Consider the following 114,658-nt stretch of genomic DNA (forward strand, 5'->3'; position numbering starts at 1 on the left):
TCCACTGAACGCCCCTCCGTGATCATGGTCGTGCGCCCGGACCCGCCACCGCCGTTCGGCCTCGGCCCGACGAGGAGAAGTGATGACCGGTAACGGACACGAGTACACGGACCCCGACGACCCCGTCGGCTCCGAGCCCGCGGACCCCGTCACCGACGACTTCGCCGACGCCGATCGCGGCCTCGTCGCCCGTCTGGAGCCGGGGGTCGTCAAGGACGACCGGGGGCGGGTGGTGTGGGACACCGGCGCCTACGCCTTCCTGGAGGAGGAGTGCCCGGATACCGCCAACCCCAGTCTGTGGCGCCAGTCCCGACTGTGCGCCAAGCAAGGTCTGTACAAGGTCACCGAGGGCATCTACCAGGTGCGCGGCCTCGACCTGTCCAATATGACCCTGGTCGAGGGGGACCAGGGAGTCCTGGTCATCGATCCGCTCATCTCGGCGGAGACGGCCCGGGCCGGCCTGGATCTCTACCGGTCCCGACGCGGTGACCGTCCGGTCAGCGGGGTGATCTACTCGCACTCCCACGTCGACCACTTCGGCGGGGTCGGCGGGGTCACCGAGGGCAACGTGCCCATCCTGGCCCCCAAGGACTTCATGGAGAACGCGGTCTCCGAGAACGTCTACGTGGGACCGGCCATGGCCCGCCGGGGCCTGTTCCACACCGGCGCGCGCATCCCGCCCGGGCCGCGCGGCCAGATCGGCGTGGGGCTGGGGCAGGCCGGTTCCACCGGCACGGTCACCCTCATCGCGCCCAACCGGGCCATCACCCGTACCGGCCAGGAGGAGGTCGTCGACGGGGTGCGCATCGTCTTCCAGATGACGCCCGGCACCGAGGCCCCGGCCGAGATGAACTTCTACTTCCCCGAACACCGGGCCCTGTGCATGGCCGAGAACGCCACCCACAACCTGCACAACCTGTTGACCCTGCGCGGGGCCCTGGTGCGCGACGCCCGCGCCTGGTCCGGTTATCTCGACGAGTCCATCGAACTCTTCGCGTACGACTCCGACGTCCTGTTCGCCTCGCACCACTGGCCCACCTGGGGGACCGAACGCCTGGTCTCCTTCCTGAGCCTGCAACGCGACCTCTACGCCTATCTGCACGACCAGACCGTGCGGATGATGAACCAGGGACTGGTGGGGTCGGAGATCGCCGAAACCCTCCGCATGCCGCCCGGTCTGGAACGGTCCTGGCACACACGGGGCTACTACGGTTCGGTCAACCACAACGTCAAGGCGATCTATCAGCGCTACATGGGCTGGTTCGACGGCAACCCCGCCCACCTGTGGCCGCACCCTCCCGAGGCCGCGGCCGTTCGCTACGTGGAGTGCATGGGAGGCGTGGCCGAGGTGGTCCGCAAGGCCGGCGAGTACCGTGACCGGGGCGACCTGCGCTTCGCCGCGACCCTGTTGGACCACGCGGTCTTCTCCCGCCCCGACGACGAGGAGGCCCGTCTCGCCCTGGCCGACGTGTACGAGCGGCTGGGGTTCGGGGCGGAGAACGGCACCTGGCGCAACTTCTACCTCCAAGGCGCCGCCGAGCTGAGAGAGGGAGGCCAGGGGGCGTCGATACCGCAGGTCACCGGGTTGACCTCGGCCCTGTCGGTGGATCAGCTCTTCGCCTCGCTCGCGATCCGCGTCAACGGCCCCCGTGCCTGGAACGAGTACTTCGTGATCGACTGGGTGTTCACCGACCTGGACACCATCCACCGAACCACGCTCTCCAACGGGGCTCTCACCAGCAGGGAGAAGCCGCGCCGGGGCGAGCCGGACCTGACCGTGACCCTGAACAAGTTCCGGCTGCTGCGCCTGCTCGCGGGAAAGGGGACCGAGGGCATGGTGTTCTCGGGGGACGAGGGGTTGGTGGACCGTCTGATGGGGCTGCTGGACGAGCCCGACCCCACCTTCAACATCGTCATCCCCTGACCCCGCTCGGCACGGTGCTCAGGTCAGGGGCTTCTTGAAACCGAGGTGGCTCCCCACGTAGCCCAGGCGCTCGTAGAAGCGGTGGGCGTCCTCTCGGGAGGCGTCGGTGGTCAGCTGGAGCAGCGCGCAACCGCGCTCCCGCGCCTCCCGTTCGGCCCACTCCAGCAACTCCCGCCCCAGGCCGTGCCCGCGCTCATCACGTCCTACCCGGACCGCCTCGACCTGGGCGCGGGTGGTGGCCGTACGCGAGAGGCCCGGGAGCACGGTCAGCTGGAGGGTTCCCACCACGCGACCGTCCCGGCGGGCCACCACCAGATGTTGGTGGGGGTCGGCGTCGATGACGGCGAACGCCCTCAGGTAGGGATCGAGGTCGTCGGGTGTCTCACGTCCGGCCCCCAACGGGTCGTCGGCCAACAGGGCGACGATCGAGGGGACGTCTTCGACACGAGCACGTTCGATGGTGGGCATGGTCCCGAATCTACGCGGGGGTCGGGGAGCCCCCTCAGGCCCCCTCGGCTCGGCGCAGGGCTCCGGTGAAACGCTCCATACGCTCTCCGAACCCCTCGGCGTCGCCGAACCACACCGCGACCGCGTCCGCTCCCACCTCCACGAGAGAGCGGAAACGCGCCACGGCCTCCTCCAGGCCCTCCTCCTCACCGCTCCAGGCCATCCGCGCCCCGGTCTCCATCGGACGTCCCGCGGCGGCGAGCAGCCGTTTCCGCGCCTTCCCGAACGCCTCCGGATCCGGGTCGAGCCCCTGCCACTCGTCGGCCCACGCGGCGGCCCGGCGCAGGGCGGCGTCCGAGCCACCGCCCACCATCACCCGGATCCGCCCGCTCGGGCGGGGTTCGAACACCCCTCGCCCATAGGAGTGGAATCGACCATCGAAGGCCCCTTCACCTTCGAACAGGTGCCGCAGCAGGGCCAACGCCTCATCGGTCCGGGCGCCCCGGGTCGAGAAGTCCGACCCCACCGCCGCGAACTCCTCGCGCGACCAGCCCACGCCCACCCCGAGCGTGAACCGGCCTCCGGACAGCCGGTCCAGGGTGGCGACCTGTTTGGCGACGGTGAAGGGGTCCCGCATCGGCAGCACCAGCACCGACGTGCCCAGCCGCACCCTCCGTGTACGGGCGGCCAGGTACCCGAGGGTCACCAGGGGCTCGTACACCCCGCCGAAGGTCCGGCCGTAGGGGCGGGGCGGAAGCAGGTGATCGGGCAGCCAGAGGGCCCGTGCTCCGAGTTCCTCGGCCCGTACACCCAGGTCGACCAGGGTCGATACGGGCATGTCCGGGGACTCGTCGGGCAGGACCACCTGGAGACGGGTTCCGCTCGTGGACGGGGTCGGCTCGCTCATGCGGCGACGGTAACCCCTGCCATCGGTGTGAGGGTCAAGGCCGGGCGGGGCTACTCTCCGGGAAGGGTCAGGTCGGCGACGAGGGCCCGGTGGGTGGTGCCCTCCACGTCCAGGAAGTCCAGACCGTCCACGGCCGCCCGGTGGTCCACCAGCACGTGGTCGAGGGCCACCTTGGGGACCGGCTTGCCCACCGGCCAGGTCCCGGTCAGCCCCTGCCCGGTCACGTCGGCCGCGTCGACGTACCCCTCGAACACGACGTGGCGCATCGCCGCGTGGTCGAGGGTGGCGTTGAAGTCGCCGGCGAGGATCCGCGTCGTGTCCTCCGCCGCGGGAGGGAGCATGAGCAGGCCCCACTCCCAGGCCTCCATGCTGGAGGGTCGGCGCGGCGACATCGGATGGACCGACACCACCTCCACCGGGCGTGCGGTGCCGGGGACCTCCAGGGACGCGTGGGGCATGGAGAGGGAATCGATCTCGCGCCCCGGGTCGCCCACGGGGGTGAGCGGATACACCGAGTGCACGGTCCCGCCGGCCGCCGCCGGCGCGGAGTGGTCCATCGAGTACGGCAGCACCTCGGCCAGGCCGGCCTCCTCCAGCCCCGCGTACAGCTCGGGGGTGACCTCCTGAAGGGTGAGGACGTCCATCTCGTGCTCGCGCGCCAGGTCGACGATGGTCTCGGGGGCGACCGAGCCGAAGTGCGTGTTCAGGGTGAGCACCCTCAGCTCGGGACCCGGAACCTCGGGAGGGATCGGCCCCTCGTCGATGAGTCGGGGCAGGATGGGGACCGCCAACAGCGCGAACGCGACCATGGCCGCACCGGCCGCCGCGAACCGCCTCATCAGGAGGAAGGCCACCACGAGGACGGGGATCGTGAAGAGGACCAGCGGCGCGTAGGCCATCAACGGCACCAACGGGAAACCGCGCTCCAACCCGACCAGCCGGAGGCCGGAGAACAGGAGAAGACCCACGGCGACCGCGACCACCAGGCCGCTCACCCACTTGTTCCGGGGCCGGACCCCGTGGGGCGGGGCGTCGGAACGTCTCGGACGGAACGGCGGCATGCGCTTCTCCCAGGGGATCGGGGGATCGATACCGGAGTGGGACGCGGGCACGGGGCACGTGGTTCCGATGTGAACATCGGAACATCGGGTGAGCGGACGGCCTATGACGGGTATCGGGGGAGGACACGCCCCCGGACGGTTCGGGAAACGGGCCGAGACGCCCGTTGGTCAACGTTCGCGGTCCGGGGCTACGCTCGAGGGCGCGGCCGAGCCCGCACGCCCCACCACCTCGCACTCAGGGGGAACACCATGCCCGTCTCCAAGGAAGTCCACCTCGTCGCCCGTCCCGTCGGAGAACCGACCCCCGCAGACTTCGCCCTGGTGGAGACGACCGTCGCCGACCCCGGTCCGGGCCAGGTCCTGGTCCGCAACGACTGGATGTCGGTCGACCCCTACATGCGCGGTCGCATGAACGACGTGAAGTCCTACGTCCCGCCGTTCCGTCTCGATCAGGCCATGGAGGGCGGCGCGGTCGGCACCGTCGTCGCCTCCGAGAGCCCCGAGGTGCCGGTGGGCGCCACGGTGCTGCACTTCCACGGTTGGCGCGAGTACGCGCTCGTGGACGGCGCCCACGCCACCGTCGTCGATACCGAGGTCGCGCCCGCCCAGGCCTATCTCGGCGTGCTCGGCATGGTGGGCCTGACCGCCTACGCCGGGCTCACCGCCGTCGCCGGCCTCCGGGAGGGCGACGTCGTGTTCGTCTCCGGCGCCGCCGGGGCGGTCGGCAGCCTCGCGGGACAGATCGCGAAGCGGCTGGGCGCGTCCAAGGTGATCGGCTCCGCGGGCGGCCCCGAGAAGGGGCGTCGCCTGTTGGAGGACTTCGGCTACGACGCGGCCATCGACTACCGGAACGGAGACCTGGAGGGGCAGCTCGCCGAGGCCGCCCCCGATGGGATCGACGTCTACTTCGACAATGTCGGAGGCGACCATCTGCGCGCCGCCGTCCAGGCGATGCGCGTCCACGGTCGGGCGGCCCTGTGCGGGGCCATCTCCGTCTACAACGCCACCGAGCCCGTCCCCGGGCCGGACAACCTCGCCCTGCTCGTCGGCAAGAGGATCCGGCTCCAGGGCTTCCTGGTCGGCGACCACGGGGACCTCGCGGGCGAGTACCGCGAGCGGGCCGCCCGCTGGCTCGCCGAGGGCGGTCTGTACGCGGAGGAGACCGTGGTCGACGGGATCGATCACGCGGTCGACGCGTTCCTCGGCATGATGCGCGGAGCCAACACCGGGAAGATGCTCGTGCGTCTGTCCTGAACCACCACACCACCATCCCCATCGCGCCACGGCGGTCCTCGCCGTGGCGCACGCCCCATCCCCATCGAAAGGCACGACACCCTTGCAGTACGTCACGCTGAACAACGGCCTCACCATGCCCCAGTTGGGTTTCGGCGTCTGGCAGGTTCCCGACGATGAGGCCTACGCCTCGGTCAAGACCGCCATCGAGGTCGGCTACCGCAGCATCGACACCGCGCGGATCTACAACAACGAGGAGGGCACCGGCCGCGCCATCGCCGACTCCGGCGTGGCCCGTGAGGACATCTTCCTCACCACGAAGCTGTGGAACGACGACCAGGGCTACGACAAGGCCCTGGCGGCGTTCGACGCGAGCCTGAAGCGTCTGGGCACCGACTACGTCGACCTGTACCTGATCCACTGGCCGACGCCCGCCCACGACACCTACGTCGACACCTGGAAGGCGCTGGAGCGGATCCTCGCCGAGGGTCGCGCCAAGGCCATCGGCGTGTCCAACTTCACCCCCACCACGCTCGAGCGTCTGCTCGGCGAGGCCGAGGTGACCCCGGCGATCAACCAGATCGAGCTGCACCCCTACTTCTCGCAGGGTCGGATGCGCGCCCTCAACGCGGAGAAGGGTCTGCTCACCGAGGCCTGGAGTCCGCTGGGTCAGGGCAAGGGGCTGCTGGAGGACCCGGTCCTCGTCGAGATCGGCGCCGCCCACGGCAAGTCGGCCGCCCAGGTGGTGCTGCGCTGGCACCTCCAGCTGGGCAACGTGGTGATCCCCAAGTCCGTGACCCCCGCGCGGATCCGGGAGAACTTCGAGGTGTTCGACTTCGAGCTCTCCGCCGAGGAGATGGAGCGGGTCGCCTCCCTGGACGGCGACGGCCGGATCGGCCCGGACCCCGACGAGTTCAACTAGTCGGGCGGGGCGTGTTCCGCCTCACTTCTTCGCGGGGTCCCGCGTGCCCTCCGGCGCGCGGGACCCCGCCCCGTTCGACCCTTCGGAGGGGGCGGAGCGGCGCCCCTCTCATCCGATGACCGGGCCTATCGATCGTCCGGATCCGCCCGCCGTGGAGCGGTCGTATCCTGACTGGACGTCGGTGCGACCGCATGGCCGCTTTCGGTCGGGACAATCCCACCCGTACCAGGGCGAACGCTCCCAACACGGGACACTTCGCTAGGGGTGGGCGGCTCTCGGAGGCGGCCGTTCGACACCGCCACGACGGGGTTCGCGCCCCTGAGTGGCGAGGGGCCGAACAGAGGCGTACAGTCCTCTCTTGGTGCGCCGAGAAGTCAGGGCGGCGAACACCTTTCTCTCTCTACGCGAAACCAGATCCATGACCGTCGTCCCTCTTCGCGCCGCGCGTGTCTACCGCTCGGAGAACTCCGAGCGCTCCGTGCACGCCTGGTGTCACAAAGCCCTGAGTCAGTGGCCCGAACTCGGCCCCCTACCGCTCGTGGAGACCCGTATGGGCCCCACACAGGCCTTCCGGGCCTCGGGCGGGAGCGGTACCCCGGTTCTGGTCCTGTCGGGGACCAACCTCAACGCCGCCACCACGGTTCCCGCCGCCCGCGCGCTCGCCGCGGATCGGCCGGTACTCCTGGTCGACCTTCCGGGGCAGCCGGGGCTGAGCTGTAGTCAGCGCACCGCCGGCGCCCGGACCGAGGCCTACGGTGCGTGGCTCGACGAACTCCTGCCGATGATCACCGACCGTCCGGTCATCGTCCTGGGGCATTCCCGGGGCGCGGCCATCGCACTGGCCTCGACCCCGAACCCGCTGGTCGCCGGGTTGCTGCTGCTCAACCCCGCCGGGTTGACCGCGGCCGGTGTCAGCTCGGAGTCGATGCGCGCCACCCTGCCGTGGATGATCCACCCCAACGAGCAGACCAGCAATCGTCTGATCGAATTCCTCAGTGGGCCGTCCGAGACCGCCTGTGAGGAGTACAGCTCCGAGAGGGAGTGGCTGACCCTGGTGGCCCGCCACTGCCGGACCAACACCACCCCGACCCCGCTCAACGCGGAGGCCTTCCGGGCCTGGTCCACGACCCCGATCACGGTGGCCACCGGCTCCCACGACCGGTTCTTCTCACCGGCGCGGCTGCACGGCCCGGCGCGGAGGTTCCTCGACGCCGAGGTCCGCACCATCGAGGGCGCCGGACACCTGGCCCTGCACGAGCAGCCGGAGAAGGTCGCCGAGCTCCTCCGCGAGTTCGACGCCTGAGTCGGCGGATCGACCCGCGCGTCCGGTGGAGACCGGACGCGACGGGATCGCCGTCCTCACTCCGCGGTGAGACCGCCCTCCTTCAGGACCCGACGCAGTTCGGGCACGGACGTGAACACGTGTCCGTGGAGACCGAGTTCGCGCGCGGCCGCGACGTTGGCGGTGTTGTCGTCCACGAACAGGACCTCCTCCGGGGAGGTTCCGAGTCGTTCCAGGCACCAGTGGAAGGCGTCGGCCTCGGGTTTGGCGTGGCCGATCCGGCACGACAGCCCCAGCACCGGGAACAGGTCCAGCACGCGCCGGTGCCGTTCCTCGAAGCGGGCTGCGAGTTCGGTGGGGATGTTCGACAGCAACCCCAGCGGGACGCCGGTGTCGGACAGGCTTCGCACCAGCGCGACGGAGTCCTCGTCGACCCGGGACCAGCTCTCCAGGTCGAGGGCGATCAGTCGCTCGACCTGTTCGGGGGTGAAGGGGGAGCCGAGACGCTCGCCCACGGCCCGCCAGTAGGCGGGGCCGTCCAGGTCGCCCCGGTCGTAGTCCTGACGGGGCGCCCAGTAGGCGGACCAGAAGTCGGACGAGGCGTGGCCGGAGTGGTCCACCATCGTCTCGCGGACGATCGGCGACTGGTCCATGGCGACCACCCCGAACATGTCGAACAGTACGGTCCTCACGGTTCTCCCCTGGGTCGTGCGGTCGGTGCGGAGGGGTTGCCCGCTCCACGTTAGGACACCATCGGTCGGAGAGTGTCCGAGAGGAGATCCGGGGAGTGGACGTCGGTCCGCCTCCCGCCCGGGTCCCGGAGATCGGGCCCGGCCCGCGCCGCCCCCGCATCCCGACACTCCGACGACATCCGAGCGCCGCCCGGCACGCCGAGAGATCGGATACGGTGCCGACGCCCCGGAGAAGGCCCTGGAACCCGCCTCTCCCGCAGGACAGAACGGGCGCTATGCCCGAATAAAGTTATTTCTGACAATTCTGGGACGTTTTTTAAAATGCGGTTCTATGTGTCGAGAGCGGGGATTTCGCTCTTCATGTAAGGGTAAGGGGTAAGGGGTAAGTCCCTCTAAGGTGCGTGTTCTCACCCGATGGCGAAGGGGCGGTGACGAGGATCCCCCACCCCTGACGAAAACCCCGGAAACCAGAAAGCAGTCGGCATGTTCGCAAAGCTGGCAGGCAAGCTGGGTATGGACACCAACCCGGCGATCTTCTTCATATCGGCCGCGCTGACCATCCTGTTCGTGGTGTGCGCCATCGCCTTCACCGACACGGTGGACGCGATCTTCGGCGCCACCTCGGGGTGGATCCTGTCCCATCTGGGGTGGGTCTACATCCTCGGGGTGACGACCTTCCTGATCTTCCTGATCTGGATCGCGTCCAGCAGATTCGGGAACATCCGCCTGGGTCCGCCGGACAGCAGGCCCGAGTACGGCAACCTGGCCTGGTTCTGCATGTTGTTCGCGGCGGGCATCGGGAGCATCCTGATGTTCTGGGGCGTCGCCGAACCCATCAGCCACTACGCGAATCCCCCACAGCAGAACGTGGCTCCGGAGTCGGTCGAGGCGGCCCAGCAGGCCATGGGCTTCACGCTCTACCACTTCGGTCTGCACACCTGGACGATCTTCTGTCTGCCCGCGTTGGCCTTCGCCTACTTCGTCTATCGCAAAGGGCTGCCCTTCCGGGTCAGCTCGATCCTCCACCCGTTCCTCGGGGACGGCATCAACGGGCCGGTGGGGCGCTTCGTCGACATCTTCGCGGTCCTGGGCACCCTCTTCGGGGTGGCCGTGACCATCGGCCTGGGCACCATGCAGATCAACAGCGGGCTGAACGTGCTGTTCGGCCTGGAGGAGAGCCGTCCCACCCAGATCATCCTGATCGGCATCGTCACCCTCATCGCGGTGATCTCCGTGGCCACGGGACTGGACACCGGGATCAAGTGGCTCTCCTTCATCAACATCGTCATGGCGGTCGGCCTGCTGATCTTCGTGTTCGCGGCCGGCTCCACGCTGTACCTGGCCAAGGGGATCATCGAGACCACGGGCGTGTACCTGGACCAGCTCATACCGCTCTCGTTCTGGAACGACACCTTCGGCAACACGGGGTGGCAGGGCAGCTGGACGGTCTTCTACTGGGCCTGGACGATCACCTGGTCGCCGTTCGTGGGCATCTTCATCGCCCGCATCTCCAAGGGCCGCACCATCCGTGAGTTCGTGCTGGGCGTGCTCGCCCTGCCCACGGCGTTCAGCATCGTGTGGTTCAGCGTGTTCGGGATGTCGGCCTTCGACATCGAGATGCACCAGGGCGGCGGACTGGTCGAGGAGGTCGTCGTCCAGGAGGACATCCCGGGGGCGCTGTTCTCCTTCCTGGGGCACTATCCCCTGGCCACGTTCGTGTCGGTCATGGCCATCGTCATCGTGGTCATCTTCTTCACCACCTCGTCCGACTCCGCGTCCCTGGTGGTGGACATGCTCTGCTCGGGGACTGCCGAATCGCCCACCCGGCAGCGCGTCTTCTGGGGCGTCACCCAGGGGGTGGTCGCCGCGACCGTGCTCACGGCCAGCGGGGTGGGAGGCCTGGACGCGCTCCAACAGACGATCATCGTGTTCGGGCTGCCCTTCTTCGTGATCGGCTTCTTCATGATGATCGCCCTGGTGAAGTCGTTGAAGGAGGAGACGGCGAAAGGGTCGGGGGCGCATCGGCAACGCACCATACCCCTCCAGGCCAGGTCCAGGAGGATGCGCCGTGACCAACTGCGCGAGCAGCAACGGGAACAACAGCGAGAACAGCAGCGCGACAACGGTTCCGGGGGCGACCACCTCGGCCCCGAGGCCAAGGACGACGTCTGAGGGGCCTCGGTCCGCACACGAAAGCCGAAGGGCGGTCCGTCTCCGGGCCGCCCTTCGGCGTGCGGGGTCAGGGGCGGGGAGCGTCCGACGTGATCCCCAGGACGGGCAGCAGGATCTCGTCGACGATCCGGGCCTCGTAGTTCTCGGGAGGGAGCTCCCCCGGATGGTCCACGGGGTACTTGAGCATCAGGGCCTCGCCGACGTCGAGGCTCAGGTCGGTGACCCTCGTCGGGTCGATCCGGCCCAGGTCGGCGTAGTGCCGTAGCACGATCCCGGTGAAGCGCCCCCCACGAGGCTCGTAGACCTCCTCGGACACGCGCCGGGAGAGCTCGGGGCGGCGCGTGGTCTCGGCGGCCACCGCCAGGAGCACGCGACCCAGGAGCGGGTCCTCCATGAGGCCGCGCAGGAGGCCCAGTGCGCGGACGAGGTCCCCTCTGAGGTCATCGGCCCCGGGGGTGGGGGTCTCCTGCGGATAGTGCCGATGGAGGGCTTCGATCAGGATGTCCTCCGGAGACGACCAGCGACGGTAGAGCGAGGTCTTGGCGGTCTCCGCGCGGCGGGCGATCCCCTCCATGGTCAGGCCGGGCAGGCCGGTCTCGGCGGCCTCGGCGAGGACGGCCGTGTGGATGGCGTCGAGGAGTTCTCGTCCGCGTTTGCGCGTGGCCTTGGTGGCCGGTTCCGGCCGCTTCCGGTCGGTCATGGATATCGAGTTCCTAGGAAACGCTTGCGTATCTTATTCTCTCAAGGAGATACGCCACCGTATCCAATGAACGGAGATCCCCATGCCTCGAACACCCCTGCCACCCACCACCGAGGTGACGGCGACCCCGGTCGAACGCCGTTCCCTCGCCCCCGACCTGGCGCGCGGCCTCATGCTGCTGGTCATCGCCACCGTCCACGCCCACATGTTCCGGCAGCTCGCGACCGGCGGTGAGACCTTCACCCTGGCCGGCACTCTGGACACCGCCGTCACCGCCTTCATGACGCTCTTCGCCGAGGCCCGCGGCTACCCGATGTTCGCCGCCCTGTTCGGCTACGGGCTCGCCCTGATATACCTGCGACGCACGGCCGAGGGCAGACCCCGGCCCTGGGTCCGTTCCCTGGTGCGCCGGCGCGGTGGGTGGATGATCCTCATCGGGTTCCTGCACACCGCTCTCCTGTTCTACGGCGACGTCATCGCCACGTACGGGCTCATCGCCCTGCTGCTCGCGGGGCTACTGCACCGGAGCGACCACCGTCTGCTCGCCCACGGGTTCGCCTGGGCGTCCGTGGGCACCCTGCTGTACGCCATCGCCGAGGGGCTGCTCGCAGCGTCCGGGGCCCAGACGAGCGCGGTCGAGGTCGACCCGTTGACGGACCTGTTCCTCAGGCTCTCCGCATGGCCTGTACTGACCCTGCTCATGGTCGGCATCTCCGTTCTCCCCTTCACCGTCGGGGTCTGGGCGGCCCGCCGTCGCCTCCTGGAGGAACCCGAACTCCACCTCCGGTTCCTGCGCCGGGTCGCCGGAGGAGGCATCGCCCTCGCGGTGATCGGAGCGATCCCGCACATGTTCGTCATGATCCGGGTGTGGAACCCCGAACTCCCCTTCCTGATCGGTGCCAAGTGGCTGCACGTGGTGTCCGGGTACGCCGGAGGGTTCGGGTACGCGGCGCTCATCGCCCTGGTGGCGGTGGCGATCGGAGACCGGCGAGGCCCGATCGTGGGGGCCCTGGTCGCCACCGGGCGGCGGTCGATGACCTGCTACCTGCTCCAGTCCGTGGCGTGGGTGGCGCTCTTCCTCCCCTACACGATGAACCTGGCCGAGCGGCTGAACGACGCCCAGGCGGTCCTGGTCGGTGCGGGGGTCTGGGCGGCCACCGTGGTGATCGCCGCCGTGATGGAACGGTTCGGCCTTCGAGGACCTGCGGAGACCTTCCTGCGCCGGATGACCTACGGCGGGGCACGGCGGAAAGCCCCGGTCCCGGTCGCCTCGGGCACCGACGGGACCGGAGACGGGGCACGATAGCCACCGGCGGAAAAGGGGGAGCGGGCGCGCCGGCCGACCGGCCATCATGGAGGGATGACCCTCTCCGACACCGACGAACGCTTCCTCGCCGCCACCACCGACCGTCTCGCCTCGCTCCCCGGGGTGGAGGCGGTCGCGCTCGGTGGCTCTCGAGCCCAGGGCACCCACCGCCCCGACAGCGACTGGGATCTCGCCGTGTACTACCGGGGCGGCGCCGGGCTCTTCGACCCACGTCACCTGCGAGAGGTCGGCTGGGAGGGCGAGGTCTCCGAGATCGGCGGCTGGAGCGAAGGGGTCTTCAACGGCGGGGCCTGGCTGCGGATCGATGGACGCCCCGTGGACGTCCACTACCGCGACCTCGACGTGGTCGAACACGAGATCGTCGAGGCCGAGGAGGGCCGCTTCCGAGTCGAACCCCTCATGTTCCACCTGGTCGGGATTCCCACCTACCTGGTGGTCGCCGAACTCGCCCTCGGTCGGGTCCTGGCGGGCGACCTCCCCGCCCCCGACTATCCGGAGGCCCTACGCCGGAACGCGCCGCCGGTCTGGCGCGGCTTCGCCTCGGCCACCCTCGCCTACGCCGAACGGAACCACGCGCCCCAAGGGCGGGTGGCCCAGTGCGCGGGACTGGTGGCCCAGGCCGCCGCGCAGGCCGCGCACGCGGTCCTGGCCGGGCGCGGGGTGTGGGCCACCAACGACAAGACGCTGCTCTCCCTGGCCGACCTGGCGGAGATGGACCTGGTGGTCGCCGGTATGACCGCCGACCCCCAGGACCTGCTCTCCGCCGTAGCCGAGGCCGGCCGGATTATCTCCATGACCCGCTGACCAGGGCGCGCCGCGCTAGGGCCGCTCGCCGGTCATGGTGAGCAGCTCGCTGAGGACCTCGTAACCCGCCCGACGGAAGGCCGCCGCCATCGGCCCGTTGCCCAGGTCCGTCGCGGCGCGCACGTACTCGGCCTCGCCCTCCTCGCGCAGGACACGGCCGCCCTCGGCGAGAAGATCGTCGATGTGTCCGTGGCCGCGATGCTCGGGGAGCACGGCGATGTAGGCGATGATCGGGTGGTAGGCGTTGCGCGCCGGGATGACGAAACCGACCGGTTCCCCGTCGGGGAGCGTCGCCACCCGCCACCAGGAACGCGGAGTGGTGTACTCGGCGAACTCGTCGGCGAAGTTGGCCGCGGCGACCTCCTCGGCGCTCTTGTCCCGAAGATCGGCGCGGTCGTGGGCGTCCAGGGTCCCTTCGAGGGCCCGGGTCATCAGCCCGAGGATCTCGTCGGTGTCCTCGATCTCGCGGAACCGGAGACGGCCCCCGGGGCGAGGGGCGGGGGTGCCCGCGGGCAGCTCGAAGCGCAGGCGTTCGGCGAGCAGGGAGTACCCCTCGCCCTCCAGGACCTTCATCAGGTCTCGGACCATGGAGGCCTCGGCGGGGTCCTCGCGCCATCCGGCCGGAAGGAAGCGCAGGAACTCGGGGAGACCGGCGTCCGGGGCGAGCGTCGCCGCGGAGGCGGTCCGCAGCAGGTGCCGGGCCACGTCGGTCCGGTCGATGTCGGGGGAGTCGACGACGTCGAACACGTCGAGCAGGAAGGGAGCGTCGTCCTGAGGGCGGCACCACCAGGACAGACGGCCGATCAGGCGGTCCCCGTGCAGGGCCACCCACATCCAGGAGGGACGGCGACGGCCGTCGGCGATGTCCCGGGGGAACTCCTCGTTGAGGAGGTAGGGGAAACGGTTGAAGAGCGAGAGCTCCTCGGAACCGGTGAGAGGACGGATGGTCAGGTCGTTCGAAAGAACGGTCAAGGCGACACCTTCGGTGTGGTGCGCCCGTGTCGAGGTCAGCGTCGGGCCGAGGCCTCGGAGGGCGCGGTGATCACGGTGAACATCGGATGCGCCTCCTCTCGGGTCAGGGGCCGGCACCGTCGTTCGGTGCGGCGGGTCTCTTTATAGGGGCGCTTCGAGTGCTCGCGCAAGGCCCTTTTCCGTGCTCCGACGATCGTGTCACCTATCCGCTAGGGCCACCACCAGGCCCTTTCCTCGGATCCGGAGAGTGGAAAACCCGTTGTCCGGATGTGGCCATCTCGTCAAGATGGGCGTATGAGACGGGATTTCGACGCACTCGTGGCCGAGGCCGAGGCGGAGCCCACCGCGGGCTGGGACTTCTCCTGGTTCGAGGGCCGGGCCACCGAAGAACGACCCTCCTGGGGGTACCAGCGTTTGATGGGGGAGCGGATGACGCGCGCCACCGCCGCCCTGGACGTCCAGACCGGAGGGGGAGAGGTACTGGCCGGGATCCCTCGGTACGCGCCGTCGACGGTCGCCACCGAGGGGTGGCCGCCCAACGTCGAGGCGGCCACGCGGCTGTTGCACCCCCGGGGCGTGGTCGTCGTGGCCTGCCCGGACGAGCCCGCGCTGCCCTTCGCCGACGGGGCCTTCGACCTGGTGGTGTGCCGTCACCCGGTGACCGTCCACTGGAAGGAGATCGCCCGGGTCCTGGCCCCCGGAGGCACCTACCTGGCCCAACACGTGGGGCCCGCCAGCGTCTTCGAACTGGTCGAGTACTTCCTCGGCCCCCAGCCGCGCGAGGTCCGCGAGTCCCGCCACGAGGACCACGACCGGGCCGGGGCCGAGGCCGCCGGACTCGACGTGGTGGACCTGCGCACCGAACGCCTCCGGATGGAGTTCCTCGACATCGGGGCGGTCGTGTACTTCCTGCGCAAGGTGGTGTGGATGGTCCCCGGGTTCACGGTGGACGCCCACCGCGATCGGCTGCGGGAACTGCACGAATCGATCGAGGAGGAAGGGCCCTTCGTCGCGTACTCCTCCCGGATCCTGGTGGAGGCACGCAGGCCGGAGTGAACGGTCGGAGGTCACGAGGAGCGTCCCCCGGGCGAAGAGCCGGACGCCCGGGGGTACGGGTGCGCGGCTCAGTCCCGCGCGGTCACGTGCTGGACGACCTCGAAGCCCCAGATCTCACTGCCGGTCGCCGCCGGGCCGCCGTGCCCGCCGTGGGCCCGGCCCTCCTTCTCCGCGTCGGCGGCCGCCTGGGCGTGCCCCTTCGCGAAGGCCCGGCCCTCGACCCACTTCCGGAAGTCCTCCTCGGACCGCCAGCGGGTGTAGACGAGGTACTTGTCGGTGCCCTCGACCGGGCGCAGGAGCTGGAACTCCTCGAAGCCCTCCTGGTCCTCCACCAGCCCCGCCCGCTTGGCGAAGCGCTCCTCCAGGGTGGCGCCCCCGCCCTCGGGGACGGTCAGCACGTTGAACTTGACGACACTGGTCACGGGTTCCTCCGGTCGGTTCGACACCTGTCGTGGCCAACCTAAGGGACCGCTCCGAGAGGGCCGCGCCGACCCGGCCGACGAGGGTCAGCGGAGACCGTGCTTGCGGGCCACGATACGCAGCATCACCGAACGCGGGAGCAGTCGTCGCAGGGCGAACACCAAGGGCGCGTTGCTGCCCACCGCGTACAGGGGGCGTGGCGAGCGGGCCTCGATCGCGCGGAGCACGGTGGCGGCCACCGCCTCCGCGGAGATCCCCCGGGCCTCGTTCGCGTTGAGCGCGTTCACCATGGTCCGGTACTCCTCCTCGAACGGGGAGCCCTCGCCCACGTACTGGGTGCGCCGCTCGCTGATGCCGGTGTTGATCGACCCCGGCTCCACCGTCGTCACCCCCACACCGAACGGCGACACCTCGCGCCGGGCCGCGTCCGCGAACCCCTTGATCGCCGCCTTGGTCGCCACGTAGGAGGACCGGTAGGCCAGGGGGAAGCTCGCCAGCATCGACCCCACCATCACCACCCGGCCGTACCCGCGCGCACGCATCCCCGGCAGCACCAGTTGGGTCAGGCGGACCGCGCCGAACACGTTGAGCCGGAACACGCGCTCGATCGCGTCCATCGGCAGTTCCTCGATGGGGCCGTTCTGGCTCTCGCCCGCGTTGTTGACCAGGATGTCCACCTCGCCCGCGGCCGTGGCGCAGGCCTCCACCGACGCCGCGTCGGTCAGATCCAGGGCCAGGTACTCGACCCCGGGGATCGGATCGGAGATCCCCTCCGGAGAACGGCTGGTCCCGTACACGCGATGGCCCCGCTCCACGAGGGCGGCGGCGACGGCGGCCCCGATGCCGGAGGAGGCCCCGGTGACCAGGGCTGTACGACGGGTGGTGGGGGAGGACATGGCGGGCCCTTCGGGTCGGAGGGGGTGAAAGTCCGACCCACGGTAACCGACCCTCTCCCCGGAGACCGGTCCAGGGAGGCCCGGACCCGTCGACGGGTGGGCCCCGGAGCCAGGGGACGCTCGCTCCGGGACCCGGTCACGCGGGGGTCAGTCGCCCTTGTGACAGTGGTCCTCGCACTCCTCCAGGATCAGCGCCAACCCCGCCCCCAACAGCCACAGGTCCTTGGACAGGCCGATCCCCTCCTGGGTCGGTGCCAGACTGCGGGGCTTGTGCATGCCCGGGGTGCGCAGGTACAGCCCCAGCAGGCCCGCCGCGAACGCGCTCAGCCCCGCCCCCGCCAGCCGGTTCGGCACCAGCGGGACCAGCAGCGCCGATCCCAGGGCGATCTCCCCGGCCGACAACAGCCGGGTGAAGGTGGCCGGGTCGATCTTGTCGAGGAAGGGATAGGTGCCGACCGCCATGCCGTGCAGGGACACGGCGGTGTCCTCGTCGGCACCGCGCTTGTTCAGGCCGGAGTTGAGGATGGAGGCGCCGGTGGCGAGGCGCAGGATCAGTTGGTGCGGTCTGACGGGCGACTTCATCAGGGTTCTCCCTGCCTGTTCGACAACCATCTGTCACTGTGTGCGATCGAAATGCTACGCACGATGATGGTCGTGGTCGCCTGTGCGCGCCGAGCGTCGACGCTTCTCCCCGAGGAGGAACGCCGGTGGCCCCGGTCCCTCGAGGGACCGGGGCCACCGGGGCGTCGTGCGCGGCGTCAGCCCTCGCCGGTGAGGCGGCCGCGGATCTCGTCCGCGGCGGCGCCCATCGGGTCCTCGGCGACACCGCTCCAGGTCTCGGCCTGTTCCTGGAATCCCTGGGCGGTCTCGGTGACCTCGCCCAGGGCGCCCTCCTGAAGATCCTGGGCCGCCGCGTCCAGCCCGCTGTCCTGGAGGAACTGCTCCCCGACCACTCCCTCGCCGAAGGACTGACCCGCCTCCTGGGCGGTGCCCATCAGGTCCTCCGCCCCCGCTCCGGCCTGGTCCAGGGCCCCGCTCGCCCCGTCGACCAGCTCATCGGCGCCTCCGCCGAACATCCCTTTGAACCACTCGATCACATCACCGAACATCGCTCTTCGTTCCGCCTCCGGCGGGAGCCCGGGCCCCCATGTGTTGTGTTGTCCCACCAGCCTTGCCCACAGCGGGTAAGCCGTCGGTAAACGGCCAGGAGAAGGCGTTTCCGTCCTTTTTCGGGGTTTTCTGCCGGCCGATTCGACGACCTCGATCAGTGGTGGCGGAACCAGGTGTGGTGCACCCCGCCGTACCGCTGATCGCTCGGGGGGTGCGGGCCGAACTCCAGGGCGCAGTCGGCGGCCAGCCGGATCACCTCGTCGCGCACCTCCAGGGCCGACTGCCAGTGTCCGGGGAAGGCGTGCGACCCGTAGCGGGCCCCGATGAGGCCGCCGCAGATCGCCCCGATGGTGTCGCTGTCCCCCGAGTGGTTGACCGCCAGCGGCAGGCAGTGCGCGCCCACGTCGGCCACACCGCGGGAGAAGTGCCGGGAGGGCTCCCGGGCCAGGACGGCCTCGGCGCTCAGGGCCACGCACATCGCCACCGCGAGCGCCTCCTCGGAGGTCCAGCCGTCCCCCAGTTCGGCCAGGTCGCGGGCCTCGGGGATCCCGCGCTCGGCGACCGCGACCGCCTTGTCGAGGGCACTGGAGACCTCCTCGTGTCCCGTCCGCCCCTCCAACTCCTCACGGGCCGTCTCCAGCGCGGAATCCAGGGGTTCGTCGCGGACCAGGCCCCATACGGTGGCCGCCAGGGTCCCGGCCGCCAGGTGGCCGGTCCTGTGCCCGTGGGTCAGGGCGGCGACCTCGCCGCCGAGGTCGAACGCCTTCGCGGGGGACACCGTGAGAAACCCGCACGGGGCGACACGGACCACCGCGGCGCAGCCCTTGGAGTTGTTGATCGGGGCCTTCGGTGTGCCCAGCGGCACCCATCGCCTCTCCACGCGGGCGGAGGCGGCCCGAAGCGCGTCCACGGTGGCGGCCCCGTATCCTCGCCGGGCCCGCAGCGCGGCACCCCCGAACCCCGGGCCGACCTCCTCCTTCTCCAGTGAGGCGCTCGGCATCTGGTGGTTCAGCCATTCCAGGTAGGAGGCCTGCACCATCCCCAGGGCGGCCCCCTCGATCCCCTTGTCCCGGGCCCGCATGTGGGCCCGGAGGAGCGCGTCGGCGGTGCGCAGGGTCAGCTGGGTCTCGTCGGTGATGGCACCGACCCCGTAGGACCCCTCGACGTAGTCGCTCAGGCCGGTCGTCCCGTAGCGTTCGCGGATCTGGTCGAGCCCCAGACCTTCGACGGGGGCTCCGAGGGCATCTCCGACGGCTCCACCCATAAGGCAGCCGGTCAGTCGGTCGGGAAGTGGTGAGGAGGTGCGCATTTCAGGATGCTAGGGGCCCGGCCGGACGACCACAAGCCTTACGTGGTCGGGCTTTCCGGCGCTGCTCGGAGGGGTGTGCCGGGATTCGGTGGGGGTGTCCGGTTCGGCGGGGTGGGTCGATGGATGTGGGCCCGGTCACTCTTGGAGGCGGTTCGTTGGCGAAGGGTGTCGTGTGGGATCCTGATGTCGTTCGACCTCCTTTGTCAGGGCTGGTCAGGGCGTGTGCACTTGGTCACGGACGCTGGACTTCCGAGGTAATCCCGAATTTAATATCGGGAAAATAGGAAATGCGGGGAGAAAGTTCCCGCGTCCTCTCCGGTCCCGTCTCCCAGCAGCACTCGAAGGACACTCATGCGCCGCTCCGTCATCGTCGCCCCCGTAGCCCTGGCCCTCCTGGCGGCGACCGCCTGCGGCGCCCCCTCGGAGCGGGGTTCCGAGACCACCGAGGGAGAGGGCCCGCTCGCGGTGGGCGCCACGGCCGTCCCGGCCGGCGACATCCTCCGGTTCGTCGAGTCCGAACTCGCCCCCGGGGCCGGACTGGACCTGGAGATCACCGAGTACTCCGACTACATCGCGCCCAACGCCGCCCTCGCCGAGGGACAGCTCGACGTCAACCTCTACCAGCACGAGCCGTTCCTGCTGGAGTACAACGAGGGCAACGGCACCGACCTCGTCGCGGTCGAGCGGATCTACCTGCCGCCGCTGGGCCTGTACTCCAAGAGCGTGGACGAGCTCTCCGAGCTGGAGGCCGGCTCCGAGATCGCGCTGCCCAACGACCCCACCAACGAGTTCCGCGCCCTCCTCCTGCTGGAGGAAGGCGGCCTCATCACCCTCGCCGAAGGTGCGGACGAGGCCTCCTTCAGCCTCTCCGACATCGAGGAGAACCCCTTCGACCTCGACTTCCGCGAGGTCGAAGCGGCCCAGCTGCCCCGCTCCCTCGACGACGTCGACGCCGCGATCGTCAACAACAACTACGCCCAGGAGGCCGGGCTGGACTTCGAGAAGGACTCGATCCTGCTCGAGGTGGTCGAGGACAACCCGTACGTGAACATCCTCGCGGCCCGTCCCGACAACGTCGACGACCCGCGGGTGGCGACCCTCGCCGAGCTGCTGACCTCCCCGGAGACGGTCCGCTTCATCGAGGAGACCTACCAGGGCAGCGTCATCCCCGTCGCCTCCGAGTGACGCGCCCCGTCGGGGCCGGATCGCACCGGTCCCGACGGGTCTCGGGCATCGAGAGGGCGACCGGTCACCAGGCGTCGAAGCCGGCGCCCTCGTCGGTGGACCGGGCCACGTGCAGGTCGGAGACCACGATCACCTGCTCGTCGTCGGCGTAGAGGGCCTCCGGGGTGCCCGGCAGCGCGCCGGTCCGCTCCCAGGTGAGCCCGGCGTCCTCGCTCAGGTGCACGGTGCCGTCCAGCGTGATCGCGAAGACCCGGTCGCCGCCGCGGACCCAGGAGACCAGGGCCGGCATGGGCGCGTCCGGGACGGCCTCGAAATCGGCACCGCCGTCGGTGGAGCGGAGCAGGCCCCGCTCGGTGGTGGCCAGGACCGTCTCGCCGTCGTCGGAGACGGCCAGGGAGAAGGCCTGTACCGAGGGGTCGAGGTCGTCCCAGTCGACGCCGTCCCCGGTGGCGCGCAACGCGCCGTCGAAGCCGAACACGCGGTCGTCGTTCGAGGTAAGAGCGTGGAAGTCGGATTCCCCCGCCAAGGACAGGGCCTCCCAGCTCCGCCCACCGTCACGGGTCTCGATCAGGCCGACCGGGTCGGGCATGTCGGTGTCGCCCTCCGGATGGCCACTGGCCAGATAGTGCCCCGGCCCCTGGACCGCGAACCCCATGAGGTCGATCTCGGGGCCCACGTGCGTCGGCTCGACGTCTCCGTCGCCCGCCTCGTCCGGCGCGGGCAGTGTGTACAGGCCGGCGTGGGAGGCCACCAGAACCTCGCCGGTCTCGGGGTCGACCCCCGCGCCGTGCACGTGCCGTGCCTCATCGGGCAGGGCGACCCCGACCGTGTTGCGGGGCCGGTCGCCCTCGGCGTCCCCGAGGGCTCCGGGCACCGTTCCCGGGGCCGAGCAGGCGGTGGCCAGGGCGATCAACCCGACCGAGGCGAGTACGGCGCGGTAGCGGCCCCCGGGTGTTCTCCCGGTGCGGGTTTCGTGTGTTCCGGGCATGCGTTTCGCGTCCTTCTTTCGAGGAGGTACGTCCATGACCGGGGCGGGGCGCGCCCCTTCGCGCGCCCCGCCCCGTGGGAGAGGGGTCAGCGGTCGTCGCCGCCGTCCTCCTCCTGGACGTCACCGTCCGTGCCCAGCAGGTCGTTCATCAGCTCGATCTCCCGCTCCTGAGCGTCGATGATCTCCTGGGCCAGCGCACGGGCCTCCTCGTTCACCCCTTCGTCGAGCTCGGTCTCGGCCATCATGACCGCGCCCTCGTGGTGCAGGACCATGTACTCCATGAAGAGGGTGTCGAAGGCGTCCCCCTCGGAGCCCTCCAGCTCGGACATCTGATCCTCGGAGAGCATGCCGTCCATGTCGGAGGGGTCCATGCCGTGTTCGGCCTCGGCCCCCCAATCGTCGAGGAAGCCCTCCATCAGCTCGATCTCGGGACCCTGCGCGGCACGGACCTCCTCGGCCAGCTCCCGGACCTCGTCACCGGCCCGGTCATCGGCGAGGTCGGCCATCTCCACGGCCTGCTCGTGGTGGGGGATCATCATCTGGGCGAAGTGCACGTCGGCCTGGTTGTACTCCGCGGCCCGTTCCCCGCTCTGGGAGGTGTCGGCGTTCTCCGGTGCGGAGTCGTCCCCGCCGCAGGCGGCGGCGAACAGGGCGGTGGCCAGGGCGGTGGCGATCATCGCCGGCACACGGCGGTTCAGGGCACGCTGCTGAAAGGTCATGTCGACCCGTTTCCTCTCGAATGTCCTCCGTGCGGAACCCGGTTCCGGCACGGCTGTCGTAGGTGCGCGTGGAAGCGGAGACGGGCCGGGTCGGCCGCGTCCCGCGGGCATCTAGATGCGCAGCACCTGCAACAGGGACAGCGAGGGTCCCTCACGTGGGGGGAGGGCGGACGGGGGCGGTCGGTTGACCGGTCCGGCCGAGCGCGGGGGGTTTCCGGGCCAGCGGACGAACGCCAGGGCGGCCACACCGATCAGGGTGGCGGTGAGGGCGCCCAGGGCCAGGCAGATCGAGGTCGGGTCCAGGTCGGGGAGGGCGGCCGCGTGCTGAACGTCGTCGCTCGCGGTGTGTCCGCCCTCGGAGTCGGACAGGGGGAGCCCGTCGGCGGCCATGACCGGGGCGGGACCCTTGGTCTCGGTGGAGGCGTGCGCCTCGTGTTGGACGTGGCCCAGGGTGTGCATGGCGCCGATACCGAGCAGCAGCGCGGCCAGCAGCAGGAGGCGCACCCAGGCGCGTCCCGTGCTGCTCCGGAGCGGCTCGGACGACATCATGTCCGCCAGGGTACCCGTACCCCGTGAGGGTATGGAGCGTTTCAGGGAGAAAATCGAGGCCTATGGGGCCCGTGTTCCGAGTCTGCCGCCCCGTTCGGCGAGGCGCGCGGCGGGGGTGGGAAAACCCTTCGCGCCGGCCCGGATCGGGTTCTAACCTGGCGTGATGCACGAAGACGAACCCTCCTCGGGCCGGATGCCGGTCGACCTTCGACCGACCCGCGGCCCCGTCGAATACGACGACCTCGTCGAGGTGTGGCGCCAGGCGGTGGTGGCCACCCACGCCTTCCTCACCCCGGAGGACATCGAGGACTACCGGGTCCGGCTCGGTGAACAGTGGCTGCCCGCGGTGGAGCTCCACGTCGCGGTCGACGTAGACGACCGTCCCGTGGGCTTCCTGGGCATGGACGGGCACCGTGTGGAGATGCTGTTCGTGGCCGACCGGGGTCGAGGTCGGGGTGTGGGCACCCGGCTGATCGAGTGGGCGGCGTCCCGCCATCCGGTGCTGGAGCTGGACGTCAACGAGCAGAACCCGGGCGCCCTGGCCTTCTACGAGAGTCGTGGCTTCCGGGTGGTCGGGCGTTCTCCGCTGGACGGGGAGGGACGTCCGTTCCCGCTGCTCCACATGCGCAGGAACGAACAGGGCTGACCCCGGCCCCGGCGCGGGAGGGGCCCGGCGGTCCGAAGACCACCGGGCCCCTTCATACATGGTTCACGACCTAGGGAGTGTGCACCGGAGAGCTCGCGCGGCTCTCGTGGTGCAGTCGGTCCAGGGCGGTCACGTAGTACGTGGTGTCGGCGTCACCGGGGACGTCGAAGGTCGCGGCCCCGTCCTCGTCGGCCCGCACCGTGCCGAGCATCGCGCGCGGGTCCTCGATGCCGCAGCGGGCCCGCTCCCGGTCCGGGGCCCCGTCGAACGCGTACACCGCGTAGTAGGCGGGCTTCTCCCCGGGGCCGGAGGCGATGCTCAGGGTCCCGTCCTCGCCGCCGCTCACCCGAGGAGGAGCGGGGACGGTGCCACCGAGGTCGTCCTTGATCGGGATCAGGGCGGGCGAGGAGTAGTGGTCGGCCACCAGGATCTCGGTGGCCTCCTCGGCGTTGGTCCTCAGTGAGGTGGCGCTGAAGTAGACGTCGCCCTGGACCCCTTCGTGGTCCCGGTTGAAGTCCAGGTGTCGGGAGAGCTCGTTCGGGTCCTCCCAGGCGCCCTCGTTGCCGACCTTGTAGGCGGCCTGCCCGATGTACAGGTGGGTGTCGGTGGTGGAGGCGACCTCCTCCCACCAGGGCACGAGGACCGAGTAGTCGGCCACGGGGAGCCCGATCTCCCAGTAGATCTGCGGGTTGATGTAGTCGAGCCACCCCTCGGTGACCCACTTGCGGCTGTCGGCGTACTGCTGGTCGTAGGACTGGAAGCCGCCGGTGTCGGAGCCCTCCGGGTCGGTGGAGGAGTTGCGCCAGATGCCGAAGGGGCTGATGCCGAACTTCACGTGCGGCTTGACGGCGTTGATCGCCTCGCTCATGTCCCGCACCATGAGGTCGACGTTGTCGCGTCGCCAGTCCTCGATGTCGTCGAAGTCGCCGCCGTGCTCGGCGAAGGCGTCCGCGTCGGGGATCTCCTCGCCCTCCACCGGATAGGGGTAGAAGTAGTCGTCGAAGTGCACGCCGTCGATGTCGTAGTTCTCGACGGAGTCCATCATCGCCCGGATCACGAACTCCCGGACCTCGGGGATGCCGGGGTTGTAGTAGAGCTTGCCGCCGTAGGCGAAGACCCAGTCCGGGTTCTGCCGCGCGGGGTGGTCCTCGACCAGGCGCGCGGGATCGTCGTGCATGGCCACCCGGTAGGGGTTGTACCAGGCGTGGAACTCCAGGTTCCGCTCGTGGGCGGCCTGGACGGCGTACTCCAGCGGGTCGTAGCCGGGATCCCTGCCCTGCTCGCCGGTCAGCCACTCCGACCACGGTTCGTGGGGTGAGGGCCAGAAGGCGTCGGCGGTCGGCCTGACCTGGACGAAGACCGCGTTGAGCCCGTTGGCGACGGCCTCGTCGTAGAGTCCGTCCAGCTCGGCCTTCTGATCCTCGACGCTCATGTTCTGACCGCTGGGCCAGTCGATGTTCTGCACGCCGGCGATCCACTCGGCCCGCATCTGCCGTTTGGGCGGGGCCTTCGGGTCGACCTCGCAGGCGTTCCTCGCCTGCGGAGCCGGGACGGCCGCGGCCTGGGGGACGTGCAGTAGCGAGGCGGTGAGCGCGGCGGCCAGGGCACCGCCGAACAGGGCGGCGCGCGCGGCGCCGCGGGGGAGTGCGGCCGGGGACGGCGCGGTGCGCGGTGCCGGGCGGTTCCGGTTCGAGTACGCCAAGGTTGCTCCTTCAGGCTTCTGTCGTACGGGCGGGGGTCGGAGACGGTCCGACCCGTGTGCGACGTTCAGCTCGGGCTCGGGGCGTGTGCTCCGGAACGTTCCGGTCGGTGTCGTCCCGCTCGTTCTCGCGGTGCCGCCCCACCCGTGAAGGACGAGGTCGGCCGGGTCGCGATCGATCCTCGTCGACCGCGGCCCGACCGTCGCCGGTGCCGGAGAAGGCTCCGAAGAACACTCCCTAGGAGAAAACCTTCATGATTTGCCCACCGAATGCAACACTCCTACGTGAGGTTGCCGGTAATGCGATCAATGGGCTTTTTATGGCGCTTTGTCAGTTTCTGTTGGTGGTTATGTAGGGGGAAATGGGTGTTTTCTGTGTATTTATGGCTGTGGTGTTCTCAAGCCGCACCGATTCCGTTCAGAGCGCTTCGGCGATCCGCGGCACGAGGGAATCCACCGCGAAGGGGACCGAGAGCACGGAGTTGTAGGTGACGGCGCCCCGCTCGTCCAGGCTCGTCGTGACGACGGCGTCGTCGCGCACCACGTCGAGGTCGTCGAACACGGCGACCCCCTCGGTGATGTCGAAGTCCTCGTCGTCGCTCATGACCAGGAGGAGGTCGCCGTCCATCATGTCCACGCGCTCGGTCGACAGCTCGACGAAGAAGCTCTCCCCGGTGTCCTGTTCGGTGATCGCCTCGGGGACCTCGAAGCCGAGCGAGACCAGGAAGCGTCCGCGCGCGTCTCCGGGCAGGTAGGCGCCGTACTTGCCCTCGTAGGGCAGTACCGCCGTACCCTCGAGGCCCTCGAACTCCGGGTGGTCCTCGCGGGTCTGGGACAAGAGCGTGTCGGTGGCCTCGTTGAGGGCGGCGCCCTCCTCGGGTCTGCCGAGCGCGGTCGCGACGATCTCGGTGGCCTCGTCGCGGGGCACGGTGTAGGCGGTCGATCCGGCCGGACGCGCCACCACGGGGGCGATCTGGGAGAGCGTCTCGTAGACGCCCTCGTCGAACCCGGCGGAGACCCCGATGATCAGGTCGGGGGCCAGGTTCGCGATCTGTTCGACGTTGGGCTCGGAGTCGGAGTCGATGCGGGTCAACTCGGCGTCGCCGACCAGGTCGTCGGTCCACGGGCCCAGACCGGACTCGTAGAACGTGTATCCGGTATTGCCCACCGGGACGAGGCCCAGGGCGAGCACCGGGTCGGCGTCGGTCACCCCGAGGGTGACGATCCGCGTGGGCTCCTCCTCGATGACGGTGCTGCCGAACTCGTGCTCGATGGTCACGGGGAAGGTCCCCTCCGACGCGGTACCCGGTGCGTCGGTCTCCTCGGTCCCGCCTCCGTTACCGCAGGCCGTGAGGGTGAGGAGGAGGGCCAGGGCGCCCGCGAGCGCGCGTGGTGAGGAGGACATCGGACTCCGATCATCTGAGGTTAGGCTTGCCTACTCTAGTCATCGGTGTCCGGGCGCCGACGCCCGGATCCCCCTTTCGAACTGCGACGACGTCCCGGGACTCATCCGCCGTCCGGATCGCCGTCGCGTAGAGTCCCCTACCGCGAGTGGGTTCGAGGGCGAGCGTGGCCGGGCGCCGGTCCCACCGGGAGACACCGCGGGTCATCGGGTCCGGGATGGAAAAGACGTTGTGATCCCGGCACGTCCTCCGTGATAGTGGCCGGGACGCCATCCGCATCGACACCTCCCCCCAGGAGCCCCCTCATGTCCACTCTCCGGGTCACCGCCGAGCGACTCACGATCCTGCCGCACCCCGACGCCGACGCCCTGGAACTGGCGAAGGTCGGGCTCTTCCACGCGGTCGTGGCCAAGGGCGCCTACCGGACGGGCGACCGGGCCGTCTACATCCCCGAGGGGGCCCTCCTGCCCGAGGACCTCATCGAGGAGATCGGTCTGACCGGACGGCTCGCGGGGTCGAAACGGAACCGGGTCAAGGCCATCCGGCTCCGAGGCGAGCTCTCCCAGGGCATCGTCTGCCGTCCCGCCGCGCTCGCCGACCGCGACCTGGCGGCCGAGCACGAGGCCGGCACCGACCTCTCCGCCGAACTCGGGATCACCAAGTGGGTCCCGGAGGTGCCCGTGCACCTGAGCGGCGACGTCGTGGCCGCCCCGGATCTCCTCAGGTGGATCGAGATCGAGAACGTCAAGCGCTACCCGGGCGTCTTCGAGCCGGGCGAGCCGGTCGTCGCCACCGAGAAGATCCACGGCACCGCCTGCCTCTACACGCTGCTGGCCGAGAGCGGCGAGGAGTTCGTCTCCTCGAAGGGACACGGTGGCAAGAACCTCGCCCTGGCCCCCGACGACGGGAACCTGTACTGGAGGGCGGTCCGCGCCGCCGAGGTCGGCAAGGCCGCCCGCGCGCTGGCCGAGCGCTTCGGAGCCCGCAGGGTAGGCGTGTTCGGTGAGGTCTTCGGCTCAGGTGTCCAGGACCTGGGCTACGGAGAGACCGGCCGGACCGAGGAGGCGCCGGGGTACGCCGTGTTCGACGTCGCTCTGGACGTGGACGGTCGACGTGTCTGGGTCGACTCCGCCGACCTGGGCGGTCTCCTCGCCGAGGTGGGGCTGCCCGCGGTCCCCGTGCTCCACGAGGGCCCCTACGACGAGGCTCTGCTGATCGCGGCGGCCTCGGGCGCCGAGACCTGGAGCGGGCGCGCCCTGAACATCCGTGAGGGCCTCGTGGTCCGACCGGCCAGGGAACGGTTCTCGAAGGAGCTGGGCGGTCGCGCGATCGCCAAGTTCGTCTCCGACGCCTACCTCACCCGCAAGGGCGGCACCGAGTACGAATGATCCGCGCCGTCTGGGACGGGACCGTCGTGGCCCCGTCCCGGACCGCGGCTCAGGGGCGCTCCTCCTCCAGCGGGGAGGGGCGTTCCGCCGTCTCGATCTCCGGGGCCTCGTCCCGATGGCGCAGGGACAGCAGGGCGCCCAGACCCACGGTGATGGCGCTGCCGATCGCCGTGTACCAGGTGAAACCGACCAATCCCGGGGCGAACAGGAACAGCCAGGCCATGGTCGCCACGGCCACCGTGAAGGCGACGGCGGCGTCGGCCTGGCGGGCCCGGCGCACCCACAGGCCCAGGAAGAACGCCCCCAGCAACCCTCCGTAGGTGATGCTGGCGACCGACAGCCCCAGTTCGACCACCGGGTTGTCGGTGCCGGTGAACATCGCGGCGGCTGCGATGAACACCAGACCCCAGCCCAGGGTGAACAGTCGGCTCAGGCGCAGGGCCTCGCCGTCCGAGAGCGTCCGGCGGGAGAACCGCTGGTACAGGTCGGACATGGAGGAGGACGACAGGGCCGACAGGGACGACGACAGGGTGCTCATCGCGGCGGCGATGATCCCGGCCAACAACAGCCCGGACAGGCCGGGGGGAAGCCCTTCGGCGATGAACACCGGGAAGAGCTCGTCGGAGGTGCTCATCCCGAGCCGTTCGATCGTGGCCCGTTCGAAGTAGGAGTAGAGGGCCAGCCCCACGGTCAGGAACAGCGCGAACTGGGCGAACACCACGACTCCGCTGACGATCACGGCCTTCTGCGCGTCGCGCAGGCTGCGACATCCCAGGAGCCGCTGCACGATGATCTGGTCGGCCCCGTGCGACGCGGTCGATAGCAGGGCCCCGCCCAGGACGGCGGTGACCGTCGCGTAGGGGGAGGAGACGGGGTCGGAGGTGAGGTCGAGGAACCGGGTCTTGCCCTCCTCCGCCGCGACCGACAGGAAGTTCACGTCCAGGTTCACGGTGATGACCACCAGGGCCACGATCCCGCCGAGGACGTAGAGGCCCATCTGGAGCACGTCCACCCACACCACCGCGCGGATCCCGCCGACCAGTGTGTACAGGATGGTCACGGCGCCCATCACCGCGATGATCGCGAAGTAGGAGACGCCGAGACCGAACGAGTCCAGGACGATCTTCATCGGGATGGCGGCGGCGAACAGGCGCACCCCGTCGGCGAGCAGCCGGGTGAACAGGAAGGTGACCGAGGCGGTGGCCTGCATGCCTCGACCGAACCGCAGCCCCAGGTAGGCGTAGGCGGTGGTCATCTCGCCCCGGTAGTAGCGGGGCAGCAGCAGGAAGGCGACCACGATCCGGCCGATCAGGTAGCCCACGGCGACCTGGAGGAAGGTGACGTCGCCCAGGTAGGCGATCCCGGGAACGCTGATCACGGTGAGCGCGCTGGTCTCGGTGGCCACCACGGAGAGGCACACCGCCCACCAGGGCAGTCGCCGATCTCCGATGAAGTAGTCCTTGATGTCGCGTTGGCGACCGGACAGCCTCAGCCCCAACCAGGCCGAGCACAGCAGATAGAGGACGATGACGACGATGTCGATGGTCTGCACCGGGTGGTTCCTCCGGAGGGTCGATGGGGCGGGCTGTGGGCTCCGGGGACGGGGGCCGGGTCCGAGGTCACGTGGAGGTGGGCGACCCGGATCAGGGGGCCGGTTCGACGCGTAGGAGTCGTGGGGGTCGATCGGCCGGTTCGGGGAGCCGGAGCGGCCCGGACCCCGGGGTGAAGGAGCCCGCGATGGCGGAATGGCGGGCCCCGGTGCACGCGGGGAGGGCGGCGGGGAGCCCGTGCGCGCTCAGGAAGCCGATCAGGGCGAACAGGTAGGCCTCCTTGGCGTCGCCGTCCAACCCCAGGGCGTCGATGGTGTCCAGCCGCGCGGGCCCGAGTCGGGCGGCGAGCCGCTCCATCAGGACCGGGTTGCGGGTACCGCCTCCGGAGGCCAGCACCTCGACGACCCCGTGGGGGCGCAGGGCGTCGGCGACGGTGACGGCGGTGAGCTCGACCAGGGTGGCGAGCAGGTCGCCGTCGTCGGGGCGGCCCGTCGCGCGCAGGGCCGCCTCCAGGTGGTCGGGCCCGAACAGCTCCGGACCGGTCGACTTGGGCGGGGCCTGCCGGTAGTAGGGCTCGGCCAGCAGGTGGTCCAGGAGCTCGGGGACGGGGGTGCCGGAGCGGGCGAGCCGCCCATCGACGTCGAGGTCGGCGGCCCCGTCGGTGATCAGCCGCATGGCGGAGTCGAGCAGGGTGTTGGCCGGGCCGGTGTCGAAGGCCAGGGGAACTCGCCCCGGGCGTACGACGGTCACGTTGGCGATCCCGCCGAGGTTGAGCGCGGCGGTGGCCTCGTTCCGATCGCCCAACAGCAGGGTGTCCAGGACGGCGGCCAGCGGGGCGCCCTGGCCGCCCGCGGCGACGTCGGCGGTGCGCGGGTCCGAGAGCACGGGGACCCCGGTGGCCTCGGCGATCCAGGCGGGTCCGCCCATCTGGAGGGTGCCGTGCACGGTGGGCCCCTCGGCCCAGTGGAAGAGCGTCTGCCCGTGCGAGGAGATCAGGTCGGCCCGGCCCTCGGTGAAGGCCTCCATTCCGGCCAGCGCGGCCCTGCCGAACTCGCGCCCGATCAGGGTGTCGAGCCGGCAGACCGTCTCCAGGGTGGTCGACGCCGGAGGCAGGGCCGAACGGAGCTCCCGCCGCAGACCGTCGGGGTAGGGGTGGTCGAGGTGGCCCAGCGGGGTCAACCGGATCAGGTCGCCGTCCAGGGCGAGCCGGGCGGCGGCGACGTCGATCCCGTCCGCCGAGGTGCCGGAGGACACACCGATGACGATCATGCGGCTCCCGGGGCGGGGAGGGGGTGTCGGGGTCCGTCACCCGCCCCTGTCGTGCGCGGACCCACCGTGTGACAGCGATATACCGCGACTCCTCCCGCGTCAACACCCCCTCGCCGTCCTGGTCGGAGCCGTGATGGGACGGTGGCCGGGGCACGGGGGCGTGGTCGTCGCCGGGGAACGGGGGAGGGGGTTCGGACGAACCGGGCGGCCCGGTTTCGGAGGGTGGTACCCGCAGGTCGGGGGCGGTGGGATGACGAGGGTCACAGGATCGCGTGCCGATCCGAATTGCATGTTCATTCATAAGGGTGCATGCTTATTGTCATGTCCAAGGTACTCACTTCCCTTCCCGCCGGCGAGCGCGTCGGAATCGCCTTCTCCGGAGGCCTCGACACCTCGGTCGCGGTCGCGTGGATGCGCGAGAAGGGTGCCGTCCCGTGCACCTACACCGCTCACATCGGCCAGTACGACGAGCCCGACATCGAGTCGGTGCCCGGCCGCGCCTCCGACTACGGCGCGGAGATCGCCCGCCTGGTCGACGGTCGCGCCGCCCTGGTCGAGGAGGGGCTGGCCGCCTTGGCCTGCGGTGCCTTCCACATCCGTTCCGGTGGACGGCCCTACTTCAACACCACCCCCCTCGGCCGCGCCGTCACCGGCACCCTGCTGGTCCGCGCCATGCTGGAGGACGGGGTCCAGATCTGGGGCGACGGCTCCACCTACAAGGGCAACGACATCGAGCGGTTCTACCGTTACGGTCTGCTCGCCAACCCCTCCCTGCGCATCTACAAGCCGTGGCTCGACGCCGACTTCGTCAACGAGCTGGGCGGCCGCAAGGAGATGTCGGAGTGGCTGGCCGAGCGCGACCTGCCCTACCGGGACAGCACGGAGAAGGCCTACTCCACGGACGCCAACATCTGGGGTGCCACCCACGAGGCCAAGGCCCTGGAGCACCTGGACACCGGCATCGAGCTCGTCGACCCGATCATGGGCGTGCGTTTCTGGGACCCCGAGGTCGAGATCGTCCCCGAGGACGTCACCATCGGCTTCGAGCAGGGCCGGCCGGTCACGATCAACGGCAAGACCTTCGCCTCCTCGGTCGACCTGGTCTTGGAGGCCAACGCCATCGGCGGCCGCCACGGTCTGGGCATGTCCGACCAGATCGAGAACCGCATCATCGAGGCCAAGAGCCGCGGCATCTACGAGGCCCCGGGTATGGCGCTGCTGCACGCCGCCTACGAGCGGCTGGTCAACGCCATCCACAACGAGGACACCCTCGCCAGCTACCACAACGACGGTCGGCGTCTCGGCCGGCTCATGTACGAGGGGCGCTGGCTGGAGCCGCAGGCCCTGATGGTGCGCGAGTCGCTCCAGCGCTGGGTGGGCACCGCCGTCACCGGCGAGGTCACCCTGCGGCTGCGTCGGGGCGAGGACTACTCGATCCTCGACACCACAGGCCCCTCGTTCAGCTACCACCCGGACAAGCTGTCCATGGAGCGCACCGAGGACTCCGCCTTCGGTCCGGGCGACCGCATCGGCCAGCTCACCATGCGCAACCTCGACATCGCCGACTCCCGCGCCAAGCTGGAGGACTACTCCCGGCTCGGCATGGTCGGCAGCGAGCACCCGACCTCGATCGGCGCCGCCCAGGCGGCCTCGACCGGTCTCATCGGCGCCATGCCCGAGGGCGGCGCCCAGGAGATCGCCTCCCGCGGCGAGGTCGACGACGCCGAGTGGCTCGACCACGCCGCGATGGAGTCCGGCACGGACTGACCCTCGCGACCACCGCGCCGCCACCGTCCCCGAGGCTTCCGGGGCCGGTGGCGGTCGCATGTCCGGGGTCGGTGAATGTGAGATCCGCCCCCGGGCGCGGCCCTCTCCGCCGGTGGGTTCGAGGGCCCCGAGGGAATGGCGTGCGGGGCCCGGATGTTCGGAAAGCCGGGCCACACGCATGATCCGGGCCGGATCGGGAGAACGATCGGGCATAGGGTGCGCTCGAGGGTCGGGTGATCCGCGCGCCGCCGCCGACGTCGATCACGGTGACAGGGGTGTGGGCAGGCCCGGCGGAACTCTCGCCCCATTAGAATGGAACGATCACATTATTTGAGTTGATCCAGAAAAGACGGAAGGTCCAACGAGTATGCCGACCCCCTCGGACTTCGAGCGGATGTTGCGCGAGTCCGCGCTCCGGGTGACCGGTCCCAGACTGGCCGTCCTCTCCGCCGTGCACGCCCACCCGCACGCGGACACCGATTCGATCATCCGCGTCGTGCGCGAAGAGATCGGCGCCGTGTCCAGCCAGGCCGTCTACGACGTCCTCAAGGCCCTGACAGGCGTGGGTCTGCTGCGCCGCATCCAACCGCAGGGCACGGTGTCCCGCTACGAGACGCGGGTGGGGGACAACCACCACCACGTCGTCTGCCGTTCCTGCGGCGCCATCGCCGACGTCGACTGTAGCGTCGGCCACGCTCCCTGCCTCACCGCCTCCGACGACCACGGGTTCGAGATCGACGAGGCCGAGGTCGTCTACTGGGGCCTGTGCGGCTCCTGCTCCGAGGCGCGCGTCTCCTGAGAGCCCCCTCCCTCGATCCCCAGGGAGTGTTTTTGTGGATGCTTTCGTTGGGCATCGGCGGAGCCGATCCGTGGCGAGCGGCCGCCAGGTGATCTCTCGCCAGACGACGAGCGAAGCTGCCCCTACTGTGCCCCGCTACGCGAGCTCCGCAGGATCGCACAGCGGGGGCCCGCCCGGGTTCGGCTGTCCGAGTGATGTCGGCGCCGCGAGAGGAAGCCTGGCCCCGTGTGAAACACCGCGCGCGTCAGCGCGACCGTTGAGGGTGGTGGCGGGTGACGGCGTGGGAGGAATGATCCAAAAAACAGGACCTAGGGCGCCCTCCATGGGCGTGCCGGCCCTGTGGGGTCCCCTTCGCCGTGCCCACCGCTCTCCTGATCACGTCTCCCGGCCCTCGAGGCAGGGTCCCCGCGGCCCCGGGACGATCCGCTCGAACCGGACACGGTAATCTCGTCTGGCCAGTCGAACTCCACCTCATGGAGCAGGGAACCCGGTGCGAATCCGGGACTGACGCGCAGCGGTGAGGGTGACGGGCGGACGTGTTCCGGGACCGAGGTCCCGGGACGGCCACTGGGCGGGGAGCCCGGGAAGGCGTTCCGCACCGGTCGACCCCGAGTCCGAAGACCTGCTGGCGCTGGCGGTGACGGTCCGCCAGGTTCCCGCGGGCCTCGCGAACGGGCCCCTGATCGAAGGACCCGCATGTCCCCGACCGCCGTGCCCCGAACCCGGCACGACCGCTGCCCCGGAGCCCTGCGCCCCTGGCCCGCCGACGACGGCCTCCTGGTCAGACTCCGCCTCATCGGAGGCCGCGTACCCGCTCCGGCGCTCACCGCCCTGTCCTCGGTGGCCGAGGAGTACGGCGACGGGCGGGTCCACGTCACCGGTCGGGCCAACCTCCAACTGCGCGCCCTGCCCGGACGGGAGGGGAGGCTGGACCCCGAGGCGCTCCGTTCCCTGGAGGCGACCGGACTCCTGCCCTCGCGCACCCACGAACTGGTCCGCAACGTGATGGTCTCCCCGTGCACGGGCACGTCGGGAGGGCGGACCGACCTGCGGCCGGTCGCGGCCGAACTGGACCGGCTGCTGTGCGCGAACCCTCGTCTGGCCTCCCTCCCGGGCCGTTTCCTCTTCGTCCTGGACGACGGCCGCGGCGACCTGCTCGACCGCACCTGTGACCTGGGCCTGACCGCCCTCGACGACCGGTCGGCCCAGCTCCGGGTCGGCGAACACCCGGGCGCGACGGTCCCCCTCGACGAGGCCGCCGGGACGCTGATCCGACTCGCCGAGACCTTCCTCGAACGGCGCGGCTCCGGTCCCACGGCGCCCTGGCACGTCACCGAGCTCTCCTCCCCCCTGGCCGAACCGGCCCCGCCGGATCCCCGGCTGCCGGACCCGGCGCCACCCCTGCCGCACGGCCCGCTCCCGGACGGCGGCCGCCACGTGGCCGTGCCAGAGGAGGGGCTGGACCGTGCCGCGATCACGGAACTCGTGGAGGAGGCCCGCGCGGCCGGCCACGACGCACTCGTCGTCACGCCCCGGCGTGGCGTCCTCATCCCCGGAGGGACACGGTGACCACCCCGAAACGCCCGCCCAGGCGCTACGACTACATCGACGACGGATCCGCGATCTACGTCGACTCGTTCGCGACCATCCGGAGCGAGGCCCGGCTCGACCACCTGCCCGCCGACGCCGAACGGCTCGCGGTGCGCATGATCCACGGCACCGGTCAGGTCGACCTGGCCGAGGACCTGGTCGTCCATCCCGGTCTGGTGTCCGCCGCGCGTGCGGCGCTGCGGGCCGGCGCGCCGATCCTGTGCGACGCCACCATGGTCGCGACCGGGGTGACCAGGAGCCGGCTACCGGCCGACAACGAGGTGCTCTGCCTCCTCGGAGACCCCCGCGTGCCGGCCCTGGCCCGAGAGTGGGGCACCACCCGCAGCGCGGCCGCGGTCTCCCTGTGGGAACCGATGTTGGAGGGCGCGGTCGTCGCCGTCGGCAACGCCCCCACGGCCCTGTTCCACCTGATGGAGATGTTGATCGACGGGGCCCCGAGGCCGAGCGCGATCATCGGCTGCCCGGTCGGGTTCATCGGCGCAGCCGAGTCCAAGCAGGCCCTCACCGAGCTGGCCGAACGGCATGGGATCGACGTCCCCCACGTGGTCGCGCTCGGCCGTCGGGGAGGATCGGCGATGACCGCCTCGGCCCTCAACGCCCTGGCCAAGGAGGAAGAGTGACCGGACGTCTTCGAGGTGTCGGTGTGGGTCCGGGCGACCCCGAACTGATCACCCTCAAAGCGGCCCGCCTCATCGGTGAGGCGGACGTCGTCGCCTACCACGCGGCCTCCGGACGGGGCTCCAACGCCCGCCGGATCGCCGCCGCCCTGATCCCCGAGGGGGCGATCGAGGAGCGGCTCACCTACCCGGTGACCACCGGCGCCACCGACCATCCCGGCGGCTACGAAGGGGCCCTGGCCGACTTCTACGAGGAGTCCGCCGCGCGCCTGGCCGCCCACCTCGACGCCGGCCGGGACGTCGTCCTGCTCTCCGAGGGCGACCCGCTGTTCTACGGCTCGTACATGTACATGCACGACCGGCTCTCCGAACACCACGAGACGGAGATCGTGCCCGGCGTGCCCGCGTTCACGGCGGCCACGGCCACGGCGGCGGCGCCCCTGGCCCGCCAGACCGACGTGCTCACGGTCCTGCCCGGCACCCTGCCCGAACCGGAGTTGGCGCGGCGGCTCGCCGACACCGACGCGGCCGTGATCATGAAGCTGGGCCGGACCTTCCCCGCCGTCCGTCGGGCGTTGGAGGCGGCCGGCCGGTTGGAGCACGCGGTCTACGTCGAGCGTGCCTCGATGGATCGTGAACGCCGTCTCCCGGTGGCCGAGGTCGACCCCGACACGGTGCCCTACTTCTCCCTGATCCTGGTCACCGGGGACAGCCTCAACGGTCGGCGCTCCAGGGACGGCGCCGTGACGGAGGCGCGGACCCCGGAGTCCGCGACGGCCGAGGCCGAACTGCTGGTCGTCGGCCTGGGGCCCGGCCCCGACCACTGGATCACCCCCGAGACCACGGCGGCGCTGGCCGAGGTGGACCACGTGGTGGGCTACGGCCCCTACGTCGACCGGGTCCCCCAGCGCGCGGGCCTGACCCGCCACTCCTCCGGCAACACCGTCGAGATCGACCGCGCGCGTCTGGCCCTGGACCTGGCCCGTCGGGGCGAGCGCGTCGCCGTGGTCTCGGGCGGGGACGCCGGCGTCTTCGGTATGGCCACCGCCGTGTTCGAGGCGGCCCAGGACCCCGTCCACCGGGACGTACCGGTCCGGGTGCTGCCCGGGGTCAGTGCCGTCCAGGCGGTGGCGGCCCGTGCCGGCGCGCCGATCGGTGGGGACTTCGCGGTGATGAGCCTGTCGGATCGGCTCAAGCCCTGGGAGGTGATCGAACGCCGGCTCCGCTCCGTGGCCGAGGCCGACCTGGTGCTGGCCGTGTACAATCCGGCCTCCCGTTCTCGGACCGAGCAGATCGCCCACGCCCGACGGATCCTGTTGGAGCACCGCGACCCCGACACCGTGGTCGTCGTCGGCCGCGACGTCGGTCGGGAGGGAGAGACCCTCCTGACGACCACCTTGAAAGAGCTCGACACCACCACGATCGACATGCGCTGTCTGCTGATCGTGGGCGCCTCCGGGACCCGGGTCGACCCGGCCGGCCGGGTCTGGACCCCCAGGTGGGTGAGGACGTGACCGTCCACTTCGTGGGGGCGGGCCCCGGCGCCGCCGACCTGCTGACGCTGCGCGCCGCCCGCATGCTGGCGGCGGCCGACGTGGTGCTCTACCCCGGCACCTACGTGGACGCGGAGGTCCTCTCCCACTGCGCGTCCGACGTCGAGGCGATCGACACCCAGGGTCTGGACCTGGACCGCATCACCGAACTGTTGGTCGCGGCGCACTCCGGGGACCGCGAGGTCGTGCGGCTCACCTCGGGCGACCCGTCGCTGTACTCCGCGTTGTCCGAGCAGACCCGCCGACTCGACGCCCACGGCGTCCCCTGGGACGTCACCCCGGGGGTGCCCGCCTACGCGGCCGCCTCGGCCCTGGTCGGCCGGGAGCTGACCGTGCCGCTGGTGGCCCAGTCGGTGGTGCTGACCCGGACCCGGGCCCGTTCGACGGCGATGCCGGACACCGAGAGCCTGTCCGCGTTCGCCCGGACGCGGGCCACCCTGGTCCTGCACCTGGCGATCCGCCGCGTCCGGGAACTGATGGTCGAGATCGCCCCCGAGTACGGCGACGACTGCCCGGTGATCGTGGTGCACAAGGTCGGCCATCCGGACGTGTCGGTGCTGCGCGGCACGGTCGCCGACATCGCCGACCTGGTGGAGGGGGCCGGACTCCGGCAGGCGGCCGTGATCCTCGTGGGCCGGGCCCTGGACCCGCGCGGGGGAGGGGAGTCCCACCTCTACGATCCGTGCCGCCCCAGGGTCAAGGGTCGACCGTCAGAGCCCACTGGGTGACCGTGCGCGCGGGCGTCCACCCGGTGAAGGTGCCGACGGGCGCGGCGGTCTCGACCTGGATCCGGGTGAGCTCTCCGCCGTGACGACGGCGGGCGTCCGCGAGCAGGGCCTCGGTCTCCAGGGTCACGCCGTGCACCACGAGCCGGCCGCCCGGCGACAGGGCGTCCAGGCAGGCGTCGAGTACGCCCGGCCGGGTCGCGCCACCGCCGACGAACACCGCGTCGGGCCCGGCGAGATCGCCCAGCGCCTCCGGGGCCCGGCCGGTGACCACCCGGAGACCGGGGACCCCCAGCCGTCCGGCGTTGCGTTCGATCCGCGCCGCCCGGTCGGCGTTCGCCTCCACGGCGTCGGCCGAGCAGGTCGGGTGGGCGCGCATCCACTCGATGCCGATCGATCCGGCCCCCGCGCCCACGTCCCACAGGTGCTGTCCGGGAGAGGGCGCCAATCGGGCCAGGGCCGAGGCGCGCAGGTCCCGTTTGGTGAGCTGGCCGTCGTGTTCGAAGGCGTCATCGGGAAGTCCGGTGGCCAGGCCGTACCCGACCGGTCCGGCGAGTTCGAGGGCGAGCACGTGCAGGGCGGAGACCTTCTCGACGGGGATGGACGCCCATCCTTCGGCCGTGCCCTCCAACCGTGACTCCGAGGGCGCGCCCAGGTCGCCCAGGACCGTCATCCGGCTCTCTCCGTACCCGGCGCCGACCAACATCCCGGCGACCGTCGCGGGCGTGCCCGCGTCGGAGGAGAGCACCAGGACACGACGGCCCGGCGCGAGCCTGCGCAGAAGCGGGCGGGGGTCCCGGCCGACGAGACTCACCACGGCGCACCGTTCGGCGGGCCACCCCATACGGGCGCGGGCCAGGGCGACGGAGGAGACGGCCGGTTCCAGACGTACGGTCTCGGGACCCAGCGCGTCGATCAGGGTGGTGCCGATCCCCGACACCAACGGGTCTCCGGAGGCGAGCGCCACCGTACGGGCCCCGTCGAGGGAGGCCAACAGGTCGGGCAGCCCCTCACGGAGCGGGGAGGGCCAGGGCTCGCGGCGTTGCCCGGGCGTCTCCGGAAGCATGGACAGGTGCCGGTGGCCGCCCAGCACCACCTCCGCCTCCAGAACCAGCGTGCGCAGGCGTTCGGGCAGCCCGGACCAGCCGTCGGCCCCGACACCGACGACGGTGATCCCGACCCCTTCGGCGGGGAGGGGCGTCTCGCCCGGCAGGGCCCGGCCGGGCGCCCGACGGGGAGGGCGCGTGTCGTCCTTCATGGCCCTGACGCTATCGTGGCGGGCAACAGGCGCGAGGTGCCCCTGCCCGCCCGGCCATCGGAAACGGTGGTGACGGCGGGAGGGGAGAATCTGGGAAGCCCGGTGAGATTCCGGCACAGGCCCGCTGCGGTGAACCGAGCCTCCGTGAGGAGGACCCGGCAAGTCCGAAGACCGGCCTCGCGCCCGCCCATGACGTATGGCGAAACGAGCGGGAGCCTCACATGCCATTGCGGTCTTCGCACTTTCCCTTCTCCGCGATCGTCGGTTGCGACACCGAACCCCTCGACGACCTCGGACTCTCCCTGGTCCTGACCAGCGTCTCGCCGGAGATCGGCGGCGTCCTGGTCCGCGGCGAGAAGGGCACCGCCAAGTCCACCGCGGTGCGGGCGCTGGCCTCCCTGCTGCCGCCCATCGACGTCCATCGCGGGGACCGCTTCTCCGTGGACCCGGCCGACCCCGGACAGCACTCGCCCGATGGTCCCTTCGGCCCCGAGACCCCGGTGGAGAGCCGGCCGGTCCGGCTGGTCGAACTCCCCGTCGGCGCCACCGAGGACCGGGTCCTGGGCTCCCTGCACCTGGAGCAGGCGCTCACCCGAGGACAGGTCGCCTACGAACCCGGACTACTGGCCCGAGCCCACCGCGGGCTGCTCTACGTCGACGAGGTCAACCTCCTCCACGACCACCTGGTCGACCTCCTGCTGGACGCGGCGGCCACCGGCCGGGTGACCGTCGAACGCGACGGCTTCTCCGTGGAGCACACGGCCCGCTTCCTGCTCATCGGCACGATGAACCCGGAGGAGGGCGAGCTGCGCCCGCAGCTCCTCGACCGCTTCGGGCTCACCGTGGAGATCGCCGCGCCGACCGAGCCCCGTGCCCGCGCCGAGGTGGTCCGACGCCGGATGGCCTACGACACCGACCCGGCCGGCTTCGCCGAGCGCTACCGCGAGACCGAGCGGGCCCTGTCCGCGCGTATCGCCGAGGCGCGCGACGCCCTGGACCGGGTCCGGCTGTCCGAGGCGGCGCTGCTCAAGATCGCCGAGGTGTGCGCCGCCTTCGAGGTCGACGGTCTGCGCGCCGACATCGTCACCGCCCGCACGGCGGTCGCGCACGCCGCCTGGGAGGGGCGGACCGAGGTGACCCGCGCCGACATCCGCCGCGCCGCCACCCTCGCCCTGCCGCACCGGCGCAGGCGCAACCCCTTCGACGCCCCGGGGCTGGACGAGGAGCTCCTCGATCGGGTCCTGGGCGAGGAGGAGCTCCCGCCCGATCCGCCGGAACCCTCGGGCCCGGACGGCGGCGACGACCCCGTCGACACCCCGCCCGAGGGCGACGGCGCACCGGACGCCGAAGGCCCCGAACCCACCGAGGGCCCGGCCGACGGACCGATCGGTGAGGAGACCGGCCCGGAGCCGGAGACGATCCCGGAGCCCGCTCCGCACGAACCCGTGGGCGAGGACCGCCCCGACTCCGAGCCCCGGCCGTCCACCGCCCCGCTCCCCACGGCCAAGGCGGCCGCCCCCTACCGCCCCCGTACGTTCACCGTGCGGGGGACCGGAGAGGGCGCCGACGGTCGACGCAGCCGCGCCATCGGAACCCGGGGCCGCAGGGTCGGCGCCTCCCGCCCCGGCCCGGGCCGGGGCTCCTCGCTCCACCTGGTGGAGACCGTGCGGGCCGCCGCCTCACGACCGGGCGAGGGGGAGCGGATCCGGCTGCGTCCGGAGGACCTGCGCGTCGCGATCCGGGAGGGCCGGGAGAGCAACCTGGTCCTGTTCTGCGTCGACGCCTCCGGCTCCATGGCCGCGCGCAAACGCATGACCGAGGTCAAGACCGCGATCCTCTCGCTCCTGCTGGACGCCTACCGCAGACGCGACAAGGTCGGCCTGATCACCTTCCGGGGGAGCACGGCCGAACTCACGCTGCCGCCCACCCGTTCGGTGGACGTGGCCGCCGTCCGTCTCGACGAGATGCCCGCCGGCGGCCGCACCCCGCTCGCCGAGGGGCTGCTGGAGGCCGCCCGGGTGGTCCGACGGGAACGCCTGCGCGACGCGCGCCTGCGTCCGCTCCTGGTCGTGGTCACCGACGGCCGGGCCACCGGGGGACGGGGCGCCGTCGGCCGTGCCCTGGACGCCGCCGACCACGTCGCCGGACTCGGGGTCACCACGGTCGTGGTGGACAGCGAGTCCGGTCCCCTGCGTCTGGGGCTGGCCGCCACCCTCGCCGCTCGCCTGGACGCCGACCATCTGCCCGTCGGCGAGGTCGACGCCGACGCCCTGAGCGACGCCGTACGAGAAAGGGCCGCCTGATGCCCCAGGGACAGCCGTCCGTCGTCCCCGACGACGGACTCACCACACGCCAACGCCGCAACCTTCCGCTCCTGGCCGTCCACACCGGTGACGGCAAGGGCAAGTCGACGGCCGCGTTCGGTCTGGCCCTGCGCGGCTGGAACCAGGGCTGGCGGATCGGGGTGTTCCAGTTCGTCAAGTCGGCGAAGTGGCGCATCGGCGAGCAGACCGTCCTGGAACGCCTGGGCCGGCTCCACGAGGAGACCGGCGAGGGCGGCCCGGTCGAATGGCACAAGATGGGCTCCGGCTGGTCCTGGATCCGCCACCGCGACGGGGCCGAGGACCACGCGGCCGCCGCCGCGCAGGGGTGGGAGGAGATCAAGCGCAGACTCACCGAGCAGACGCACGACCTGCTCATCCTCGACGAGTTCACCTACCCGATCGCCTGGGGGTGGGTCGACGTCGAGGACGTCGTCGCCGCCCTGGAGAGCCGTCCCGGACGCCAGCACGTGGTGATCACCGGCCGTCGGGCCGACCCGCGTCTACTGGAGGCCGCCGATCTGGTCACCGAGATGACCAAGGTCAAGCACCCGATGGACGCCGGCCGGAAGGGCCAACGAGGGATCGAATGGTGACGTCCCCCCTCCGCCCGGAGGGGACCGCCCCGCCCCGGTTGATGATCGCCGCGCCCATGACGGGGCAGGGCAAGACCACGATCGCGACCGGGCTGATGGCGGCGCTCCGGGCCGCCGGTCACACGGTGAGCGGGCACAAGGTCGGGCCCGACTACATCGATCCCGGTTACCACGCCCTGGGCACCGGACGGCCCGGCCGCAACCTCGACCCCCACCTGGTGGGCGAGGAGCGGGTGGCGCCGCTGCTCCTGCACGGGGCGCGCGGCGCCGACATCGCCGTCGTCGAAGGCGTGATGGGGCTGCACGACGGACGGATCGGCACCGACGGGTTCGCCTCCTCCGCGCACGTGGCGGCCCTGACCGCGACCCCCGTGGTGCTGGTCGTGGACGTGTCCCGCATGTCGCGTTCGGCGGGGGCCCTGGTGGCGGGGATGGTCGCCTACGATCCCGCGGTCGAGGTCGTCGGGGTCATCCTGAACAAGGCCGGGTCGGCCCGCAACGTCGCCGAGATCGCCCGGGCCATGCCTATCCCTGTCCTGGGGGTGGTCTCCCGCGACGAGGAGATCGCCGCGCCCTCCCGCCACCTGGGGCTGGTCCCGGCGGCCGAACGGGCCGAGTCGGCCCGCGCCGTCGAACGGCTCGGCGAGCGCGTCGCGCGCGACGTCGACCTGGACGCGCTGGTGGAGCTGGCCCGTTCCGCCCCGGCCCTGGACGCCCGCCCCTGGGATCCCGCCGACGAACCGGGGATCGCCGCCGCCGACGGTTCGCGGCCGGTGATCGCGGTGGCCGGCGGCCGGGCCTTCACCTTCCGCTACCCGGAGACGGAGGAGTTGCTCACCGCCGCCGGATGCGAGGTCGTGGCCTTCGATCCGCTCGTGGACACCGCGCTGCCCTCCGGGACCCGGGGCCTCTACCTCGGCGGCGGCTTCCCCGAGGTGTACGCGGGTCGGCTCGCCGCCAACCGGGCCCTGCTGACCGAGTTGCGCGACGCCGTCCGCTCCGGGGTGCCCACCGTCGCCGAGTGCGCCGGCATGCTCTATCTGGCCGGGTCGCTCGACGACAGGGCCATGGCCGGGGTCCTTCCCGCGCACGCCCGGATGACGGAGCGGCTCACCCTGCGCTATCCGGTGGCGACCGCGCCCGGAGACACGCTGCTCACCCGCGCGGGCGAGAGCGCCACCGGTCACGAGTTCCACCGCACCCGCATGAGCCCCGGAGCCTGCGCCGAACGCCCGGCCTGGGTCGTCGATGGAGCTCCGGAGGGCTTCGCCTCCGACACGCTGCACGCCTCCTACCTGCACCTCCACTGGGCCGGCCGTCCTCGCTTCGCGGCACGTCTGGCCGACGCCGCGCGCGCGACCCCGCCCCCCGCGCCCGCCTCCGTCCCGGCACCCGACCTCGTGTCCCTGAAGGCGGAGGCGGTGGCGGAACCCGTCGCCGACCCGCTCCGCCATCACGGTGACGTCGAGGTGGGCGAGGGGATGCTGGACCTCGCCGTCAACGTCCATCCGGGGCGGCGTCCCGTGTGGCTCGACCGAGCCCTCGCCGAGAGCCTGCGCGAGATCGACGCCTACCCCGACCCCGCACCGGCCCGGGCCGCGATCGCCCGCCGTCACGGGCGCGGGGTCGACGAGGTGCTGCCCACCGCCGGAGCGGCCGAGGCGTTCACCCTGATCGCGCGGCTCCGTTCCTGGCGGCGGCCGGTCGTGGTCCACCCCCAGTTCACCGAACCGCACGCCGCGCTCGAACAGGCCGGACACGCCGTCACGAGCGTGCTCTGCCCGGCCGAGAACGGTTTCGTCCTCGACCCGGACGCCGTCCCCGACGACGCGGACCTGGTGGTCGTGGGCAACCCCACCAACCCCACCGGAGTTCTCCACCCCGCCCGTGACCTGCGTCGACTCTGCCGCCCCGGGCGATTGGTCGTCGTCGACGAGGCGTTCATGGACGCGGTGCCGGGGGAGCCGGAGAGCCTGGTCGAGGAGCGGTTCGAAGGGCTGGTGGTGTTGCGCAGTCTCACCAAACACTGGTCGATCCCCGGGATCAGGGCCGGATACCTCGTCGGCGACTCCGAGGCCGTGCGCGGGCTGGAACGGGCGAGCACGCCCTGGTCGGTGTCCACCCCCGCGATCGCGGCCATGATCGCCTGTACCTCGGAGGAGGCGGTCCCCGAGGCGGAGCGCCGCGCCCGTGAACTCGACGGATGGCGCTCCCATCTCGAAGCCGGGCTGCGCGAGGCCGGGGCGGGGTTCGTCCCCTCACGGGCTCCGTTCGTCCTCGTGCGGGCCGGGGAAGGGGCGCACGCGCGCCTGCGCGCCCAGGGGATCGCGGCGCGCAGGGCCGACACCTTCCCGGGGCTGGACCCCTCCTGGATCCGGGTGGCCGTACGCCCGCCGGAGATCACGCGTCGTTTGACGGCCGCCCTGGCCGGCCTCGTCCCGGACACCGCCCCTTCGGCCTGATCCGGGACGGGCCGGTCGCGTTCACCCCGTTCTGTCCTCGCCCTGTGTCACGATGTGGCGCGTGGCCGAGGAGGGCGTCGAGCAACGGCGACCGTGTGGCCGGACAGGCGACCCGCCCGGATCGGTGTGGACGTCGAGGAGGTCCAGGGGATGGAAGAGACGATGAGCACCGGTTCCGGACACGCCGCCGACGGCCACGACCTGATCCGCGTGCGGGGCGCGCGGGAGAACAACCTCAAGGACGTCGCCGTCGACCTGCCCAAGCGCAGACTCACGGTGTTCACCGGGGTCTCGGGATCGGGCAAGAGCTCGCTGGTGTTCGACACGATCGCCGCCGAGTCGCAGCGGATGATCAACGAGACCTACAGCACCTTCGTCCAGGGGTTCATGCCGCGCACGGAGCGGCCCGACGTGGACCTGCTCGACGGATTGACGACCGCGATCATCGTCGACCAGGAACGGATGGGCTCCGACCCCCGCTCCACGGTCGGTACCGCCACCGACGCCAACGCCATGCTGCGCATCCTCTTCAGCCGGCTCGGAACCCCCTACGTCGGTCCGCCCGGGGCGTTCGCCTTCAACGTGCCCTCGGTCAAGGCGAGCGGCGCCATCACGGTCGAGCGCGGGGCGAGGAAGGCGGTCAAGGCGACCTTCAGCCGGACCGGCGGCATGTGCGTCACCTGTGAGGGCCGCGGCACGGTCTCCGACATCGACCTCTCGCGCCTCTACGACGACACCAAGGCGATCTCCGAGGGCGCCTTCACCATCCCCGGATGGAAGTCGGACAGCTTCTGGACCGTGCGTCTCTACGCCGAGTCGGGGCTGGTCGACCCGGACAAGCCGATCCGCGAGTTCACCGACAAGGAGAGGTGGAACCTCCTCCACCACGAGCCCGTCAAGGTCAAGATCGACGGGGTCAACCTCACCTACGAGGGGCTGATCCCCAAGATCCGCAAGTCGTTCCTGTCCAAGGACCGGGAGGCGATGCAGCCGCACATCCGGGCGTTCGTGGACGAGGCCGTCACCTTCACCACCTGCCCCGACTGCGACGGGACCCGCCTCACCGAGAGGGCGCGCTCATCGCGGATCAGAGGGGTGAACATCGCCGACGCCTGCGCGATGCAGATCAGCGATCTGGCCGACTGGGTCCGGGGGCTCGACGGGATCGAGGAGAGCGCCGAGGCCGGAGGAGGCGAGGCGCGCGGCACGGTGGCCCCGCTGCTCACCACCCTGCGACGGACCCTCGACTCGTTCGTGGACATCGGCCTGGGCTACCTTTCCCTGGAACGTCCCTCGGGCACCCTGTCGGGCGGCGAGGCCCAGCGCGTCAAGATGATCCGACACCTGGGCTCCTCCCTCACCGACGTCACCTACGTCTTCGACGAGCCCACCATCGGCCTGCACCCCCACGACATCGGTCGGATGAACGAACTGCTGCTGAACCTGCGGGACAAGGGCAACACGGTGCTGGTCGTGGAGCACAAGCCCGAGACGATCGCCATCGCCGACCACGTCGTCGACCTCGGACCCGGGGCCGGGACGGAGGGCGGAAGCGTCGGTTTCGAGGGGGACGTCGAAGGACTGCGCTCCTCCGGCACCCTCACCGGACGCCACTTCGACGACCGGGTCCGGGTCAAGGAGAGCACGCGCACGCCCACCGGGGTCCTGCCGATCCGCGGCGCGAAGGCCAACAACCTGCGCGACGTCGACGTCGACATCCCGCTGGGGACGCTCGTCGTGGTCACCGGCGTGGCCGGCTCCGGCAAGAGCTCCCTGGTGCACGGCTCGATCTCCTCCGACGCGGGCGTGGTCTCGATCGACCAGGGCGCGATCCGCGGTTCCCGACGGAGCAACCCGGCCACCTACACCGGGCTCCTCGACCCGATCCGCAAGGCGTTCGCCAAGGCCAACGGGGTCAAGCCGGGACTGTTCAGCGCCAACTCCGAGGGGGCCTGCCCCAACTGCGGCGGGATCGGGGTGATCTACGCCGACCTGGTGATGATGGCCGGTGCCACCGTCACCTGCGAGGAGTGCGAGGGGCGGCGGTTCCAGGCCTCGGTCCTGGAACACCGCTTCGGTGGACGCGACATCGCCGAGGTGCTCGCCATGTCGGTGGCCGAGGCCGAGACGTTCTTCGGCGCCGGTGAGGCGAGACTGCCCGCCGCCCACCGGATCCTGGGCCGGCTCTCCGACGTCGGGCTCGGCTATCTGCACCTGGGACAGCCGCTCACCACCCTGTCCGGAGGCGAACGCCAACGGCTCAAGCTCGCCACCCACATGGGCGACAAGGGCGGCGTCTACGTCCTGGACGAGCCGACGACCGGCCTGCACCTCGCCGACGTCGAACAGCTGCTGGCCCTCCTGGACCGGCTCGTCGACTCGGGGAAGTCGGTCATCGTCGTCGAACACCACCAGGCGGTCATGGCGCACGCCGACCACATCATCGACCTGGGCCCCGGCGCCGGACACGAGGGAGGACGGGTCGTGTTCGAGGGGACCCCGGCCGAGCTGATCGCCGCGCGCTCCACCCTCACCGGCGAGCACCTGGCGGCCTACGTCGGCGCCTGAGAGCCCGTGTCGTCGGGGCGGGTTCCGCGGACGGGCCCGGCCCGGTCGAGGTCGTCGCCCCGCTCCAGCGCGATCACCCAGGCGAAGGCGGTCTCCACGTCGTGGACGGTGGGGACCCCGATCGGGTCCGGTGGACGCCGCACCACCACGACGGGGACGTCCAGCTCCCGAGCCGCCGCCATCTTCGGCCAGGTGTAGGTGCCGCCGGAGTCCTTGGTGATCAGAACGTCCGCCCGGTGCCCGGTCATCAGCGCGCGTTCGCCGTCCAGGGTGTAGGGACCGCGGCTCGTCACCACCCGCCAGGCCGCCGGGGGAGCGGGCTCCGGCACGTCCACCACCCGGGCCAGCACCGCGCGGTCGCCGAGGGCCGGGACCAGCCGGGACAGCTCCTGCCGACCGACCGTCACGAACGGACGCGCCCCCAGCGCGGCCGCCCGCTCCGCGGCCTCCTCGTGGGTGTCGACGTAATGCCAGGCCGGGTCGGGCTCCCAGCCGGGACGCTGCAATCGCAGCAGGGGAAGCCCGTCGTGGGCGGCCACCGCGTTCGCGCTCATGCCCAGGGCGAAGGGGTGGGTGGCGTCCACCACCGCGTCGTAGTCGACCAGGGCCGCGCGCAGTCCGGCCACACCGCCGAAGCCGCCGATCCGCACCTTTCCCACCGGCAGACGGGGGCGCGCCACCCGGCCGGCCAGCGACGACGTCACGTCCACCCCGGCCTCGACCAGCAGCGCGGCGAGCTCACGGGCCTCGGAGGTCCCGCCCAGCAGCAACAGCCTCATCGGGCGCTCCCCGCCGTGCGAGCGGGCGGGCCGCCGGGCGCCAGGACGGGCATGGGCTCGGAGCCGCCGGAACGGGCCAGCTCCAGCAGCGCGTCCACGTCCAGGTACCGCTCCACCAGATCGGCGAGCAGGTCCACCCGTCGCTCGCGCGCGGCAGGGAAGTCCACCCCCGACGGCTCCTGGTCGAGCGTCTCGGCGAGGAAGGCCGAACGGAAGGCGTCCCCCTCCAACGCCCCGTGCCACATGGTGCCGAACACGACGCCCGAACGGGCCCCGCCGGGGAAGGCCTCCACGCCGTCGCCCACGGTGATCCGGCCGTGATGGATCTCGTAGCCGTCCACGGGCGCCCCCAGCGCCTCGCCGGACGGCAGCCTCAGTGTCTTGTCCGGGGTGAAGTCGGTGCGCACGTCGAGCAGGCCCAGCCCCTCCGCGTACGCCCCGGGTTCGGCCTCGACCCCCTCGGGGTCGTGGACGCCCCGGCCGAGCATCTGGAACCCGCCGCACACGCCGAGCACCGGCCGCCCCCGGCGGGCGTGCTCGACGATCGCCGCGTCCAGCCCCCGCGAACGCAGCCAGGCCAGGTCGGCGAGGGTGGACCGGGTACCGGGCAGGACCACCAGGTCGGCGTCGGCGATGTCGCGCGGCCCCGAGGCGAAGACCACGTCGAGCCCCGGTTCCAGACCGAGCGCGTCCACGTCGGTGAAGTTGCTGATCCGGGGCAGACGCACCACGGCCACACGGCGGGCCGAGACCCCGTCCGCGCGCCGTCCCTCCAGGTCGAGGGCGTCCTCGGAGTCCAACCACAGCCGCGAATCCCACGGCAGGGTCCCGTACACGCGACGTCCGGTGAGCCGTTCGAGGTCCTCCAGCCCGGGCCGCAGCAGCTCCGGGTCCCCGCGGAACCTGTTGATCACGAAACCGGCGATCAATTCCTGGTCGGCGGGTTCCAACAGCGCCACCGTCCCGTACAGGGCGGCGAAGACCCCGCCCCGGTCGATGTCGCCGACCACCACCGTGGGCAGACCCGCGTGCCGGGCCAGGCCCATGTTCACGTAGTCGCCCGCCCTCAGGTTGATCTCGGTCGGGCTGCCCGCCCCCTCGGCGACCACGACGTCGTAGCGGGAAGCGAGGTCGTCGAAGGCGGTGTGCGCGGCCTCGGCGAGGTGGCGGCGGCCCTCCTCCCAGTTCGAGGAGGAGACCTCCCCGGCCGGATGGCCGAGCAGGACCGCGTGGCTGCGCCGGTCGCTCCCCGGTTTGAGGAGTACCGGGTTCATGGCCGGCTCCGGCAGGGCGCGGGCGGCCAACGCCTGCACCCACTGCGCCCGACCGATCTCCGCGGGGCGGCCGTCGGGGCCGTGACAGACCATGGAGTTGTTGGACATGTTCTGCGCCTTGTACGGCGCGACCCGGACACCACGGCGGGCGAAGGCCCGACACAGGGCGGTGGTGACCACGCTCTTGCCGGCGTCGGAGGTGGCGCCGGCGACCAGCAGTCCGGACGCCCCGACGCGCCCCGTACCGTTCCCGCTCACCCGTTCCTCCTCAGCAGCGCGGTGTCCATCACCCAACCGGCCCTCTCCCGTGCCCGGCGCCGGGCCTCCTCGATCCGGGGCAGCACGTCGCCGACCCGGCCGGCCACCAACTCCTCGGAGTCGGTCCCCAGGTTGGCGCCCCACCACAGGGACCATTCCTCCAACCCCTCCAGACCGTGCCGGCCGGTCAGCATGACGACCAGGTTGTCCTGGCCGGACTCCACGGCCTCGCGCAGCCGACGGGCCGGGGTGATGTGGACCGGGCTCCCCACCTCGTGCAGCACGATCCGATGCCGCGCGGCCAGGAGCTGGGGCGCCCCGATCCCGGGGAGCACGTCGTAGTCCAGCCGCACGTTCCCTCGCCCGGCGATGGCCGACACGATCCGCAGGGTGGAGTCGTACAGGGACGGATCCCCCCAGACCAGGAACGCGGCGGTGCCGCCGCGCTCCGCCAACACCCGCTCGAAGGCGACCACACGGGCCCGGTGCCAGTCGGCGACGGCGGCCCCGTAGTCGGCGGGATCGTCACGGTCGCGTTCGGGATCGGGGACCTCGACCAAGGGGAGGTCGAACGCGTCGCAGACACCGCGACGCAGCGCGAACAGGTCGTCGTCCCGACGTTTGCGGGCCGCCACCGCGTAGTCGCAGCCCTCCAACGCCTCGGCGACCTCCCGGGTCAGATGTCCGGGCCCCATACCGATGCCGAGGATCCGTACCCTCATTCCGCCCGTTCCTCCAGGTCCCCCTCGACCTCCAGGTAGACCTCGGTCAGGGCCTCGAGGGTCTCCGGCTCCGGCTCCGCCCACAGGCCGCGCCGCGCCGCCTCGTGCAGACGCTCGACGATGCCGTGCAACGCCCACGGGTTGGACCGGCGCAGGAACTCCTGCGTCTCGGCGTCCAGGACGTACTCGGCGGCCAACCTCTCGTACATCCAGTCGTGGACGACCCCTGCCGTGGCGTCGAAACCGAACAGGTAGTCGACGGTGGCGGCCAGCTCGAAGGCCCCCTTATAGCCGTGCCGGCGCATGGCCTCGATCCAGCGCGGGTTGACCACCCGGGCCCGGAAGACCCGCGCGGTCTCGTCGGCCAGGGGGCGGGTGCGGATCGCGTCCGGTGTGGTGGAGTCGCCGACGTAGGCCTTGGGCTCGGTGCCGGTCAGGGCCCGCACGGTGGCGATCATGCCGCCGTGGTACTGGAAGTAGTCGTCGGAGTCGGCGATGTCGTGCTCGGCGCTGTCGATGTTCTTCGCCGCGACCTTGATCCGCCGGTAGTTGGCGCGCATGTCGTCGGCGGCGGGAACCCCGTCCAGACCACGACCGTAGGCGAAACCGCCCCAGTTGGTGTAGACCTCGGCGAGATCGCGGTCGTCACGCCAGTTCCCGGACTCGACCAGCTGGAGGATGCCCGCCCCGTAGGAGCCGGGCGCGGAACCGAAGATCCGGGTGGTGGCGCGCCGCCGGTCGCCGTGCGTCTCCAGATCGGCGAGCGTGTGCGCCCGCACGAAGTTGAGCCCCTCGGGTTCGTCGAGGTCGGCGACCAGGTTCACGGCGTCGTCCAGCATGGCGACCACGTGCGGGAACGCGTCACGGAAGAAACCGGAGATGCGCACGGTCACGTCGATACGCGGCCGGCCCAGCTCCTCCAAGGGCACCACGTCGAGCCGGTGGATCCGTCGGGACGCCTCGTCCCACTCCGGGCGCACGCCCAAGAGCGCCAGCACCTCGGCGATGTCGTCGCCGGACGTGCGCATGGCCGAGGTCCCCCACACCGACAACCCCACCGACTCCGGGTAGGTTCCGGTCTCCTCCAAATGGCGGCGGAGCAGGGAATCGGCCATCGCCTGCCCGGTCTGCCAGGCCAACCGGGAGGGGACGGCGCGCGGGTCCACGGTGTAGAAGTTGCGGCCGGTCGGCAGCACGTTGACCAGCCCGCGCAGCGGAGAGCCCGACGGGCCCGCCGGCACGAAACCGCCGTTCAGGGCGTGCAGGACGTGGTCGAGTTCGTCGGTGGTCCGGGCCAGCCGGGGCACCACCTGTTCGGCGGCGAACTCCAGGACCGGACGCACCTCCGGGTCCTCGCTCCGGTCGATCACGGCCGCCGGATCCCAGCCGGCCTCCTCCATCCGCTCCACGAGATCGCGGGCGATCGCCTCCACCCGGTCGACCTCGACTGTGGGAGCGTCGTCCTTCAACCCCAGGGCGGAGCGCAGACCGGGCAGGGCGCGACCGACCCCGCCCCAGACCTGGGCGGCGCGCAGGATCGCCAACACCAGGTTCACCCGGGCCTCCCCGGCGGGCGCGTCGCCGAGCACGTGCAGACCGTCGCGGATCTGGGTGTCCTTGATCTCGCACAGCCAACCGTCGACGTGCAGCAGGAAGTCGTCGAACTCCTCGTCGTCGGGACGCTCCTCCAACCCCAGGTCGCGGTGGAGCTCGGCCGCGCGCATCAGGGACCAGATCTCGCCCCGGACCGCCGGCAGCTTGGCCGGGTCCATGGCGGCGATGTTGGCGTGCTCGTCGAGAAGCTGCTCCAGCCGCGCGATGTCGCCGTAGCTCTCCGCCCGGGCCATCGGCGGGATGAGGTGGTCGATGACCGTGGCGTGCGCGCGGCGCTTGGCCTGCGCGCCCTCGCCCGGGTCGTTGACCAGGAACGGGTAGATCAGCGGCAGGTCGCCCAGCACGGCGTCCGTGGCACAGGAGGCCGACAGCGCCGCGTTCTTCCCCGGCAGCCACTCCAGGGAACCGTGCTTGCCCAGGTGGACGACGGCGTGGGCGCCGAAGCCGTGCTCCAGCCAGCGGTAGGCCGCCATGTAGTGGTGGCTCGGTGCCAGGTCCGGATCGTGGTAGATGGCGATCGGGTTCTCCCCGAAGCCGCGCGGGGGCTGCACCAGGACGACGACGTTGCCGGCGCGCAGCGCGGCCAGGACGAGCTCCCCGTCGTCGTTCACGTACAGCCGGCCGGGGGCGGGGCCCCACGCCTCGACCATCTGCTCCTTGAGGGCCTCGGGCAGCCCCTCGGTCCAGGCCGCGTACTCCTCCGGGGAGATCCGCACGTGGGCCTCGGTGAGCTGGGCGGAGGTCAGCCAGTCCTCGTCCTGACCGCCCGCGGCGATCAACGCGTGGACCAGGGCGTCGCCGGCCTCGGTCTCGTCCTCCAGGTCCAGTCCGGGCAGGTCCTCGGGGGAGCCCAGGTCGTAGCCCTCCGCCCGCAGCCGGCGCAGCAGGCGCACCAGCGAACGGGGCGTGTCCAGCCCCACCGCGTTCCCGATGCGCGCGTGCTTGGTGGGGTAGGCGGACAGCACGACCGCGATCCGCTTCTCCTCGACCGGAACGTGCCGCAGCCGCGCGTGGGCGACGGCGGTCCCGGCCAGCCGGGCGCAGCGCTCGGGGTCGGCGACGTAGCGGGGCAGACCGTCGCGGTCGATCTCCTTGAAGGAGAACGGGACGGTGATGATCCGGCCGTCGAACTCCGGGATGGCGATCTGGCTCGCCGAGTCGAGCGGGGTGACGCCGTCCTCGGAGGCCTCCCAGGCGGCCCGAGAGGAGGTCAGGCACAGCCCTTGCAGGACGGGCACGTCCAGCGCGGCCATCCGCTCCACGTCCCAGGCCTCGTCGTCCCCGCCGGCGCTCGCGGACGCGGGAACACTGCCGCCCGCCGCCAGCACGGTGACGATCAGGACGTCGAGGTCGCCGAGGGCCTCGTACAGTTCGTCGGGCGCCGAGCGCAGCGAACCGGCGAACACCGGGACCCCGACGGCCCGACCGGTCGCGTCGACGGCGTCGGCCAGGGTGTGCGCGAAGGCGGTGTTCCCGCCGGCCTCGTGCGCCCGGTAGTAGAGGATCCCCACACGCGGCAGATCCGGGTCCACGGGCCGGTCGCGCTCGGCGAAACCCCACGCGGGCAGGGCCAGCGGAGCCTCGAAACCCTCACCGGTCAACAGCACGGTGTCCGACAGGAAGGAGTGCAGCCGACCGAGGTTGGCCGGCCCTCCCTCCGCCAGGTAGCGGTGGGCCTCGGTCGCCACCCCGATCGGCACGGTGGAGTGCTCCATCAGCTCGGCGCTGGGCTGCTGCTCACCGCTGAGGACGATCAGAGGGGTGCCCCGTTCACGGACGGCGGCCAGACCGGGCCACAGGTCGTGCGGCGACCCCAGCAGCCGCACCACCACCAGATCGGCGCCGTCGACGGCGCCGGTGAGCTCCGCCTCCGTGGCGCGGGAGGGGTTCGCCCACGTGTACGCGGCACCACTGGCCCGCGCGGAGAGCAGATCGGTGTCGGAAGTGGACAGCAGAGCGACCCGTGCCGTCATGGCCGGTTCCTCCCTCGGGGTTCTCGCCCCATCGGCGGTCGGATCGCCCGAGACCAGTGTCTGGCTGACCTCCGTCATGGAGGTTCACAGTGGCGGAACCGCCCCGGACTCACACCGGGTTCCTGAAGCCACGGGCAAAGGATCATCACTGTAACCGGCGCCCCGGGTCCACACGTGCCCGGGTTCCCGATTTCGTCTCCATGGAGGAGGCCCCGGACCGGCCGCTCGGGTTTCCTCCCGGAACCCCGGCGACGGTCCGACCACCCCCGTTACGATGGTCCGGCCCTTCGAACGCCCCACCGACCGGCCCCGCCTCACCGGATCGCGAGCGGATCGAAGACCCCGGATCGAAGAGAGGCGTCGATTGCACGGCCCCGACCACACCGACGACCCTCTCGGAGACGAGGCCTTCACGGTCCTCGGTCGAAGGCTCTCCGCCCGCTACGTCGAACTGCACGACCGGGCCGTGGACGAGTACGAACGGCGTTGCTGGGAGGAGCGCGTCATCGACCTGCGCGAACGTAGGAGATCGGTGGCCTCGGACGACGTCGAGACCAGGAACCGCTACGTCCGCGAGTGGACGGCCCTGCTGGCGGACCTGCTCCTTCTCGACGAGGAGTGAGCCCCGGGGAGACACCGTCGAAGACGTTCCGCGACAGCGCCTCTCCGGAAGGGGCTCTCTCCGGGCGGGACTCAGGGCCGGACGAGGACCTTCAACGCCTCGCGGGCGTGCATCGCCCGATACCCCTCCGGGGTCCGCTCCAGATCGACGGACCGGTCGAAGACCAGGCCCGGCTCGACCCGCCCCTCCAACACGTCGGGCAGCAGCTCCTCGATGTAGGAGCGCACCGGGGTCGGTCCGCCGGTCAGGGTGATGTTGCCGCCGAACACCGTCGAGAAGCCGATCGGCGCCCGTTCGTACTGCGGTACGCCCACCCGGCTGACCACACCGCCGGCACGGACCACCCCCACGGCGGTCTCGTAGGCGTCCAGGTGGCCCACCGCCTCCAGGACGGTGTGGGTACCCTCGCCGCCGGTCAACTCACGGACCCTCTCGATGCCCTCCGGACCGCGTTCGGCGACCACGTCGGTGGCGCCGAACCGGCGCCCCAGGTCGGTGCGGTCGGTGTGCCGGCCCATCAGGATGATCCGTTCGGCCCCCAGACGGCGCGCCGACAGCACGGCCAGGAGCCCCACGGCCCCGTCGCCGACCACCGTGGTGGTCTTCCCGGGCCGCACCCCGGCGGTGACCGCGGCGTGGTGGCCGGTGGTGTAGACGTCGGCCAGGGTCAACAGAGAGGGCAGCAGGGCCGAGTCCTCCTCCACCGGAAGCCTCACCAGGGTGCCCTCGGCGTGGGGGACCAGGACCGCCTCGGCCTGGGCCCCGCTGAAGATGCCGCCCTCCGGGCAGGAGGTGTGCAGCCCCTCCCGGCAGAGGGCGCAGGTGTTGTCGGCGTAGGAGAACGGAGCGACCACCAGATCGCCGCTCTTCAACCCGGTGACGTCCCAGCCGGTGTCCTCGACCACCCCGATGAACTCGTGCCCCATCGGCAGCCCCTCCGGTACGGCGGGCATCGAACGGTACAGATGCAGGTCGCTTCCGCAGACACAGGAGCTCACCACCCGCACGACCGCGTCGGTGCTCGCTCTCGGCTTCGGGTCCGCGACGGTCTCGACCCGGACGTCCCCCGCCCCGTACATCACTGCTGCGCGCATCTCGTCTTCCCCCGTGGAAACTCGTGGCATGGTCGGAAGCGCACCCCTCGACCCTCGCGCACGGCGGGGCACTCGGGTGCGCTCGTCCCAGCAAACTAGGTTTCGCGGTCCCGTGTGGGAGAAAGTCGTAACCCGCATCGACGGTTCCGGCGGCCCGGATACCCTGTCGCCCATGCCCCAAGGGAAAGAGACGCCCTTCGAGTCCTCCGCGACCCGGATCCCGGGTGGCCCGGGGTGGTCCATGGACCACCGGGCCCGGAGCCTGGCGGGGCGGGGCCCCGAGGGCACCGCGTCCTGAGAACGCGAGAGGCCCCGCCCCCGGTCAGGGGCGGGGCCCGCGGTGGCGACCGCGACCCGATCAGCCGACCGGGTTCTCGGCGAGGGCCCTGGCCTCGACCTTCTCCTTGATCAAAGCCATCTCCTTGGGGATATTCCGCTCCAGGTTGCGGGTCATCTGGGCGTCGTCCACCGGCGCGGTCGGCTTCAGGGCGAAGTCGTGGCACCAGGTCATGAGGACCCCGTCGGGGCGGTCCTCGTACGTCCACTCGATGTTCATGTACTGGAACGCCCCGGTCTCCACCCGGTGGGCGCGCGCCACACCGGCGGCGCGGTCCATGACACGTTCGGACACCCAGCTCCACACCCGGCCCTGCTCGTCGGGGCGCTTGGTGAGACGGAACCGCACGATGTCGTCCTCCTTGTGGAGGATCTCCACCGACTCGTGCTCGGTGAAGAGCTCGGGCCAGGAGGCGACGTCGTTGGTCATCTCCCAGACCAGGTCGTAGGGGGCGTCGATGAGGATGCTGCTCTCGGTACGTCCGGGCACGACGATCACACCCCGTCCGCGGTGACGACGTCGCCCTCGGCGACGAAGGCGATCAGAGCGGTGGGGGAGGGCACCAGCTCGGCGTCCGGGCCCAGCTTGCGGCCCACACGGCGCTCGATCTCGGCGATGATGCCGAGGACACCGAGCGAGTCGACGCCCAGCTCCTCGAAGGTGCTCGTGGAAGCGGTCGCGACGTCGGTCCTGACCCCGGCGCAGATGGAGACCAGCTCCACCAGCTCCTCGATCGTGATGTTCCTCTGGGACATGTTCCTCCTTGGAATTCCTGTTTCAGGCGTGTTCGGGATGCTTGAGGACGACCGCCGAGTTGGCGCCGCCCATGCCGCGCGACAGCACCAGGGCGGTGCGCGGTCGAGCGGGTCGGGGGACCCGGACGACCAGGTCGAGGCCGAAGGGCGCGTCGAGGACATGGGGCGTGGGCGGGATGATCCGGTGCTCCAGGCTCAGAACGGCCGCGGCCACGTCCAGGGCGCCCGCGCCGGCGTAGGCCCGGCCGAAGCCGGTCTTCGGGGCGGTCACGGCCACCCCCTTCGGGAAGAGTCGGCGGATCGTGGCCACCTCGTCGGCGTCGGCCTTGGGCAGGCCCACGGCGTCGGCGAAGACGACGTCCACCTCCTCGGGGGAGACCCCGGCGCGTTCCATCGCCTGCCGGGCCGCCCACAGCAGACCCTCACCGCCGGGGTCGAAGACGCCGACACCCCCGAAGGTGCTCGCCTGCCCAGCGACGACGGCCCGGATCCGGGCCCCGCGCTCCCGCGCCACGTCGGCCCGCTCCACCAGGGCCACGGCGGCCCCCTCGGCCGGGACGTGACCGGTGGCCCCCTCGGTGAAGGGGACGTAGGCCGTGGTGGGGTCGACACCCGGACTCAGGACCTCGGATCCGACCTGGCAGGCCAGTGAGAACGGCGACCCGATCGGCGCCTCGGCGCCTCCGACCAGCATCGACGAGGTACCGCGACGCAGGGTCCGCGCGCTCTGTCCTAGGGCGTCGAGCATGCCCGGCTCGTCGGTGACCAGGACACCGCACATGCCCTTGAGCCCGTTGCGGATCGATACCTGTCCGGTGCTCGCGGCGTAGAACCAGGCGATGGACTGGTAGGGGCCGACCCGGTCGGGGCCCTCGCTCCACAGAGCCTCGATCTCGCGCTGGCCGAACTCCACGCCGCCGGCGCCACTACAGATCAGCGCACCGGTCGCGTAGGGGTCGACGGAGGTGTCGACGCCCGAGTCGCGCAGCGCCTCCTCGGCGGCGACCAGCGCGAACCGGGTGAAGGCGTCGGTCTGGACGACGAAACGTCCCTCGATGTGGTCGTAGGGGTCGAACCCGGGCACCTTCCCGCCCAGGTGGACGTGGAAGCCCTCGGTGTCGAAGTCGGGGATCGGGGCGATGAGCGTGCGCCCCTCGACCAACGCCTCCCAGTACGCCTCGACGCCCAGACCCGCGGGCGAGACCGTGCCCAGGCCGGTGATCACCGTGTCCATGGTCATCCCTCACACCCCCCTGTCCAGGACGACCGCCGACTGGAAGCCGCCGAAACCGCTGCCCACGGACAGCACCACGTCGTTCCTCTGCTCACGGGCGGTCAAGGGGACGTGGTCGAGGTCGCATTCGGGGTCGGGCGTGGTCAGGTTGGCGGTGGGCGGGACCACCCCCGTGTCCATGGCCAGGACACAGGCGGCCAGTTCGATCGAGCCGATGGCGCCCAGCGAGTGCCCCACCATCGACTTGATGGAGGACATGGGCACCCGCCGCGCGTGCGCTCCCAGAGCCCGCTTGACCGCGTCCGTCTCGTGCCGGTCGTTCTGCACGGTTCCCGAACCGTGGGCGTTGACGTAGTCCACGTCCTCGGCCGACCGCCGGGCCCGGTCCAGGGCGGTCGTGATGGCGCGCGCCATCTCGGTGCCCTCCCGCCGCAGCCCGGTCATGTGGAAGGCGTTGCCGTGGTTGGCGAAGCCCGCCACCCGGCAGCGGATGTCGGCGCCCCGACGTTTCGCCGCGGACGCCTCCTCCAGGACGAGTACCGCCGCGCCCTCGCCCATCACGAAGCCGTTCCGGTGCCGGTCGAAGGGTCGAGAGGCGTGTTCGGGGTCGTCATTGCTGTCCGACGTCGCCTTGATGGCGTCGAAGCAGGCCATGGCGATGGGCGAGATCGGCGATTCGGCGGCGCCCGTGACGACCACGTCGGCGAGGTCGTCCTCGATGGCCTGCGCGGCGTAGCCGACCGCGTCCAGCCCGGAGGTGCATCCGGTGGAGACGGTCTGGACCGGGCCGCGTGCCCCGACGAGTTCGGCGACCTCGCCGGAGAGCATGCTCGGCGTCAGCGCGCGGTACAGGTGGGGCGAGGCGCTGGAGGGGTCGACCACCCAGTCCGCCCCGCTCCGGCTCATCGTGACGTACTCCTTCTCCAGGAGTGTGGTGCCGCCGACGGCGGTGCCCATGCTCACGCCCAGACGCCAGGGCGAGAACCCCTCCAACGGGGTCCCGCTGTCGGCGAGGGCCTCCGCGAGGGCGACGGCGGTGAACTGGACGTATCTGTCCATCCGCGCGACCTGTTCCGCGTCCAGTCCGTGGGCGGCGGGATCGAAGTCGACCTCGGCGGCGATGCGGGAGCGGAACCCGGCGGGGTCGAACAGGGTGACGGCCCGGGTGGCGGTCCGCCCGGCGGTGAGCATGTCCCAGAAGGCGGTGGTTCCGACCGCTCCGGGCGCGACCACGCCGATTCCGGTGACGACGGCTTCACGCCTCATGTCGCCGCCTCCCGTCCTCCGACGAGGGGCGCGCGGGCACGGGTGGCGAGGTGTCGGGCATCGACACCATCGCGAGGTGGTGATGCTGGCTCAAGGACGTCTTCTTCCACGGGTCGAGGGCACCGATCGAGGCCGGAGGCGGGAGCGGGTCGCCGGGCGGTCCGGGGCGGCGCGGGGCACGGTCGGGACGAGGGCTGGTCGGTGGTGGAGAGCGGACACACGGGGGACGTGGAGGTCGTGTGACCAGGAGTAAGGCCTGGTCGTGGCCCGCGTTTTTACTTCCAGCACATGTCGTATCACGCTTCGTGGTCGATCGTCGTGACGAAATGCGCGTGGGCGGGCACCTGGCCGGCCGGCTTTGTCGTTCCATCCCGTTCGTCCTGTTCGAGATGGGCGGCTCGTCGCCTTCGCTCGGTTATGAAACGGACGTCGTCTCTGCGCCGTGAGAGGAGGCCTCGCCACGTGGGCGCGTAATGCTCCGAAAAATACGACCTAGCCTCTGAGGCGTCCCCCGAACACACGAGAACAAGAGACGGTCGGTATGACGGACGACGGTTCGAGCGGAGTGGAAGACGTCGACGCCCGAAGAACCCCGAAGGACAGGGCGTCCGCGGAACGAGAGCGGGAGGATCCGCTCCCTCCCCTTCGGTCTCTTCTCGCCGGGTTCGGCGTGGCGGCCCTTTTCGCGGGGTTGATCTGCCTCTTCACGGGTGTGAACCTCTCGACCCGCTCCGACATGGCCGAACTGACCGAGCGGACCCCCATTGTGGGCTTCCTTCTGGTGGTCTTCATGACCGGGGCCGTGGTGCTGGCCCCGATGGCCGCCGCCGGAATAGGGGAACGCGGGGTCAGACGGGCTCTGGCGGTCCTCTCCGCGGTCTCCGGAACGGGGCTCGTGTACGCGCTCCGGCCGCTGTGGGTGTTCGAGTACCTGCGCGACGAACGGGCGGACCACTGGGCGTACGGTCTCGGCGACCTCTGGCTCTGGATCGGCATGGTGGCCGTCACTCTGGGGTCCGTCCTCTACGCCGTGGTCCCGGTCGGAGGGAAGGGGCTCTGGCGGAGGCCTTCGTCACTGGTCGGAGCCGGGGCCGCGTCCCTGGCGGTCGTTCTGGCGATGGTGATGGTCCGACCGATCGCGGACGAGGTCGGTGCGCGGCTCATCGAGCACACCACGGCGGCTCCTCTCGAGGGCGCGGCTCCCTCCGTTCCGGAATCGGTCTCCGATGTCGCCTGGCGGTGGTCGCCGGAGGACGACCTCGTTCCCGCGGGGGCGCTGGCGGTGGAGCGCGGGGTCTTCGTGCGGCTGGTGGACGGCGGTCTGCTCCTGGACGGCGAGACAGGGGAGGAGCTGTGGCGTCATCGGCGTCCCGGCCACACCCTTCGGGCCGGGGTGGGTCCGGAGGGCACGACCGTCGCCATGGCCTTCGCGCTGCCCCACGCCCATCACCTGGAGGGAGGCGTCGGGGTCGAGTTCCTCCGTCTGGACGCCGGCACCGGGGAGATCGTCGACGAACGCACCCTCGCCCCGTTCTTCGACACCGAGGCGGGGGAGGGCGTCGTCGAGGTCTACGCGGGGACGGGCGACGACGTGGACACCGACCGTCCGCTGTCGGTCGTCCCCGCCGAGTCGGGCGATGTGGAGGACCTGCCGCCGGTGCTCGCGCACATGACCGACGATCTCCTGCTCTCCGTCGGGGGTGAGGAACGGAGCGTCCCCTTCGGTTCCGAGGAGGGGTACGCGACCGCCTACGACCTGGAGACCTGGGAGACGGCGTGGACCCTCCCCGAGGAGGAGGACTGCGTCGATCGAGGGGCCGGAGAGTGGGATCGGACGGCGCTCGTGGGCGACCTGGTGCTGACCTCCCGGCTCTGCTCGATCCCTCGCGGCGAGGAGGACTGTGAGGACGAGGACGGCTGCCCGGACCGGATGGCCGTGGCCGCCTGGGAGGTCGACACCGGGCGGGAACGGTGGCGGCACGAGTGGGAGGCGGGCGAGGACGTCGAGAAGCCGCCCGCGCTCCGGGTCGCGGGGGAGAGCCGGGGGTCGATCCAGGCCCCCGCGGAGGACCGCGGGGAGGCCGGGGAGGGCGATCTCTTCTCCCACCGGGACTTCGACGACCGGGGCGACCGTGTCCTGGTGAGCCGTGCCGACACCTGGTACGAGGGTCTGTTCGTGTTGGACGCGACGACCGGGGAGGTACTGGAGGAGGAGCGGGACGTCCCCTTCACACCCCCTGAGGACGGCGATCGGCCGGACCCCTTCGCCGAGGAACCGGTGGGGTTCGACGAGGACGCCTACTACGCGAGGGTCGGGCGTCCGAACGACGGGACGGGCGTCCGCCTGGAGAGAGTGGGGTTCGGTTCCTCGGGGGAGCCCGAACGGCTGGTCGACCTGACCCATGAGAGCGATGGCTGCCTCATGACGGCGGGCTCCGCGGTCTGCGCCTACGGTCTGAGCCGGTACCGGACCTCGGACACCTCGCCCGGGGGCGGCCATGGGCCGAGGGTGGAGGTCACCGACCTCGCGGGCGGGACCGACACGATCTCCCTGTGGGGCGTCGGCGAGGAGGGGCTCGACGAGACAGGGGAGCCGTCCTTCCTGCCGGTCCCCGGGGCGCTGTTGCTCGTGCCCGGTGGGACGTTCGCGTCCCCCTGGGTCGCGGGACGGATGGGGGCGGCGGAGGAGATGGTCGTGGGAGGAGGGGAGGCCCCCGAACCGACCCGAACGCCGATCGTCGCCCTGCGCTGATCGGGGCGGCCCTCTCGAACGGGCTCCTTCGACCCCCGTCCCCGCGAGGGGCGAGGCCGAAGGAGCCCGTTCTTCTCGTTGGAGGGTGTGCCATTGACGATAATGTGTGTCGCACACTATCGTGTGACACATGCTGGATGATGAGCGTTGGGCCGGTCATGTTCAGGAGCTGAGGCGCGGCACGGTCGTGCTCGCCTGTCTTGCCATACTCGGTCGCCCCCACTACGGCTACGCACTGCTCGAGACCCTGGAGAAGGCGGGTTTCTCGGTGGACGGCAACACGCTCTACCCGCTTCTGCGGCGCCTGGAGAAACAGGGGCTGTTGACCAGCGAGTGGAACACCGACGAGGCCCGACCGCGCAAGTTCTACAAGGTCGGTCCGGACGGTGAGGAACTGCGCGACGCGCTGATGGGGGAGTGGCGTGCCCTCGACGGCTCGATTCGAGCTCTCATGGAAGAGGACCCCGATGGACGACCGTAAGACCGAGACCACCCTGACCGGCCGTTACGTCTGGACCGTCACACGCCACCTTGGGGCGGAGGCCGGCCCCGACGTGGCCCGGGAACTGCGCGCCTCCATCCGGGACCGTGTGGAGGCCGGGATCGAGGCGGGGAACGACCCCGCGACGGCGGAGCGTGAGGCGCTCACCGAACTCGGCGACCCCGAGACGCTCGCCCGCGAGTACGGAGAGCTCCCCCGTCACCTGATCGGGCCCGCGCTGTATCCCGACTACGTGCGACTGCTGAGAGCGCTGCTCGCGATCCTGGCCCCGCTCGCCCTGGCCCTGTTGTTCGTGGACCGATTCGAGTCCGGCGCCGGTGGCCTCGGCGAGATCGGCGTCGAGGCGGCCGTCGTCCTGGTGACGGTGACGGTGCACGTCGCCTTCTGGACGACCCTGGTGTTCGCGATCATCGAGCGCGCGCGCCCCGCCGACCGGCGTGACCTGCCCCTGACCGCATGGGGCCCCGATCGGTTGGACGTCGACGTTCCCGGCGGGCGGGTCGGCCTGCCGGGGACCGTCGCCCGTGTGGCCCTCGAGGTCGCCATGATCGCCCTCCTCGTCTGGCAGTTCTCCGGTGTCTCCGACCTCGGTTCCCAGATCCAGGTCCTGGACCCCGGGCTCGGTCTGGCCTGGAAGGTCCTGCTCATCGGGGCTCTGGCGGCCGGGGCCGTCACCGCCCTGGCGGCCTGGCGGGTCGGTCGGTGGACCTCGGGGCTCTCGGTGATCGATGTCCTGGTCACCGCCACCGGCGCGCTGGTGACCGTGTACCTGCTGATCCAGGACCGGTTGATCGTCTCCGACCTGTCCGAGCGTCTCTCCGAGGTGTTCGGCGGCACGATCGACCTGACGATCTCGAACGACCTCCTCGCCGCCCTGGTGATCGTCATCGCGGTCTGGGACATCGCGGACCGCCTGCGCGGTCACCGTCGGGACACGACCAAGGCCTGACCCGTCGGTCCTTCCGCTCGCGAACGGACGGCCCGGCGCGCCCCTCGACCCCGGGGGCGCGCCGGGCCGCGGGCGTGTGCCCCGGCTTCGACGGACCGACTTCTTTCGAGGAACGGATTTACCGTTCCGAACGGTACGCGGTCTTTTTTCTCGAAGGTGCGACCCATGGGCATTCGCGGCACGGGTTTCGGAATCGGTGAAGAACGGCGCGTGTCCTGAGTGTGGCGTCCGAATTACGGATTGATCCGGGATTCGGATCTCTGGAGAGGAAAGGTCCCATCTTTCCCCTTCGAGGGAGGGTGGGATGAATCTTTACAGGTGGTGAGGGGTGATCCTCCCCTTCTTTCGATTTTCTCCTATACAACAAGGGGAACCGTTTTCCCATGGGGGTGACCGGTTCATTCTCTGACCGGAATCGGCCATGGAAATCCGGGCCACCACCCTTTGCGCGCCGTGCGGGGTCCATGTTCTTTTATGACTGGCAAGTAACCCCGCGAGCCACGAAGGATCCCCCATGACCGAGAATCCCGGATCGGGTCTGGACCGACGCGCCATCCTGCGCGGAGCCGCCATCGCCTCGGGCGCCGTCGCGCTCGGCGCGTTCGGAGCCACGAGCGCCTCGGCCCAGCCCGTCGACGCCACCGACGTCGCACGGATCGCACAACCCGAGCTGTACTGGCGCGGCGCCTGGAACGCCCGCCCGCCGAGCGGCCCGATCCAGGTGCTGGCCGCCCCGCCCCGCTACATCGTGGTCCACCACACCGCGACGGCCAACAGCACCAACTACACGCTGGACCACGCCCTGGCCCTGTCCAAGTCGATCCAGAACTACCACATGGACTCCAACGGCTGGATCGACACGGGGCAGCAGCTCACCATCAGCCGCGGCGGCCACCTCATGGAGGGCCGCGATCGCACGCCGGAGTCCATCGCCGCCCGGCAGCACGTCGTCGGCGCCCACGTGGCCAATAACAACAGCACCTGCATCGGCATCGAGAACGAGGGCACCTACACGAGCGCGAGCCCCACTCAGGCCCTGACGAACACCCTGGTGCAGACCCTGGCGTGGCTGTGCGGCGCCTACGGTCTCAACCCGCAGAGCGCCATCCTGGGGCACCGGGACTTCAACGCCACGGCCTGCCCCGGAGACGTCCTCTACTCGATGCTCCCCGACCTGCGCAACAGGGTCGCCCAGACCATGCTGGCCCACGACATCCCGATCGCCGCCGCCCGGCACGAGCCGGACGAGAACGGCCCGACCTATCCGGCCGTCCCGGACAACGAGCCGGAGCGCGAGTTCTACCACGGCCCGACCAGGGGAGAGGACGACTTCTCCCGGTAGAGCGGAGGCGGAGGAGGACGTACCCCCGTTCCACGTTCTCCTCTCACCTCTCGACGGCGGTGCCCACCATCCCCCGGTGGGCACCGCCCTTTCGCGTGTCACACGGGCCCCACTCGACCACCAGACGTCACCGGACGGTGTCCGAGCGTTGGTCGACGCCTGGGGTCGTGTTCAGCCCCGTCGACGAGGGTTGCCTACCGCCGGTCCCCCGGCCGGCGATACCCCCGTATCGGAGGCGATCCCCATGCCAACGACACACTCACGACACACGCGGACGTGGAACCCCCCGCGCCCTCGCACGATGATCGTCGCGGCCCTGGCCGTGACCCTCGCGGGCTCCGTGACGACGGTGCTCGCTCCGGCCGCGGCGGCCCCGACCAAGGACTCGGAGGAGTCCGTCTACCGAGGTCAGGTCGAGGTCGTCCGTGACGCCGACGGCCCCACCGACGACTCGACCCTCACCGGTCGGGTGTTCGTCGACGAGAACCGGGACGGTACCGGTGACGAGGACGAGACCGGCCTGGCCGACGTCATGGTCACCAACGGCCGCGACGTGACGCTCACCGACGACGAGGGCCGTTACAGCCTGCCCGTGTTCGACAACATGACCGTGTCGATCACCCAGCCGGCGGGTTACCAGGTGCCCCTGGACGAGTACAACATCCCCCAGTTCCACTACAACCACCTTCCCGAGGGCTCTCCCGACCTGCGCTACGGCGGGATCGAGCCGACCGGCCCGCTACCGGCCGAGCTCAACTTCCCCGTCGTCGAGAGTGAGGAGACCGCGAAGGCCGAACAGAACTGCGTCATCGCCGGCGACCTCCAGACCTACGACGAGGAGGAGATCGAGTACGCCCGGGCCGGGGCCATCAAGGACCTGTCCGAGCGCGACGACTACGCCGGCTGCGGCACGCTGTTCGTGGGCGACGTCGTCGGCGACGATCTGTCCCTCTACCCCGCGATCAAGGAGCTGGTCGGAGAGACCAACGGGCCGGCCCGCTTCCTGCCCGGCAACCACGACCTCGACTTCGACGCTCCGAGCGCCGAGCACTCCTTCGACACCTTCCGCGCTCGGCTCGCCCCGGCGTACTACTCCTACGACGTCGGCGACGTGCACGTGATCGCGTTGAACACCGTCGACTATCCGTGCGTGGCCGCCGACGACAGCCCCGAGGGCATCGAGGAGCACTGCTCCGACCCGGAGGGCAGCCCCTCCTACAACGGTCGGATCGGCGACGACCAGCTGGCGTGGCTCGAAAGCGACCTGGAGAACGTCGACCCCGACAAGCTGGTCGTCGTGGCCGGCCACATCGCCCTGCTCAACTACGCAGACGAGGGCTCGGCGGTGCACCAGGTCGACCAGGTCGCCCGCGTGCACGAACTGCTGGAGGGCCGCGAGGCGGTGTCCGTGGCCGGTCACAGCCACAGCATCGAGAACATGAGGACCGGTGACGACGTCGAGGGCTGGCGCGACCTCTTCGGTATCGAGGGTCTGCCCTTCCCGCACATCACCGTGGGCGCGATCTCCGGCGACTGGTACTCCGGCGAGGTCGGTGAGGAGGGCTACCCGACGGCGATCGGTCGTGACGGCGGCCGTCCCGGCGTGGTGACGCTCGACATCGAGGGGTCCGACTTCCAGGAGCGCTACACCGTCACCGGCGAGTCCGACGACGTGCAGACGCAACTGGGCATCAACAGTCCGACCTACCGCGCGTGGTTCGACGAGCGTCGGGAGTGGAACGACGACCCCGTGGGCGAGGCCCCCGAGTTGGACGCGCCCCTGGCGCTGGACCGGGACGACCTGGCCGACGGCAGCTGGCTGACCACCAACTTCTTCCTCGGCTCCACCGGGTCGACGGTGGAGGTGTCCATCGACGGCGGGCCCGTCGAGGAGGCGGTGCGCACCCAGCGGATGGAGGGCGAGGCCGTCAACGTCGGTGTCGAGTACTCCGACCCGTACGCGGTCGCCCAACAGCTGGTCCACGGCGGCAGCCTCGCCGACCGGACGATGCACCTGTGGCGCTTCGACCTGGACGAGGATCTCGATCTCGGTGAGCACACCGCCGAGGTCACCGCGACCGACTCCTACGGTCGCGCGTTCACCGACACCCTGGTCTTCGAGGTCGTCGACGAACGTTAGTCGCCCACCTGGGAGAGGGGCCGCCACCATCGGGGTGGCGGCCCCTCGTCGCGTCCACGGTGTGCGGGGTCCTCGCACGCCGGTCGACACGTCTCCTCAGTTCGAACCCTCCGGGAGTCCGAACAGGACGGTGATCCCGTGGCTTCCGGGAAGGAGGGTCCCGGAAGTGGTGAAGACGTCTCCGGCCGGGGTGGCGATGTGGTCGATCCCGCGAAGGAGTCTCTCCTCCCGCTCGGTCGGGTCGGGCACCGTGTAAGGGGAGGGGTGGACCTCACCGCTCCGGGAGTCGATCGCGATGACCTGATGGAGCTCGTTCGCCCCGAACAGGAGGCCGCCGCGCACCTGGTGTCCACGGTCGATGCTCAGGTGGACCCGATCCTCGATCGTCCAGGCGAAGGTGCCATCGGAGATGTCCACACCTCCGGGTTCGCGCCAGAACAGGTCCCCGAAGGTCCGGACCGCGTCGCCACGGCTATAGGAACCGAGGGTGATCGACGCATGGCGCCCTCCCTCGAGATCGTTCTTCCGCCACAGCTCTTCTCCGCCGGGGCCGAAGGCGATGAGCTCGGTGGAGGCGAACTCGCGGTCGGCACGATGACCGTCGAAGGCCGACACCTCGAACACGGTCGCGGTCTCGTGCGTGACGATGTTGTACACCGCGTGCCCGGTCCCGGGGGCGGGGTGAGCCGGTGGTTCTTCGAGGAGCCGGTCATGGACGAGTGCGCCGTCGATCGTGTCGTAGACGGCCACCGCGGGTCCCTCGGCGAGGACGAACCTGCCGCCCCCGAGAGCGGTGAGCGGGGTGAGGTCGGCGTTCGGAAAGGTCTCCTCGCTCAGGGATGTCGTCTCGGTGTCGATAGTGGCGATCTCGCGTCCGTCGCCCGTGTCGAGGATCCTCCACGCGCCGTCGAACACGACGATCCGGTCGGCACTCTCGGGGTCGGCCAGGAGGTCCGTGACCCCGGGGGCGCACCAGAGTCGACGCCCGGTCTCCATGTCCAAGGCGAGCAGGGCTTCACGAGGATCGTCCGCCCCATCGTCGTGAAGACGTACGAGCAGGACATCGCCCACCGCCTTCACCCGGCCCGAATGGATGGTCCGGGCGCCGCCCCGGCCCTCCACGCCGAACAGTTCCTCTTTGATGTCGAACGTCCACCGGACCCGTCCGTCCTCGGCCTCGTAGACACCGAAGCCCCGAACACCGTTCAGAACCACCGATGTGCGGTTCCCGGTGGTCACACCGCCCCAGAGGGGGAGCCACCAGGCCGCTTCACCGAAGGCGGCATTGCCCTCGAACGCTCGGGCCCGATCGAGCATGCCGGGGTTGCGCGGTGGGTCATCGCCTCCCCGGAGTGGTTCCCCGTCGGGCCAGGCATCGGACGCCCCCCGCGCGACCGCGGGCCGTGCGCACAGAGCCGCATCGGCGGCTCGGGAGGAGTACAGAGGGGAGAGCAGACCGGCCAGTACCACCACCGTCACGGCGATGATCGCCGTCCGGGAGGTGAGCTCGCCCTTTCGCCCCCGTCCGCCCGTGGTCAGGGCTTTCCAACGGCCGATTCGGAACAGAACGTCGACCAGGAGGAGGGCGATGAAGCAGAGCGACCACGGCGGGGGCCAGGCGATATAGGCCGCCGCGCTCATGGCGCCGAACAGGACGATCCCGCTCAGGACGGCCACGATCCCGGGCACCGGGAGGAGCGGGTCCCCGTCAGGGCGCAGCGCTTGGAGCGCCACGAGGCCGAGTGCCACCATCGCCCCCGCCCCTGTGACGAGGAGCGGGAACCCGGTGAGCACCCACATCAGGGCGAAGAGGCCCGGGGCGAGGGCGGTCACGTGTAGGAGTGAAGGGACGGTGAGGAGGGTCTTCCAACGTGGAGTGGGAGGGGGATGCGGGGCCATATCGACTTTTCGTTCTCGGGGGCTTCCGGTGCGCCCTACGACCTCGGGCCGGGGAGACGCTGTTCCCTTTCGACGCGTCGACGAGCCGCCTGGTTCGGGGAGAGCCGAGGATACGAGGCCCGTCTTCCGGAGAGGAGGGCCGCCCCCTACTTCAGGGGAGTTCGACGAGGCCGGTGAGCACCCGGCGCACCATCCGTTCGAACAGCACGTGGGTGTCCTGGGACGCCTCGGTGCCGGGACTCGCCGCCAGCGCCGCCGCGATGAGCGGGTGGCGTTCCTCGGTCGCGGTGGCCAGGTAGGACGTGCGAGCGCGCCCGGGACCGTCGGGCGTGTTCCGGCGCTGGAGTTCGGTGCGCGCGAACAGCGTCACCAGCCCGTTCACCAGCCCGATGATCTCCAGACGGGACGCCTGGGGCAGGGAGGTCGGTTCCAGGGCGCGGAGGGCATGCTCCAGGTAGTCCATGCCGCGAGGCCCCACGGTGGGCTCCGTCGGCAGGTCGAGCAGCCACGGGTGGCGCAGGTGGACCTCCTTGGCCCGGCCGGCCAGGGCGGCCAGGTCCTCGACCGGGTCGCCGCTCATCGGCGCGTCGAGGTCGATCTCCCCGGTGACGGCGTCGGCCATGAGGTCGAGGAGGTCGTCCCGGGCGGAGATGTAGCGGTACAGCGAGGCGGGGCCGGTGCCCAGTCTTCGGGCGACCTGTCGCATCGACACGGCGGCGAGGCCGCCCTCGTCGGCCAGTTCGATCGCGGCGGCGGTGAGCTGTTCGCGGCTGCGCTCCGGCGCGGGGCCCCGCGCGCCCCGTTCGGGACGGCTCCATACGCTCGTCGGTCCCTCGGCCATCGGCCCCCCTGTTCCCCTTGCCACGACGGTCCCCTATCCTAATACTGAGAACAGTGATCGCAGTATTGAAGGGAGAGCGACCATGGACCGACGAACGTGGAGTCCCGTCCGGTGGGCCCGGAACGGCGAGGTTCGACTGGCCTTCGACACCTGGGGGGAGGAGAACGGAGGAGACCCGATCCTGCTCATCATGGGTATGGGCATCAACCGGCAGTGGTGGCCGGACGACCTGTGCCGAGCGCTGGCCGAACAGGGTTTCTCCGTCGCCCGTTACGACAACCGCGACTCCGGTGAATCGACGTACCTGCTGCCCGTCAGGACCCGCAAACCCTTCACCGCCCTGATGAGGCGCCGCGGCGACGCCTACACGGCCGAGGACATGGCCGACGACGCCATCGCGGTCATGGACGAGCTCGGATGGGGGTCGGCGCACGTCTTCGGGATCTCCCTCGGCGGGGCCATCGCGCAACGCGTCGCCATCGGACACCCGGATCGGGTCCGCACCCTGACCTCGATGGCCGCGGTCCCCGCCGACGTGTCGGGCCCGGGGCTGCTGCGCTACATCAACCTCTTCTCCATGGCCCGGCTCGTTCGCTGGAACCACCCCGCCACCAGGGAGGGGGCGATCCAGGGGAGCCTCGACATCGCCCGGTTCTGCGCCTCCTCCCGGCGCCCCTTCGACGAGGAGGAGGCGCGCGAGAGGGCCGAACGCCTCGTCGACCACGGCAGCCGTGACAACCTCGCGCACAGTCGGCAGATCGGCGCCCAGTGGCACGGGCCGGGGATCGACGCCATCACGGTGCCCACACTGGTGATCCACGGCCAGGACGATCCGCTGATCCGGCCGCGCGCGGCCGCCGACATCGCCTCCAGGGTGCCCGGGGCGCGACCGGTCGTCCTGCCCGGGGTCGGCCACGACGTTCCGGGGTTCGCGCGTCGGCCCGTCGCCGAACTGATCCGGGGCCTGGCCGACGAGGCGCCCGCCTCCTCCGGTTCCCGCTGACCCTCGGGGCGGGTCGGGAGCCCCCTCTCCCACCCCGGGGGGGACGGGCGGTGTGGCCGTCGTCCTTTCCGGGAACGATCACGAGAGCCGGGGAGGGATCGGCCGCGTTCGTGTTGCGATCTACTGATCGGTCAGTCGTACCGAAGGCCGCGACGACCCTGCCCCTTCTTCACCTAAATTCCCCGTTCACCTGCGAAGACATGGGTCTCTTCGCGTTCGCTCGGGCGCCGTGTCTCCGTGCCCGATCGCAACGGAACATTGCGAAAATCGCCATGGCGTTGTTACGTTCACTCTCGTGAGCGATGACGCGACCGACGACGTGCGCGGTAGGGCCCGAGAGGCGATCCGCCGATCCGGACTCTCCCAGAGACGGTTCGCGGAGCGACTCGGCATCGACCCCAGCAAACTCTCCAAGTCCCTGACCGGGACCCGACGCTTCACCGCCCGGGAACTGGCCGGGATCGCCGACGAGACCGGGGTGACCGTCAACTGGCTGCTCAACGGCCAGGACGACGCCGAGACGGTCTCGGTGCCGCCCCGTGACTCCTCGGCCGTGCGACCGCCGCCCCCGGGCCTCGCGGACCGGCCCACGGCCGCCAAGGAGCACAACCGCCGGTTGCAGATCATCGAGGCCGCGTGGACGCTCATCGCCGAGCACGGATACCACTCGGTCCGCGTCGCCCAGGTGGCCCGCGCCTGCGGAACCTCCAGCGCCACCGTCCACTACCACTTCCCGACCCTGAACGACCTCCTCGTGGAGGCCCTGCGCCACTCGGTCAAGCAGGCCTTCGACCGGCAGGTCGCCGGTCTGCACACCATCGAGGACCCGTACGAGCGGCTGCTCCGGCTCATCGAACTGCAACTGCCCGCCTCCGAACGGCTGCGCCTCGAATGGTCGGTCTGGCTCCAGATCTGGACGGCCGCCGCGCTCGACCCCCGGATGCGCGCGCTGCACGCCGATTCCTACCGGCGCTGGCACGAGACCATCGCCCTCACCCTGAGCGAAGGGCGAGAGCGCGGGGTCTTCGGCGACTTCGACGTCGAGGAGACCACCCGGCGTCTCACCGCCCTCATCGACGGACTGGGCATCCAGGTCCTGACCGGGATGCCCGGCCGGTCCGTCGACCACATGCGCGCCACCCTGCGCTCGGTCATCGATCAGGACCTCCTGGCCGACCGCATGCCCCGCACCTCCTCCTGACCCCTCGGGCCCGTACCCCGACCGGTCTCGGACCTGACCCGACCCTGCCCCGCCACCCATGTCCCCGCGAAGAGACGGAGCCTCGCCATGAGCGACACCATGAACCTCAAACCCATCCTGACCTGCGCACTCACCGGTGCCGGCGACACCGTAGGCCGGAGCGAGCACGTTCCGGTGACCCCGAAGCAGATCGCCGCCTCCGCGGTCGAGGCCGCCGAGGCCGGCGCCAGCGCGGTGCACATCCACGTCCGGGACCCCGAGACCGGCGCCCCCTCGCGCGACAACGCCCTCTACCGGGAGGTCGTCGACCGCATCCGCCAGACCGGCGTCGACATCGTCATCAACCTCACCGCCGGCATGGGCGGCGACCTGGTGATCGGTCAGGACGACCCGCTCCTCTTCGAGGAGGGCACCGACCTCGTCAACGGGCTGGACCGACTGCCCCACGTCGAGGAGCTGCTGCCCGACATCTGCACCCTGGACTGCGGCAGCCTCAACTTCGGCGACGGCAGCCAGGTCTACATCTCCACCCCGGACATGCTGCGCGCCGGCGCCAAGCGCATCCAGGAGCTGGGCGTCCGTCCGGAGTTGGAGATCTTCGACACCGGCCAGCTGTGGTTCGCCAAGACCATGCACGCCGAGGGCCTCATCGACGACCCGACCATGTTCCAGCTCTGCACGGGCATCCCCTACGGGGCCCCGGCCGACCCGGGCGTCCTCATGTCGATGGTGAACATGCTCCCCGAGGGCGCGCAGTGGGCGAGCTTCTCCATCGGTCGCGGGCAGATGCCCTGGGTGGCGCAGTCGGTGCTGCTCGGCGGGCACGCCCGGGTGGGTCTGGAGGACAACCTCTACCTCAGCCGCGGGGTGAAGGCCACCAACGGGCAGCTCACCGAGAAGGCCGTGAACATCATCGAGCAGCTCGGCGCCCGGGTCGCCACCCCCGACGAGACCCGCGCGATGCTCAAGCTGCGCAGCGCCGCCTCCTGACCCCCGCACCGCCCACCCCTTGAGGAGCACCATGACAGAGAACGCGAGAGTCGCCCCCGAGGCCGTGCGCACGGTCGCCTGTATCGGAGCGGGCGTCATCGGAGGCGGCTGGGTCGCCCACTTCCTGGGCCGCGGCTACCGGGTGGTCGCCTGGGACCCGGCGCCGAACGCCGAGGAACGCCTGCGCGATCTGGTCTCCGCCGCCTGGCCCGCCCTGGAGAGCCTCGGCCCGGCCGAAGGCGCCTCCATGGAGAACCTGAGCGTCGCCGCCACCCTGGCCGAGGCGGTCGCCGACGCCGACTTCGTCCAAGAGAGCGCGCCCGAGCGCCTCGACCTGAAGATCGACCTGTTGGCCGAGATCGACGCCGCCACCCCCGAGGGCGTGGTCATCGGCTCCTCCACCTCCGGCTACAGCATGAGCGAGATGCAGGGGAGCGCCCGGACACCCGAACGGCTGGTGGTCGGCCACCCGTTCAACCCGCCCTACCTCGTCCCCCTGGTCGAGGTCGTCGGCGGCGAGCGGACCGAACAGTGGGCCGTGGACTGGGCCTGCGACTTCTACCGGATCGCCGGCAAGTCGGTGATCGGCATGGACCGCGAGCTCCCCGGCTTCATCGGCAACCGGATCCAGGAGGCCGCCTGGCGCGAGGCGCTGCACATGGTCGCCGAGGGCGAGGCCACCGTCGAGCAGATCGACCTGGCGATGACCAGCGGGCCCGGACTGCGCTGGGCCTTCTTCGGCCCCTGCCTGACCTTCCACCTGGCCGGGGGAGAGGGCGGCATGGCGCACATGCTCGACCACTTCGGCCCTTCGTTGAAGTCGCCGTGGACCCGCCTCGAGGCCCCCGAGCTCACCACCGAGCTGCGCGACCGCATGGTGGCGGGCACCGACGAGGTCGTGGCGGGGCGTTCCACCGCCGAGCTGATCGCCCAGCGCGACCGTCGCCTCATCGCCGTGGCCCGCGCCCTCGAAGAGGTCGAACGCGCGGAGGCCGCCGAGCGGGCGGAGGGGACCGCGTGAGCGCGCCCCTCGTCCAGCGGCTCCTCCCTGAGTGGATCGACTACAACGGCCATCTCAGCGAGGCGTACTACGTCCTGATCTTCGGTTTCGCGACCGACGCCCTGATGGACCGGATCGGCCTGGACGCCGCCTACCGCGAACGCACGGGATGTTCGCTGTACACGGTCGAGGCGCACGTCCGGTACCTGAGGGAGGTCGCCGCCGACGCCGAGGTCGAGGTCCACACCCGGGTGATCGACCCGGGCACCGCCGGTCCCGGACTCAAGAAGGCGCGGATCTGCCACGAGATGTGGGTCGGTGACGTCCTGGCGGCCACCGAGGAGCTCATGACTCTCCACGTCGATCAGGGGGAGGGGCGTACGGTGCCCTTCCCCGATGAGGTCGCCGATCGGATCAGGGCCCTCGCCGAGCCCGCCCCCGACTACGCGGGACGCGCCATCGGCTGAGGCGCGGGAGGGCGCCGCCGTGGTCGCGCCACGGCGGCACCCTCCTCCGGCCCGAACGCCTCAGACCCGGGGGTCGGGGGTCTCCGTCGAGGCACCGGGGGCCCAGGACTCCGCCTCGGTCAGGGCGGCGATGACGACGGGAACGTCGATGGCGACCACGGCCAGCCGCCATTTCAGGGCACCCGAGCGGAGATCGAGGATGCACGAACCGGCGAGGCCGTATTCCCGTGGTCGGAGGAGCCTGGGAGCCCTGAGCCCGAGGATCTCGATGGGGGAGGGGATCGGGATGGGCTCCGCGTAGCTCCGGAACGGTCGATACCGGCGCCAGGTGAGCGGCTCGGCGGCCCCGAAGCGCATGATGAGCAGGCCCTGCCGGTAGCGGTGTTCGGCCTCCAGATGGGCGACGGCCCTCAACGGAAGGCCCGCGCGGAGGTCGCGCAGGTCCTGGGCGGCGGCCTCCGGGTTCCCGCCTTGGATCCCCCACCACCACTGCCGGGGGTCGCGGATGACGTCGGGTATGGCTCTCGTGCCCGCGGTGTTGCGCGCCTGGGGGATCACGGGGCGCCCTTCTCTCGATGTTCCGTTTTCGAGAGAGTCTACGAAGACCCCCGCGAGGCCGGGTACGCCCGCCGCGGTCTCAACCGACGCATTCGCAGTGGGGCAGGGCCACGTTGAGGACCACGGCCGCCACCGCCAACACCAGGGGCGCGGCCGTCGACACCACGGCCAGAAGGGTGAGGGCGGCACCGGCCGGAGGTTCGTTCGGGGCTATCTGGCGCCGAACACGGCGCACAGGGCAGGCACCGCCGATGGACAGGGTCGGGTCCGGAGCCCCTTCCGGAGCCGCCATCCTGCCCAGGGCGTGTGCCAGCGCGTTGGGGCTCACCTCCCGGGCCGCGTGGTCGTCCGCGACCCACTCGACCAGTTCGGAGATCTCCACGGAGGCCGCGGCGAGAAGGGGCACCCCGGGAAAGGCGCGGTCCAGCAGTCGTGCCCAAGCGGTCAGGAGGTGGTGGCGTCCTCGCAGGTGGGCGCGCTCATGGGCCAGGACGGCCTGGAGCTCTCGCCGGGTGAGGCGCTCCAGACCGCCGACACTGACCACGATGTCCTCTCCCCGCCCCGGGAGACAGTAGGCGCGTGGTCGGGGGTCGCGCACCAGCCAGAAGTCCTCGCGGTCGATCGTGCGCCTGCTCGCCTGGGAGAGGAGCCAGCGCCGATGCCGGATCAACCAGTGGTTCCGTTTCCGACGTCGGCGCACGGCCACCCAGCCCAACCGGGTCAGGGCGAGAGCGGAGGTGCCCGCGATCACGATCAGACCCGCCCCGGCGTCGTTGGCGTCGATCGCCTGTACCAGGTTCAGGCAGGCGGCGATCAGCGCCTTCACCCCAGGGCCCATGACCTGGCTCGCCAGGGCGCCCGCGAGGACCACGCAGGTCGACGCCCAGGAGGCGATGCCCAGACACCAGAGACCGAGCATGACCCGGGGCGAGGCCCTGTGCCGGTGGTGGAAGGCCCGGAGGAACCGATGCCCGTACAGACTCCAGGCGATCAGCCCGACCACGGCGAGCAGGGACCAGGTCATGCGTCCTCGTCTCGGGGGACGTCGGCGAGCAGTTCACGGAGAACGTCGAGGTCGTTCGGGTCCATACGGTCGACGAACAGCAGAAGCGCCTCGCGGGCGTCCCCGCTGTCGTCCAGGGCACCCCGCATACGGTCGGCGGCGAGGGAGTTGCGGTCCCTCATAGGGCGGTAGAACCACAGCCGTCCGACGCGTTCACGCTCCACCCATCCCTTGCGGCGCAGGTTCTCCAGAACGGTGGAGATCGTGGTGTAGGCGGGGTCCCGGCCGCTCAGCGACTCGATCACCTCGCGCACGCTGAGCGGCTCTCGGGATCGCCACAGGGCGGACATGACCTCGGATTCCAAGGATCCGAGTCCGGGGATCGGGTTGGCGTTCATCGGTGTCGAGCCCATCGTCCTCGAAGTGGTGGTCCATGGTCGATCATCGTGTTCGATCGGTGGCCAGGGCGGTGAACACCCGGGCCCGATCGGTGGTCTCCACACCCATGATGGCCGGACCGTCCTCGAGGGCGGCCACGGGAGGTTCCCTCGCGTCCCGCCACCTCTCCCCGGCCTCACCCGTTCTCACGTCGAGGGCCCGGTAAGAGCCTTCGCCCGCGAGATACAGAGTGGAGGCCACCAGGGCCCGCGGTCGTTCGTCATCTTCCACTCGCCCCAGCCGAACGGGTGCCTCTCCCGCGTCGTCGAGCCTGAACGCGTACCGGCTCTCGGGTTCGTCGACGGGGGAGGCGACGGCCACCGTCCGTCCCCGCCCGGCGTCCAAGAGCACGGGGGTCCGGGACTCCGCGAGCGTGAGCAGGAGGTGCCCCGTGGCCAGGTCGTGCACCGAGTATCCCAGGATCCCATCGGCCTCCGACGTCCACTCGAGGGCCACGGCCGCGGTGGCCCCGTCGGTGGGACGGGGGCCGGGGCCGACGCGGACCCCCGGTTCCTCCCAGAGGGGAGGTATCTCCAGGTCGGTGTGCTCCCACAGGGTACCGCCGGTGGAGTCGATCGTCCGGAGGGTGTCCGCGCTCCGGGTCAGGACCATGCCGCGATACTCGTGCAGGGGTGTCTCCCCCCGTTCCTCGTCCGCGATCACCGAGCCGGTCGCCGGGTCGAGCGCGACCTTGGGGCCGGTGCGGTCGCTCATGACGCTGCCCTGCACGGCCGCGAAGATCAGCCCCGGCCCCACCAGGGTGCCCGGAACGTCCACGGGGCCCCATACGCGCCCGCCGTCGTCGGGGTCGAAGGCCGAGGCCGTGGTCACGGTGGCGAGAAGACCTCCCTCGGGGTCCTTCTCCTTGTCGAGCAGGACCACCGGTTCCGAGCCGTCCCGAGGGTCGTGGGCGATGGCGAACCCGGTGCACTCCGGGTCGCGTTCGGCCGCCCACCTGGTCCGGCCCTCGGCGTCGACGGCCAGGAACCGGAGCCGTTCGCCCGCCGACCCCTGGGCCACGCCGATGAACATCGACCCGGCGGCCTTGGGTTCGGAGGTGAACGGCGCCGTCCACAGGGGCTCTCCCCGGAGCGGCGGGGGAGGGGAGACGGAGACCTCGGGCGGGGGAAGGGCCGGATCGTCCACGAGCCGCACGGCGGCGTCCTCCGTACCGGGCGGCGCGCACGCGCCCACCAGCAGCGTCACCGCCAAGACCACCGCGCGGCCCGCGTTCGAGGGCACGATCACTCCCCTTCCGAGGTCTCGCGCGCGCTCGGGTCGCGGTCCGTCGTCCTGGCGTCGTCGGAGGCGCTCGCGCCGCCGCGCCGGGCGAACAACGCCAGTGCGCCGAGCAGGACCGCCACCAGGACCAGAGCGATGACGTCGGTCGTGCTCCCCAGCCGGGACAGAGGTTCCTGAGCCCGGTAGGCGACCTCCTCCAACCACCGCATCCCCGGAAGGCCGCTCATGGACGCGGTGCCGTCGAAGACCAGGAAGATCACCCCGACCCCGATGAACAGGGCGCCGCTCAGCACGGCCGTGGTGTGCGTGGTCAACGGACCCACGCGCAGGGAACGGCCGCGCAACCAGCGACGGCGTCCCAGGTCGAACCGGTCCCATCCCAGGGCCAGGAGGAACATGGGAAGGACCATGCCCAGGGCGTAGGCAGCCATCAACAGCATGCCGCGCGCCGGGGTCCCGGTGGCCGCGACGGTCAGCACCGCCCCCAGGATCGGTCCGGAGCAGAAGCCGGCCAGACCGTAGACCGCCCCGAGCCCGAGGACCGACAGACGTCCGCGCCCCGAGGCGAAACGCGACTGGGCCCGGGCCAGAGGACCCCAGGTGTAGCCCCACCCCAGGATCTGGATGATTCCGAAGGCGATGATGACGCCGCCGGCGATGCCGATGAGCGTCTCCCTGTGCCCGTAGAACAGGACGCTGACCATGGCCGATCCCGCCCCGAACGGGATCAGGGTCAGGCACAGGCCGATGTAGAAGATGCCGGTGTGGAGCAGCAGGTGCCCCGGGTTCCGGAAGGCGTAGGCGAAGAACGAGGGCAACAGAAGGGCGCTGCACGGGCTGAACAGGGCCAGCACCCCGCCCGCCGTCGCCGCCAGGAGACCGATGTCCATGGGTTCACCCCTCCGCGGCGTTCAGGGCGGACTCGATGCTCTCGACGAACACCGGCAGCGGCTGGGCCCCCATCACGGGGTCCCCGTTGACGATGAAGGCCGGGGTGCCGGAGACACCGATCCGTTGGCCTTCGAGGAAGTCGGCGTCGACCCTGGCCGGCAGGCTCTCGTCGTCCAGGGCCTCCTCGAAACGCTCCGGGTCCAGGCCGCTCTCCTCGACGAGCTCTCGGAGGAGCGCGTCGGGGTCCGAGGACGACTTCAGTTCCTCCTGGTGCGCGAAGACCGTCTCCTGGTACTCCCAGAAGGCGTCCTGTTCGGCGGCGGCCAGAGCGCCGAGGGAGAGCTCGCGGGACAGATCGCCCAGGTAGGGGAACTCGCGCCATTCGATGCGCAGGTCCCCGGAGTCGACGTAGCGTTCGACCAGTTCGGGTTGGGTCTCGTGGGCCCAGGCGGCGCAGAAGGGGCAGGCGAAGTCCGAGTAGGCCACCATCACCACGGGCGCGTCGACGGCCCCCATGGCGCCGGGGTCCTCGGCCTCGCGCCTGGCCAGGGTCTCTCCCCACGCTCGCTGTTCCTCGCCGACGTGGTCCTCGCCGGAGCCGCCCGAGACCTGGACGTCGGAGGCGTCCCCCTCGGGGTCCCCGTCCTCCAGGGCGATGCCGATGGTCACCGCCAGGACGAAGGCGAGCAGTACGGCACCGGCCACGATCAGGGGCATGTTGGAGCGGCTCTTGGTCCGGCTCGACATGGGCACCTTCTTTCTATCTTGCATAGAGAGTATTCTATGGAGGATAGAAAATGCTGCCGAGGTGTTCGAGGAAGAGGGGGACGTATGCGCTCATGGGGGCGTCGAGAGTGGACCGTCGCGGCGATCGGAACGGCCGCGACCCTGCTGCTCCTGGGGGTTCCGGCCGTCCTCGTCCCGAACGGGCTGTTCTCCAGGGAGGTCGATCCGACGTGGTGGTCCTATCCGGTGTGGGCGGCGGCCTCGGTCCTGACCGGCCTGGTGGCGGCGACCTACGTCCGCGGCGCGACGGGACCGGCGACGGAGGACGTCGATCGAGGCCGGGGCAAGGGGATCGTCGGGGCCGCCCTGGCCTGGTTCGCGATCGGCTGTCCGGTCTGCAACAAGCTCGTGCTCCTGGCGTTGGGCGCCAACGGGGCCATGACCTGGTTCGCGCCGCTCCAACCTCTGCTCGCGGTCGCGGGCCTGGCGCTCTCCGCGTGGGCGCTCGCCTCCCGCCTGCGCGCCGCCGAGTCCTGTCCGCTGCCCACGCCCTGAACCGTTCGCTCCACGTCGCGCGTGATCGGATTCCTCATGACCAATGGGCTGTCCCCAGGTGAAATGTGGAGAGGGGAGGGGACCTTCCTCACCTCCTTCGCGCACCTCGCGTGCGGCGCGTATCCGCAGGTCGAGAGCTCACGTGCACGATTCCGGCTCGGGAGCCGCGCGGAAATCGGGGATCCTTCACCTCCTACACAACCGCCCGGTCGGCTGATAGAAGTTCACGCGTAAGGCTCCCCCAGCCGCCCGGAGGCTTCCCATGAAACGCCGGTGGTCGATCCGTTCACGCGCGAGTGCGGTCGTGGCCGCGGGTTGCGCCTTGATCCTCACCCTCCCCCCGGCCGTCGGTACGGCCGCCGCGGACGACGATCCACGCGACCACACCGCCTTCAGCGAGAACGTCGAGGTCCCCCCGGAGGGCTCGGTGGCCCGGGACGACGCTCCCGCCCCTCGATTGGAGACGTTCGAGTCCGAACGTCCGGTCGCCCCCGGCGTCACCCTGAGATCGTTCGACTCCTACGGGCCGGACGGCTACACCGGGAACCCCACCTGGTTGCAGGGCGACCTGCTGACCACCGACCTCACCGGCGGCGTCGGCGTCGACTACCTGTTCCCCGGCCGGGTGACCGACCGCGAACCCCTGAGCGCCCAGGCCGACCGCGTCGGCGCGGTCGCCGCGGTGAACGGCGACTTCTTCGACATCAACGCCTCCGGAGCCCCGCAGGGGGTGGCGGTGCGCGACGGCGAGCTGATCCAGTCCCCGATGCCCGGCGAGTACGCCGGCTCCTCGGTGATCTTCACCCCGGACGGACTCGGCTCCATCGGCGAGGTGTTCTTCGAGGGCACCATCGACCTGCCGACCGGAGAGACGCCGTCTCTGGACGCGATCAACAAACCGGCGCTGGGCGCCGGCGAGATCGCCGCGTTCACCCCGCTGTGGGGCGACCACTGCCGCTGCCGGGCGGTCGAAGGCGCCGCGGAGACACTGGAGGTGGTGGTCGCCGACGGCGTCGTCACCGAGATCGTGGACCGACCGCGAGAAGGGGAGATCCCCGACGACACCTTCGTCCTGGTCGGCCGTGAGGACGGTGCGACCGCCCTCTCCGATCTGACCGTGGGCGACGCGGTCGGCATCGACTACGAGGCCCGGGCCGCCGAGGACCAGGAGATCCACGCCGCCCTCAACGGCCGTCAGATGCTCGTCGTCGACGGCGAGGTCCAGCGGGCCTCCGAAGGTAACAACACCCCGGGCGCCCCGCGCACGGCGATCGGGTTCTCCGAGGACGGCTCGCGGATGTACCTGCTCAGCGTCGACGGCCGCCAGCCCTCCTTCTCCGAAGGCGTGGGCCTCGACGAGCTGGGCGAGATGATGGTCGATGCCGGCGCGCACACCGCGCTCAACCTCGACGGGGGCGGGTCGACCACCATGGTGGCGAGAACCCCCGGCTCGGAGCGGGTACGGGTCGAGAACCGCCCCTCGGACGGCGCGGAACGACTCGTCCCCAACGGACTCGCGCTGTTCGCCCCCGAGGGCAGTGGACGACTCGACGGTTTCTGGGTCGAGACGCGGATCGAACCCGAACGCGCCGCGGGCTCCGGCTACGTCGCCCCGAGCCGCCCCGACCGGGTCTTCCCCGGACTGACCCGCACGCTCACCGCGTTCGGTCACGACGAGACCTTCGGCCCGGCCGAGGGCGTTCCGAACTGGCGCTCCGACGACGGCCGGGTCGGTCTGGTGGACCGCGAGGGCGTGTTCACCGCCCATACGACCGGTATCGCCACCGTCACCGCGAGTAAACTGCGCGCCAGAGGCGAGATCGAGCTGACCGTTCTGGGCGACCTCGCCCGGATCGAGACCACCCCCGAACGGGTCGGACTGGCCGACGCCGACGCGTCCACCGTGGTCGAGGTGACCGGCTACGACGCCCAGGGGTTCGCCGCGCCGATCGAACCGGCCGACGTCGAGCTGTCCGTCGACGAGAGCGTCGCCCGGGTCTCGGTGACCGAGGACGGACGATTCGAGATCACCGCCGCCACCGACAGCGGTTCCACCCTCGCCGCGGTCCGGGTCGGCGACGTCGAGACGACCATGGCGATCACCGTCGGACTGGAGGAGGTCGTCGTCGCCGACTTCGAGGACGCCGCCGACTGGACCTACTTCGGCGAACGCGCCGACGGGGACGTCACGGTCGCCGAGGGCCGGGACGGCAAGGCGGTGGGCCTGACCTACGACTTCACCACCTCGACCGGGACCCGCACCGGAGGCGCCCTGCCGCCCGGCGGGCGACTGGAGATCCCCGGACAGCCGCAGGAACTGCGCGCCCAGGTGCGTACCGAGGGGAACGGAGAGTGGGCCAGCCTCCAGGTCTGGGACGGCGCCGGCCAACTGCTGCCCGCCCTGCGCGCCGGATACCTCGACGAGGAGGGGTGGCGGGAGCTGGTCTTCGAGGTCCCGCCGGGCACGCAGTACCCGCTGTCGCTGCGGCGCCTCTACTTCGCCGAGACCGAACCGGACGCGAGCTACCGGGGCGAGGTGATCCTCGACGAACTGACGGCGATGGTGCCGCCCCCGATCGACGTGCCGCCCACCGAACCGGTCGTCGACCCCGTGGTGGCCTCCGGAACGGCCGTGGCCGACCAGGACTGGCGGTTCGCCGTCCTGTCCGACGCGCAGTTCGTCGCCCGCGACCCCGACAGCGAGATCGTCGCCTACACCCGGCGGGCGCTCCGAGAGATCCGCGACAGCGACGCCGAGTTCCTCATCATCAACGGAGACCTCGTCGACGAGGCCGCGCCGGAGGACTTCGCCCTGGCCCGGACCATCCTCGACGAGGAGTTGGAGGGTGAGCTCCCCTACTACTACGTTCCGGGCAACCACGAGGTGTCCGAGGGCACTCTGGACAACTTCCGGGAGGCCTTCGGGGAGCCCCACCGGGTGGTCGACCACCACGGCACCAGGTTCATCCTCCTGAACACGGCTCGGCTCTCGTACCGGTCCAGCGACTGGTCACAACTGCCCCTGCTGCGCGAGGAGCTCGACTCCGCGGCCGAGGACCCCTCCGTGACCTCGGTCGTCGTCGCCCAGCACGTGCCCTTCCGCGACCCGTCCCCCTCCAGGGCGAGCGAACTGGCGGACCGCAAGGAGGCCACCGCCGTCGAGAACTGGCTGGCCGACTTCCAGGCCGACAGCGGCAAGGGCGCGGCGTTCATCGGAGCGCACGCGGGCATGTTCCACGCCGACCGGGTGGACGGGGTGCCCTACGTCATCAACGGCAACGCCGGCAAGAACCCCTCGACCGGCCCCGCCGACGGCGGCTTCACCGGCTGGTCCCTGTGGGGGATCGACACCGACGGCGCCGCCTCGCGGGACTGGGTGCGGACCGAACTGCGTCCTCACGTGGACGGTCTGGAACTCGACGCCCCGGCCTCGGTCGCGGTGGGCGAACAGGCCGATATCACCGCCACGGTGGACAACGACGGGAGCGCGGTCCCGGTCGCCTACCCGGTGAGCGCGGACTGGTCCGGCTCCGACGACGTCCACATCGGCTCGGCCGACGAGGCCGGGGAGGAGCACGCCGCATCCTTCGACCCGGCGACGGGCCGGTTCGACGCCTTGAGGGCGGCCACCGTCGACCTCTCCGTCACCGTGAACGGCGTCACCGAGCGGGTCACCATCGACCTGACCTGAGGCCCCGACCCGCCCCGGGCCCTCCGGTGACCCCACCGGAGGGCCCGGGCCCTCGTAGAGAAGGGCCCGCCACCGACCCCGCGACGGTGACGGGCCCTTCCGTACCCACCTCGACCGAGGTGGGAGCCAGGGGTGTGAGGCGGGGCCGGCCGGGGCGAACGGCCGGCCCCGGCCCGGTCACCAGCTGGACTTGGTGATCCCGGGCAGCTCTCCCCGGTGGGCCATCTCCCGGAACCGGATGCGGGACAGGCCGAATTTCCTCAGATGTCCACGGGGCCTGCCGTCCACGGAGTCGCGGTTGCGCACCCGGGTGGCACTGGCGTCACGCGGTTGACGTCGCAGCTCGGCGAGGGCGGCCGCGCGTTCGTCCTCGCCGGTGCGCGGGTTCTTGATGAGGCGCTTGAGCTCGGCACGGCGTTCGGCGTAGCGGGCGACGACGGCCTTGCGCTGCTCGTTCCGGGCGATCTTGCTCTTCTTCGCCATCAGACCCTCTCTCCACGGGCGCGGATGTCGGCGACCACGCGTTCGATGCCTCGGGCGTCGATCACCTTCATGCCCTTGGCGCTGACCCGGAGCCGGACGAAGCGTCGTTCGCTCGGCAGCCAGTAGCGCTTCCGCTGGACGTTGGGGTCGAAACGGCGTTTCGTGCGCCGGTGGGAGTGGGAGATCGCGTTGCCGAACGCGGGGGCCTTCCCGGTCACCTGACAGATACGGGACACGGTTCTTCCTTTCAGGTCGATCGGTTCTGTTTCACGGAGGAGGGGTAGGGCAGCAGGGCCATCTCGCGGGCGTTCGCGATCGCCGCGGCGAGCAGCCTCTGCTGACGGGCCGTAACCCGGGTGACGCGCCGGGCCCGGATCTTGCCCTTGTCCGACAGGAACCGGCGGAGCAGGGCGACGTCCTTGTAGTCGACGTGGTCGGCCTCGCCCAAGGGGTTGGCGAGGGCTCGCCGGCGGGCGGGTTTCGCGGCGCGGCGTTCATCGGCGGACATGATCACCTCTCGGAGAACTCGGCGAAGGGGTCGTTGTGGAAGTCCTGGTCCGCTTCCTCGTCGGTGACCAGGCAGGAGTCCAGCAGGGAGAGCAGGGCGTCGGCGTCCATGCCGATCCCGGTGAAGGACAGGTGCTGGCGGCGATCGCCGACCGCCGGATCCCAGTCCACGAGGGCACGGGAGCGTCGTGTGGGCGAGACCAGGTCCATGGCGGCCTCGGGGAGCGAGGCCATCCAGGGGCCTCCGTTCTCCACCATGAGCAGGTCACGGTAGGAGTCCCACACGAGGAGGGAGTCGGGCTGACCGGCCAGCCAGAACCTTCCTCGGCCGCGCAGGCTCATCGAGACGATCCGTTCCAGCGCGTCGGCGAACCGTTCGGGATGCATGGGTCGGCGCCTGGTCCAGGTCACCGATCCCACCCCGTGCTCCTCGGCGTGGTCCGTGTAGTGGGCCCAGGCCGGGTTGAGCCGGTCATGGGTGGAGGCCGGGTCGAAGCGCCGGTCGAGGAGGCTCCGCAGATCGGCCCCCGACCGGAGGAGCGTGGCCGCGGGGTTGAGCTGTCGGAGGAGGGAGCGTACGTGGCGTTCGTTCTCCGTACCGCGAAGTACGAGCGTGTTCGGGTACTCCAGTTGCCGATGGAGGACCTCGGCGACCGTGCGGGAGTCGTCCTGTGCGACGTCCAGTCCGCGGTCGGTCAGGTCGTCGTCACCACCGAGGTCCGAGGTCAGGCGGGCGGTGTCCACGACCGTGGCGACGGTGGTCAGGTGGAGCCTCTCCTGAACGGAGATCGCCTCGGCGATCGACCGGGGTTCCACTGCCTCCCAGGCCTCCACGACGCACAGGCCGTGTCGGCCGGTGTCCGCGGTGCTCAGGAGGAAGGGGACGAGGTCCTCGCGCAGGGTGCAGGAGGCACAGGCGTGGTCGAGGTCGACGGCCGCGATCTCGGTGGGGCCCGCGTGGTCGCGCACCACACGGTGCACGGCACCGTCACCGATGTCCCTCATGTCGTGGTGTACGGCGATGGACCCCGGCACGGCGGCCAGCAGTTCGTCCACGGCCCGGCGCCGCGCGGCCGCGTGCAGGCCGGCGACCAGTGCGATGCGCATCGGATGCTCCTCTCGAGGTGTCTTTTCCAAGTGTGGAAATGAAAATCGTTTTCATACTCTACACAGCCTTGAGCGCACCCGGTAGACCCGGGGTGGAGAAGAGAGGACGACAGCGGCGGGAACGTCCTCGATCATCGAGGGCTCGGCCGCCGGCCGGGGCACGAAGCGGACATGAAAAGGCCCGCCACGGAGGGCGGGCCATCGGGGGCGGGGCAGGGTTCGTCAGGGGTAGGAGGTGTCCTGGACGCCCACCAGGGCGCCCATGGACTCCTGGAGCGATTCCAGGAGCTTCCTCAGGCTGCGTCCCTTCGGCTCTTCGAGGAATGCCGCCACGGCGGCGTAGACGTCCACCGTCGCCTCCGGACGATCGGTGTCGTACTCACCGATGAGGAAACGGCCGAAGGTGGACGACCCCGGATCCTCGTCGAGCACCCACGCACCGCCGACGTCGCTGACCATGTACTCGGCGCAGTACATGGTCAGGAACAGGTCGAAGGGTCGGTAGCCGATCATCTCGAACGGCTCCAGGTCGTCCATGGAGCAGATCGTGTGCATGTGCGTGAGACCGTGGCTCGGGTTCTCCAGGAGCGTCTCGGGCGGGTCCCAGCGGGACAGCTCGCCCAGACGGACGACCACCTCGCGGCTCAGGTCACGCCAGTCCGACAGGGACTCCCGACGCTCGTCCCAGGCACGGGCCGCCGTGTCCGAGTTCGAGGGGTCGGAGATCGGTTCCTCCGGGTCGAAGGGGTAGGGCATGAGGTTCCTTGTTCTCGATGAGGGTGGGGACACACCGGGACCCGGGGGAGAGGACGGCGCGGGAGCCCAGCCTAACGATCACCCCCGACGATCCGCGTCCTCATCCCGGACGCGGAACCCACCCCTGGGGACGACCGTTCTCCGCGGGCTTGACCTCGGCCTCGAACCCCTTGACCAACCCGGTCGCCCGTGCCACCGCGAGGGCCGCGGTCACGTCGAACTCGTCCTTCGCGCGGTTCACGTATTGCGAGTCCTGACGCGCGGCGAAGTCCAGAGCCGCCTCTAGAACCTCACGCCATTCCTCCTCGGTGCCGGAGCCCCGCTCGGCGAGCTCCAGAACCCGGGTCAGGATGAGGACCCCCTCCTCCCACTCGTTCGTGGACTCACGCAGGTCGAGGAAGTTCAGAACCCTCTCGACCGTCCTCTCCGTGGTGGACAGATGGGTCAAGAGAAGGTTCAGACCGTCGTTGTCGATGATGTCGGGGTAGTCGATACGGTCCCAGACGGCCCCGTCCCACCAGTAGGCGAACCCCTGCTCACGGCCGCTCTCCAGTTCGGCGAACCAGGTCCAGGGCAACCAGTCGGGGCCGACATAGGGGTCGTAGCCCTCGATGTCGACGTGCTCGTCGCACTCGTGGTCGGCACCGACGAGCACCCCGCGACCGTCGTCGAGACGGGCGAGCCGCCACTCGTTCCCTCCCGCGTCGTCGTGGTGCACGACCGCGTCGGCGTAGACGTGCTGACTCGCGCCGCCACCCGCCTCCAGGGAGGCCAACGCGGCGGCGCGGGCCCAGAGGAGATCGAACGGGGGCAGGTCCTCGGGGCGACCGGGGGTGTGGAATTCCATGACGAGCCTTCCGGGTAGGGGTGAATGGAGAAGCTACACCGGGGCCACGACGGTCCGAGCGTGGTCCGTTCCGGGCGGAGGAACACGGGGTGCTTCGCGTGATCGCTCGACGGGGCCACGGGAGGCCCCGTCCGGCCCTGGACGCCACGTCGTCGCCGGGCCGGTGGTCAACCGATGTCCCACAGCAGTACGGTGCCGTCATCGCTCGCGGTGGCCAGGGTGGCGCCGTCGGGGGAGAAGGCCACCGACCACACGGCGTCGGTGTGCTCCCCCTCGAGGACCGTGACGGGTTCACCGGTCTCGGCGTCCCAAAGACGTGCGGTACCGCTGGCGTCACCGGTGGCGAGGAGCATGCCGTCGGGGCTGAACGCCACCGTGTTCACGGGGCCGTCGTGTCCGTCGAGGACGATGCGGGGTTCGCCGGTCCCGGCGTTCCAGATCCGTGCGGTGCCGTCCTCGCTCGCCGTGGCGGCGAAGGCCCCCTCGGGGGAGAAGGCCACCGACCACACGGAACCGTCGTGTCCGTCGAAGGTGGTGCGGGGTTCGCCGGTTTCGATGTCCCAGATCCGTGCGGTGCCGTCCTTGCTCGCGGTGGCGAGATCGAACCCACCGGGGCCGAAGACCACCGAGTTCACGGTGTCGGTGTGCCCGCCGAGGGTGTCGACGAACTCACCGGTCCGTCCGTCCCAGAGACGGGTGGTGCGGTCGTCGCTGGCGGTGGCGACGGTGGAGCCGTCGGGACCGAACGCCACCGATCTCACGTAACCGGTGTGCCCGGGAAGGGGCGTGGGTTCTTCGGTCTCGACGTCCCAGAGCTGCGCCGTGCCGTCGCTGTGGACCGAGGCGACGGTGGCGTCGTCGGGAGAGAAGGCCACCGACCACACGTGACCGTCGAAGCTCTTGGGTGTGGCGACGAGATCGCCGGTCTCGACGTCCCAGAGCCGTGCGGTGCCGTCGCTGCCGGCGGTGGCGACGGTGTCGCCGTCCGAGTCGAACACCACCGTGTTCACGTGATCTTCGTGTTCACCGATCGGGACGGGGCCCTCGACCTCGGCCTCCTCCGCCTGCGCCGGGTCCTCGGCGCCACCGATATCGGCCCTCCACAACAGGAGGGCGGAGACGAGGGCGAGGGCGGTCACGGCCGCAACGCCGATGTACAGGCCCTTCCTCGACCTCTTTCCGTTGGAGCCCGTACCCGCTGTGGACGGTGGTGTGCCGGTTCCCTCCAGGGACCCGGGGGACGAGATCTGTTCCCTGGTGTGATGCGGGAGGCCGCCCCGAGCGATCGTAGCGGCCGTCGACGGGGGAGGTGCCTGCCCGGAGCCGGTCGAGACCGAGAGCACGGAGGGGAACGCCGTGTTCTCCTCGGGTACCGCGAAGTGGGGCGAGGCTCCAGGGGTGTGGAGGTCGTCCGCCTCGAAGCGGGTGAGGATCAGCTCCGGGGTCGGGCGCCGGCCGGGGTCGTGGTCCCAGCAATCCCGGATCAGGTCGCGGACGTCCGGGTCGATCTCGCCCGGGTCCGGAGGGGGACCGAGGAGACGGCGCAGGGTCTCGGCCATGGTCCCGCCGGTGAAGGGGCCGGTGCCGGTGGCGGCGAAGGCCAGCACGCTGCCCAGGGAGAAGACGTCCGAGGCCGGGCCCACCCGTGAGCTCTCGGTCTGCTCGGGCGACATGTAGGGCAGGGTGCCGAACACGGTGCCGTGGGTGGTCATACTGTCGGCGTCCATGGGCCGGGCGACACCGAAGTCGATGATGCGGGGCCCGTCGGCGGCGAGGATGATGTTGGCCGGTTTGAGGTCGCGGTGGACCAGGCCGCACCGGTGGATCGCGTCCAGGCCCTCGGCGAGCCCGGTCGCCAGGATCCGGAGCGCCGGTGGATCCAAGGGACCGTGTTCGCGTACGGCCTGGACCAGGGTGAGCCCGGGGATGTGGGCGGTGGCGATCCAGGGCGGATCGGCTTCGTGATCGGCGTCCACGACCTGGGCGGTGTGGAAACCACCGACACGTCGCGCGGCCTCGGCCTCCCGGGCGAAGCGGGCACGGAAGCCGTCCTCGGAGGCGAGTTCGGGGCGGATGACCTTGATGACGAGCCCGCGGCCGGAGGCGGTGCGGGCGAGGTAGACCTGGCCCATGCCGCCGGAACCGAGGCGTGCGGTCAGCCGGTACCTGCCGACCTGTGGGGGGTCGGTGGGGAGCAGGGGGTCCACGGTGTCGGCCCTTTTCGTCGGAGTGGCGAGGGAGAGTCCGCCGGATCGTCGTCGTCCCGAAGGGAGAACGGGATCCGGCCCGCCGTCACCGGAGTGGATCCGGGGCAGGGCCGAAGGGTTCTCCGCTTCCGCCGTCCGTCGGCGGTTCGGAACCCTCAAGATAGGCGGTTTCGTCGGAAACGTCCGCATCCGGACCGTGGGTCGACAGGGTGTCGAGTTCGGTGGAGCACACGTGACCTCGGGACTCGGAATCTCCCGGCCGGGGAGGTCACCGACCGGTCCGCTCGGGGGAGCCCGCTCTCCTCTCTCGTGCCGCTACGCCTATCCCCAGAGTCGCTAGGACGATGACCAGGGTGAAGGTGACCGGCAAGGAGACGGCCTCGGCGGCGAGACCGATGAACGGCGGACCGGCCAGGTGGGCGATGTACCCGATGACGCTCACCTTCGCCGCCATGGAGGCCGCGCGGCTCGGATCGGAGCGGCCCGCACGCGAGATCGCCACGGGGAACAGCGGGCCGACCAGGAGACCGATGACGGCGACGGAGACGCTCATCGCGAGCGGAGTGTGGACGAGCATCCCGATCAGTACCGCCACGGGAAGGAGAAGGGCGGACGCCATGACGATCCGCTTCTCGGAGAAGCGCAGCAGCATCGCGTCTCCGCACGACCGTGAGACGAACATGGCGAGGCTGAAGGCGGTCAGGGCCAGTGCCCCCCTGAGCGGGTCCGGCGCCGAGATCACGCGTGATCAGCAGCGCCGACCAATCCGTCACCAGCCCCTCGACCAACAGGCAGGAGACGGCGAGTACGGCGACGAGGACCGGTAGACGACGCCCCCTCCGTTCGCTCTTCTCCATCTCGACGGAAGGGTGATGTGTCCTGGGGGCGAACCGCAGGAGGACCGGGGCGGACAGCAGGGTCATCAGGACCAGTACCGCGGCCATGACCATGAAATGGGCGAAGACCGTTACGCCCATGTACGTGGCGATGGTCCCTCCTCCGACGCCGGTGAGCACCCCCAGGCTGTAACCGCCGTGCAGACCGGAGAGTACGGGCCGCCCCGAAACCGCCTGGAGCGAGATGCCGGCGGTGTTCATCGCCACGTCGAGCGCCCCACCGGCCGCCCCGAGTACGAAGAGCACCGCCGTCAGCCGGGCCAGGTCTCCGGTCAGCGGTATGAGCGGCAGGGCCGCGCTGAAGACGATCGCGGAGACCACACAGATAGGGGTGTCCCTGAGGCGTTGGAGCAGTTTCGCGGTCAGGATCAGCGCCGGAACGGAACCGCCCGCGATCCCCAGAAGCGCGATTCCGAGCTCGGCGTCGGTCAGTCCGAGGGAATCCTTCACCTCGGGGATCCGTGGCGCCCAACTGGAGAGGATCGCGCCGTTGACGAAGAAGATCGTCCACAGGGCGAGGCGGGCGAGACCGAGCTCGCTGTAAGGCATGAGGCCCCTCGGGCCGCCCTACCGGTGGTGGTGTGCGTCGGCCCCGGACGGGACAGGAACGGCGCTTCGTCCGACCTCAGTATGAGGATCGCCCCCGGATCCCACAAGGGTCCGTCCACCCCCGCCATGTGGACGGAGAGTTCCCATTCGCGGTCGGGGCAATGGTGAATGAATCGCTTTTCCCTGGTCCGTGTCAACGCCTTTGAAACCCAGATGTTCGGCATGACGAGCACGATGGTCGAGAAACGCCCTCTATGCCGGGAGGACAGCGACGACGCTCTCGCCCCGGTGCACCGTCGCGGACGGCAGGATCGTCACGGTCGGCGGCCTCGCGGGACCCGAGGGCCTAGGTCCTCATGCGCGGGCCTTCGCTTGAGCGACCCAGCCCTCGAGGTTGGCGACGAGGTTCGCGTACGTGGCTTTCGTGTCGATACCTCCCCATCGGTCGACCCTCGTCGGATCGAACACCGGGATGTTGTCGGCGCCGAGCGCCTTGTCGAACGGGTTCGCGCCGGGGCGGTCGGCTCTGCCGAACGATGACAGACTGTGAACGCGGACCCCGACGAGCGGTTTCTTCGCCTGCCAGGCCTTCTCGATCTCGTAGATCACCCAGGGGCGGTCGGCTGTCTCCCGTCCGATGAGGACCACGACCGCCCGCTTGTAGCGCATCTGCTCATCGATCCAGTCGACGATGGCCTGCCGACCGCGTCGTTTCACTTCCTCCCAGTCCTGGGCGTTGAGTAGGGGCTGTCCCTCGAGCGCGTTGATGTTTCGCACGAGCTGAACACGGCTCACGTCACGTTCATAGTGGAAGGAATAGAACACGGTTTTGATCGCCACAATCGGCTCCTTATTCTCCTCGAGGCCGAGCGGGTCTCGACCTCGATCCGAGAATAAGGTCGGGCACCGACATTATGTTGATCCCGATATCTCGCGCAGACGATGTGGTGATGAGGTTCGGATCCGGATTCCCGTCATAGCCGCCGAGATCGTCGCATGGTCAGGGTATGCATACCGCCGGTCACGTGTTCGAGGCTCGGTTCAGAAGACGTTTCGTACTGCACGCGATGAAGAACCGGTTGTATGCCGGAGTCGCCTTCCAGTACTTACTCGAAGTGGGTGATAGCCGAACCGGCAGTGCCGGGTGCTCAGAGGGATGGTGAGATTGTCGGGGGTAGAAGCTGAAGAGCTGTTTTTCTTCGTGTCGGTCGGACACTCCGGCAGTGCCCGGCTCTTGCCGATGGTGGGATGCGGGTGACGATGCCTCGGGTGGTGTTCTTGGAGACGCCGGTGAGCCGATCCACTTCGACGTGGACCCCGGACTCCTCCCAGACCTCTCTGCGTACTCCCTCCTCCGGGGTCTCCGCGAGTTCCAGGACGAGACTGGGGAGTTCCCATCTTCCGTTGTCCGCGCGACGGATCGCCAGGAACCGACCGTCCTCGCGGACGACGGCCCCGGCGACGGATACAGAGTGCAGTGGCGTTGACGGCCTATCTCCGGTGCTGTTACCCATGCGCGCGAGCCTAGAAGGGGAGGACTGGCAAGGGAGGAGGCGAAAGAACCTTTCGGGGAGGGCGGGGCGCCGTTCCGCCCGTTCGGAGGACGCAGGGCCCCCACAACGCGACGAGGACCTCTTTCGAGGTCCTCGTGAACCCCGTTTGACCTGGGGATTCGTGGCGCACCCGGCAGGATTCGAACCTGCGGCCGTCGGATTAGAAGTCCGGCACCCTAGTACCGCCACATGCCACTTTGTGCCGTTGTGTCCCGCATCATCCGAATCCGGATGCCGTTTCGTGCCGCCCGCTGACGTCCCGGTCCAAAATTGCGGAGCACGAACGGAGCACACAGACCTGGAAGAGGTCGATGGTGGCTCGTGAGGTTCTGGCGCGAACACTGCTTCCAGGCCGGACGAGCCACTCTCGGTTGTTCTCTGCTCTGACTAGGACCAGAGTGGCGGATCGCCTGTGGAAGATCAGGGCCTGGAACTCGTGGTCGAGTCCGCTCACCCGGCCGGTGCCAGGCGTTTGCCATCGTGGCCGCGGACGTGGGGACCGTTCGGGTCCAGGGCATCGAGGAGCCGGATCGCGTAGACCTCGGACATACGCTCGGCCACTTCTTCGGGGGTGAGCCAGGCGACGGCGGTCGACTCGTCCGACGGGCGTGGGTCGCCACCGGAAGGTGCGCACCGGAAGACCAGGGCCACGATGCCCCGAGCGGTGTTCTTGTAGACGCCGGTGAGCCGGCCCACCTGGACGTGGACCCCGGTCTCCTCCCAGACCTCCCTGCGCACCCCCTCCTTCGGAGTCTCCGCGAGTTCCAGAACGCCACCGGGGAGCTCCCATCTTCCGTTGTCCGCGCGACGGATCGTCAGGAGTCGACCGTCCTCGCGGACGACGGCCCCGGCGACGGATACGGAGTGCAGTGGCGTTGACGGCCTATCTCCGGTGCTGTTACCCATGTACATGAGCTTAGGAGGCGTAGAAGGACTATGACGAGCGTTGCGGGGGCAAGGTCTGGGAAGCCCCGGTATCTCCAGATCGCGGACGACATCGAGGAGCAGATCAAAGGCGGACGTTTGGCACCCGCGGAAGAGGTGCCGAGTGATACCGTTCTGATGGAACGCTACGGCGTCTCCTCGGGAACGGTGCGCAAGGCGATCGCCGAGTTGCGCGCCGCCGGTCTGGTGGAGACCTTCCAAGGCAAGGGCTCCTTCGTCAAGTCTCGGCCACCGGTCACCCGGAAGTCCTCTGACTGGTTCCGGCGCTCTCACCGTCGTGCCGGTAAAGCCGCCTACATCGCGGAGACCGAACAGGCCGGGGTGAAGCCCACCGTTCAGGTTCTCTCCATCGGGCCGGTGGCCGCTCCCCGTGAGATCGCCGAACGCCTGGGCGTGGCCGATGGAGACAAGATCCTCGCCCGTCGGCGCCTCTATTTCAGTGATGGCGTCCCTACTGAAGAGGCCACGTCGTATCTGCCCTGGCCAGTGGCTCGGGATATCCCCGAGCTGTTCGAGGAGAACCCTGGCGGAGGGGGTATCTATGCGAGGCTCGAAGAGCATGGTCATGAATTCGCCGAGTACGTCGAGACCGTGCGGGCCCGGTTGGCCACCAAACAGGAAGCGAGCGCTCTGGGGCTGAGTCCTGGTTCCGCGATCATTCATCTGACGCGTAACGCCGTGACCACCTCGGGGAAAGTGGTGGAGGTCTGCGACACGATCATGGCCGCGGACCAGTTCGTGCTCGACTACCGCATTCCGGCCTTGGACTGATCTATCGGGCGGCCGGGCGGGTCTGTTTCCTCTGCAGGGTTGACTCATGTACATGAGTGGGGCAACCTGAGTGTAGTGCTTATGTACATGAGTGCATGTGTATCTCTTATTTGCATGAGAGGAACCATGGCTTGTCAGCGTGAGTAGTGAGCTCGCGCTCGGCCAGAGGAACACGTCAACGACCCCCTTCGGAGCGTGCCCCGTGAACGCTGCTGCCCCTACGCCGGAACCGACCTTCGTGGGCGATGAGAGTTTCCGACCCCTGCCTGCCGAAGCGACATCGACAGATGATGACGGGACCAGAACGACCGGGGGTAACCCCCAGGGGGCGAATGAGTTCGGGCCGGTGCTGCCACGCCCCGCGGCCGATGATCCGGTCGGGCACGGTTACACCGCGTTTCAGGTAGTGCGGTCGGCCGTGTGGGCGGCGCGGGAGTGCCGGTGGGTGAACGGCATGGACATGGTCCGCCGTGCCGAGACCGCATGGGAGGCGATCGCCGAACACCTGCAACTGGTGCCCCTGAGACCGGAGGAGACCGAGCTGATAGCCGTCGGCTGGAAGGCGATGAAGGCCCAGCGCTACCAAGACCTCCAAGCTCACGGGTTGGGCGGTAGGGACAAGGCCTTGGTCTCTCGAGCCTTCTTGCGCTACTGGAGCAGTGCCTCAGCGCCAGCCCATTCCCACGAGGATCTGATCGTGGATCGTATCGCCCTGGCCCAGATCTGGCTCGCCCTCTCCCCGAAACACCGTCGAATCCTGACCGTGCTGGCTGAATGCGACGATCGCCGGGATGCCGAGCGGGCCATGAACATGGACACCACCACCTTCACACGGGTGTTGGGAAGTGCTCGGAAGGTGTTCTTCGCCCTGTGGCACGAGGGTGAGATCCCATCGAAGATGTGGGGTTACGACCGGATCGCGGAACGCCATCAGAACGTGATGTCCCTGGTGCGACTGCGAAAACGCAGAGCCCTCAAGCGCAAGGCCTCCGGAGTGGTTCCCCGCAAGGGGCGCCCTCCGGTCAAGGACCTGGGTGTTTCCAACAGCGAACTCCTGGCTCGATACGAGGCCGGGGAGACCTGTAAGAAGCTGGCGCAGGAGTTCAGTGTCAGCCGATCCCTCATCACGGACCGAGCGGACAAGGCTCGTTCGGCACGGGCTGCCGTGGCTCAGAAATCGGTCGCTGAGGAGACGAAGTGAGATCTGAGAGTGCCCGTTCCCGGAAGCAGTAGCGAAGGCCTCGGCCATCGACCACGGTCTAGGACCGTGACCTCCCGTGGTTCTCGAAGACCTCGAATGACGACGGCCGATCCCGGCGTCATGGATGGCCGGCCGCTCAGATCACTGCATCAAGAGGCTCTAAGAAAAGGAAACGCCCCGGCGTGGTGTTCGCAGCACCGCGCCGGGGCTGGAACCCCTACCTGAACACAGCAGAAGGAGATCATGGGAAAGCCTACCGGCAGGCACCGTAAATCCGTACGTGGTTGGGGCCAGAGGTTGCGGTGGTGGTTCGGCGTGATGCTGACGGCAGTGCTGTGCAGCCCCTTGAAAGCCCGGTACGAACGTGAACCTGCTCTGCACCAGGGTGTCTCTGGAGCGCAGGTCGCCGGCGTTTCCGAGAGGGGGCCGAAGGTATCCGTTGAGCGGGGGAGTTCCACAGCCCTCCCTCCCAGTCGCTCGGCTGCGGCTTCGGTCCGGATTCCCTCTCCCCGCGAGCCGCACCCTTCGGAGGTGGGGTGGTGCGTGGACGATGACGGTGTGCGCGGGGTACGCCCCTATCTGTTCCGTGCGCGGTCTGCATCCGCCCTGCGGTACGGGAAACCTTCAGAGGTGATCAGTGGAAGGCCCGAGAGTGAGTTCGGTGATCTGGCGTTCCTGGTGCGCACCTGGCTGAACATGCAGAACACGACCTGACCGCGAATGGTCGGTAGAAGCGGGGAAACGCACGGCCACCTTGGACTCTGACACCGTGCGGGTACTGCGGAAGTGGAAGAGGTTCCAAAACCAGGCCCGGCTCCAGGCCGGGCCGGAGTGGGCGGATTCGGGGTTGGTGTTCACCCGCCAAGACGGGCAGGGATGGCACCCCTCGCACGTGAGTGACTGGTTCGCCCGCATCGCACGCGCAGCCGGGTTGCCGCCGATGACGTTGCACGGGCTCCGCCACGGGGCGGCCTCGATGGCCTTGGCTGCGGGAACGGATGTGAAGGTGGTCTCTGCTGAGTTGGGTCATTCCACCGCCCACTTCACACAGGACACCTATCAGACGGTGTTTCCCGAGGTGGCCAAAGCGGCGGCCGAGGCCACCGCCGCCCTGCTGCGCGGCACCTCGGTACCGGTGAGTGGTTTGGTTCCGGTGCGGTAGCCGGTTCAGGGGAGCACACCAGGAGCAGCACGGCACCATCAGCCCCGGGCCGGGGCGCGGGTTCATCTGCCCTGGCCTGGGGTTTTCTCGTGTCCGGAGCCGGGTGACCATCAGATCAAAGGTCCGATCGATTATCGAGAACTTGCCCTGGTGTCTTCCTCTTTTGGTCATTCTGTCGTCGGCCCGTTTGGCCAGATGCTTATAGCAAATGAGGATGCAGGCGGTGCCGATTATGGCCAGGAAAGTGGAGGGGTGTTACGGGGGTGGTGCAACCTGTTGGCCAGGGCATGTTCCTGCGGGTACCGGCACCGACAGCACGGTCGCTGTCGGCCCAGTGCCCCGGTGCCCTGCGATCGTACAGACAGCACTCGATGGCTCCCCGAAAACAGGTAGCGCCGGCGAGTGCGGTGAACTTTGCGCTCTCCTCCCCGGTGCGGCTGCGCGGGCCCAACAGCGTCTGAACCTGGTCGAACTCCTCCCGCCTGATGAGTGGCTCACGGACGGGACAGCCTGACTACGTCCAATCCTCGTTGCTATTCCAGCGCAGTTCGGTCTGGTGGCCGAGCTGAATGTCGTTGACGTCCAGCAGTACTTCGTCCCTGCGCGCCGCTTGCTCAGCTGCCGCGACGCCGAAGCCCCGTACCCGGAAGGTTCCTCCCACACGGGCGAAAGCGGCCGCCAACCACGGCCTACCAGTGGCGGGACTGGGGGACTCTGCGTCCCAGCTCTCGTGGCGGTCGGTCACGAAACCTTGACGTGCTTTGTCCGAAGCATGGGCGTGAGACTGTTTCGTCCCGGTGCTGGGAGAGCAGGGGCCGGAGCAAGGGCGGAAAGCCCCACCAGGCCCGTCCCGCACCCATTCTTGGAGAAGATCATGAAGGCCCTTGTGTACAACGGATCCCGCGATGTCTCCGTCAAGGAGGTCCCTGACGCCCGGATCGAGCGTCCCACCGACGTGCTCGTGCGCATCACCGCCACCAACATCTGCGGTTCCGACCTGCACATGTACGAAGGACGCACCGACCTGGAGCCCGGCAAGGTGCTCGGGCACGAGAACCTCGGCGTGGTCGTCGAGGTCGGCGAGGGTGTCGAGCGCGTCAAGGTCGGCGACCACGTGTGTCTGCCGTTCAACATCGGCTGCGGGTTCTGTCGCAACTGCGAGACCGGCATGCCCTCCTACTGCCTGACGGCCAACCCCGACCCGGAGATGGCCGGGGCCGCCTACGGCTTCGCCGGGATGGGCCCCTACTCCGGCGGGCAGGCCGAGTACCTGCGCGTGCCGTTCGGGGACTTCAACTGCCTGCGGCTGCCCGAGGATGCGGAGGAGAAGGAGGACGACTACGTGATGGTCGCCGACATCTTCCCCACCGGCTGGCACGCCACCCGCCTGGCCGGGCTCAAGCCGGGGGAGTCCTGCGTCGTCTACGGCGCGGGTCCGGTCGGCCTGATGGCGGCCTACTCCGCGCTGCTCCAAGGGGCGTCCCAGGTGATGGTGGTCGACCGCCACCCCGACCGGCTGCGCCTCGTGGAGAGGATGGGGGCGATCGCCGTGGACGACTCCAAGGGCGACCCGGTCGAGCAGATCCTTAACCTCACCGACGGCCGCCGCGCGGACTGCGGCTGCGAGTGCGTCGGCTACCAGGCCCACGACCATCTCGGTGTCGAGCACCCCGAGATGACCATGAACAACCTGGTCAAGTCGGTGAAGTTCACCGGCGGCATCGGCGTCGTGGGCATCTTCCTGCCCTCCGACCCCGGAGCGTCGGACGAGATGGCCCGCAACGGTCGGCTCACCTTCGACATGGGGACGTTCTGGTTCCAGGGCCAGAAGATCGGTACCGGCCAGGCGCCGGTGAAGGCCTACAACCGGCAACTGCGGGACATGATCCACCGGGACCGCGCGAAGCCGTCCTTCATCGTGTCCCACGACCTGCCTCTGCAGCGGGCACCGGAGGCCTACGAGCACTTCGACAACCGCGAGGACGGCTGGACCAAGGTGGTGCTCAAGCCCGCGCTGGCGTGAGCTACGCCGCTGGTCGGCCAGTCGGCCACGCAACCTACACCACGCGGGCCCGGAGGAGCTCAGGTTCTAACGGTGGTCGCAACACCCTGACTTTCAGGACATTGCGACCACGGTGTCGTTTTCGAGGGAAGAACGGGATCGTCTGCGAGCACGGTTCCTGGAACTGATGGACCAGATCGGCAACGCCACCGAGGTAGCCCGGCTGCTCGAGATCAACCGGAACACCGCCTTGGGGTGGGCTCGTCAGGCCGGGCCGAGCGCACAACGCCGACAACGGCCGTACCCAGCGCGCCAGGAGTACGAACGCCTGCGCACACGTGCCCCGACAGACCGCGCGAGAAGTCGGGGTGAACGAGCGCACCGCACGGGACTGGGACCACAGGGTACGCAAGTCCGGTAACAGCTGGCTCTACACCGACGGGCGTAGCGTGGACTCCCCACCGGGTAGACGACCACCAAGTCCCTGACCAGCCCTCCGCCAACCCTAGCCGCGCTCGAAGCGCAGGTGTACCCGCGTTTTCTGACTCTGACCGACCGGGAACGGATCGCGGATCTGCACCACCAAGGCCAGAGCCTGCGAGCGATCGGGCGCCAACTGGGGCGCCCTGCCTCGACCATCAAACAGACGCTCGGCGCTGCCAATACCGCGGAAAAGCAGTCCAGAAATCATGACAAACCGGAAACCCAATCGGAGTGCCGGGCGAGACACTGTGGGCACACCCGAAGGGCCATCTGGCGAACCGGGCGTTCCGGAGCTCGGAGGAGCTGGAGCGGGTGCTGCGGTCCCATCTGTGCTCGGTCCAGTGACAGCCCGGTTTGTTGCGCGGTTTCATCCGATCGGTCCGGTTGGATCCGTGCCCTATTCCGTCAAGCGCCTAATCAAATATCAGTAAAATCGAAGTGTAGCCCCTTGAGGAGACGGGTACATTTTTCACTCTTCCCATATAAGATTTCAGTAGGGGATCCGCTGCCGTTTATGGGGCAATGAGGTCTGTGCTTGCAAGGTTCAAGGTCTGTGTTTTTCTTCAGGGCTTGTGTGTCAGCTTTCCTGGCTGGGTCTCACTCAATAAGAGAGGCAGAATTTTGCCGGACGCAGAACGTCAGAAGGGCCAGAACGAGAACCGCCTTACGGTCGGCGTGATCGCTGATCCCGTCGCCATGCCAGCTTTGATCGGGGAGCAGCTCGCTCAGGACCTTCCACAGTTGTTGACTCAACAAGTCGACTCAGAACAAACCTGGGCCGCCCAGGTGCACTGGGAACGCCTCCCGCCCAGCGATAGCCGCCACACGGCGATGATGGAGCTCGCCGAGACCAAGTTGGCCGAGCACGGCTGGGACATGGTCGTATGCGTGACCGACCTGCCCATGCGCAGCGGCAAGCGAGCGATCATGGGTGACATGAACAGCCAGCGGCGCGTAGTCGTGGTCTCGTTACCGGCCTTCGGGGTCATGGCGCTGCGGCGCAGGGTCGGTGCGGTAGTGGCTCAGCTCGTCGCTGATATGCACAGACCCGTGGCTCCCCAAGAGGGGACCGCACCACACGCACGAAACCGCATCCCCCTACTAGCGGCGCGTTTTCGGCGTCACACCCCCGACCAGGCCGGAGTCGATGCCCGGATCTCCTCCAGGTGGGGGAATCTGCGTTTGTTGTTGGGGATGGTACGAGCTAACCGGCCCTGGCGCCTGACCTGGAGCTTAACCAGCCCGCTGGTCGGTGCCTTTGCCTTCAGCGCATTCTATTTGCTCAACGCCACAGTTTGGGAGATCGCGACCACTTTGTCAGCCTGGCGCCTGGCTCTTGCGGTAATGGGAGCGCTGTCGGTGATGACTGGATGGCTCATTGTTTACCACAACTTGTGGGAACCGGTGAGGGCGCGCCCCCGCGACGAGCGCCAACAGGCGGTGCTGTTCAACGCGACGACGGTACTGACCTTGGGCCTCGGAATAGCTTTTTTGTATGTGGGCCTGTATCTGGTCAACTTGACAGCGGCGCTGGTATTGCTCTCGCCAGGGGTTCTGGATTCGTACATCGCTGGCCAAGCGAGCGCGGGCACCTATGTGCTGATCCCTGTGCTGGTGACGGCGGCGGCCACGGTGGCGGGTGCGATCGGGTCCGGTTTCGAGAGCGAGGAGTCGGTGCGCAACGCCGCCTTCAGCCGGCGCGAACGGGAGCGGCGCGAGGCTTTCCGAGAAAGGCACGAACAGCGCCAAGGATCTCTACAAGAACGCGGAGAGGCTTCCTGAGCCTGAGAACACGTTCCTCACGTCGACGGGGGTCGTGCGTGGCCGGGTAGACAGGCCCGGACGGGTGCGTAGTTGATGAGCTGGTCGGTCCCAACACCACGGCATGAACACGACACGAAGTGAATCTCCCCGGTTGTGTTGGACACTCCGATGGGCGTCTGAGAGGGCTCGTCCGGCCCCCGGTTGCCCCCCGCGCAGGGTAGGGGTTCAGAGGCGGCCGCGGGGTGTTGAAGGGCGTGCGAGGGCACATCGACGGCGGGCCCGCACGGTCACGGGATGGCGAAGTGCTCCGGGAGATCGACACCCACCTGTACTGACCTTGTACTGGGGAGCACACGAGGAGCACACATGACCCAAAAACGCCGCGAGGACCTCTTCCGAGATCCTCGCTTACCCCGTCTGACCTGGGGTTTTGTGGCGCACCCGGCAGGATTCGAACCTGCGACCGTCGGATTAGAAGTCCGGTGCTCTATCCACTGAGCTACGGGTGCCGGCATTCAATTGTGGCCCGACTTCGCCGGACGTGACCGGGTTGTGACCGGGGGTGGGGCGAGAGGGGCGATCCTCTGGCGGGAGGGCCCGCGCGGTGGTGCCTCCGCTGTCCCGAGCAGACATTCTAGGGTATTCGGCAGATGTCGCCCACAGCCGGGCAAAGCCTCATCGACTACGGGGATTCGTAGTTGCGTCTCTTTAGCACGCGCGTTCCACCAAATCGGTCTCTATGGGCTTCCCGCCCCACGTTACCGGTGATTAACCCCGGTTGCGGTGCTGCGCGGCCGGTGTTTCGCGAACTGCGAGGGGCCGCCCCTCACCGAGAGGCGGCCCGGTCGATCAGAAGACCCACCACTGACCTGCGGAGATCTCCGTTGACGCGAGCTCGACCAGCATGTGTTCGCCTCTCTTGCCGACTGTATGGGGCTCTAGGGGTATGGACGAACGAGCGGTGCGCCAAACCGATTCGGCCGTGGTCAGGTGACCCGGGTCGGTGCTGTTGACTGAAGGCATGAGACGGGGATTGATCTCGGGGTTCGTACTGGACGGGTTGGTACCGGATCCGCGTGAGGGGCATCCGGTGGCGCTCTTCGGCGCGGCGGCCGGGCGGTTGGAACGGTGGCTCTACCGCGATTCGGTGGCGGCGGGAGCGGTGTTCACGGCCGCCGCCGTGGTGCCGGTGGTCGTGGCGGGTCGTGGGCTGCGGGGGCCGGTGGCCACCGCCGCGGCGACCTGGGCGGTCCTGGGCGGAAGCATGCTCGGGCGTGAGGCCGAACGGGTGGCCGACGCCTTGGAACGAGGGGATCTGGAACGGGCACGGACGCTCGTGCGGGGCCTGTGCGGGCGTGATCCGCGCTTCCTGGACGAGGACGGGGTGGCGCGGTCGGTGGTGGAGTCGGTCGCCGAGAACACCTCCGACGCCGTCGTCGGTCCGCTGGTGTGGGGAGCGTTGTGCGGAACGCCGGGGCTGGTGGGTTTCCGGGCGGTCAACACGTTGGACGCGATGGTCGGTCACCGGAACGAGCGTTACGAGCGGTTCGGCAAGGCCTCGGCCCGGTCGGACGACGTGGCCGGATGGGCGCCCGCCCGGTTGACGGCCCTGCTCGCGGTGGCCGCGTCGCCGCTGGTGGGCGGGGACATGGGGAAGGCCTGGAAGGTATGGCGGCGCGACCGTCGTGCCCATCCGAGTCCGAACGCCGGACAGTGCGAGGCCGCGTTCGCGGGCGCGCTGGGGCGGACGCTGGGCGGGACCAACACCTACGGGGATCGGGTGGAGCACCGGCCCCGGATGGGGGAGGGGCCCGAGGTGGCGGTCGCCGACATCCGGCGGGCGGTGCGGTTGGCGCGGGCGGTGAACGTGGGCGCGCTCGCGGTGGCGGTGGTCGGCGCGGGGCTCGGTAAGGGGCGCGCGCCGGGTGGCCGCCTTCGACGTCGGGGGGCCGTCGCCGGCCGGAGGTGAGTCGTCTACTCTCCTACGACGCCGTGCGTCCGCCGCGCTTCCACGGACGTGACGCCGTTCCGATGTTCGAAGGGCCGAAGCGGCGCTCGGACGTCGGATTCGCCATCGCCCGCCACCCCCCTTCGCCGACCCCATCGAGACAAGGCCCCGACATGACCTCCATCGAGTCCTCTCCCCATCCCGACCAGAGACGTGTCCTGACCGTGTTGGTCGTCGCGCAGGTGCTCAGTGGCGCCGGCCTGGCGGCGGGCATCACCGTGGGGGCCCTGCTCGCCCAGGAGATGCTCGGCGGCGCGGGTTGGGCCGGCCTGCCCAGCGCCCTGTTCACGGTGGGTTCGGCGGTGGCCGCCGCCCTGATCGGTCGGACCTCGCAGCGTCTGGGGCGGCGTACCGGTCTGGCGGCCGGGTACGCGGTGGGCGCGGTCGGTGCTCTGGGCGTGGTCGCCGCGGCGATGGCGGACAGTGTGGCGCTGCTGTTCGTGTCCTTGTTCGTGTACGGGGCGGGGACCGCCACCAACCTCCAGGCCCGTTACGCCGGCGCCGACCTGGCCACGCCGGGCAGCCGAGGGCGGGCCCTGAGCACGGTGATGGTGGCGACCACCCTGGGCGCGGTCGTGGGCCCCAACCTGGTCGAACAACTGGGGGCTCTGGCACGGTCGATCGGGATCCCGGAGCTGTCCGGCCCCTTCCTGCTGGCCGCCGCGGCCTACGCCTCGGCCGGTCTGGTGCTGTGGCTCCTGCTGCGCCCCGATCCGCTGCTCACGGCCCTGGCCCGGGAGACGGGTGTCGAGGGCGTCGCGGTGAAGGGCGACGAGGGGGCGGACGGCGATCGGCGGATGCTGCTCCTGGGGGCGACCGTCATGGTCCTGTCCCAGCTCGTCATGGTCGCGATCATGACGATGACCCCGATCCACATGATCGGTCACGGGCATTCGGTGGGCGCGGCCGGTCTGGTGATCGCCGTCCACGTCGCGGCGATGTACCTGCCCTCACCGATCTCCGGTCTGCTGGTCGACCGGGTGGGAAGGCTGCCCGTGGCGGCGGCCTCGGGGGTCACCCTGGTGGCGGCGGGGATCGTGGCGGCCCTGGCCCCGCCCGCGTCGGTGCCGCTGTTGGCGTTGGCGCTGGCCCTGCTGGGGCTGGGGTGGAGCTTCGGTCTGGTGTCGGGGACGGCGATCATCACCGACGCGGCCCCGACCGCCACCCGGGCGAAGGTCCAGGGCACCGTGGACGTGGCGATCGCGATCGCGGGCGCCGGTGGAGGTCTGGCCTCGGGGATGGTGGTGGCGGCCGGGAGCTATGCCCTGCTGTCCCTGAGCGGGGGTGTGCTCGCGTTGGCGGTCCTGCCGGTCATCGTCTGGTCGGCGCGTGCCAAGGCCGCGAACGGGGTCTGATCGCGCCCTTCCCGCCCCGGCCCGTCGTTCCGCGGCCGGGGCGGGCGTCGGTCCTCCGCGTCCGTCCTCTCGATCACGTCCGTCGTCGGGCGGGCGCCGTTCAGGCCGCGAGGGAGCGAGCGTGGTTGACCTGATGGTTGACCTGGGTCACGATCACGCGGTTGCTCACCGGGACGAGGGTCGAGTGGTGGTGGCCCGCGCCCTGGACGGTGACCTGCACGTGGCCGTTGACCCTGGTCTCCTTGACCAGTAGGAAGAGCAGGCCGAGCAGGCAGGTCCACCAGAAGACGAGGATCGCGACGACGATCGCCCAGGTGGGGGTGTGCTGTTCGGCGCGGCTCATGTCGGTCACCGTCCAGACGGTGCCCTTGATGGGGAAGCGTCCGGCCGGGGTGATCACGGTGTTCTGGGTGACCGCGATGTCCCCGATGGTGAGGAGAGTGGGTTCGCCGGGGAGGGGTGTAGCGCCCTCGGCGGGCATGTAGCCGCCGGTGGAGGGGGTGTAGGGGTCGAGTCCGCCGCCGTGGGGGCCCGGTGGGAGGCCCCAGCCGGCGGGGCCGTTGCCGGGACCCTGCCAGGGACGTCCGGGTTCGGGGTGCTCGTTCATGGGGGGATTGTGTCAAAGGCCCGCCCGTTCGAGGGGCGCCGTCTCACGGCCGGGGGAGGTTGTGGCCGGTTGTGGCCATTCGAGGGGGTGGGTGTGAGGGACCGTGTGCGGTGCGTTCGGAGTATCGGCCCTGGTGTGGCATGCATCACGTTCAAACATGAGGGTTCGGGCCGTTCTGTCCAGGACGCTCCCGAAAACGTGAAAGACTTTCGCGATTTGCGCGCCCCTACGTAACATGCGGCTGATCCATCGCCCGCACCCCCAGGTGGTGACAGCTACACATGCCTCCCTCCCCTCCGTCCCTCAGCACCCCTGCCCGAAGGCGCCGGTTCCGTGCCGGCGCGGTGGGGGCCGCCATGGCGGTCGTCGCCTCCACCGTCTCCGCGGTGCCGGTCGCGCCCGCCCTGGCCGAACCGGTCGCCTACGAGGACTACTGCGCGCCCGCCGGGTGCCTGGACATCCTCCCGCCGGGCCAGAACGGCAGCGCCACCCTGGTCGAGATCCTCGGCCACCAGGTCTTCGGCACCCGTCCGGCCTACTCCTCCAGTCAGCTCGACATGTACGACGAGCTGGTGCACCAGTACGACAACCTCACCGAAGAGCGTCTGGACGAGTTCTTCCAGGACGCCACCTTCGGGGTCGGCGACGCCGGAGTGGACCGGGAGTACCGGCCGCGCGAGGACGTCACCATCACCCGCGACGCCCGCCACGGCATCCCGCACATCGAGGGAACGACCCGTGAGGGCACCATGTTCGGCGCCGGATACGCCGCCGGCGAGGACCGCCTCTTCCTCATGGACGTCCTGCGTCGCGTCGGCCGGGGCGAACTCACCTCCTTCGCCGGAGGCGCCGAGGGCAACCGCGGTCTGGAACAGGACCTGTGGGCCACGGCGCCCTACACCGAGGAGGACAAGCAGGCCCAGATCGATCGGGTCGCCGACAGCGGAGAACGGGGCGCTCAGGCCCTCGCCGACGTCGACTCCTACCTCGAAGGCGTCAACGCCTACATCGCCGAGTCCGACAAGGGCCGCTACTTCCCCGGCGAGTACGTCCTGACCGGGCACAAGAACGCCATCACCAACGCGGGCGAGATCGAGCCCTTCACCCCCACCGACGTCGTCGGCATCGCCGCCATGGTCGGCGGGATCTTCGGCGGCGGGGGCGGCGGCGAGGTCCAGTCCGCGATCGTCCTCGCCAACTTCCAGGACCGCTACGGCGCCGAGGAGGGGCTGGAGCTCTGGCGGGCCTGGCGGATGGAGAACGACCCCGAGGCCTCGGTCAGCGTCGACGGTGAGTTCCCCTACAGCCAGACCCCCGACGACCCGGTCGGCGAGGTGATCCCCGACGCCGGATCGGTGGAGCCCTACGACATCGTCCACGACGAGTACGGTTCGGCGGCCTCCGACGCCTCCGTCGCCGCGGCGGAGTCGGTCTCCGAGGAGGAGGTCCCAGGGGCCGACGCCCCCACCGTGGACGATCTCACCGAGGAGCAACGGGCCGAGCTGGAGGAGATGGCCGAGGAGGGCGACCTGTCCGCCGTCGAGGGCATCTTCGACGACGGCGTGCTCCCCGAGGGCTTCCTCGACCCGAGGGGCATGTCCAACGCCCTGCTCGTCTCCGGTGAGCACACCGAGAGCGGCAACCCCGTCGCCGTGATGGGTCCCCAGACCGGGTACTTCTCTCCGCAGCTGCTCATGCTCCAGGAGCTCCAGGGGCCCGGGATCAGCGCGCGCGGCGCCTCTTTCGCCGGTGTCAGCTTCTACGTCCAGATGGGACGCGGGGTCGACTACGCCTGGAGCGCCACCTCGGCGGGCCAGGACATCACCGACACCTTCGCGGTCGAACTGTGCGAGACCGACGGTTCGGCGCCCACGACCTCATCGCGCTCCTACGTGAACGCCTCCGGTGACTGCGTGGACTTCGAGTCGCTGAGCGTCAGCAACGACTGGACCCCGACCATCGCCGACCAGACCCCCGAGGGCGGCTACACGCTCACCTCGTTGCGTTCGGACCACGGCCTGGTGCGCTCCTTCGCCACCGTCGACGGTGCTCCGGTCGCCTTCACCGAGCTGCGATCGACCTACATGCGCGAGGTCGACTCGATCCTCGGCTTCCAGAGGTTCAACGACCCCGACGAGATCACCTCGGCGGAGAGCTTCACCGAGGCCGCCGGGGACATCGGCTACGCCTTCAACTGGCACTACGTCGACGACGAGGACATCGCCTTCATCAACTCGGGCTCCAACCCGATGCGGATCGAGGGCACCAACCCCAACCTGCCGATCGACGCCTCCTCGTCCGCCGGCTGGTCGGGCTGGGACCCGGCCACCAACGAGGCCGACTACCACCCCAAGGAGGACCACCCGCAGCAGATCAACCCGGACTACATCGTCAACTGGAACAACAAGCCGGCGCAGGGGTACACCTCGGGCTGGTCGACCGGTTCGGTGCACCGCAACGACCTGCTGGACGCCCGGGTGTCCGGTCTGATCGGGGAGGGGCATCGGTTCACCACCGCCTCCCTGACCGCGACGATGATGGAGGCCGGGGTCGCCGACCTGCGCGCCGAGCAGGTGCTCCCGCTCCTGCTGGAGGTCATCGACTCCGAGGAGGTCGACGACCCGGAGCTGGCCGCCACCGTGGACTCCCTGCGGGCCTGGGTCGACGGCGGAGCCCTGCGGCGCGAACCGCACCGCGACGCCGGCTACTACGACCACGCCGACGCCATCCGGGTCCTGGACGCCTGGTGGCCGATCCTGGTGCGGGCCCAGTTCGAGCCGGGCCTGGGCGAGGATCTGTTCACCCAGATCACCCGGGCCGCCTCGGTCGACGAGTCCCCGGCGCGCAACGGGCACGTGGGCTCGGCCTTCCAGTACGGATGGTGGTCCTACGTGGACAAGGACCTGCGCACGGTCCTGGATCGAGAGGTCGACGGCACGCTCGGCGACCGGGCCTACTGCGGCGAGGGCGACCTCGGCGACTGCCGGACGGTGCTGCTGGACAGCCTCGCCCAGGCGGCGGCGGTCCCCGCGGGCGAGGTCTACCCGGGTGACGGGAACTGCTCGGCCGGCGACCAGCTCTGCGCGGACACGGTGATCCACCAGTCCGTGGGCGGGATCGACATGTGGCCGATCCACTGGCAGAACCGACCCACCTATCAGCTCGTCTACGAGTTCTCCGGCGGACGCTAGCCGCTCGGAACGGACGCGGCCCGCGGCACACCTCGATCCTCGGGGGAGCCGCGGGCCGCGATCGTGTATCCGTTCAGGGGATCTTGTGGTGCGGAGGGTTTGTGTGGGTAGCTTAAGGACTACCCGGAACCATGGCGGGGAGGGCCACAGGAACATGCCGGTCTGGCTGATCTGGATCATTCTCGCGACCGCTCTCGGCGTCGCCGAGTTCTTCACGCTGACCTTCGTCCTGGGTCTCCTGGCCGCCGCCGCTCTGGTGGCCGGATTGCTGGGCGCGCTGGGGCTTCCCGTGGTCGTGCAGATCATCGGGTTCGCCGCGGCCGCCGCCGCGGGGCTCGTCCTGGTCAAGCCGCTCATGGACCGGCAGATGAACCGGGGCCCCGACGTCCGTTCCGGAACCGCCGCCCTGGTGGGCAGGTCGGCGGTGGTCCTGGAGGAGGTCGACGCCGATCGCGGGCTCGTCAAGTTGAACGGTGAGGAGTGGTCGGCGCGCTGCCTGGACGAGGACCTGGTGGTCCCGGTCGGGGCGCGTGTCGATGTCATGGAGATCGATGGCGCGACGGCCGTGGTCTATCCGCGCGAGGCCCTGCCGGAACGGCCCGAACCGCCGGAACAGAACAGACCCGAGCAGGACTGACCGGCCGACACCGCGGCGGGTCGGCCGGCGGGACCGCTTCCGTCCACATCGGGGACGGGGCCCGACGACCGGCCACGGACGGCGGCCGCATCCCCCGAACGAGGGAGTGTTCTCGTCGACGCTCTCGCGGCACCGGCGGAGCCGGTCCGTGACGAGCGGGCGACGATCGACGAGGACACGACCGAAGGACAGGTGCAGAAGATGGAATCAGCCATACCGCTCATCATCATCGCGGTCATCCTGGTCGCCGCCGCGCTGTCGGCGATCCGTATCGTGCCGCAGGCGCGCGCCTACAACATCGAGCGCTTCGGCCGCTACATCAGGACGCTCGACCCCGGACTGAACTTCATCATCCCGGGGGTCGACCGCGTCAACACCAAGTTCGACCTGCGTGAACAGGTGTTCAGTTCGCGGCCGCAGCCGGTGATCACCGAGGACAACCTCGTGGTGAACATAGACACCGTCCTCTACTACCAGGTGACCCAGCCCAAGGCGGCCGCCTACGAGGTCGCCAACTACATCCAGGCCATAGACCAGCTCACCGTCACCACGCTGCGCAACGTCATCGGTTCCATGGACCTGGAGCGCACCCTGACCTCCCGTGAGGAGATCAACACCCGACTGCGCGGGGTCCTGGACGAGACCACCGGCAAGTGGGGGATCCGGATCAACCGGGTCGAGATCAAGGCGATCGACCCGCCTCCCACCATCAAGGAGGCGATGGAGAAGCAGATGCGGGCCGACCGCGACAAGCGCGCGGCGATCCTGCACGCCGAGGGTGAGCGTCAGTCCCGCATCCTCAAGGCGGAGGGCGCCCGTCAGCAGGCGATCCTGGAGGCGCAGGGAGACCAGCAGGCGGCGATCCTGCGGGCCGACGGTGAGGCCCAGGCGATCGAGCGGGTCTTCCAGGCGGTGCACGCCAACAACGCCGACGCCAAGCTGCTCGCCTACAAGTACCTGGAGACCCTGCCGAGCCTGGCCGAGGGCGAGGGCAACAACACCTTCTGGGTGATCCCGGGCGAGCTCACCGAGGCGGTCAAGAACGTCAGTCAGGCCTTCGCCGGCGAGGCGGCGGCGTCCACGCCCTCGACGGAGAAGGCGGCCGACGAGGGGGCCGACAGCGGTCCGGCGCAGATCACCGGACCCGATCCGGCCGGTTCCTCCTCGGCCCGGGCCGCGGCCCAGGCGGCCGAGGCCGCGGAGCGGGCGGTCGCCGACGCCCGAGACGACGTGCGCAGGGCCGGCGCGGGGCTCGGCACTCCGGAACCGCGCGACGGCGAGTGAGGAGATCGGTTCCACGAACGCCCGGAGGCGCCCTCGACGAGGGCGCCTCCGGTTCGTCGAGGGTCAGATCAGCAGCAGCTTGCCGGTGGTGCCGCGCGAGGTCAGGTCCTCGTGGGCCCGGCCCGCCTCCTCCAGCGGGTAGCGGCCCCCGATCCGCAGGTTCAGCCGCCCCTCGCCGATCAGGGTGAACAGGTCGCGGGCGCGCCCCAGCAGTTCGTCGCGGTCGGCGACGAAGTGCGCGAGCGAGGGTCGGGTGAGATAGACCGAACCGGCGCCGTTGAGCCGCTTGGGGTCCACCGGTTCGACCGCTCCGCTGGACTGGCCGAACAGGGCCAGCACACCGCGCGGTCGCAGCGACGCCAGACTCGCGTCGAAGGTGTCCCGGCCGACCCCGTCGTAGACGGCGGCCACGCCCTCCCCCTTGGTGAGGTCGCGGACGGCCTCGGCCACCGGGGTCTCGGTGTAGCGGACGATCTCGTCGGCGCCCGCCTCACGGGCGACGGCCTCCTTGGCGTCGGTGGAGACCGTGCCGATCACCCGGGCGCCTCGGGCCTTGGCCAGTTGGACGATGAGCAGACCGGTGCCGCCGGCGGCGGCGTGCACCAGGACGGTCTCGCCCTCGGCCACGGGGTGCACCGAGTGGGTGAGGTAGTGGGCGGTCATCCCCTGGAGCAGTACGGCGGCCGCCTGCTCGTCGGTGACGTCGTCGGGCACCGGTACGAGCCGGGAGGCGTCGATCACGGCCCGGTCGGCGTAGCCGCCCGGAGCCAAGGCCCAGCCGACACGGTCGCCCGTTGCCAAGGAGTCGACCCCCTCGCCCAGGGCCGCGACCGTGCCGACGGCCTCCATACCGGGGACGTAGGGCAGCGGCACCTGGTAGGCGCCGGCGCGCTGGTAGACGTCGATGAAGTTGACGCCTCTGGCCGATACGTCCACCAGGACCTGACCGGGACCGGGGGCGGGGTCGTCCAACTCGGCCGGGCGCAGGACCTCGGGTCCACCGAACTCCTCGATCACGATGGCGCGCATGTCGTTCCTCCTGGGATGGGGTCAGTCCTCGGGGTCGATCCGGTAGAGAGAGTAGTCGGTGTAGGCGGCGCCGATCGGGTCATTGGCGGCACCGGGACGCAACACGATCCCGACCCGACGGCGTTCCTCGTCGTCGAGAGAGGAGTCGTCCGGGAGCGGCTGGTCGTCCTTGGTCTGAAGGACCAGCTCGTCGTTGACCCACATGCGCAGGTCCATGTAGGGGTCCTGATCGTCCTCGACCACGTACTCGCAGGAGAGGGCGATCTCGTTGGTGACCAGGTCACCGAGGTCGGCCCGGTAGGGCAGCCCCTCGACGTCGCTCTCCTCATCGAAGAGATCGTAGGTGCGGAAACCGCCGAGGTCGGTGGTGGAGGCGAGCGCGTTGTCACCGCTCTCCTCCGTCACCCGGCGGATCTGCGCCTCGGCGCCGTCGAAGCGCAGCAGAGCCTCGTACGTGGTGCGCTCGTCGTCCTCCTGGTCCCAGCAGCGCACCCCCGACGTGGACTCCCCGGGCCCCTCCAGCGCGATCATCGTGGTCCGGACGAGGATTCCGTCGGGCGTCTCGCGCTCGTAGGGGACGACCGAGCCCCGGGAGGGTCCGGACTCGGGGTCGAGCCAGAGCATCATGGCGTTCTGGGCGCCCCAGTAGGAGACCTGGCCGGTGTCCGGGTCCTGAGGGTCGAACTCGTAGGAGGACCAGCCGGGGTCGGTGGCGAAGTCGTGCGAGTAGAGGCTGGTGGTGTTCTCCGGAGGCGCGGAGGAATCGGAGAACAGGACGGCGCCGCCGATCACCGCCACCAGGACCAGCGCGGTCGCGCCGCCGCCGATGAGCATGAGCCGGCGTCGCCCACCGGACCCGCCGTTCTCAGGGGCGGAACCCGGACCACCGGGCGTGCCGGGACCCCCGGGACCGCCGGGTCCGCTGTGGGCGCCGAAGGCGGGCTGACCGTGGGCGGGGGAGGGACCGGGGTGCCCACCCTGATGGGTCGGCACGGGGTGGCCGCCGTTGTGCCATCCGCCGTGGCCGGGCCCCTGTGGGGTCCCCGCGTAGGGGCCCTGACCCGGGCCCGGGCCCTGCGGTCGGGCTCCGTAGGGGTGGCCGGCCTGCGGCGGATGGGCCGGTGCCTCCTGGGGGCCGGAGGGCGGTCGCTGGGCGTACGGACCCGGCATGTGGGGCTGAGGAGCGGCGTTCTGCCCGCCGGGAGGGGTGGACCCTCCCGTGGGGGCCCGCCCCTGGTCGGGCGCGGGAAGCGTGGGAGCGACCGCGGTCGGTGGCGGTGCCGCCTCTTCCCGGGGGAGCTCATCGACCGTCTCCTGGGGCGGGGTGCCCGCGACCGGGGCCGAACTCGGCGGCGCCCAGGAGGTGCTGATCGTGCGTCGCACCACCGACTCCTCCGGGGACTCCTGTCCGGTGAGCCGGGCCAGGAGCTGCTGGGAGGTGGGGCGGTTGTCGGGGTTCTTGTCGAGGGTGGAGCCGACCAGGTCGAGCAGGCTCGGGTCCAGGCCGTCCAACCTTGGTTCCGCGGAGGAGATGTTGTGCAGGACGGCGGGCACGGTGGCGGCGTCGAAGGGGGCGCGTCCGGTACCGGCGAAGGCGACCAGGCAGCCCCAGGCGAAGATGTCGGCGGCGGGGGTCGCCTGCTCGCCGAGGATCAGCTCCGGCGCCATGTAGGAGGGGGTGCCCATGAGCTGGCTGGAGCGGGTGATGCCGCCACTGGAATCGTCCAGGGCGCGGGCGATCCCGAAGTCGATGACCTTCGGTCCGACCGGGGAGAGCAGGACGTTGGCCGGTTTCAGGTCGCGGTGGATCACCCCGGAACCGTGGATGGCGGTGAGCGCCGCGGCCACGCCCATGGCCAGGCCGTCCAGGGTGCCGCCGCGCATGGGCTCCCCGTGCCGTACGGCCTCGTCGAGGTTGGGACCGGGAACGTACTCCGACACGATGAACAGGGGCTCGCCCTCCAGGCGGGCGTCGATGACGCCGGCGGTGGAGAAGCGGGCCACGCGTCGGGCGGCGTCCACCTCGCGGGCGAAGCGCCTGCGGAAGGATTCGTCGTCGGCCAGATCGGGGTGGATCAGTTTCACGGCGACGGGGCGGCCGGCGGAATCCTCGGCGAGGTAGACGGTTCCCATGCCGCCGCGCCCGAGTCGGCTGACGACGCGGTAACCGTCGAGTTCACGCGGGTCCCCCGCACGCAGGGGTTTGCCGCTTTCGTGGCCCTTGGACGTCACAGTAGGGGGTCCCTCGTAGATCGTGTGGTTCGCGCCTGACAGCGTATCGACGCCCCGCCCGGGCGCGTTTCGGGCGGGGGGTTCGACCCGGTGGTGGGATCGGCGCCGCCCATGACTCTCGTACACCTTCGAAGGCGGGAACGCCGGGTTCCGGCGATGGTGTCACAGGTGGGGACGTCTCCTGAGCGGAAACGGTTCCGGACCGGAGCCTCCTTCGCTAGTATTCGAATGCTTGTTCGAATGCCCGGCCGTACTTCCCCACGGGTGGGCACCTGGTGGTGTGCCCTCGACTCAGCACCATCGGACGTCGTTGGAGGTCGGTCGATGCCGGGGGGAGTCGTCGTGGGGCGGTACTACGGGGCGGACGTCACCGTCGTGGAGGACGAGGGGCGTCCGGCCAGGTTCGTCTGGAACGGAAGGGTCTACGGGATCCGCAGGATCCTCGACCACTGGGTGACCCTGAGTTCGCTACGAAAGCCGGGCGAAGGCTCCTGGGCGCCCGAATGTCGGCACTGGAGGGTGGAGGCGGGGTCCGCCTACTCCCAGGGGGTGTACGAACTGCGGCACGACACCATCACGCGGGAGTGGACCCTGGCCCGGGTCTGGGGCTGACCCGGACGCTCGTGCCGGGGTGCCTCAGTCGGCCTCGGGCCGTACGTCGGAGGGGACGAGGCTGTACACGGCCAGGTCGGCGCGTCCCTCGTGCAGGGGCATCGCGTTGCGTTCGACGCCCTCGGCGACGAAACCGGCGGCCTCGGCCACCCGGCGGGAGGCGGTGTTGCCGGTGGCGGCCTTGATCTCGATCCGTTGGAACCCCTGGCCGAGGGCCCAGCGGGAGACGGCCACGGTCGCCTCGGTGGCGTAGCCCCTTCCACGGCCCCAGGGGGAGATCCAGTAGCCGATCTCGGTGACCATCGCGGGCCACTCCGTGCGCAGGAGGGACATCGAACCGATGAAACGCCCGCTCTCGCGCTCCAGGATCGCCCAGTGCTGGCCGTCCCCGGAGGTGCGGATGGACGGGGCCAGAGTCAGGCAGAAGTGTTCGGCCGACTCGCGGGTGTAGGGCTCTCCCGGAGCGGGGATCGGGATCCATCGCTGGAGCCCGGGGTCGGTGCAGGAGGCGTACACGTCATCGATGTCGCTTTCGAGCGCGGATCGCAGTCGCAGCCGTTCGGTCTCGAGGATGACCGCGGGCATGATCGGCGTGCTCCGGGCGCTGGTCATGGTGGCTCTCGTCCCTCTTTCTCCAGGTACACGGGTTATGGACGGCGCGGGGTCCGATCACCCTATGTGTTCGTTCCGGGAGACGCGCAAGGGCGGGGCGGCCGATCGGGCCGCCCGTCGAGGGCGCGTTCGGCCCGACGGAGGGCGCCGGGCCGAACGCGTACGGGATCAGAGCAGGCCTCGGGCCACCCGCTCTCGGATCAGGGTGTCGAAGACCTCGGAGAAGGCGTCGCCGGGGCAGGCGGTGTCCAGCCAGTCCCGGTGGCGGGCGACCGCCTCCTGCGGGGTCACCACCCCGGTGTCCGGGTTCACGTACTCGATGTCCCGGCCCGGATCGATCCCGGTCAGCGCGCACAGCAGGCGGAGCAGAGAGACCAGCGAGTCCTGAGCGGCCTGAGTGGGCAGGCCGTCGGTGAAGTCGCCGAGCAGGCACACACCGACGTTCCCGTGGTTGAACCCGACCGCGTGACCCGCGGTCACCGAACGGGCCAGACCGGGCAGGGGCGGACCGGAGAAGACGGGCATGCCGTCCTCGCCCGAGTGCCGTCCTTCGTAGATCGTGCCCTCGGGGTCGATGAGCAGGTGGTAGCCGATGTCGCCCCAGCCCAGGTCGGCCGCGTGGTATCGGTACACGGCCCGCATGTCGGCCGCGTGGTCGTCCGTGGTCTCCCACGCGGTGTGGTGCACGGTCAGGGCCTGGGTCCGGTGGAAGACGGCCGGCCACAGGTCGGTGCCGTCCTCATCGAAGCGCAGGGACTCGTCGGCGCCCCAGCCCGCGCGGCTGCGCATGCGCAGGACGGTGGGGCCGGAGAAGGATCGGATCCCCTCGTCCT

Annotated in this window: 101 protein-coding genes, 2 tRNA genes, 1 pseudogene and 3 riboswitches (1 of these 107 cut by a window edge); of the genes and pseudogenes, 49 read left to right on the forward strand and 55 right to left on the reverse strand. The window is 70.3% G+C overall.

All coding sequences use genetic code 11. From position 1 onward, the window contains the following. Positions 1-82: 82 nt before the first annotated feature. The gene (locus tag D451_RS0105290) at positions 83-1,924 is read left to right on the forward strand and encodes an alkyl/aryl-sulfatase (RefSeq protein WP_017533669.1); all 1,842 of its coding nucleotides are present in this window, start codon (positions 83-85) and stop codon (positions 1,922-1,924) included. Between the two features lie 18 nt (positions 1,925-1,942). Here the strand turns inward: D451_RS0105290 and D451_RS0105295 are convergent, their stop codons facing one another. From D451_RS0105295 to D451_RS0105305, 3 genes are read right to left on the reverse strand one after another with little or no spacing between them, the layout of a single operon-like run. Next, entirely contained in the window at positions 1,943-2,392 is a 450-nt protein-coding gene (locus D451_RS0105295) for a GNAT family N-acetyltransferase (protein WP_014909769.1), read from the reverse strand. A 34-nt stretch (positions 2,393-2,426) separates the two neighbouring features. After that, positions 2,427-3,278: a TIGR03619 family F420-dependent LLM class oxidoreductase gene (locus D451_RS0105300; RefSeq protein ID WP_017533670.1), complete on the reverse strand. Its 852-nt coding sequence runs from the start codon at positions 3,276-3,278 to the stop codon at positions 2,427-2,429. Positions 3,279-3,328: 50 nt separating this feature from the next. Beyond that, positions 3,329-4,390 (reverse strand): endonuclease/exonuclease/phosphatase family protein, encoded by a 1,062-nt coding sequence (locus D451_RS0105305; RefSeq protein ID WP_241463288.1) that lies wholly within the window; start codon positions 4,388-4,390, stop codon positions 3,329-3,331. Positions 4,391-4,588: 198 nt separating this feature from the next. Between D451_RS0105305 and D451_RS0105310 the strand changes: the two genes are divergently transcribed. The 3 genes from D451_RS0105310 (at position 4,589) to D451_RS0105320 (ending at position 7,797) form a co-directional block, all read left to right on the forward strand. Continuing rightward, on the forward strand, positions 4,589-5,593 hold the full coding sequence (locus D451_RS0105310; protein WP_017533672.1) for an NADP-dependent oxidoreductase: 1,005 nt from the start codon (positions 4,589-4,591) through the stop codon (positions 5,591-5,593). Between the two features lie 82 nt (positions 5,594-5,675). After that, the gene (locus tag D451_RS0105315) at positions 5,676-6,494 is read left to right on the forward strand and encodes an aldo/keto reductase (protein ID WP_017533673.1); all 819 of its coding nucleotides are present in this window, start codon (positions 5,676-5,678) and stop codon (positions 6,492-6,494) included. Between the two features lie 418 nt (positions 6,495-6,912). Then, positions 6,913-7,797 (forward strand): alpha/beta fold hydrolase, encoded by an 885-nt coding sequence (locus D451_RS0105320; RefSeq protein ID WP_014909523.1) that lies wholly within the window; start codon positions 6,913-6,915, stop codon positions 7,795-7,797. 56 nt (positions 7,798-7,853) lie between these two features. Here D451_RS0105320 and D451_RS0105325 read toward each other — a convergent pair whose 3' ends face one another. Next, positions 7,854-8,468 carry an HAD family hydrolase gene (locus D451_RS0105325; RefSeq protein WP_017533674.1) on the reverse strand — a complete coding sequence of 205 codons (615 nt, stop codon included), beginning with the start codon at positions 8,466-8,468 and terminating at the stop codon, positions 7,854-7,856. A gap of 483 nt (positions 8,469-8,951) precedes the next feature. Here D451_RS0105325 and D451_RS0105330 point away from each other — a divergent pair, with 483 nt between their 5' ends. Beyond that, on the forward strand, positions 8,952-10,640 hold the full coding sequence (locus D451_RS0105330; RefSeq protein ID WP_017533675.1) for a BCCT family transporter: 1,689 nt from the start codon (positions 8,952-8,954) through the stop codon (positions 10,638-10,640). Between the two features lie 67 nt (positions 10,641-10,707). Here the strand turns inward: D451_RS0105330 and D451_RS0105335 are convergent, their stop codons facing one another. Then, entirely contained in the window at positions 10,708-11,340 is a 633-nt protein-coding gene (locus D451_RS0105335; RefSeq protein WP_017533676.1) for a TetR/AcrR family transcriptional regulator, read from the reverse strand. 82 nt (positions 11,341-11,422) lie between these two features. Between D451_RS0105335 and D451_RS0105340 the strand changes: the two genes are divergently transcribed. Together D451_RS0105340 and D451_RS0105345 are read left to right on the forward strand one after the other, a co-directional pair. Then, positions 11,423-12,646, forward strand: a complete 1,224-nt coding sequence (locus D451_RS0105340; protein ID WP_017533677.1) for a DUF418 domain-containing protein — start codon at positions 11,423-11,425, stop codon at positions 12,644-12,646. A 54-nt stretch (positions 12,647-12,700) separates the two neighbouring features. Beyond that, positions 12,701-13,471, forward strand: coding sequence for a nucleotidyltransferase domain-containing protein (locus D451_RS0105345; protein ID WP_017533678.1), 771 nt, complete (start codon positions 12,701-12,703; stop codon positions 13,469-13,471). 15 nt (positions 13,472-13,486) lie between these two features. Here the strand turns inward: D451_RS0105345 and D451_RS0105350 are convergent, their stop codons facing one another. Both D451_RS0105350 and D451_RS28760 read right to left on the reverse strand, forming a co-directional pair. Further along, positions 13,487-14,443 carry a GNAT family N-acetyltransferase gene (locus D451_RS0105350; protein ID WP_017533679.1) on the reverse strand — a complete coding sequence of 319 codons (957 nt, stop codon included), beginning with the start codon at positions 14,441-14,443 and terminating at the stop codon, positions 13,487-13,489. Positions 14,444-14,478: 35 nt separating this feature from the next. Beyond that, positions 14,479-14,613 (reverse strand): hypothetical protein, encoded by a 135-nt coding sequence (locus D451_RS28760; protein ID WP_017533680.1) that lies wholly within the window; start codon positions 14,611-14,613, stop codon positions 14,479-14,481. Between the two features lie 124 nt (positions 14,614-14,737). Here D451_RS28760 and D451_RS0105360 point away from each other — a divergent pair, with 124 nt between their 5' ends. Beyond that, positions 14,738-15,499 carry a class I SAM-dependent methyltransferase gene (locus D451_RS0105360; RefSeq protein WP_017533681.1) on the forward strand — a complete coding sequence of 254 codons (762 nt, stop codon included), beginning with the start codon at positions 14,738-14,740 and terminating at the stop codon, positions 15,497-15,499. A gap of 68 nt (positions 15,500-15,567) precedes the next feature. Here D451_RS0105360 and D451_RS0105365 read toward each other — a convergent pair whose 3' ends face one another. The 5 genes from D451_RS0105365 to D451_RS0105385 all read right to left on the reverse strand — a co-directional run bounded on the left by D451_RS0105365 (position 15,568) and on the right by D451_RS0105385 (position 19,234). Further along, positions 15,568-15,921 (reverse strand): antibiotic biosynthesis monooxygenase family protein, encoded by a 354-nt coding sequence (locus D451_RS0105365; protein WP_014908140.1) that lies wholly within the window; start codon positions 15,919-15,921, stop codon positions 15,568-15,570. Positions 15,922-16,005: 84 nt separating this feature from the next. Further along, complete coding sequence (locus D451_RS0105370; protein ID WP_017533682.1) at positions 16,006-16,815, reverse strand: SDR family oxidoreductase; 810 nt, start codon at positions 16,813-16,815, stop codon at positions 16,006-16,008. Positions 16,816-16,962: 147 nt separating this feature from the next. Next, positions 16,963-17,397: a membrane protein gene (locus D451_RS0105375; RefSeq protein WP_014909079.1), complete on the reverse strand. Its 435-nt coding sequence runs from the start codon at positions 17,395-17,397 to the stop codon at positions 16,963-16,965. A 176-nt stretch (positions 17,398-17,573) separates the two neighbouring features. Then, the gene (locus tag D451_RS0105380) at positions 17,574-17,924 is read right to left on the reverse strand and encodes a hypothetical protein (RefSeq protein ID WP_014910169.1); all 351 of its coding nucleotides are present in this window, start codon (positions 17,922-17,924) and stop codon (positions 17,574-17,576) included. A gap of 155 nt (positions 17,925-18,079) precedes the next feature. After that, on the reverse strand, positions 18,080-19,234 hold the full coding sequence (locus D451_RS0105385) for an ADP-ribosylglycohydrolase family protein (protein WP_241463289.1): 1,155 nt from the start codon (positions 19,232-19,234) through the stop codon (positions 18,080-18,082). 351 nt (positions 19,235-19,585) lie between these two features. Between D451_RS0105385 and D451_RS0105390 the strand changes: the two genes are divergently transcribed. Continuing rightward, entirely contained in the window at positions 19,586-20,419 is an 834-nt protein-coding gene (locus D451_RS0105390; protein ID WP_017533684.1) for a MetQ/NlpA family ABC transporter substrate-binding protein, read from the forward strand. Between the two features lie 64 nt (positions 20,420-20,483). On the opposite strand, the gene D451_RS0105395 is transcribed toward D451_RS0105390, so the two are convergent. From D451_RS0105395 to D451_RS0105405, 3 genes are all read right to left on the reverse strand, one after another. Beyond that, entirely contained in the window at positions 20,484-21,407 is a 924-nt protein-coding gene (locus D451_RS0105395) for a F510_1955 family glycosylhydrolase (RefSeq protein ID WP_017533685.1), read from the reverse strand. Between the two features lie 86 nt (positions 21,408-21,493). Beyond that, entirely contained in the window at positions 21,494-22,126 is a 633-nt protein-coding gene (locus tag D451_RS0105400; protein ID WP_017533686.1) for a DUF305 domain-containing protein, read from the reverse strand. A 111-nt stretch (positions 22,127-22,237) separates the two neighbouring features. Next, positions 22,238-22,675 (reverse strand): DUF6153 family protein, encoded by a 438-nt coding sequence (locus tag D451_RS0105405; protein ID WP_026124845.1) that lies wholly within the window; start codon positions 22,673-22,675, stop codon positions 22,238-22,240. A gap of 163 nt (positions 22,676-22,838) precedes the next feature. Here D451_RS0105405 and D451_RS0105410 point away from each other — a divergent pair, with 163 nt between their 5' ends. Continuing rightward, positions 22,839-23,321, forward strand: coding sequence for an acetyltransferase (locus D451_RS0105410; protein ID WP_017533688.1), 483 nt, complete (start codon positions 22,839-22,841; stop codon positions 23,319-23,321). Positions 23,322-23,391: 70 nt separating this feature from the next. On the opposite strand, the gene D451_RS0105415 is transcribed toward D451_RS0105410, so the two are convergent. Continuing rightward, positions 23,392-25,023 (reverse strand): glycoside hydrolase family 10 protein, encoded by a 1,632-nt coding sequence (locus tag D451_RS0105415; RefSeq protein WP_017533689.1) that lies wholly within the window; start codon positions 25,021-25,023, stop codon positions 23,392-23,394. A gap of 415 nt (positions 25,024-25,438) precedes the next feature. Continuing rightward, a complete protein-coding gene (locus D451_RS0105420) occupies positions 25,439-26,425 on the reverse strand; it encodes an iron-siderophore ABC transporter substrate-binding protein (RefSeq protein ID WP_017533690.1) in 987 nt (328 codons plus the stop codon). A 303-nt stretch (positions 26,426-26,728) separates the two neighbouring features. Here D451_RS0105420 and D451_RS0105425 point away from each other — a divergent pair, with 303 nt between their 5' ends. Next, positions 26,729-27,811 carry an RNA ligase (ATP) gene (locus D451_RS0105425; RefSeq protein ID WP_017533691.1) on the forward strand — a complete coding sequence of 361 codons (1,083 nt, stop codon included), beginning with the start codon at positions 26,729-26,731 and terminating at the stop codon, positions 27,809-27,811. Positions 27,812-27,860: 49 nt separating this feature from the next. On the opposite strand, the gene D451_RS0105430 is transcribed toward D451_RS0105425, so the two are convergent. Both D451_RS0105430 and D451_RS0105435 read right to left on the reverse strand, forming a co-directional pair. Next, on the reverse strand, positions 27,861-29,363 hold the full coding sequence (locus tag D451_RS0105430) for a sodium:solute symporter (protein WP_017533692.1): 1,503 nt from the start codon (positions 29,361-29,363) through the stop codon (positions 27,861-27,863). Between the two features lie 91 nt (positions 29,364-29,454). Then, positions 29,455-30,630, reverse strand: a complete 1,176-nt coding sequence (locus D451_RS0105435) for an anhydro-N-acetylmuramic acid kinase (protein WP_017533693.1) — start codon at positions 30,628-30,630, stop codon at positions 29,455-29,457. A gap of 321 nt (positions 30,631-30,951) precedes the next feature. Here D451_RS0105435 and argG point away from each other — a divergent pair, with 321 nt between their 5' ends. From argG to D451_RS0105465, 6 genes are all read left to right on the forward strand, one after another. Beyond that, positions 30,952-32,397 (forward strand): argininosuccinate synthase, encoded by a 1,446-nt coding sequence (argG, locus tag D451_RS0105440; RefSeq protein WP_014913159.1) that lies wholly within the window; start codon positions 30,952-30,954, stop codon positions 32,395-32,397. Between the two features lie 367 nt (positions 32,398-32,764). Continuing rightward, positions 32,765-33,196: a Fur family transcriptional regulator gene (locus tag D451_RS0105445; protein WP_014910190.1), complete on the forward strand. Its 432-nt coding sequence runs from the start codon at positions 32,765-32,767 to the stop codon at positions 33,194-33,196. A gap of 440 nt (positions 33,197-33,636) precedes the next feature. Next, positions 33,637-33,840, forward strand: a riboswitch (cobalamin riboswitch). A 52-nt stretch (positions 33,841-33,892) separates the two neighbouring features. Further along, complete coding sequence (locus D451_RS0105450; RefSeq protein ID WP_017533694.1) at positions 33,893-34,765, forward strand: nitrite reductase; 873 nt, start codon at positions 33,893-33,895, stop codon at positions 34,763-34,765. Then, positions 34,762-35,427, forward strand: a complete 666-nt coding sequence (locus D451_RS0105455; protein ID WP_017533695.1) for a precorrin-8X methylmutase — start codon at positions 34,762-34,764, stop codon at positions 35,425-35,427. The genes D451_RS0105450 and D451_RS0105455 overlap by 4 nt, the downstream gene beginning before the upstream one ends. Further along, a complete protein-coding gene (locus D451_RS0105460) occupies positions 35,424-36,938 on the forward strand; it encodes a precorrin-2 C(20)-methyltransferase (protein ID WP_017533696.1) in 1,515 nt (504 codons plus the stop codon). The genes D451_RS0105455 and D451_RS0105460 overlap by 4 nt, the downstream gene beginning before the upstream one ends. Further along, positions 36,923-37,705, forward strand: a complete 783-nt coding sequence (locus D451_RS0105465; RefSeq protein ID WP_017533697.1) for a cobalt-precorrin-4/precorrin-4 C(11)-methyltransferase — start codon at positions 36,923-36,925, stop codon at positions 37,703-37,705. The genes D451_RS0105460 and D451_RS0105465 overlap by 16 nt, the downstream gene beginning before the upstream one ends. Here D451_RS0105465 and D451_RS0105470 read toward each other — a convergent pair. After that, positions 37,674-38,960 (reverse strand): bifunctional cobalt-precorrin-7 (C(5))-methyltransferase/cobalt-precorrin-6B (C(15))-methyltransferase, encoded by a 1,287-nt coding sequence (locus D451_RS0105470; protein ID WP_017533698.1) that lies wholly within the window; start codon positions 38,958-38,960, stop codon positions 37,674-37,676. The two genes, D451_RS0105465 and D451_RS0105470, sit on opposite strands and share 32 nt — an antisense overlap. A gap of 55 nt (positions 38,961-39,015) precedes the next feature. Then, a riboswitch (cobalamin riboswitch) is annotated at positions 39,016-39,154 on the forward strand. 33 nt (positions 39,155-39,187) lie between these two features. Here D451_RS0105470 and D451_RS0105475 point away from each other — a divergent pair. From D451_RS0105475 to D451_RS0105490, 4 genes are all read left to right on the forward strand, one after another. Further along, positions 39,188-41,263: a VWA domain-containing protein gene (locus D451_RS0105475; protein WP_017533699.1), complete on the forward strand. Its 2,076-nt coding sequence runs from the start codon at positions 39,188-39,190 to the stop codon at positions 41,261-41,263. Continuing rightward, positions 41,263-41,877: a cob(I)yrinic acid a,c-diamide adenosyltransferase gene (cobO, locus tag D451_RS0105480; protein ID WP_014910662.1), complete on the forward strand. Its 615-nt coding sequence runs from the start codon at positions 41,263-41,265 to the stop codon at positions 41,875-41,877. Before D451_RS0105475 ends, cobO begins: the two co-directional genes overlap by 1 nt. After that, positions 41,871-44,339, forward strand: coding sequence for a cobyrinate a,c-diamide synthase (locus D451_RS0105485; protein ID WP_017533700.1), 2,469 nt, complete (start codon positions 41,871-41,873; stop codon positions 44,337-44,339). Before cobO ends, D451_RS0105485 begins: the two co-directional genes overlap by 7 nt. A 150-nt stretch (positions 44,340-44,489) precedes the next feature. Then, the gene (locus tag D451_RS0105490) at positions 44,490-46,907 is read left to right on the forward strand and encodes an ATP-binding cassette domain-containing protein (protein ID WP_026124847.1); all 2,418 of its coding nucleotides are present in this window, start codon (positions 44,490-44,492) and stop codon (positions 46,905-46,907) included. Here D451_RS0105490 and D451_RS0105495 read toward each other — a convergent pair. The 4 genes from D451_RS0105495 to cobN are packed head-to-tail and all read right to left on the reverse strand — an operon-like array spanning position 46,892 to position 53,527. Next, positions 46,892-47,686: a cobalt-precorrin-6A reductase gene (locus D451_RS0105495; protein WP_017533702.1), complete on the reverse strand. Its 795-nt coding sequence runs from the start codon at positions 47,684-47,686 to the stop codon at positions 46,892-46,894. The genes D451_RS0105490 and D451_RS0105495 overlap by 16 nt on opposite strands. Next, on the reverse strand, positions 47,683-49,218 hold the full coding sequence (locus D451_RS0105500; RefSeq protein ID WP_017533703.1) for a cobyric acid synthase: 1,536 nt from the start codon (positions 49,216-49,218) through the stop codon (positions 47,683-47,685). The genes D451_RS0105495 and D451_RS0105500 overlap by 4 nt, the downstream gene beginning before the upstream one ends. Continuing rightward, positions 49,215-49,940, reverse strand: a complete 726-nt coding sequence (gene cobF, locus D451_RS0105505; RefSeq protein WP_017533704.1) for a precorrin-6A synthase (deacetylating) — start codon at positions 49,938-49,940, stop codon at positions 49,215-49,217. Before cobF ends, D451_RS0105500 begins: the two co-directional genes overlap by 4 nt. Next, on the reverse strand, positions 49,937-53,527 hold the full coding sequence (cobN, locus tag D451_RS0105510; protein ID WP_020379937.1) for a cobaltochelatase subunit CobN: 3,591 nt from the start codon (positions 53,525-53,527) through the stop codon (positions 49,937-49,939). Before cobN ends, cobF begins: the two co-directional genes overlap by 4 nt. A gap of 34 nt (positions 53,528-53,561) precedes the next feature. Then, a riboswitch (cobalamin riboswitch) is annotated at positions 53,562-53,675 on the reverse strand. Between the two features lie 216 nt (positions 53,676-53,891). Between cobN and D451_RS0105515 the strand changes: the two genes are divergently transcribed. Further along, positions 53,892-54,149, forward strand: coding sequence for a hypothetical protein (locus D451_RS0105515; protein WP_017533706.1), 258 nt, complete (start codon positions 53,892-53,894; stop codon positions 54,147-54,149). A 71-nt stretch (positions 54,150-54,220) separates the two neighbouring features. Here D451_RS0105515 and D451_RS0105520 read toward each other — a convergent pair whose 3' ends face one another. Next, on the reverse strand, positions 54,221-55,243 hold the full coding sequence (locus tag D451_RS0105520) for an alcohol dehydrogenase catalytic domain-containing protein (protein WP_026124849.1): 1,023 nt from the start codon (positions 55,241-55,243) through the stop codon (positions 54,221-54,223). Positions 55,244-55,415: 172 nt separating this feature from the next. Between D451_RS0105520 and D451_RS28765 the strand changes: the two genes are divergently transcribed. Continuing rightward, entirely contained in the window at positions 55,416-55,541 is a 126-nt protein-coding gene (locus tag D451_RS28765) for a hypothetical protein (protein WP_267880671.1), read from the forward strand. Between the two features lie 60 nt (positions 55,542-55,601). On the opposite strand, the gene D451_RS0105525 is transcribed toward D451_RS28765, so the two are convergent. Genes D451_RS0105525 through D451_RS0105540 form a run of 4 tightly spaced genes read right to left on the reverse strand, consistent with a single transcriptional unit; the run spans position 55,602 to position 58,835 of the window. After that, the gene (locus D451_RS0105525; RefSeq protein ID WP_017533708.1) at positions 55,602-56,078 is read right to left on the reverse strand and encodes an SRPBCC family protein; all 477 of its coding nucleotides are present in this window, start codon (positions 56,076-56,078) and stop codon (positions 55,602-55,604) included. Further along, positions 56,075-56,335 (reverse strand): acyl carrier protein, encoded by a 261-nt coding sequence (locus D451_RS0105530; RefSeq protein ID WP_014910174.1) that lies wholly within the window; start codon positions 56,333-56,335, stop codon positions 56,075-56,077. The genes D451_RS0105525 and D451_RS0105530 overlap by 4 nt, the downstream gene beginning before the upstream one ends. A 22-nt stretch (positions 56,336-56,357) precedes the next feature. After that, positions 56,358-57,569, reverse strand: a complete 1,212-nt coding sequence (locus D451_RS0105535; protein ID WP_026124851.1) for a beta-ketoacyl synthase N-terminal-like domain-containing protein — start codon at positions 57,567-57,569, stop codon at positions 56,358-56,360. Between the two features lie 9 nt (positions 57,570-57,578). After that, entirely contained in the window at positions 57,579-58,835 is a 1,257-nt protein-coding gene (locus D451_RS0105540; protein ID WP_017533710.1) for a beta-ketoacyl-[acyl-carrier-protein] synthase family protein, read from the reverse strand. A 239-nt stretch (positions 58,836-59,074) separates the two neighbouring features. On the opposite strand from D451_RS0105540, the gene D451_RS27790 reads away from it, so the two are divergent. From D451_RS27790 to D451_RS0105565, 6 genes are all read left to right on the forward strand, one after another. Further along, positions 59,075-59,281: a hypothetical protein gene (locus D451_RS27790; protein ID WP_152472800.1), complete on the forward strand. Its 207-nt coding sequence runs from the start codon at positions 59,075-59,077 to the stop codon at positions 59,279-59,281. A 290-nt stretch (positions 59,282-59,571) separates the two neighbouring features. Continuing rightward, positions 59,572-61,587: a PQQ-like beta-propeller repeat protein gene (locus D451_RS0105545; protein ID WP_241463291.1), complete on the forward strand. Its 2,016-nt coding sequence runs from the start codon at positions 59,572-59,574 to the stop codon at positions 61,585-61,587. Between the two features lie 130 nt (positions 61,588-61,717). Continuing rightward, positions 61,718-62,068, forward strand: coding sequence for a PadR family transcriptional regulator (locus D451_RS0105550; RefSeq protein ID WP_014910919.1), 351 nt, complete (start codon positions 61,718-61,720; stop codon positions 62,066-62,068). After that, entirely contained in the window at positions 62,055-63,038 is a 984-nt protein-coding gene (locus tag D451_RS0105555) for a permease prefix domain 1-containing protein (RefSeq protein ID WP_017533712.1), read from the forward strand. Before D451_RS0105550 ends, D451_RS0105555 begins: the two co-directional genes overlap by 14 nt. 514 nt (positions 63,039-63,552) lie before the next feature. After that, positions 63,553-64,380, forward strand: coding sequence for a peptidoglycan recognition protein family protein (locus D451_RS0105560; RefSeq protein ID WP_014910892.1), 828 nt, complete (start codon positions 63,553-63,555; stop codon positions 64,378-64,380). Positions 64,381-64,681: 301 nt separating this feature from the next. Then, entirely contained in the window at positions 64,682-66,520 is a 1,839-nt protein-coding gene (locus D451_RS0105565) for a calcineurin-like phosphoesterase C-terminal domain-containing protein (protein WP_017533713.1), read from the forward strand. Between the two features lie 96 nt (positions 66,521-66,616). Here D451_RS0105565 and D451_RS0105570 read toward each other — a convergent pair whose 3' ends face one another. Beyond that, positions 66,617-68,353: an outer membrane protein assembly factor BamB family protein gene (locus D451_RS0105570; protein WP_017533714.1), complete on the reverse strand. Its 1,737-nt coding sequence runs from the start codon at positions 68,351-68,353 to the stop codon at positions 66,617-66,619. A 217-nt stretch (positions 68,354-68,570) separates the two neighbouring features. After that, positions 68,571-69,260 carry a TetR/AcrR family transcriptional regulator gene (locus tag D451_RS0105575; protein WP_017533715.1) on the reverse strand — a complete coding sequence of 230 codons (690 nt, stop codon included), beginning with the start codon at positions 69,258-69,260 and terminating at the stop codon, positions 68,571-68,573. A gap of 82 nt (positions 69,261-69,342) precedes the next feature. On the opposite strand from D451_RS0105575, the gene D451_RS0105580 reads away from it, so the two are divergent. From D451_RS0105580 to D451_RS0105600, 5 genes are all read left to right on the forward strand, one after another. Next, positions 69,343-70,263 carry an alpha/beta fold hydrolase gene (locus tag D451_RS0105580; protein WP_017533716.1) on the forward strand — a complete coding sequence of 307 codons (921 nt, stop codon included), beginning with the start codon at positions 69,343-69,345 and terminating at the stop codon, positions 70,261-70,263. A gap of 295 nt (positions 70,264-70,558) precedes the next feature. Next, entirely contained in the window at positions 70,559-71,464 is a 906-nt protein-coding gene (locus D451_RS0105585) for a TetR/AcrR family transcriptional regulator (protein WP_017533717.1), read from the forward strand. A gap of 87 nt (positions 71,465-71,551) precedes the next feature. Continuing rightward, positions 71,552-72,454 carry a BKACE family enzyme gene (locus tag D451_RS0105590; RefSeq protein WP_017533718.1) on the forward strand — a complete coding sequence of 301 codons (903 nt, stop codon included), beginning with the start codon at positions 71,552-71,554 and terminating at the stop codon, positions 72,452-72,454. Positions 72,455-72,485: 31 nt separating this feature from the next. Then, on the forward strand, positions 72,486-73,475 hold the full coding sequence (locus tag D451_RS0105595) for a 3-hydroxyacyl-CoA dehydrogenase NAD-binding domain-containing protein (protein ID WP_017533719.1): 990 nt from the start codon (positions 72,486-72,488) through the stop codon (positions 73,473-73,475). Next, a complete protein-coding gene (locus D451_RS0105600) occupies positions 73,472-73,921 on the forward strand; it encodes a thioesterase family protein (RefSeq protein ID WP_017533720.1) in 450 nt (149 codons plus the stop codon). Before D451_RS0105595 ends, D451_RS0105600 begins: the two co-directional genes overlap by 4 nt. A gap of 60 nt (positions 73,922-73,981) precedes the next feature. Here D451_RS0105600 and D451_RS0105605 read toward each other — a convergent pair whose 3' ends face one another. The 6 genes from D451_RS0105605 to D451_RS0105630 form a co-directional block, all read right to left on the reverse strand. Next, on the reverse strand, positions 73,982-74,479 hold the full coding sequence (locus D451_RS0105605; protein WP_017533721.1) for a hypothetical protein: 498 nt from the start codon (positions 74,477-74,479) through the stop codon (positions 73,982-73,984). 79 nt (positions 74,480-74,558) lie between these two features. Continuing rightward, positions 74,559-75,503: a M56 family metallopeptidase gene (locus D451_RS0105610; RefSeq protein ID WP_017533722.1), complete on the reverse strand. Its 945-nt coding sequence runs from the start codon at positions 75,501-75,503 to the stop codon at positions 74,559-74,561. Then, entirely contained in the window at positions 75,500-75,895 is a 396-nt protein-coding gene (locus tag D451_RS0105615; protein WP_017533723.1) for a BlaI/MecI/CopY family transcriptional regulator, read from the reverse strand. Before D451_RS0105615 ends, D451_RS0105610 begins: the two co-directional genes overlap by 4 nt. 28 nt (positions 75,896-75,923) lie before the next feature. Beyond that, positions 75,924-77,162, reverse strand: a complete 1,239-nt coding sequence (locus D451_RS0105620) for an outer membrane protein assembly factor BamB family protein (protein ID WP_036567808.1) — start codon at positions 77,160-77,162, stop codon at positions 75,924-75,926. Between the two features lie 2 nt (positions 77,163-77,164). Beyond that, a complete protein-coding gene (locus D451_RS0105625) occupies positions 77,165-78,052 on the reverse strand; it encodes a cytochrome c biogenesis CcdA family protein (protein ID WP_017533725.1) in 888 nt (295 codons plus the stop codon). A gap of 4 nt (positions 78,053-78,056) precedes the next feature. After that, positions 78,057-78,800, reverse strand: coding sequence for a DsbA family protein (locus D451_RS0105630; RefSeq protein WP_017533726.1), 744 nt, complete (start codon positions 78,798-78,800; stop codon positions 78,057-78,059). An 84-nt stretch (positions 78,801-78,884) separates the two neighbouring features. On the opposite strand from D451_RS0105630, the gene D451_RS0105635 reads away from it, so the two are divergent. Together D451_RS0105635 and D451_RS0105640 are read left to right on the forward strand one after the other, a co-directional pair. Beyond that, complete coding sequence (locus D451_RS0105635; protein ID WP_017533727.1) at positions 78,885-79,334, forward strand: hypothetical protein; 450 nt, start codon at positions 78,885-78,887, stop codon at positions 79,332-79,334. 262 nt (positions 79,335-79,596) lie between these two features. After that, a complete protein-coding gene (locus D451_RS0105640) occupies positions 79,597-83,025 on the forward strand; it encodes a phosphodiester glycosidase family protein (protein ID WP_017533728.1) in 3,429 nt (1,142 codons plus the stop codon). 177 nt (positions 83,026-83,202) lie between these two features. Here the strand turns inward: D451_RS0105640 and rpsN are convergent, their stop codons facing one another. From rpsN to D451_RS0105700, 12 genes are all read right to left on the reverse strand, one after another. Further along, a complete protein-coding gene (rpsN, locus tag D451_RS0105645) occupies positions 83,203-83,508 on the reverse strand; it encodes a 30S ribosomal protein S14 (protein WP_017533729.1) in 306 nt (101 codons plus the stop codon). Next, the gene (gene rpmB, locus D451_RS0105650) at positions 83,508-83,744 is read right to left on the reverse strand and encodes a 50S ribosomal protein L28 (RefSeq protein ID WP_014909195.1); all 237 of its coding nucleotides are present in this window, start codon (positions 83,742-83,744) and stop codon (positions 83,508-83,510) included. Before rpmB ends, rpsN begins: the two co-directional genes overlap by 1 nt. Before the next feature lie 11 nt (positions 83,745-83,755). After that, positions 83,756-84,016 (reverse strand): 30S ribosomal protein S18, encoded by a 261-nt coding sequence (gene rpsR / locus D451_RS0105655; RefSeq protein WP_026124852.1) that lies wholly within the window; start codon positions 84,014-84,016, stop codon positions 83,756-83,758. Positions 84,017-84,018: 2 nt separating this feature from the next. After that, positions 84,019-85,122 (reverse strand): CobW family GTP-binding protein, encoded by a 1,104-nt coding sequence (locus D451_RS0105660; protein WP_017533731.1) that lies wholly within the window; start codon positions 85,120-85,122, stop codon positions 84,019-84,021. Positions 85,123-85,344: 222 nt separating this feature from the next. Continuing rightward, on the reverse strand, positions 85,345-85,878 hold the full coding sequence (locus tag D451_RS0105665) for a hypothetical protein (RefSeq protein ID WP_017533732.1): 534 nt from the start codon (positions 85,876-85,878) through the stop codon (positions 85,345-85,347). A gap of 100 nt (positions 85,879-85,978) precedes the next feature. Next, the gene (locus tag D451_RS0105670; protein ID WP_017533733.1) at positions 85,979-86,725 is read right to left on the reverse strand and encodes a hypothetical protein; all 747 of its coding nucleotides are present in this window, start codon (positions 86,723-86,725) and stop codon (positions 85,979-85,981) included. Between the two features lie 167 nt (positions 86,726-86,892). Beyond that, entirely contained in the window at positions 86,893-88,932 is a 2,040-nt protein-coding gene (locus D451_RS0105675; protein WP_017533734.1) for a WD40 repeat domain-containing serine/threonine protein kinase, read from the reverse strand. A gap of 268 nt (positions 88,933-89,200) precedes the next feature. Next, on the reverse strand, positions 89,201-89,674 hold the full coding sequence (locus D451_RS0105680) for an MFS transporter (RefSeq protein ID WP_017533735.1): 474 nt from the start codon (positions 89,672-89,674) through the stop codon (positions 89,201-89,203). Positions 89,675-90,731: 1,057 nt separating this feature from the next. Next, the gene (locus tag D451_RS0105690; protein ID WP_017533737.1) at positions 90,732-91,217 is read right to left on the reverse strand and encodes a TIR domain-containing protein; all 486 of its coding nucleotides are present in this window, start codon (positions 91,215-91,217) and stop codon (positions 90,732-90,734) included. 308 nt (positions 91,218-91,525) lie between these two features. Next, the gene (locus D451_RS27225) at positions 91,526-91,891 is read right to left on the reverse strand and encodes an NUDIX hydrolase (RefSeq protein ID WP_017533738.1); all 366 of its coding nucleotides are present in this window, start codon (positions 91,889-91,891) and stop codon (positions 91,526-91,528) included. A 161-nt stretch (positions 91,892-92,052) separates the two neighbouring features. Beyond that, positions 92,053-92,123: transfer RNA gene (locus tag D451_RS27795), tRNA-Arg, on the reverse strand. A 257-nt stretch (positions 92,124-92,380) separates the two neighbouring features. Continuing rightward, entirely contained in the window at positions 92,381-92,842 is a 462-nt protein-coding gene (locus D451_RS0105700; RefSeq protein WP_017533739.1) for an NUDIX hydrolase, read from the reverse strand. 24 nt (positions 92,843-92,866) lie between these two features. Here D451_RS0105700 and D451_RS0105705 point away from each other — a divergent pair, with 24 nt between their 5' ends. The 7 genes and pseudogenes from D451_RS0105705 to D451_RS0105735 all read left to right on the forward strand — a co-directional run bounded on the left by D451_RS0105705 (position 92,867) and on the right by D451_RS0105735 (position 100,276). Next, positions 92,867-93,646 (forward strand): GntR family transcriptional regulator, encoded by a 780-nt coding sequence (locus tag D451_RS0105705; protein WP_017533740.1) that lies wholly within the window; start codon positions 92,867-92,869, stop codon positions 93,644-93,646. A gap of 454 nt (positions 93,647-94,100) precedes the next feature. Continuing rightward, a complete protein-coding gene (locus tag D451_RS0105710; protein WP_234305925.1) occupies positions 94,101-94,847 on the forward strand; it encodes a hypothetical protein in 747 nt (248 codons plus the stop codon). A 543-nt stretch (positions 94,848-95,390) separates the two neighbouring features. Then, entirely contained in the window at positions 95,391-95,561 is a 171-nt protein-coding gene (locus D451_RS28220) for a hypothetical protein (RefSeq protein ID WP_169336168.1), read from the forward strand. 16 nt (positions 95,562-95,577) lie between these two features. Then, positions 95,578-96,009 (forward strand): annotated as a pseudogene (locus D451_RS0105720) (tyrosine-type recombinase/integrase); the annotation flags it as partial. A gap of 874 nt (positions 96,010-96,883) precedes the next feature. Further along, on the forward strand, positions 96,884-98,032 hold the full coding sequence (locus D451_RS0105725) for a glutathione-independent formaldehyde dehydrogenase (RefSeq protein WP_020379938.1): 1,149 nt from the start codon (positions 96,884-96,886) through the stop codon (positions 98,030-98,032). A gap of 505 nt (positions 98,033-98,537) precedes the next feature. After that, positions 98,538-99,020, forward strand: coding sequence for a helix-turn-helix domain-containing protein (locus D451_RS28915; protein WP_193789595.1), 483 nt, complete (start codon positions 98,538-98,540; stop codon positions 99,018-99,020). Positions 99,021-99,115: 95 nt separating this feature from the next. Beyond that, a complete protein-coding gene (locus D451_RS0105735; RefSeq protein WP_017533745.1) occupies positions 99,116-100,276 on the forward strand; it encodes a hypothetical protein in 1,161 nt (386 codons plus the stop codon). A 415-nt stretch (positions 100,277-100,691) separates the two neighbouring features. Here D451_RS0105735 and D451_RS0105740 read toward each other — a convergent pair. Further along, positions 100,692-100,767 (reverse strand) — tRNA-Arg (locus D451_RS0105740). A 512-nt stretch (positions 100,768-101,279) separates the two neighbouring features. Between D451_RS0105740 and D451_RS26270 the strand changes: the two genes are divergently transcribed. After that, positions 101,280-102,227 (forward strand): cobalamin biosynthesis protein, encoded by a 948-nt coding sequence (locus tag D451_RS26270; RefSeq protein ID WP_086003585.1) that lies wholly within the window; start codon positions 101,280-101,282, stop codon positions 102,225-102,227. Between the two features lie 152 nt (positions 102,228-102,379). Further along, positions 102,380-103,621: an MFS transporter gene (locus tag D451_RS0105750; protein WP_017533747.1), complete on the forward strand. Its 1,242-nt coding sequence runs from the start codon at positions 102,380-102,382 to the stop codon at positions 103,619-103,621. Between the two features lie 100 nt (positions 103,622-103,721). Here the strand turns inward: D451_RS0105750 and D451_RS0105755 are convergent, their stop codons facing one another. Next, the gene (locus D451_RS0105755) at positions 103,722-104,228 is read right to left on the reverse strand and encodes a hypothetical protein (RefSeq protein ID WP_014912389.1); all 507 of its coding nucleotides are present in this window, start codon (positions 104,226-104,228) and stop codon (positions 103,722-103,724) included. 356 nt (positions 104,229-104,584) lie between these two features. On the opposite strand from D451_RS0105755, the gene D451_RS0105760 reads away from it, so the two are divergent. From D451_RS0105760 to D451_RS0105770, 3 genes are all read left to right on the forward strand, one after another. Further along, a complete protein-coding gene (locus tag D451_RS0105760; protein WP_017533748.1) occupies positions 104,585-107,419 on the forward strand; it encodes a penicillin acylase family protein in 2,835 nt (944 codons plus the stop codon). Positions 107,420-107,573: 154 nt separating this feature from the next. Then, complete coding sequence (locus tag D451_RS0105765; RefSeq protein WP_014913583.1) at positions 107,574-108,056, forward strand: NfeD family protein; 483 nt, start codon at positions 107,574-107,576, stop codon at positions 108,054-108,056. Between the two features lie 201 nt (positions 108,057-108,257). Then, on the forward strand, positions 108,258-109,340 hold the full coding sequence (locus D451_RS0105770) for an SPFH domain-containing protein (RefSeq protein ID WP_014910501.1): 1,083 nt from the start codon (positions 108,258-108,260) through the stop codon (positions 109,338-109,340). Positions 109,341-109,403: 63 nt separating this feature from the next. Here the strand turns inward: D451_RS0105770 and D451_RS0105775 are convergent, their stop codons facing one another. Both D451_RS0105775 and D451_RS0105780 read right to left on the reverse strand, forming a co-directional pair. Next, entirely contained in the window at positions 109,404-110,369 is a 966-nt protein-coding gene (locus D451_RS0105775) for a quinone oxidoreductase family protein (RefSeq protein ID WP_017533750.1), read from the reverse strand. A gap of 21 nt (positions 110,370-110,390) precedes the next feature. Next, a complete protein-coding gene (locus D451_RS0105780) occupies positions 110,391-112,601 on the reverse strand; it encodes a serine/threonine-protein kinase (RefSeq protein ID WP_017533751.1) in 2,211 nt (736 codons plus the stop codon). 324 nt (positions 112,602-112,925) lie between these two features. Between D451_RS0105780 and D451_RS0105785 the strand changes: the two genes are divergently transcribed. After that, on the forward strand, positions 112,926-113,213 hold the full coding sequence (locus tag D451_RS0105785) for a DUF6504 family protein (RefSeq protein WP_014912338.1): 288 nt from the start codon (positions 112,926-112,928) through the stop codon (positions 113,211-113,213). A gap of 24 nt (positions 113,214-113,237) precedes the next feature. Here D451_RS0105785 and D451_RS0105790 read toward each other — a convergent pair whose 3' ends face one another. Both D451_RS0105790 and D451_RS0105795 read right to left on the reverse strand, forming a co-directional pair. After that, entirely contained in the window at positions 113,238-113,825 is a 588-nt protein-coding gene (locus tag D451_RS0105790) for a GNAT family N-acetyltransferase (protein WP_014911715.1), read from the reverse strand. A 168-nt stretch (positions 113,826-113,993) separates the two neighbouring features. Beyond that, positions 113,994-114,658: the 3' portion of a peptidoglycan recognition protein family protein gene (locus D451_RS0105795; RefSeq protein ID WP_017533752.1), read on the reverse strand. The gene runs 454 nt beyond the window's last position; the window shows 665 of its 1,119 coding nt (coding positions 455-1,119); its start codon lies beyond the right edge, outside the window — the gene reads right to left on this strand; the stop codon is at positions 113,994-113,996.

This window comes from Nocardiopsis alba DSM 43377, assembly GCF_000341225.1.
Taxonomy (GTDB): Bacteria; Actinomycetota; Actinomycetes; order Streptosporangiales; family Streptosporangiaceae; genus Nocardiopsis; species Nocardiopsis alba.

What these genes read in the sequence shown, in the direction of transcription:
- D451_RS0105290 (WP_017533669.1), top strand. Translation starts at nt 83, where the DNA reads ATGACCGGTAACGGACACGAGTACACGGACCCCGACGACCCCGTCGGC.
- D451_RS0105295 (WP_014909769.1), bottom strand. Translation starts at nt 2,392, where the DNA reads ATGCCCACCATCGAACGTGCTCGTGTCGAAGACGTCCCCTCGATCGTC.
- D451_RS0105300 (WP_017533670.1), bottom strand. Translation starts at nt 3,278, where the DNA reads ATGAGCGAGCCGACCCCGTCCACGAGCGGAACCCGTCTCCAGGTGGTC.
- D451_RS0105310 (WP_017533672.1), top strand. Translation starts at nt 4,589, where the DNA reads ATGCCCGTCTCCAAGGAAGTCCACCTCGTCGCCCGTCCCGTCGGAGAA.
- D451_RS0105320 (WP_014909523.1), top strand. Translation starts at nt 6,913, where the DNA reads ATGACCGTCGTCCCTCTTCGCGCCGCGCGTGTCTACCGCTCGGAGAAC.
- D451_RS0105330 (WP_017533675.1), top strand. Translation starts at nt 8,952, where the DNA reads ATGTTCGCAAAGCTGGCAGGCAAGCTGGGTATGGACACCAACCCGGCG.
- D451_RS0105335 (WP_017533676.1), bottom strand. Translation starts at nt 11,340, where the DNA reads ATGACCGACCGGAAGCGGCCGGAACCGGCCACCAAGGCCACGCGCAAA.
- D451_RS0105340 (WP_017533677.1), top strand. Translation starts at nt 11,423, where the DNA reads ATGCCTCGAACACCCCTGCCACCCACCACCGAGGTGACGGCGACCCCG.
- D451_RS0105345 (WP_017533678.1), top strand. Translation starts at nt 12,701, where the DNA reads ATGACCCTCTCCGACACCGACGAACGCTTCCTCGCCGCCACCACCGAC.
- D451_RS0105360 (WP_017533681.1), top strand. Translation starts at nt 14,738, where the DNA reads ATGAGACGGGATTTCGACGCACTCGTGGCCGAGGCCGAGGCGGAGCCC.
- D451_RS0105370 (WP_017533682.1), bottom strand. Translation starts at nt 16,815, where the DNA reads ATGTCCTCCCCCACCACCCGTCGTACAGCCCTGGTCACCGGGGCCTCC.
- D451_RS0105375 (WP_014909079.1), bottom strand. Translation starts at nt 17,397, where the DNA reads ATGAAGTCGCCCGTCAGACCGCACCAACTGATCCTGCGCCTCGCCACC.
- D451_RS0105380 (WP_014910169.1), bottom strand. Translation starts at nt 17,924, where the DNA reads ATGTTCGGTGATGTGATCGAGTGGTTCAAAGGGATGTTCGGCGGAGGC.
- D451_RS0105385 (WP_241463289.1), bottom strand. Translation starts at nt 19,234, where the DNA reads ATGCGCACCTCCTCACCACTTCCCGACCGACTGACCGGCTGCCTTATG.
- D451_RS0105390 (WP_017533684.1), top strand. Translation starts at nt 19,586, where the DNA reads ATGCGCCGCTCCGTCATCGTCGCCCCCGTAGCCCTGGCCCTCCTGGCG.
- D451_RS0105395 (WP_017533685.1), bottom strand. Translation starts at nt 21,407, where the DNA reads ATGCCCGGAACACACGAAACCCGCACCGGGAGAACACCCGGGGGCCGC.
- D451_RS0105400 (WP_017533686.1), bottom strand. Translation starts at nt 22,126, where the DNA reads ATGACCTTTCAGCAGCGTGCCCTGAACCGCCGTGTGCCGGCGATGATC.
- D451_RS0105405 (WP_026124845.1), bottom strand. Translation starts at nt 22,675, where the DNA reads ATGATGTCGTCCGAGCCGCTCCGGAGCAGCACGGGACGCGCCTGGGTG.
- D451_RS0105410 (WP_017533688.1), top strand. Translation starts at nt 22,839, where the DNA reads ATGCACGAAGACGAACCCTCCTCGGGCCGGATGCCGGTCGACCTTCGA.
- D451_RS0105420 (WP_017533690.1), bottom strand. Translation starts at nt 26,425, where the DNA reads ATGTCCTCCTCACCACGCGCGCTCGCGGGCGCCCTGGCCCTCCTCCTC.
- D451_RS0105425 (WP_017533691.1), top strand. Translation starts at nt 26,729, where the DNA reads ATGTCCACTCTCCGGGTCACCGCCGAGCGACTCACGATCCTGCCGCAC.
- D451_RS0105435 (WP_017533693.1), bottom strand. Translation starts at nt 30,630, where the DNA reads ATGATCGTCATCGGTGTGTCCTCCGGCACCTCGGCGGACGGGATCGAC.
- argG (WP_014913159.1), top strand. Translation starts at nt 30,952, where the DNA reads ATGTCCAAGGTACTCACTTCCCTTCCCGCCGGCGAGCGCGTCGGAATC.
- D451_RS0105445 (WP_014910190.1), top strand. Translation starts at nt 32,765, where the DNA reads ATGCCGACCCCCTCGGACTTCGAGCGGATGTTGCGCGAGTCCGCGCTC.
- D451_RS0105450 (WP_017533694.1), top strand. Translation starts at nt 33,893, where the DNA reads ATGTCCCCGACCGCCGTGCCCCGAACCCGGCACGACCGCTGCCCCGGA.
- D451_RS0105470 (WP_017533698.1), bottom strand. Translation starts at nt 38,960, where the DNA reads ATGAAGGACGACACGCGCCCTCCCCGTCGGGCGCCCGGCCGGGCCCTG.
- cobO (WP_014910662.1), top strand. Translation starts at nt 41,263, where the DNA reads ATGCCCCAGGGACAGCCGTCCGTCGTCCCCGACGACGGACTCACCACA.
- D451_RS0105485 (WP_017533700.1), top strand. Translation starts at nt 41,871, where the DNA reads ATGGTGACGTCCCCCCTCCGCCCGGAGGGGACCGCCCCGCCCCGGTTG.
- D451_RS0105490 (WP_026124847.1), top strand. Translation starts at nt 44,490, where the DNA reads ATGGAAGAGACGATGAGCACCGGTTCCGGACACGCCGCCGACGGCCAC.
- D451_RS0105495 (WP_017533702.1), bottom strand. Translation starts at nt 47,686, where the DNA reads ATGAGGCTGTTGCTGCTGGGCGGGACCTCCGAGGCCCGTGAGCTCGCC.
- cobF (WP_017533704.1), bottom strand. Translation starts at nt 49,940, where the DNA reads ATGAGGGTACGGATCCTCGGCATCGGTATGGGGCCCGGACATCTGACC.
- cobN (WP_020379937.1), bottom strand. Translation starts at nt 53,527, where the DNA reads ATGACGGCACGGGTCGCTCTGCTGTCCACTTCCGACACCGATCTGCTC.
- D451_RS0105520 (WP_026124849.1), bottom strand. Translation starts at nt 55,243, where the DNA reads ATGCGCGCAGCAGTGATGTACGGGGCGGGGGACGTCCGGGTCGAGACC.
- D451_RS28765 (WP_267880671.1), top strand. Translation starts at nt 55,416, where the DNA reads ATGCCCCAAGGGAAAGAGACGCCCTTCGAGTCCTCCGCGACCCGGATC.
- D451_RS0105530 (WP_014910174.1), bottom strand. Translation starts at nt 56,335, where the DNA reads ATGTCCCAGAGGAACATCACGATCGAGGAGCTGGTGGAGCTGGTCTCC.
- D451_RS0105535 (WP_026124851.1), bottom strand. Translation starts at nt 57,569, where the DNA reads ATGGACACGGTGATCACCGGCCTGGGCACGGTCTCGCCCGCGGGTCTG.
- D451_RS0105540 (WP_017533710.1), bottom strand. Translation starts at nt 58,835, where the DNA reads ATGAGGCGTGAAGCCGTCGTCACCGGAATCGGCGTGGTCGCGCCCGGA.
- D451_RS0105545 (WP_241463291.1), top strand. Translation starts at nt 59,572, where the DNA reads ATGGCCGAACTGACCGAGCGGACCCCCATTGTGGGCTTCCTTCTGGTG.
- D451_RS0105550 (WP_014910919.1), top strand. Translation starts at nt 61,718, where the DNA reads ATGCTGGATGATGAGCGTTGGGCCGGTCATGTTCAGGAGCTGAGGCGC.
- D451_RS0105555 (WP_017533712.1), top strand. Translation starts at nt 62,055, where the DNA reads ATGGACGACCGTAAGACCGAGACCACCCTGACCGGCCGTTACGTCTGG.
- D451_RS0105560 (WP_014910892.1), top strand. Translation starts at nt 63,553, where the DNA reads ATGACCGAGAATCCCGGATCGGGTCTGGACCGACGCGCCATCCTGCGC.
- D451_RS0105565 (WP_017533713.1), top strand. Translation starts at nt 64,682, where the DNA reads ATGATCGTCGCGGCCCTGGCCGTGACCCTCGCGGGCTCCGTGACGACG.
- D451_RS0105575 (WP_017533715.1), bottom strand. Translation starts at nt 69,260, where the DNA reads ATGGCCGAGGGACCGACGAGCGTATGGAGCCGTCCCGAACGGGGCGCG.
- D451_RS0105580 (WP_017533716.1), top strand. Translation starts at nt 69,343, where the DNA reads ATGGACCGACGAACGTGGAGTCCCGTCCGGTGGGCCCGGAACGGCGAG.
- D451_RS0105590 (WP_017533718.1), top strand. Translation starts at nt 71,552, where the DNA reads ATGAGCGACACCATGAACCTCAAACCCATCCTGACCTGCGCACTCACC.
- D451_RS0105595 (WP_017533719.1), top strand. Translation starts at nt 72,486, where the DNA reads ATGACAGAGAACGCGAGAGTCGCCCCCGAGGCCGTGCGCACGGTCGCC.
- D451_RS0105610 (WP_017533722.1), bottom strand. Translation starts at nt 75,503, where the DNA reads ATGACCTGGTCCCTGCTCGCCGTGGTCGGGCTGATCGCCTGGAGTCTG.
- D451_RS0105615 (WP_017533723.1), bottom strand. Translation starts at nt 75,895, where the DNA reads ATGGGCTCGACACCGATGAACGCCAACCCGATCCCCGGACTCGGATCC.
- D451_RS0105625 (WP_017533725.1), bottom strand. Translation starts at nt 78,052, where the DNA reads ATGGACATCGGTCTCCTGGCGGCGACGGCGGGCGGGGTGCTGGCCCTG.
- D451_RS0105630 (WP_017533726.1), bottom strand. Translation starts at nt 78,800, where the DNA reads ATGTCGAGCCGGACCAAGAGCCGCTCCAACATGCCCCTGATCGTGGCC.
- D451_RS0105635 (WP_017533727.1), top strand. Translation starts at nt 78,885, where the DNA reads ATGCGCTCATGGGGGCGTCGAGAGTGGACCGTCGCGGCGATCGGAACG.
- D451_RS0105640 (WP_017533728.1), top strand. Translation starts at nt 79,597, where the DNA reads ATGAAACGCCGGTGGTCGATCCGTTCACGCGCGAGTGCGGTCGTGGCC.
- rpsN (WP_017533729.1), bottom strand. Translation starts at nt 83,508, where the DNA reads ATGGCGAAGAAGAGCAAGATCGCCCGGAACGAGCAGCGCAAGGCCGTC.
- rpsR (WP_026124852.1), bottom strand. Translation starts at nt 84,016, where the DNA reads ATGTCCGCCGATGAACGCCGCGCCGCGAAACCCGCCCGCCGGCGAGCC.
- D451_RS0105660 (WP_017533731.1), bottom strand. Translation starts at nt 85,122, where the DNA reads ATGCGCATCGCACTGGTCGCCGGCCTGCACGCGGCCGCGCGGCGCCGG.
- D451_RS0105665 (WP_017533732.1), bottom strand. Translation starts at nt 85,878, where the DNA reads ATGCCCTACCCCTTCGACCCGGAGGAACCGATCTCCGACCCCTCGAAC.
- D451_RS0105670 (WP_017533733.1), bottom strand. Translation starts at nt 86,725, where the DNA reads ATGGAATTCCACACCCCCGGTCGCCCCGAGGACCTGCCCCCGTTCGAT.
- D451_RS27225 (WP_017533738.1), bottom strand. Translation starts at nt 91,891, where the DNA reads ATGGGTAACAGCACCGGAGATAGGCCGTCAACGCCACTGCACTCTGTA.
- D451_RS0105700 (WP_017533739.1), bottom strand. Translation starts at nt 92,842, where the DNA reads ATGTACATGGGTAACAGCACCGGAGATAGGCCGTCAACGCCACTGCAC.
- D451_RS0105705 (WP_017533740.1), top strand. Translation starts at nt 92,867, where the DNA reads ATGACGAGCGTTGCGGGGGCAAGGTCTGGGAAGCCCCGGTATCTCCAG.
- D451_RS0105710 (WP_234305925.1), top strand. Translation starts at nt 94,101, where the DNA reads ATGGACATGGTCCGCCGTGCCGAGACCGCATGGGAGGCGATCGCCGAA.
- D451_RS0105725 (WP_020379938.1), top strand. Translation starts at nt 96,884, where the DNA reads ATGAAGGCCCTTGTGTACAACGGATCCCGCGATGTCTCCGTCAAGGAG.
- D451_RS26270 (WP_086003585.1), top strand. Translation starts at nt 101,280, where the DNA reads ATGAGACGGGGATTGATCTCGGGGTTCGTACTGGACGGGTTGGTACCG.
- D451_RS0105750 (WP_017533747.1), top strand. Translation starts at nt 102,380, where the DNA reads ATGACCTCCATCGAGTCCTCTCCCCATCCCGACCAGAGACGTGTCCTG.
- D451_RS0105755 (WP_014912389.1), bottom strand. Translation starts at nt 104,228, where the DNA reads ATGAACGAGCACCCCGAACCCGGACGTCCCTGGCAGGGTCCCGGCAAC.
- D451_RS0105760 (WP_017533748.1), top strand. Translation starts at nt 104,585, where the DNA reads ATGGCGGTCGTCGCCTCCACCGTCTCCGCGGTGCCGGTCGCGCCCGCC.
- D451_RS0105765 (WP_014913583.1), top strand. Translation starts at nt 107,574, where the DNA reads ATGCCGGTCTGGCTGATCTGGATCATTCTCGCGACCGCTCTCGGCGTC.
- D451_RS0105770 (WP_014910501.1), top strand. Translation starts at nt 108,258, where the DNA reads ATGGAATCAGCCATACCGCTCATCATCATCGCGGTCATCCTGGTCGCC.
- D451_RS0105775 (WP_017533750.1), bottom strand. Translation starts at nt 110,369, where the DNA reads ATGCGCGCCATCGTGATCGAGGAGTTCGGTGGACCCGAGGTCCTGCGC.
- D451_RS0105785 (WP_014912338.1), top strand. Translation starts at nt 112,926, where the DNA reads ATGCCGGGGGGAGTCGTCGTGGGGCGGTACTACGGGGCGGACGTCACC.
- D451_RS0105790 (WP_014911715.1), bottom strand. Translation starts at nt 113,825, where the DNA reads ATGACCAGCGCCCGGAGCACGCCGATCATGCCCGCGGTCATCCTCGAG.